This window comes from Nocardia sp. NPDC055321 (genome assembly GCF_053645575.1).
On record NZ_JBSHMS010000020.1, the window covers coordinates 27,325 to 142,667 of the forward strand.

Genomic DNA, 115,343 nt, shown 5'->3' on the forward strand with positions numbered 1-115,343 from the left:
TTTAGAGGTGGTTTTCTTCCCCTTTTTTGTCCCCCCCCCCCCCCACCATCTGGGGGGCCTGCCCTCCCCCCCCCCCCCCCCCCACGACTTGTATTGGGAGAACGATGCTTACGGGAACCCTGGCAGGTCCCGCCCGGCGTCACCCGGGGCCGGGTGACACTCGCGCGCGGACATCACTTGCGGACGACGGTCTCCCAGCCGACCACGGTCTCGGGCAGGCGCGGGGCCGGGCCGGTGTAGATGGCGGCCGGGCGGACCAGCTTGCCGAGCTTCTTCTGCTCCAGGATGTGCGCGCACCAGCCCGCGGTGCGGCCGCAGGTGAACATGGCGGGCATCATGTGCGCCGGCACCTCGGCGAAGTCCAGGATGACCGCGGCCCAGAACTCGACGTTGGTCTCGATGGCGCGATCGGGACGACGCTCACGCAGTTCGGCCAGGGCGGCCTGCTCCAGCGCGGCGGCGACCTCGAAACGCGGGGCGTCCAGGCGCTGGGCGGTGGCGCGCAGCACGCGGGCACGCGGGTCCTCGGCCCGGTAGACCCGGTGCCCGAAGCCCATGAGCTTCTCCTTGCGGTCCAGGATGCCCTTGACCAGTGCCCGGGCGTCGCCCGACTTCTCGACGGCCTCGATCATCGGGAGCACGCGGGCCGGGGCGCCGCCGTGCAGCGGGCCCGACATGGCGCCGATGGCGCCGGACAGCGAGGCGGCCACGTCGGCGCCGGTGGAGGCGATGACGCGGGCGGTGAAGGTGGAGGCGTTCATGCCGTGCTCGGCGGCCGATACCCAGTAGGCGTCGATGGCCTCGGTGTGCTTGGGGTCCGGGTCACCCTTCCAGCGGGTCATGAACCGCTCGGTGATGGTGGTGCACTCGTCGATCTGCTTCTGCGGCACGGCCGGCTGGTAGATGCCGCGCGCGGACTGCGCGACGTACGACAGCGCCATGACCGAGGCGCGCGCGAGGTTGTCGCGGGCGGTCTCGTCGTCGATGTCCAGCAGCGGCTGGTAGCCCCAGATGGGGGCGAGCATGGCCAGACCGGCCTGCACGTCGACGCGGACGTCGCCGGTGTGGATCGGCAGCGGGAAGGGCTCGGCGGGCGGGAGGCCGTGGCCGAACTCGCCGTCGACCAGGAGCGACCACACGTCACCGAAGGTGACCCGGTTCGCGACCAGGTCCTCGATGTCGACGCCGCGGTAGCGCAGCGCGCCGCCATCCTTGTCCGGTTCGGCGATGTCGGTGGTGAACGCCACCACGCCTTCGAGGCCGCTGACGAAATCAGCGGGGATGACAGGGCTGGCCGCAGCGCTGGCAGTCATGTTGTGACTCTCCTTGCAAAGTCGGGTCACCCGATCGCTGGGCGACCACGCCGATCCCCTAGACCTTAACGCGAGGATTACTCGGGAGTAACGTCTGGCCCATGCCCGACCAGGAGAATTACGCCACTCCCGACCTCGATCTCTCGGCCCTGCGGGTGGAGTACGGGGTGGACGCCGGGGACAATCATCCGGGCCCGGAAACCGACCTCGACGAGAGCTGGCTCGCGCACGGCTGGGAACCGTTGCTGCGCAATTGGATCGAGCACGCGACGGGGGCGGGCGTGACCGATCCCAACGCCATGGTGATCGCCACCGTCGAGCTCACCGACGCGGGTCCGCGGCCGGCGTCGCGCACCGTGCTGTGCAAGGGACTCTCGCCCGAGGGTGTGACTTTTTACACGAATTACGATTCCGCCAAGGGCCGTCAACTCATCGCGACGCCGTACGCCTCGGCCACCTTCGCCTGGCCCGCGCTGGGCAGGCAGGTGACGGTCCGCGGGCCGGTGCACCGGGTCGCGCCGGAGGTCACCGAGGTGTACTGGCGCTCGCGCCCGCGCGGATCGCAGCTGGGGGCGTGGGCCTCGGAGCAGTCCCGGACCATCGCCTCGCGCGCGGAGCTGGATCAGCGGCTGCTCGACACCGCGGCCCGATTCGAGAGCGTGGAATCGATTCCGGTGCCGCCGCGGTGGGGCGGGTTCCAGATTCGACCGGAGTACCTGGAGTTCTGGCAGGGGCGGCGCAGCCGGATGCACAACCGGCTGCGGGTCACCCTGGAGCCGGGGAACACCGACGTCGCGGCCATGAAAGTCGAGCGGCTGCAGCCCTGAACGAGGAGGCAGTGGAGGTAGCTGCGCCCCGGGCCGCGGACCCGGAGAACCCCGCGCCGATGCCTGCGGGCCCGGCGGCTGTGCGTCCGGGGTGGGCGGCCGGGATGCCGAACCGGTCGCCGGGGCCGTGCGACCGCATCGAAGGCGCGGTTCGACAAGGTAATAACTCGTGGGATGAATCACGTCCAAATGATGGGATGTTTCTCCCTAAAGCCCTAGCCGCCAGCGGTTTTCCGCCGCTACTCTCACGCCGGTGAAACTGCTCGCCGATATCACTCCCCTGCGCAACCCGGACTTCCGGCGGTTGTGGACCACCGGCGTGGTCACCGTCATCGGCGCGCAGCTATCGGTGGTGGCGGTGCCCAAACAGCTCTACGACATCACCCACAGCTCCTCGTACGTCGGCCTGGCCGGACTCTTCGGCCTGGTGCCGCTGGTGGTCTTCGGCCTCTGGGGCGGCGCACTGGCCGATGTGATGGACCGGCGCAAGCTGCTGCTCATCACCGGCGCGGGCACCGGGCTGACCGCGCTGGCGTTCTGGGCCCAGGCCGCGGCCGAGCTGAACAACGTGTGGCTGATCCTCGGCCTGTTCTCGGTGCAGCAGGCGTTCTTCGCGGTCAATCAGCCCGCCCGCGCCGCCATCTATCCGCGGCTGCTGCCCGAAGCGCAACTGCCGGCGGCCAATTCGCTGTCCATGACGGTCATGCAGTTCGGCGCCATCGCCGGTCCGGTCATGGCGGGCATGATGATTCCGCTCAGCGGCCTGGCCACGCTGTACCTGCTCGACGCGCTCGCGCTGCTGGCGACGCTGTGGGCCACCTGGAAGCTGCCCCCGATCCCGCCCACCGGCGAGGCCCGCCGCGCCGGGCTGCGCGAGGTCGCCGACGGCTTCGTCTACCTGGCCACCCAGCGAATCCTGCTGGCCTCCTTCGCCGTCGACGTGGTGGCGATGGTCTTCGGCATGCCGCGCGCGCTGTTCCCGGAGATGGCGCAGGACAGTTTCGGCGACACCGAGAGCAGCGGGCACGCGCTGGGCCTGCTGTTCGCGGCCATGTCGGTGGGCGCGGTGCTGGGCGGGGTGTTCTCCGGCTGGCTCACCCGCATTCGCCGCCAGGGCCTGGCGGTGGTGTGGCTCATCGTGCTGTGGGGCCTGGCGATGGTCGGCTTCGGCGTCGCCGTGGGCGCGGCGGGCCACGGCCTGACGGTGACGGTCGCGCTCTGGATCGCGTTCGCCTGCCTGGCCTTCGGCGGTGCGGTCGACATGTTCTCCGCGGCCCTGCGCACCACGATGCTGCAGTCGGTGGCGACCGACGAGATGCGCGGCCGCCTCCAGGGCGTGTTCATCGTGGTGGTGGCCGGCGGCCCTCGCATCGGTGATGTTGCGCACGGTTTCGCGGCCGCCGCGGTGGGTACTGCTGCCGCAGCGGCCGGCGGCGGTGTCCTGGTGGTGATCGGCATGGTGGTCGCGGCCCTGGTCTTCCCGGCGTTCATCCGATACCGCGTGGCCCGCGCCCATTCCGAGGTTCAGGCTTCCTGACCACCGCGGCGCGGCGGGGTCGCTAGCAGATCGAAAGCGAACGGCAAGCCCCCTTACCTATTGTTGTTCATGTCCGAAAAGGACTGCACAGCAAAAGAATTCAGCAGGGGGAAACATGCGCACCATCGCCAAGGCCACCGCCGGAGCGGTAGCCGTAGTCGCTATCGGACTCGGTGGGTTCGGGATCAGCGCCATGGACACCGCACCGGCCGCACCCGTCACCTCGCAGGTCGACGAGGTCGTCGGCGCGAAGCCGCAGGGCGGCGGACGCGGCGGCGGCACCGGGTGCAGCACCAAGAATTCGTGCGCGAACCAGAAGGGCGGGCAGGACCGGGGCCGCACCACGCCCAACTCCAACGGCGGCCCGAGTGTTCAGGGCGGGCGCATCTGAGCCGGACACCCGCGAGCCGAGCCGGTCCGGGGCATCCGGCATCCGGACCGGACAACCGGTCCACCCTTTCCACCTGCGGCGATACCGGAATCGGAGCGATGCGAGGGGACGCCGCGGCCTGGTCTTCCTAGGCTCGATCCGGTCCAGCAGGGACCGAGTTCAGCCGTTTCACCAGGGAGGGAAATCATGCGCACCATCGCCACTGTCATCGCCGGGATCCTCGCCGCGATCGCACTCTGCTTCGCCGCCTACGGCGTGGGCACCGCGGCCGCCGTCACGCCCGATCACTCGTGGCTCGAGTACCGCGGCGCGCCCGCGTCCGATGCGGACAACTCGCCGGGCTCCGAGGGCGGCGACAAGGCCGCTCCGTGCGTCTACGGGCAGCCCTGCACCTCGTCCGACCAGCCCGCACAGGAGGGTGGCGACAAGGGCCACGGCGGGGGCGACAAGCCCGCGCGGTGACGAGCGCCGGGAGACACGCCCGGGTGCGGTGATCAGCGCGGTTGATCATGGGGAGGGGGCGGTTCATGCGGATACCACATGACCGCACCGCACCTCACGTCCGAACGAGGCGACTGTGAGGTAGTTATTGACCACCCTCATTACTCGGGCGTACTGGACAGCGACTAGCGTTGAACCAAGCGCGTCGTCGCCATCCGCGTCCGATGCCTATGGTTTCAAGCCTGAGAGGGATCCTTCCGTGCCCGCTGAGAACATCATCAACGTCGACGCAGACGCCAAGCCGGTGTTGTCCTACCCCGGTGGCGAGTACCCGATGACCGTCACCAAGGCGGTCGAGGGCAACGACGGGATCGACCTGGGCAAGCTGCTGGCCAGCACCGGGTTCGTGACCTACGACCCCGGCTTCATGAACACCGCGGCGACCAAGTCCGCCATCACCTACATCGACGGTGAGGCCGGCATCCTGCGGTACCGCGGCTACCCGATCGAGCAGCTGGCGGGCAAGTCGACCTTCATCGAGGTCAGCTACCTGCTCATCTACGGCGAGCTGCCGACCCCGGCCCAGCTGGACGACTTCACCAACCGCATTCGCCGGCACACCCTGCTGCACGAGGACCTCAAGCGGTTCTTCGACGGCTTCCCGCGCAACGCGCACCCGATGCCGGTGCTGTCCTCGGCGGTGAACGCGCTGTCCGCGTACTACCAGGACTCGCTCGATCCCCGCGATCCCGAGCAGGTCGAGCTGTCCACCATCAGACTCCTGGCCAAGCTGCCCACCATCGCGGCCTACGCCTACAAGAAGTCGGTCGGCCAGCCCTTCCTGTACCCGGACAACTCGCTGAGCCTGGTCGAGAACTTCCTGCGCATGACCTTCGGCTTCCCGGCCGAGCCGTACGAGGTCGACCCCGAGGTCGCCGCGGCCCTGGACATGCTGCTCATCCTGCACGCCGACCACGAGCAGAACTGCTCGACTTCGACTGTGCGCCTTGTCGGTTCGTCCGACGCCAACCTGTTCACCTCCGTCTCCGGCGGCATCAACGCGCTCTGGGGCCCGCTGCACGGCGGCGCGAACCAGGCCGTGCTCGAGATGCTCGACGAGATCAAGGCGAACGGCGGCGACGTCAAGGAGTTCGTCCGCAAGGTCAAGAACAAGGAAGACGGCGTGAAGCTCATGGGCTTCGGGCACCGCGTCTACCGCAACTACGACCCGCGCGCCGCGCTGGTCAAGCAGGTCGCGGACACCATCCTGGCCAAGATCGGCGGCGACGACCAGCTGCTGGACATCGCCAAGGCCCTCGAAGAGGCCGCCCTCACCGACGAGTACTTCATCGAGCGTCGCCTGTACCCGAACGTCGACTTCTACACCGGCGTCATCTACCGCGCCATGGGCTTCCCGACCCGCATGTTCACCGTGCTGTTCGCCATGGGCCGCCTGCCGGGCTGGATCGCCCACTGGCGCGAGATGCACTCCGAGCCGCTCAAGATCGGCCGCCCGCGCCAGATCTACACCGGCTACGAAGAGCGCGACTACATCGGCATCAACGAGCGGTAAACAGCGGTAACACGCTCACGAACCCGTCCCTGGAATTCCGGGGGCGGGTTCGTCGCGTAGGCCGTCCCCGATGATCTTCGGGAGCCGCCTGACCTGCGCGAGTACGACCGGCAGCGACCGACACAGCGGGCCGCCACCCGAGTCTCCGCGATCTTTACGGGGCACGGCCCGATTCTCAGTAAAAACCGAATGCGGACGACCCCGAATTCATGGGATGGTTCGGTCATGGCATCGAACATCATTCTGCGCTCTGCCACCGAGAACGACTTCCCCGCGATCGTGCAACTGGCCGAGATCTGCTTCGGCATGCGCTACGACCCACCCGAGATCGAGAACATCCCCGGCATCTTCCCCATCGAACGCGCGATCGTCGCCGTCGACGACGGGCAGATCGTGGGACACACCGTGGACCGCGTCATGACGGTCACCGTGCCCGGCGAGGCCACCGTCCAGGCCGCGGGCGTCTCCTCGGTCACGGTCGCCCCCACGCACCGCCGGCGCGGCATCCTGCGCTCGCTCTACACCGAACAGCACGCGCGCACCGAGGCCGAGGGCCTGCCGCTGACCATCTTCACCGCCAGCGAGGGCACCATCTACGGCCGCTTCGGCTACGGCCCCGCCACCGCGATGAACGAGGTGTCCATCGACCGGCACCGGGCCGAATTCCGCTCCACCACACCCGATCCCGGCGGGGTGCGGCTGGCGACGGTGGACGCGTCCAAGGACCATGTGCGCGAGGTGTACGACCGCTGGCGGCGGCTGGTGCCCGGCGGGCAGGACCGCCCCGACGCCAACTGGAACATCTGGTTCGCCGACCCCGACCGCTATCGCGACGGGGCCTCGACCCTGTTCGTGCTGACCCATCCGGACGGCTACGCGCTCTACCGCCGCAAGTGGGGCGAACACGAGAACGTCACCACCGTCGCGGAATTGCGCGCGGTCACCACCGAGGCGCACATCGCGCTGTGGCGCGTGCTGCTGAGCCTGGATCTGACCGACCGGATCGAGGCCTCGCTCACCGATGACGACCCGCTCCCCTACCTGCTGACCGATCCCCGCCTGGTGCGCGTCAAGAGCCGCTACGACGGGCTCTGGCTGCGCGTCATGGACGTTCCCACCGCGCTCACCGCACGGACCTACACCGGGAACCTGGATGTGGTGCTGGGCGTGGAGGATTCGTTCCGCGAGGCGGGCGGGACGTTCGCGCTGCGGGTGCGCGACGGGGTGGCCGAGTGCGAGCCGACCACGCGCCCGGCCGATATCGAGCTGAGCATCGACACCCTCGGCAGCCTGTACCTGGGCGCGCACCGGGCCCGGGTCCTGGCCACCGCCAACCGGATCCAGGCCAAGGACGCCGAACGACTGGCCGCGTTCGACCGGGCGCTGACCACCGATCGGGACGCGGAACTCGGCTGGTTCTTCTGATCCGGGTGGGGTGAAGACTCCGGACCGTACGACGGCCGGGCGGCAAAGTGACTGCCGCCCGGCCGTTTCCGTTCTCGTCTCGCCCGCTACTCGTCCGCGATCTTCGCGCGGAACGGCCCGCCGATGCTGTTGAACAGCAGGTCGCCGTTGGGCAGGCCCTCGACGATCGCGTAGGCGCCGTTGCCCAGGTTGGATTGACCGAAGATGGTGCGGTGCACCGTTTCCCCGGTCTTCCAGTCCAGGCCGGTGACCTCCCAGCCGTCGGCGGCGGAGTACCCGTTCACGAAAACGACGCCCGCCGAACTCGATACCGCCGGAACCATGGAGGTGGACACCACGTCACCGCGCGTCCACACCGAGTTCCACTTGTCCGCCGCCGGATCCCATTCGAAGCGCTGCATGCCGTGCGGCGGCGCGTCGACCGGGCCGTTGGCCAGCACGTCGATGAGCCGGTCCTGGGAGCCGCCGTCGCCGATGTTCTGCACGACGAACGCGCCGTACCCGTTCACCACCACCGACTGCTCGGACTGCACGAACTCGGGCAGCGGTTCCGGCAGCCCGGCGGTGACCGCGATCTGATCGGCGATCCGGTTCGACTTCGTCCCCGCCTTCTTCTGGAAGCCGTCGGGAATCTTGTTGCGCCAGAACGCGACCAGTTTCATCCGGTTCGCGCCGTCGGTGATCACCACCAGTTCGTCCTCGCCCTCTCCGAAGCCCATGAGGGTCGGCGTCGAACCGGTGCCGATCCCGAACTTCACCGCGGGCGGCTGCTCCCCGAAGTCGTAGGGCGCGGACCACGCGCCGTCGCTCTCCTTCGTGGACAGCTCGCTGCCCGTCCACACCACCTTGTGCATGAACTTGTCGCTGGCGACGTAGATCCCGCCGTCCTCGTCGTTGGCCATCGAGTTCGAGATGGTCTCGTCGTCGGAGAACCGCACCTGCTTCGGCTCGTTCTCCAGCGCTCGGTCGAACAGCAGCAGCCCGCGTGAGGAGGCCACGACCACGTGGCCGTCGTAGGTCATGCTCACGCCGACGACGTTCTCCGACATACCCAGGGTGGTCTGCCCCGACCCCAGGAACGGCTTCAGATCGAGGTGTTTCACGACCTCGATGCCGTCCTCGGGCTTGTCCTTGTCCCGCAGCCCGAAGATGTAGAGCTGGGAGTCGAAGGTGTTGTAGTAGACGCGGTTGTCCCGGTCGACCATGCCGTAGACGCCGTTGGCGATCCGCGTCCAATCCACCTTCCAGTCCTGCTGGACCGCGCTCTCGATCTGCTCGACATCGGTGAACCGCTGATCGAGAACCTGATCCAGCGCCTGCTCGGAGATCGGCGCACTGCCGGGGGTGTCCAGCCCGGCGACCTGCCGGAAGCCGCCGTCGGAGACGTCGACGTAGCGCACGCCCTGGGTGGAGGAGATCCAGCGGTAGTCCTTGTCGGTCGAGGCCAGGGTCATGATGTTGACCGGGCCGACCGGCACCCGCGGCATGACGGCCGGGTCGATGGTGAAGGTGCCGCGCGGGATGGGATCCGGGAAGCTGTCCGACTGGGCGGAGTCCAGGTGGGTGATGGCGTATCTGTCGGCCGCCAGGTAGGGATTGCGCGGCGCGGTGGATCCGGGCGACGCCGCGGCCGCGCCGGTGGTCGTGGTGCGATCGGAGGTCCGGGCATCGGAGGAATTGGAATCGCTCTCGTTGCCGCAGCCGCTCAGCGCGCCCGTCGCGGCCAGCGCCAGCGCCGCCGCGCCCGCACCCCACCGAGAATATTTGCTCATTCATTGCTCCTGTTCATGTGGACAGTCATGTGCACACGCCATTTGCGATAGAGCAGTCAATATTCAATGAATAGCCGAAGATTAACACCGGCGCGAGGCTGCCTCGGCCCCGATCGGGGGATCCCCGGGCTTTCCGATCCACCCCCGTCAGCGCCGCCACCGACGAATTCAGGGTTTTCCCGGTGGTCGGCAGCGCGGCGCGCTGGCATGCTGGAGGCGTGAAGCCGATCCAGCTGATTCTGAACATCCTGTGGCTAGTCCTGGTGGGATTCTGGATGGCGGTGGGCTACGTGATCGCCGGACTCATCTGCTGCGTGCTCATCGTGACCATCCCCTGGGGCATCGCGTCCTTCCGGATCGCGTCCTTCGTGCTGTGGCCGTTCGGCCGCGAAGCGGTGGAGAAGCCGGGCGCGGGCGTGCCGTCGATGCTCGGCAACATCGTGTGGCTCGTGGTGGCCGGCTGGTGGCTGGCGCTGGGGCACCTGTTCACCAGCATCGCGCTCGCGATCACCATCATCGGAATCCCCTTCGCCTGGGCGAATCTCAAGCTGATCCCGGTGTCGCTGTTCCCGCTCGGGCGCGAGATCGTGCCGTCCGATCGGGCCTGGGGAGCCTGAGAGCCGCCGCGCGGCAAGTGGTTTCGACGCGGGCGCGGCACGAGCCGCGCTCGCTCACTCCGATTCGGCGACGATGGTCTTCATGATGGACACGGCCTGTTCGAGCACCGCGAGCTGATCCGGGGTCAACCCGCCCAGCTGCTCGGTCATCCAGGCCTCCCGGGCATGGGTCTCGTCGGCGATGAGCGCGCGCCCCTGCTCGGACAGCGACACGATGATCTGCCGGCCGTCGGTCGGATGCGGATTGCGTTCCACCAGATCCATTTCCGACAGCGACGCGATGACCCGGGTCATCGACGGCGGCTGTACCCGCTCCCGGGCGGCCAGTGCGCCGGGCGTCATGGCGCCATCGCGATTGAGTGTCGCGAGCGCGGAGAGCTGAGTCAGCGAAATCTGAGCATCGGCGCGCCTCCCCCGCAGATGCCGCGTCAAGCGCACCACCGCCAGTGAGAGTTCACCAGCGAGCGCTCGAATATCGGAAGGCGTTGTCACAGAGGCAAACGATACGGGACCACCCGCGCCCGGGACGCCGGTTCGCGGGGTCCGCTCCACCCCTTCTCCCGGTGCCGGGCCTCGTTCCGCGCCGACGGGCGCTGTACCGACCGGTACCCCACCCCCGCCCCCGCGACCCCCGAACACCCCCCGGCACCCGCCCGGCATTCGGTCCCCGAACCTTCTAGGCTGGATCCCGTGAACCAGTCCGAGCCGCCCGCGGTGCCCCAGATCCCCGCACGTTTCACCGATCCGCGCCCGGTCCTGGCCATCGGCAGCCTCGGTTTCCTGCTCGCCACCATCGCCGTCTACCTCAACGACGACTGGGCCACCGCCCGCCCGGTCTGCCTCATGGGCATGGCCGTCGGCCTGCTCGGCTACACCCTGTTCGCCATCCAGCGCCGCGGCTCGCGCCGCGGCGACAAGGGCGCCCAGCTGGGCCTGGAGGGCTAGCGCACCTCGAACTCGGCGCTGACCCCGGAGAAGGGGTGCAGGGCGCCGTCGGAGGTCAGGTTGTCGGCGAAGTGCTGGAAGCGGTAGCGACCGGCGGGGGTGCCCGCGGGGATGTCCCAGGTGAAGCGGGCCACCGAGGCCGCGGCGTCGCGTTTGCTCCAGTAGAACTTGACCGGCCATTCGCCCTCGTTGGCGACGCGGGTCCAGCCGGAACCGGTGGCGCGCTGGATCTCGAGGAAGGTGCCGTTGCGGCGCGGGTTGTGCTTGGGGTGCGCCGAGACGAACTCCACCGCGGCCTGATCGCCAGGGGCGTAGGCGGCGGCGGGCTGGGTCAGGACATCGCCGAAGGCCGCGCCCGCGGGGGTGGCGTCCGGACCGGGCGGTGACACCAGATTCGGCTGCATGCCCGAGACGTCGCGCGGCGCCGGACCGCGCGGCACGCCCTGGCGCTGGGCGAAAGCCGTTGCCAGCCGGTGGAACTCCTGCTGGTACGCGGGCAGGGTGTAGCGGCCGTACAGGGTCGAGCCGCCCTCGTACTGCTGGGCGTCGTATTCCTCGGGGGTGGTGACGTATTCGTGGTAGGAGTTGGCGTAGCCCTGCATGAGCACCCGCTCCAGCGGCACGCCCAGGGCCTCGGCCACCGTGCGGCGCACGCGCAGCCCCGCCACGACGGTGAATTCCGCACCGGCACAGGCGAGATAGAGCTCGCCGATGCGCACCAGCTGGATCGGCACCACGCTCGGCACCCAGGCCACCGGCGGCATGAGCCCCAGCGGGGCGACGATCGCCTTGGGCGCCTGGGCGTCGGCCAGCCAGCCCGGCACCGGCGCGTTCGGGCCGCCGAGCGCGTCCACGAACGGATTGCGCACGCCCTCGGGGATCGGCACGCCGGGCAGGCCCGGGCCGTCCTCGATGCTGCCCGCGATCAGGGCGACGCCCGCGCAGGCGGGTGCGGTGTGCCGCGGCTGTCCGCTGTCGGTCCAGCGGCCGTCCACCGCGGTGTCGGCGAGGTCGATGTAGCAGAACAGGCTGCCGACCGGTCCGCCGATGGACCGCGCGGAACTCAGCGCCGACTTGCCGGCGTGGTACTGGCGCTCGCCGATGATGCGGGTGTTCTCGAATTCGTTGTCCGTCGGCCCGGAGGTGGGGCTCAGATTCAGGTTCGGGGAGATGTCACCCGGATTGGTCTGTGGGAAGGCGGCCACGAAATCGGCGCCGTCGAGGTAGCGCACGCCGTGCTCGGTGTGCTCGAAGGCGTACGAGGCGTAGCCCTTGTTGTCGCCGCTGATGAGCCGGTTCTTGTTGCTCATGGAGGTGTTGTGGGTGGCGAACCAGGTGATCGCGCCGACCGGGCGGCCGCCGCGGCGCAGCGAGAGCACGGTGACGTTCGGGTCGATGCCGTTGGGGAAGAACGCCTTGTCGGCCTCGGGGTTGCGATCGAAGGCGACCTTGGAGCGGTTCACGCTGGCGTCGTGCAGTTCGCCGTGACCCAGGTCGAGCTCGCCCGGGGCCAGGTCGGCGTCCGCGGCGGCGATGGCCTCCACGATCGCGGCGACCTCGATGTCGAACACCTGCTGCTGGAATCCGAGAATCGAGAGGTTGTACGCGTAGTCGTGGGCGGCGCCGCCGCAGGTCGCGTGCGAGTGCGTGGAGGTCAGCACCACGTTCTGCTCGGTGTAGCGGTCGCCGAAGCGCTGGGCGAGGGCGAGCATGACGCCGTTGTGCACGGACTGGAAGATCATGCCGTTGTCGGCGACCACGTAGGCCACGCGCTGACCGTCGGCCTCGAAGACGAAGGCGCGCACGCGGGGGCGCAGATGGATGCCCGCGGTGTCCTGTCCGAACTGCGAGTAGCCCATCATGCCGCACTCGGCCGCGGGTCCGGTTATGTCGGAAATGCCCACTCCGACCAGGTATTCGCCGGATTCGGCGTGCGCCCGGGTCTGGGGCAGCGCGAGGTTCGCGGCCACGGCCAGCGCCGCCGCGCTCACCCCCGCGCCCGCGAGCGCCGTGCGGCGCGAGATCGCCCGCGAAACCGGCCCGGTCCGATCGTCCCCGGCCGTTCCGTTGTCCGACAGCGCCATTCGCGCCTCCTCTCGTCCTGGATGCGAGCGAACCATACAACTGGACATTCGTCCAGGCGAGATTTCCGAGCACGCGAATTGACTGGGCGCTTCGCGGGCGCTTAACTCCCTGGAGTGTCCTCCCGATTGAGCGTCGAAGAACGACGGGCCCACCTTATCGAGGCAGCCATCGGCCTTGCCGAAAAAAAGGGCGTGGCAGGGGTTACCACGCGCGATGTGGCGCAGGCTGCCGGTGTTTCGCTCGGTGTGGTGCATTACTGTTTCGAAAACAAGGACCAGCTGATGACCGAGCTGGTCAAGGCGCTTTCGATGGAATTGCGAGATTCCGTCGACGCCAACGAAACGGTATGGCAAGACGTCGGAACCGGAAAAGAAGCGCTTCAAAAATTGGTGCGCGTTGCCCTGGAACTCATGTGGTTGAACATCGAAGCCACGCCGGAACGCCAACTACTCACGTACGAAACCACCACCTACGCACTTCGCGAAGGTGAACAAACTCCGGCAAAACTCGCGATTGCCCGAGAGCAGTACACGTTCAACGACTCCACGCTCGGCGATGTCATCGAGCACGCGCGCGAAGCCACCGGCACCCAGTGGAACGTTCCCGTCGGCACGCTCAGCCGGTTCGTCCTGGCCACCATCGACGGCATCGTGCTGCGCTGGCTCGTGGACAACGACAGCGCCGCTGTCCGCGAGCAGCTCGACGTCCTCGCCGGCATGGTGAGCACGCACGCTTCCTGAACCAATCCCCCTGGGCCGCAGGCCCGTCCACCGCATTCCGGCGCGGGTGGCTCTTCGGAGCCGCCCGCGCCGGACCAGTTCTACGCGCCGGTGATCAGGCGCGGCTGCGCCTGGGCGTGGGTCACATCCCCGTCCTGCCACAGGGTGACCGCCACCGTCGCCTCGTACGCGCCGCTCAGCCGCACCCGCAGCTCGTCGTGGATCACCAGCGCGCCGGTGGGCGCGGACACGCCGAATTGCAGGCGCAGCAGCACACCCAGCGGTTCGGCGGCCCAGTCGGTGTGCCGGCCCTCGCCCAGCACCTCGGCGGTGACCGCCTGCGAGGCGAGCGGCAGATCCAGCAGGGCCGCAAGGGATTCCGCGTGCTCGATGTCACCCGCCACCAGCCGCTCGGGCGGCAGCACCGCACCGAACCACGGGCGATCCAGCACCAGGGCGTCCGCGCCGTCGATCACCGCGCCGGACAGCGCGCGCACCCGCTGCGGGGGATCCAGGTCCTCCACGTCCAGGGTGCCGTCGGCCAAGGCCGTGGACAGGCGCCGGTGGGTGTGCGAAACAGCATCGGGCGACGGGGTTTTCGCGGGATCGGCGAGCGCGTCGAGCAGTTCCTCGGCCAGGTGCGCGGTCATCACCTCGGGATCGGCCAGGATCGCGCGCAGCACGATCAGGTCCTGATACCCGAAACCGTCGAGCCGGGGTAGCAGGCCGTCGAAGTCGGTGTCGTCGGGATGTCTGTGGAAACCCAGTGGGACGCCGTCGATATGGGCGTAGCGGCGCAGCCACCAGGCGGTGTAACCGGCCCGGTCGGCCAGCAGCGGGCGGGTGTCGGGATCGGACAGCAGCAGCTCCAGCGCCCGCGGCCACGCGTCCTCGTCGATCAGGTCGAGATCGCGGACCGCGCGCAGCTCCGGCGGATCCTCGGCCAGGCCCTCCCACCATTCCTCGGCGCCGTCCAGGTGATGGTCCGGGCCGGTCGGATCGGCTTCGGCGATCACCGTGAAGCCCCAGCCGACGCCGATCGCGCGCAGGGCCTGTTCACCGTGGCGCGCAACGGTTTCGGCGTCGACGGTGCCGAACGGGGAGTCGTCCTCGAGCAGGGCGGTCAGCGGAGCGCCGGGCAGCAGGAGCTCGTCGGCGGGCAGCAATTCGCCGGTGCTGGAAGGCAATTCGATGAGGCTCAGCCAGGTGGGCAGCGCGCCGGGCGTCGCGTCGGCGTGCCCGGCCAGGCTCAGCACCGCGTCGACGGTGTCCGGGTCGCTCGGGTCGTCCTCCAGGATCGCCTGCAGGCCGGGATCGTTGAGCAGATCCTCGGCGGTGGCGGGGCGGGCGCCGAGGCGGCCGAGGAGTTCGTGGGCGGCTTCGGGGTGCACCAGGCGGGCCCAGTGCACGGGGGCCGCGCTCTCCAGCTGGTCGTCCAGGACCACGGTGCGCGGGCCGGTCACGAGCCGGCCGTCGGCCAGGGGAACCGCCAGCGCGCCGAGTTCCTCGACCGCGAGCGGATCCTGGACGAAAGGTTCCAGGGCGTCGTAGAACGAGTACCACCAGGTCGGCTCGCGCTCGAGGCTCGCCGAGAGCTCCGCGATACGCGCGAGCCCGAGGCGGTGCACGTCCAGCACCGACAGCGCGTCGGCGGCGGCACGGCCGGACAGTTCCGGCAGCACCAGCGGGCCGACGATGTCGGCGAGCAGCGCCGCCAGTTCCTTTGTCACACCGGTGAATACGCTGGCGCGGCGCGGGCGCTCGACGGTGAGGGCCGAGACGAGGGCGGTGGGGGCGGAGGGCACGGCCCCGCTGACCACGGACCAGGAGTCGTCCTCGAAGTCGTCGGCACCGGCGAGGAAAGGGTCGTCGGAGTGCACGGTGTCGTCGTGCGCTGCACCGTCGTGCCCCGCAGCGCCACCCGGCCCCGCAGCGTCGGCGCTCGCTACATCGTCAGCGCGCCCCGCGTCGTCAGCGTGCGTTGCGTCGCCGACATGCGTTGCATCGTCGGCATACGCGCCGGCGCGGTCGTCGGAAGTCTCGTGGCCCGGCGACGTATCGCCCGCGCGGCGGTTCTGCTCGCCGAGCTCGGCGCCGGCCGGCGCGGCGGCCAGGGCGGCATCGACGGCGAAGACCGGGTCGAGGGCGGCGGGTCCCTCGACAGTCAGCACCGGCAGCCAATCCTGTTCGCGCAGTTCGGCTATCAGGGCCTCGCGCAGCAGGTGATCGGCCTCGCTGCGGGCGAAGGCCGGGGTCGGGACCAGGACCAGGCGGTCGGCGGGCGGCAGGGCGCGGGCGAAATCGGCGTAGCCGGTGGCCAGGTCGGCCAGGCGCGCGCCCGGCAGCAGGCGGCGGCGGTCCGGCTGCATGGGAATGTCGGCGATGAGCAGGGCCGGGAGGGAGAGTTCCTCGTCCGAGCGGGTGGGCGCGCGCAGCACGTCCGGGCGCGCGGCCACCGGGCGCCCGGCCCGGATCGGCAGCAGCCAGCGGGCGTGTTTGGTGCGGTACTGCCACCAGCGGCGTTCGTCGGCGTCGGTCTGCGGGTCCGCGCCCGAGACGCGCAGTTCCTGGAGTCCGCCGTCGAGTTCGGTGACCGCACTGGCGATCTCGTGGTCGCCGATGCGAATACTCGTCAGCGCGGGTAGCTCCAGCAGCAGATCCACCGCCTCGGCGCGCATGGCGTCGAGCAGCGCGACGGTGTCCACGTCCTCGCGCAGGCGCAGCACGACCTCGCTGTCGAAGCCGACCGCGGGACGCTCGTCGATCGCCCAGGCCAGCCGCAGCGCGGGCGGCACGAATTCCGCCTCGGTCTCCGGGATGGCGATGCCCTGCGCGCCCAGCAGCGCCCAGGTCTCGGCCCGCGAGAACCGCACCGAGCCGCCGCGCGAACGAAATTCGATCTCCTCCGACACGGTCAGCACGGCGGTGAACCCGACGCCGAACCGTCCCACCGCGGGCTCGGCCGCCGACTTGTTCGACGCACGCAACGCCGTCAGCGCGTGCACGCCCGTAACATCCAGTCCCACACCGGTATTGGCGACGTGCAGCACCCGCCCCTCGAGCCAGACCGCGACCCGCCCCGGCACCCCGGCCTTGGCCGCCGCGTCGGCGGCGTTCTGCGCCAGTTCGGTCAGCAGCCGGTCCCGGTATCCGGACCGCACCAGGTCGGCCTCGGTGGCCGCGTCCTCCCGCAGCCGAGTCGGCGACCCCTGCCACGCGGCCACCACCCCGGCCCGCAGCGCAGCGGTATCGAACGGATCCCCCACTCCCCTGTCGCCGTTCACTCCACGCACCCCTTCCGCTCCAGATCACACCGAACCGCGCACACCGCGGCAACTCTCGCACGAACCCGCCCGCCACGCGCCGGACCGGTACCCGAGGCCCGGCCACGGACCCCACGCCCACCGGCCCGATAGGCCCTGGGCCCCGGCTTAGGCAGCCCCGCGCATCGGCCACACTCGGCGGCCGGCGAGCACCTCGCCGCGATGCCCCGCGCGCGATCCGTGCCTGAGCCGAACGTCGAAGTCCGGGCCGCACGCGTTACCGCCGACACGCCCCGCACGGGCTCCTTCGAGGATTCGAAGGAGTGGATCGGGTGACGGGGAGCCGGGCTGCATGGGGCTCCTCGATGTCGGCGTCGCGACTCGGCCTCGTGCCGCATCGTCACCTCTCGTGAATCTGGCAGTGGGTACCCGGGGAACGAGTCCGTAGGAGGCGCAACCGACTTCGGAGATCCGGTGTCGCGCAGCCGCCATGACACATGTTCGTCCGATGCTCGGGGCCGACGCCGCGCGTGGCGGCGATGGGGAGAACGGCGGCCACGCATTCGAGCAGGTGGCCGGATCGGCTCTCGCGGCCCGTGATCCGGGCCGCGCCGCGGTCGGGGCGGAGCTACCCGGCGGACGGATCCGACTCGGGTGCGGTGGGATCGGCGTCGACCTTGACCTCGGTGACGGCCCACGCGTCGTCGTAGCGGGAGTCCGGGTCGATGTCGAACAGGGCCGGGGTGGCGTCGGGGGACGCGGACGCCGGAACCTCGGGGGCCGGAACCGAGACGGGGGCAACCGCTTCGGACACCGCCGGGGACTCGGGGGCCGACTCGAGCGGGGCGGCGGGCTCGGGGGACGCGGAATCCGCCTCGGCGGCAACGGCAGTGGCGGATTCCGGGGCGTCGGCGGCGGTCGGGGTGGACTCGGCCGTCCCGGCTGCCTGCGCGATCTCGGCGGACACCGCGGTCGCGGCCGGTGCGGTCTCAGCGTCAGCGGCGGTCTCGGTCGATGGTGCCGCATTCTCGGCGGGCGACGCGATCTCGGCGGCGGTCGCGGCCGGATCGGTCTCGACGACCGCGGCGGACTCCTCGGTGGCGACCGCGGCGGACTCGCCCTCAACGACCGTCTCGCCCGTTGCAGCGGCGTCCGCCGCGGCGGGGCGGAGCTCGGAATTGGGGATCAGGTCGACGGCGGCGTCGTCGTAGGCCTCGTAGGCCGGGGAGCCCGCGCCGGTGGGGAGCTCGGTATCGGAGTGGGCACCGCAGCCGTACGCGGTGTGCACCACGCGCCCGTCGGCGCCCATGGCATTGGCGCAGACGCCGAAGGCGGCGTGCAGGGCGCCGGCCAGGGGGACGAAGAAGCCGCAGCGGCCGCAGGTCGAGGGGGCGGCGCGGGCCATGTCGGTCTCGGGGCCGAACTCGGAGAACCAGCGGTCGGCGGCGTCCTCGCGGCCGACGCGGCTCAGCACCTGCGTGCGGCCGAATCCGAGTTCGAGCACCACGTCGTCGATCTCGGGATCGCCGGTGGCCAGGTAGCCGGGCACCAGGCGCGGATCGTCCAGCGGCGGGGCGAGCAGGTCGCCGGGAGCCAGGTCGCCGGGGCGAATGCGCTGATCCCACGGCAGGAAGTCGGGCGCGACCAGCGCCTCGGGCCCGGGTAGCAGGGCCGATTCGCTCACCGTCACGTGCCCGGCCTCCGGGGGCGCAGCCACCACGACCGCCCACTGCCAGCCGCGATAGCCCGCCAGCGTGGCCTCGAAGTAGTGCGTGGCCGCCGAATCGCCCTCGGCCGTGACCCCGACATGCACGCCAACGCCGAACGGCTCGAGCTCCACGAGCGCACGGCGAGCCAGGTCGACCGCCTCCGCCAGGATCGGCCGTACAACGGACTCCGAAACTCCAACCGCGCTCACGCCCTACATTTTGCCGTATGGAGCGCAAACGTCATGCACCGGTAGCGAGCGTCCCGGTCACGGTGGCTGTCGCCGCGGCCTTGGCCGCCACGACCACCGGATGTTCCGACCCCGGCGACACGCCGAGCCTGCGTGTCGAAGTGGTCTCGACCCGTCCGCACGACACCGCGGCGTTCACCGAGGGGCTCGAGGTCGACGGCACCGTCCTGTACGAGGGCACCGGGCTGTCCGGCAGGTCCTTCATCCGGACCAGCGAACTGGCCACCGGCAAGGAGCTGGCCCGCGTCGACCTGCCGGCGCCGCTGTTCGGCGAGGGCATCACCCGCGCCGGAAACCTGCTGTGGCAGGTCACCTATCGCGAGGAGATCGCCATCGCCCGCGATCCCGCCACGCTCGCCGAGATCAAGCGGACCACCTACGACGGTGAGGGCTGGGGCCTGTGCACCCGCGACGGCCGCATCGTCATGAGCAACGGCAGCGACACCCTGACCTTCCGCGATCCGGTGACCTTCGAACCCACCGGCACGGTCACCCTGACCAGCCGCCGCGGCACCCGCATCAACGAACTCGATTGCGCCCCGGACGGTTCGATCTACGCCAACGACTTCCCGACCGAGACCATCGTCCGCATCGATCCCGACAGCGGCGACATCCTGGACATCATCGACGCCTCCGGCCTGCTGCCGGACAGCGAGCGCACCCGCGACACCGACGTCCTCAACGGCATCGCCCACCTGCCCGGCACCGACCGTTTCCTGCTGACCGGAAAGAACTGGCCCATCAGCTACGAAGTCCGGTTCGTCCCGGCCTGAGCGGGTCGAACACCCGAACTGTGGCGGGTCGCACCGCCGGTAGTGCAGCCGCACTCCCCCGGCACTGCAAGAATTGGGTACGTGCCAACTCCCCGTGACCCGAACGCCGACGCCGGTCGGTGGGGGGACGAGGAGTCTCCCGTCCTCGATCGCCACCCCGGCTTCGACCGCTACCCACCGGCGAACACCCCGGCCCCGCGCACCCCGCCGGGCCCGGACGCGCGCGAAGCCCGGCCCGCCTCACCGACCGGCGCGCCACCGCGCGGGACCACGACGCGCTGGTCCCGCCGCCGCGCCGAGGCGCCGCCCACACAGCCCTTCGCCGGGCACCGCGACGCCCCGGACCACCTCCCGCGCCCGGCCCCGGACGCGAATCAGCGTGCGCGGGAGCAGGATCCTCCCGCCGCGCGCCGCGAACCGCATCCCACGCGCCCGGAGACCGTGCCCGGCCAGGAGCTCGCGCAGGGTCACACCGCCGAGCCCGCCGACCCCGAATTCACCGGATTGCACAGGCCGCCGCGGAAACTCACGGTCACCCGGGTCGCCGCGCGGCGCAGCCGGGAACTGACCGAGCGCGGCATCGCCACCTTCCAGCGCGCGGCCAAGGCCGACGGCGCGGAGGAATCGGGTCTGACCGCGCTGGTCTACGCCACCATGGCCAACTTCGCGACCGACGCCGCGGTCGCGGTGGCCCTGGCCAACACGCTCTTCTTCGCCAGCGCCACCGCCGAATCCAAGACCAAGGTCGCGCTGTATCTGCTCATCACCATCGCCCCGTTCGCGGTGATCGCGCCGCTGATCGGGCCCATGCTGGACCGGCTGCAGCGCGGCAGGCGACTCGCGCTGGCGGGATCGTTCGCCGTGCGCGTGGTGGTGGCGATCCTGCTGATCTTCAACATCGACAACTGGGCGCTGTATCCGCTCGCGCTCTGCATGATGATCCTGAGCAAATCGTTCTCGGTGCTCAAGAGCGCGGTGACACCGCGCGTGCTGCCACCGGGAATCGACCTGGTGCGCACCAACTCCCGGCTCACGGTGTTCGGCCTGGTGGGCGGCACCCTGGGCGCGGGCGCCGTCGCGGGCCTGATCGCGGTGATCGCGCATTCGCCCGGCGTGCTCGTCTACGCGGCCTGCCTCGCGGCACTCGGTGCGTATCTGAGCCTGCGGATTCCGTCCTGGGTGGAGGTCACCGAGGGCGAGGTCCCCGCGACCCTGACCTATCACGGCTCCGATTCCCGCACCGAGGTGCTCGAACCCGGCCAGTCGGTCACCGTGCAACCCGGCCGCCGCCGCCAGCCGCTGGGCCGGGCCGTGGTGACCGGCCTGTGGGGCAACGGCACCGTGCGCATCCTGACCGGCTTCCTGACCTTCTACGTGGCGTTCGTGGCCAAGGCGACCGAGCACCGCCCGGCGCAGCAGGCCGCCATGCTGGGCGTGGTCGGCGCAGCCGCGGCCATCGGCAACTTCGCGGGCAACGCCAGCGGCGCGCGCATGAAACTGGGCCGCCCGACCCCGATCGTGCTGGCCTGCACGTGCGCCTGCGTCGGCGTCGCGGTGGCGGCGGCGCTGTTGAACAACCTCATCGGGGCCGCGGTGGCGACGCTGGTGGCGGCGGGTGCCAGCGCGCTGGCCAAGGTCTCGCTGGACGCCTCGATCCAGGACGACCTGCCCGCCGAATCCATCGCCTCGGGCTTCGGGCGCTCGGAGACGGTTCTCCAATTGTCCTGGGTGATAGGCGGTTCCATGGGCGTGCTGCTGCCGACCGTGTGGTGGGAAGGTTTCGCCGCGGTCACGGCGGTCATGGCACTTGGATTGATACAAACCGTCGTCAGCTACCGTGGTCATTCGCTACTGCCCGGTTTGGGCGGTAATCGACCGCAACACGCGAAGCAGGAGATCCCCGGCGCACACGGCGCCGGCGAACCCACTCAGTGACGGACAGGAACCAACGGTGAGCACACCCAAAGCCCGCACGATCGTCGGACTGCTCGCGGCCCTGCTCGTGGCGGCCGTGGCCTATGTCGCCGTCATCGTCTACCTCGCCCGCGACGTGGAGGCGCCGGACCCGCAGATCACCGCGTACGCGCACGGCAAAACGGTGACGGTGGACCCGTTCATGTACTGCACCGTCCACGTCGAGAACAACATGCTCGATCTGCGCGACTGCGAGGAGAGCCAGTTCGTGGCCAACCTCGACGTGCCGCCCGGCTACCCGCTGCAGCTCTCGCTGCCCAAGCAGATCTCCGACGCCCCGTGGCAGATGGTGATGGTCTACGCGCTGCCGGACGGCTCGGCCGTGAAACAGGTTGCCACGCACCGCGACTACCCCGAGAACGCGCGCGCGATCACCGTGCAGACCCCGCCCGACCCGCGCCTGCAACTGGCCGTGGTGGAGATCCAGCTGCCGGTCCCGGCCCGCGACGCCGACGGCAACGAGGGCTACATCCCGCACGCGGTCTGGTCGATCCAGAACATCCAGAAGGATTCGTAGACAACCAGATCCCGGGCCGGTGGTCTGGGCCGGGTCTCCACGGCCCCGGTCCACACGACCCGGCACCGGCCCCCACCGCACCGGTCCCAACCCCATCTACACAACGGGCCCTGGTGAGCGTCAGCTCACCGGGGCCCGAATGTCTTTCGACCACTCCTAGTGGTCGAGCTCCCGCGCCACGCCGCGCACCACTTCCGCGATGCGCTGGGACATCTTGCGATCCGGGTACTTGCCCCGGCGCAGATCCGGCTGCACCTTGGTCTCCAGCAGGGTGATCATGTCCTCGATCAGGCCGTGCAGCTCGTCGGTGGACTTGCGGCTGACCGGCGCCTCGGCCGACCGGCGGCGGTCGCCGCGCTCACCGCGTTCCGCGCCGCGCTCGTTGCGCAGCGGCGGCGGGGTCTCGAGCAGCTTGAGGCTCAGCGCCTGCGGGCCGCGGCGACCGGCGGCCATTCCGAACTCGACCCGCTGGCCGGGCTTGAGCGCCTCGACACCCTCGGGCAGTGCCGACGATCGAACGTAGACGTCCTCACCCTCATCCTGGGAAAGGAAACCGAAGCCCTTGTCGACGTCGTACCACTTCACCTTGCCGGTCGGCACCGCGCTCACCCGTTCGTCAATTCGATGCCCGGCGATATCCGGGCACAAGTCCTGGTTGTCGGACCAATCGTCCGCAACCTTTCCATTCGCGAAAAGAACGCGCCCCGCAGCTAGGCAGGACGCGAATGACATCGAGTCTACCCCGGTGTGAATAGCGCGAGCACATCAGTTTTACGGTCTTCACGTGTCCGACTCTTCTTCGCAGCAGGCTCCGCGCAGGTCCGGCAGCTGGCCGCTCACGATCATCATCGGTTTATTCGCGGTGGGATTGCTGGCCATCATCGCCATCTTCGGTATCGGGCTGCTGACCGATACCGAGCCGTGGTTGTGGCTGTATCTGGTCGCGATGCTCTCGCCGCTCGCGTTTCTGCTCGGCATCGGCTACGCCCTCTGGTCCGGCCGCCGCGCGCGCTGAGCCGGCGGGCCCGGAACACGGGTCCGGAGAAGCCGATTGTCGGTGCCCGCGCGTAGCGTGCGGCACGCGGCGAACGGCACTGCGCATTCCGTCGCGGAAACCGGTGCCGACACGTCGGATTGCCCCGTTCGCTACGACGGCACACCTGTGACTTTGGTCACATAACGAAAGGGTCACGGCGCGGTGACGGACCCCTATCGTCGCGGACTCGCCGCAACCACCTGCACAGAAGCTGAGCGGAACCCGTTGCGCCGGATAGCGACCCGTCGGACACGACGGTTACCAAATGGTGATTTTTGACCGAGATCACCGTATGGTCACTCATCAGCCGGGTCAGCCCGGCGCCACCGGCCCGCCGCACCAACCTCACCCCGCGGGTACGGACCCCCAACTGGACGAAGGGGTGAGGGCGAGAAACAGCGCGCAACAGCGCGCCGGGCCGGACGACCTCTCAGTTCGCCCCCGGTAGTCGGTCTCGCAGGAGCGTACGAGAGGAACGACCCGAACATGAGTGGACGCCATCGCAAGCCGAGTAACACCGGACGCACCGTCGCCAAGGTCGCACTGACCAGCGCGATCGTCGGCGGTGCAGGAGTGGCCCTGGCCGGAAACGCCAGCGCGGCACCCGACTCCGACTGGGACCGTCTCGCACAGTGTGAGGCCGGCGGTAACTGGGGCATCAACACCGGCAACGGTTACCAGGGCGGGCTGCAGTTCTCGCCCAGCACCTGGAAGGCCCACGGCGGCGGCGAGTACGCCGCGTCCGCCAACCACGCCACCCGCGAACAGCAGATCGCCGTCGCCGAGAAGGTGCTCGCCTCCCAGGGCTGGGGCGCGTGGCCGTCCTGCTCCTCGAGCCTCGGACTGACCAGCGGTCCCACCGAGCGCATCGCGCCGGCCCCCGCGCAGGAAGCGCCGCGCTGGAACCCGAACCCGGGTCCCGCCCAGGCCGCCAACGCCTCCCAGGAAGTCTTCCAGGCTGTCGACCGCGCCGTGGAAGTCGTTCAGCAGCAGGGCATCGCGATCCCGCAGCCGGTGCTCGACTTCTTCAACGCCACCAAGGCCGGCGGCCAGCTCGACCCGCAGATCGTGAACTTCTACGAGGCGAACAAGGGCCTGCTCCCGCACTGAGCCGACACCTTTCGCACCGAGCGAACGCCCCGCATCAATGTCGATGCGGGGCGTTCGTGATTCGCATGCCAGAATGAGGCCGTGGTGAACAAATCGAAGAAACCCTACGTCGACAATGGCTGGCCGGAGACGGCCCAGGGAGACCACGCGGTCACCGAGCTTTCCTCGACCCGCTCGGGTGGACTCTCGCCGTACGGCGAGGACACCGAGTTCCCGCTTCCGGTAGATCAGCTGCCCTACGTGCACCCGCACACGGTCATCAACCGCTGATTCGCCCCACATCCGACAACCATGCGGTTATCGGCGCGGCACACAGTCCGGCGGCCGCCGCGCACGCGACTCTCGTCGCCGCGGCGGCCGTTGAACCGCGCCCGATTCCGCCGTCTCGCCGTACCCGCGGCCCGGATCGGGTGACGTGACCGACACCGCCCCCAAGGCCCGGAAGAGCCGCGCCCCCAAGGCCGCTCCCATTCCGGCCACCCTGCCCGAATGGCTGGCCGCGCTCAGCGACGACCATCTCGTCGCGCTGTTGCAGCTGCGACCGGATCTGGCCGTTCCGCTCCCCGGCACCATGGCGGTGCTGGCGGGCCGGACCGAACAGCGGGCCTCGGTGCTGCGGGCCACCGACGAGTTCGACACCCTCGATTTCGCGATCATCGAGACCCTGGCGGTGCAGGGCGCGGCGGACACGCGCAACGGCGCCCCCGTGCCCCGGCCGCGCCTGCGCGAACTGCTGGGCGATCGGGTCACCGTCACCGCGCTGAACGCCAGTGTGGACAAGCTGCGCGCCCGCGCGATCATCTGGGGCGCGGACGCCGAACTGCATCTCACCCCGGCCGCCCAGGAGGCGCTGCCGTGGCCGCTGGGCAGCACCACCGAACTCCCCGGCGCGCTCACCGAAGCCGAGATCGCCGCGGCGCTGGGCGAATTGAGCCCTCAGGAACGCGGCCTGCTGGAGAAGCTGGCCACCACCGGACCGCGCGGGCGCACCCGCGACGCGGCGCCCGGCACCCCGGCGGATCGGCCGGTCCCCCGGCTGCTGGCGCTGCGGCTGCTGCACCGGATCGACGACGAGACCGTCGAGCTGCCCGTCTCGGTGGGTCAGGTGCTGCGCGCGGAGCCGGTCACCGATCCGCACGCGCTCACCGCACCCAAGCCCGCGCTGATCAAACTCGCCGCCGCCGACGTGAACGCGGCGGCCGCGGGTGAGGTCGGAGAACTGCTGCGGCACAGCGCTTCCGTGCTCGAGATACTGGGCCAGGCGCCCGCTCCGGTACTGCGCTCGGGCGGGCTCGGCGTGCGCGAGGCCCGGCGCCTGGTCAAGCAGACCGGGGTGGACGAACAGCGGATCGGCCTGCTCGCCGAGGTGCTGACGGCCGCGCGACTACTCGACCGGGGCACCCCCGAACCTGCCCCGGACGCGGGCGACGACGATTTCTGGGCGCCCACCGCGATCTCGGACGCCTGGCTGGCCGTGCCGCCGGCCCGGCGCTGGGTGATGCTGGCCCAGGCCTGGCTGGAGCTGGACCGCTTCCCGTGGATGATCGGGCTGCGCGACGCCAACGACAAACCGCTGGCCGCGCTCTCGCCGGAACTGCGGAACGCGCACGCGGTGCGCGATCGCCGCGCCATCCTGAGCCTGCTGGCCGAATACCCCACCGGCACCACCGTTTCCACCGCGGATCTGAGCCGTGCGCTGGCCTGGCGGCAGCCGCGGTGGCGGCGGCACTACCGCGCGGAGGCGGTGGAGCGGACCCTGGCCGAGGCGCAGGCGCTGGGCCTGGTGGCGCGCGGCGCGATCACCTCGGCGGGCCGGGCACTGCTGCACGGTAGCCCGGAGGACGCGGAGTCCGAGATGACGGCCGCGCTGCCCGCGCCCGTGGATCACGTACTGGTGCAGGCGGATCTGACGATCATCGCGCCCGGGCCGCTGGTTCCCGACCTGCAGGACCGGATGTCCCTGGTGGCCGACGTCGAATCCGCCGGCGCGGCGACGGTGTACCGGGTGAGCGAGAACTCGGTGCGGCGCGCGCTCGACGCAGGCGCGACCGCCGCCGAACTGCACCACCTGTTCACCACCCACTCCCGCACCCCGGTGCCGCAGGCGCTGACCTATCTGATCGACGATGTCGCGCGCAGGCACGGGCGGCTGCGCGCGGGCATGGCGCAATCCTTCGTGCGCAGCGAGGATCCCGCGCTGCTGGCCGAGGTGCTGGCCGCGCCCGTCGCCGGTGAGCTGGCGCTGCGGGCCGTCGCGCCGACCGTCGCGATCTCGCAGGCTTCGCTGGGTGAGGTGCTGGAGAAACTGCGGGCCGCCGGCTTCAGCCCCGCGGGTGAGGACTCCTCGGGCGCGATCGTCGACCTGCGCGCGCGGGGCGCCCGGATCGCCGGGCGCGGGCAGCCCAGGCAGCAGTGGCGGCCCAATCCGCCCTCCCCCGAACAACTCCGGTCGCTGGTCGCCGAACTGCGCGCCGGTGAGCGCGCGGCCCATGCCCGGGGCGGGCAGACGGTGCGCGCGGACGGATCGCGCACGACCACCACCGCCACGCTGAACCTGCTGCAGCTGGCCGCCCGCACCCGCCGCAGCGTGCACATCAGCTACGTGGACGCCGCGGGCGTGGCCACCCAGCGCGTGGTCGAACCCCTCAACATCACCAGCGGCCAGCTCGACGCCGTCGATCCGGTGAGCGGCGCGGTCCGCCAGTTCACCCTGCACCGGATCGCCTCGGTCGCCCTGGTGGACTAGAGACCGTCCGTGAACGCCGAAACCCCGGCGGCCGCGTCGATGGGACGCTGCCGCCGGGGTTCGGCGAAACCGGAGTAGCGCGGGGTCTCGGCGTGCAGCCGCCTGCGCCTTCGGGGTTCGGGGGCCAAGCCCGCGGCACTCCCGAGAACCGGGTCTAGCCCTTGGGGTTGCCGAGGCAGAAGGTGATCTTGGCTTCGGTCAGGGCGTGGAAGTTGGTGTCCGTGGCCGGGTCGCACAGGAACTCGTCGGCCTGGCCGTCGACCCGCTTGGTGACCTTGAAGCTGGCCTCGGGCGCGCTGCAATCCACGAACTTGTAACCGGTGGTGGGGCTTTCGTTGTAGCAGGCGCCCTCCTTGAAGTTGGGCGTCAAGCACAGGAACGCGGTGGTGCCACCGTTGAGCGTCTCCTCGTAGGAGGTCTGCTCCTCCTTGCACTCGGTCTTGGTGTCGAAGACCGAGGCGATCTTGTAGACCGCCTTCTCCGAGGAGCAGTCGATCGGCTCGGTCTTGGAGTCGACCATCGAGCCCTCGATGACGTTGATGCAGTCACCGACCTTCGACTTGGCGGTCTCGGATTTACTGGCGTCCTTGATCATGGAACACCCGGTGACGGCCAACATTGCCACGGCCATCGCCACCAGGGCGACGACGAGGCGCGTGATCAGCCTCGTACCTGCGAACTTCACGTGCGAAAACCTTTCTCACCGAACCATTCACGGCTGCCGTGAACGCGGTGAGGATACCTGTGCGGGATCGGAGGCCGCAGCACCGCGGCCACCTGTTTCCGACGTGGGAGCCGAAGATCTCAGAGCATGGACAGTCCGCGCATACCCAACCAGGCGTAACCGAGCATCATCGGGAGCAGTTGGGTGAACAGCTGCGGGCTGAAGGCGATCATGTGTTCCCTCTCGATCTGGGCGCGTGTCCAACAGAGGCGCTTCGCACGTGTGTCGTTCCCGGGCGAACGGTCGTTACACCCGCGAACAAGAAAATTCCCCCGGTCAACGACCGGATCCGCTGCCGCCCGACCCCGAGCCCCCGGAACCGGAGCCCGAGCCCGAATCCGCGGACCCCGAACCGGATCCGGAATCGGCCGAGCCCGCGGACGAACCGCCCGAACCGGTGCCGACGGGCCCGGTGGGCACGGTCGCGCCCGGCGACCCCGGCCGGTTGATGTAGACGCTGACCGGACCCGCGCCGTTCGCGGTCACGGTCACCACGCGCGCGCCGGGCGCGGAGGTCACCGTGCCGCCGTCCACCCGCACCTCGTAGCCGCCCGGGTAGTGCAGATCCGACACGTAGATCTCGGTCGGCGCGGCGAGCGCGCGCGGGGTGTAGCGGTAGGCGAAATCGCCGTCCTCCGCGTCGAAGATCATGCGCCCGGGCGTGCCCGCGGTCGCGCGGGGATAGGTGCGCACGAGTTCGCGGCCGATATCGCCGAGGAACGGGTCCGGGCGCGGGCCGCCCGCGCCGAACCGCGAGGAGTAGTGCCAGTACTGCCAGCCGATGAAACGCTCGTCGGCCCGTTTCATGGTGTTGCGCAGCACGGTCGGATCACCGTCGCCGAATTCGGTGATCACGGTGGGTATGTCGGTGCGCGCGGCGAAGGCGTCGATGTTGCCCCAGGTCTTGTCCTGCTGCACCGGGCACAGACCGCGCAGGAACGCGGGCAGGCCGAGGTAGATGGCGAGCTGACTCGGGATGCAGTAGTCGTGCGGGGCGAAAGCGATCTGTGGCGAGGTGATCGGCGGATTCTTGCCCAGATTCGTGGGCATGGTCTCGTTCCAGGTCACGTTGGGCTCCCAGAACACCATGATGTCGCCGTTGCGCGCCCGCACGGCGTCGGTCAGCTTCTGCATGGCGGCTTGATATTTGGCGTCGAAGCCCGGGCAGCCGTTGGGAAAGCAGGACAGGAACGCCGTGCCGGGCCACGGCTCGTTGATGAGCTCGATGCCGAGCACCCCGGCGCGGCCCGACATCTCGGCGGCCAGCGCGCCGAGCGCCTGGCCCAGGTAGTCGAGGATGCCGTCGTCGTTGTTCCACACCTCGTCCCAGCCCAGGTTCATGCTGGGCATGAGGTAGTAGAGCGGGAAGCCGAGGTTGGGTTCGAGGGCGCTCGGCCGCGAGCTCAGCGACCATTCGGGAAAACCGTTGCCGCCCCAGATCTTCGACAGTCCGTCCTGATGGTTGTCGAGCAGGGTGTGGATGCCGTGTTGCGCCAGGGTGTCCACGACCGTGCCGACGCGATCGAGGTAGGCGGTGTCGATCACGCCACGGGCCGGCATGAGGCCGTCGAAAGAGACCCCGAGCCGCACGGTGTTGAAGCCGTGCCCGGCCAGCAGCGCCGCGTCCTGATCGGTGAGGGTGAAGCCGTCTCCGAGTTCGACGTAGGGCGCGTCCTTGTCGACGTTGTTCACCCCGTGCAGCAGCACGACGCGGCCGGCGTCGTCGACGAAGTCGCTGCCCTCGATGCGCAGGGTCCCGGCGGCGGGTGTGGCGCTCGCGGGTGGTGGTGCGGTCAGCAGCGCGGCGCCGAGCGCCGCGGTTATCAGGCCCGCCGTCCATCGTCCGGCCCGGTGTCCCCTGCGCATCGGCTACCCCTGTTCAGGTTTTCGCCGCCCGGTCTCGTGAATCGGGCGGTGTAGATCAATCGTCCAACTTGGACAGGTGCCCAAGTTGGGAGTGATCGTAGCCACGGAAACTGGGGTCTTGATCGTTTCGGCCGAAATACTCGCGGCGATGCGGGCGTTGTCCACCCTCGACGACGACGCCGCGGCCCCGCCGCCCGGCGCCCCGATCGCCGGCGGGGCACGCGCCCGGCGCGGATTCTGCCGCGCTCCCGCACGAGTTCGCCCCACCGCGCTCCGCGCGCGGGTCTGTCGGCGCGATCAGGAACAATGGACAGCGGCCCGATCGGGTCCGACAAGCCAGGAGGTGCCGTGACCGATTCGGTCCAGGGTCCGCTCATCGTTCAAAGCGACAAGACACTACTGCTGGAGATCGACCACGCCGCGGCCAACGCCGCCCGGCAGGCCATCGCACCCTTCGCCGAGCTCGAACGCGCACCCGAGCACGTGCACACCTATCGCATCACCCCGCTGGCGCTGTGGAACGCGCGCGCGGCCGGGCACGACGCCGAGCAGGTGGTGGACGCGCTGGTGAAGTACTCCCGGTACGCCGTCCCGCAGCCGCTGCTGGTGGACATCGTCGACACCATGGCCCGGTACGGCCGGCTGCAGCTGGTGAAGAACCCCGCGCACGGCCTGACCCTGGTGAGCCTGGATCGCGCGGTGCTGGAGGAGGTGCTGCGGCACAAGAAGCTCGCGCCCATGTTCGGCGCACGCGTGGACGAGGACACCGTGGTGGTGCATCCCTCCGAGCGCGGCCGCATCAAGCAGATGCTGCTCAAGATCGGCTGGCCGGCCGAGGACCTGGCCGGGTACGTCGACGGCGAGGCGCACACCATCGACCTGGACTACTCCGGCGGCGACTGGCACCTGCGCGACTATCAGGAACTGGCCGCAGACTCGTTCTGGGCGGGCGGGTCCGGCGTGGTGGTGCTGCCCTGCGGCGCGGGCAAGACCATGGTCGGCGCGGCCGCGATGGCCAAGGCGAAGGCGACCACGCTGATCCTGGTCACCAATACCGTGGCCGGGCGGCAGTGGCGGCGCGAGCTGCTCGCGCGCACCTCGCTCACCGAGGACGAGATCGGCGAGTACTCCGGCGAGCGCAAGGAGATCCGGCCGGTCACCATCGCCACGTACCAGGTGATCACGCGCAAGTCCAAGGGCGAGTACCGGCACCTGGAGCTGTTCGACAGCCGCGACTGGGGTCTGGTCATCTACGACGAGGTGCACCTGCTGCCCGCGCCGGTCTTCCGCATGACAGCGGATCTGCAGTCGCGACGCCGGCTCGGGCTGACCGCCACGCTCGTGCGCGAGGACGGCCGCGAGGGCGACGTGTTCTCGCTCATCGGACCCAAGCGCTACGACGCGCCGTGGAAGGACATCGAGGCGCAGGGCTGGATCGCCCCGGCGGACTGCGTGGAGGTCCGGGTGACCCTCACCGACGCCGAGCGCATGGCGTACGCGGTCGCCGAGCCGGAGGAGCGCTACAAGCTGTGCTCGACCGCGCGCACCAAACTGCCGGTGGTGGAATCGATTCTGGCCCGGCACCAGGGTTCGCCGAGCCTGGTGATCGGGGCGTACCTGGATCAGCTCGAGGAGCTGGGCGAGCATCTGAACGCGCCCGTCATCCAGGGGTCGACCCGCACCAAGGAACGCGAGGAGCTCTTCGACGCCTTCCGGCGCGGGGAGATCCCGGTGCTCGTGGTGTCCAAGGTCGCGAACTTCTCCATCGATCTACCCGAAGCCTCTGTGGCGGTGCAGGTTTCGGGCACTTTCGGCTCGCGCCAGGAGGAGGCGCAGCGGCTCGGGCGGTTGCTGCGGCCCAAACAGGACGGCGGTCAGGCGCACTTCTACTCGGTGGTCGCGCGCGACACGCTCGACGCCGAATACGCCGCGCACCGGCAGCGTTTCCTGGCCGAGCAAGGGTATGCCTACCGCATCACCGATGCGGACGACCTGCTGGGGCCGACGTTAGGATAACTGGAGAAACAGCCTCCAGTAGGCGGGAGGGAACGCACGTGCGACGCTTCGAATTCGCGGTGGACCGTGAGCATGCCCGGGCGGTCAACGAAGTCGTGGCGGATCTGCGGCGCCTGCGAGTGGTGGCCATCGGCGCGGCCGTGCTGCTCGGTGTCGGCACCGCGTACCTGATCTGGCTGGATCATCCGTGGTCGTACCTGCTGGCGGTGGCCTTCGCGCTGGGCGCGGCGACCTCGCTGTTCATCGGACTGTGGACCCCGCACCGGGGGCGGGTCGACAAGCTGTACGCCGCAGGCGAACTCGTGCCCGCGGTGGTGTCGGAGATCAACGGCCGCGGGGTCGTGCTGCTGGCGCTGGTGAAGCTGGCCAAGGCCGGGGCGGACGGGCCGCGCTACGCGCTGGTGACCCGTTCGGTGCGCACGCTGCCCGGCCATCACGCCCGCGCCGGGGAGCGGGTGCCCGCGGTGACGGTCCGGGTGGACCGGGCGCCGGGTTCGGTCGATCTGCGCCAGACGGTCAGTGCCATGCCCATCGCCTGGGGCACGCGGGATCTGAACGTCATCGACCGCGCCCGCACCGCCATCCGCGAGGTGGAGTGGCAGCTGCTCACCGACAATCTGGATCTGGCCGCGAAGGTCCGCCGGGTGGATGCCAAACGGCTGCTGCTGGATCCGCAGCAGCTGCCCGGCGAGCTGCGCGGGTAGCCGGCCGCTTTCCAGCGAAAAGGCTTGTGCCGCTGAGTAGCATCGAGAGGATGATCCCCGGTGCGAATCTGGTGGCCTTCTCGCTGGCCGCCGTGGCCCTGATCGTCATTCCCGGTCCGGGCGTGCTGTTCGTCATCGGCCGCGCGCTCACCCACGGCCGCCGGGCCGCGATGTTCTCGGTGCTCGGCCATTCCGCCGGGGTGCTCGTGGTCCTGCTGTTCGTGGCCGCCGGCCTCGGTGTGGTGATCGCGGCCTCGGCCATCGCGCTCACCGTGGTGAAGCTGGCGGGTGCGCTGTATCTGATTCACCTGGGAATACAGGCGATTCGGCAGCGCCGGTCGCTGCGGGAGGCCTGGGAGTCGCCCGCCGATCCGGGTGAGGGCAAGCGGATGCTGCGGCAGGCGTTCCTGGTCGGGGTGAGCAATCCCAAGGCCATCATCTTCTTCTCGGCGGTGCTGCCGCAGTTCGTGGCGCCCGAGGGCGGGGCGGTGCCGCTGCAGCTGCTCATCTTCGGGTTGATCTTCATCGGCATCGCGCTGGTCTCGGACAGTTCGTGGGCGCTGATGGCCGGACTCGCCCGGGATTGGTTCGCGCGGTCGCCGAAGCGGCTGGAGGCCGTCGGGGGCGCGGGCGGGGTGATGATCATCGGGCTGGGCGCGAGCGTCGCGGTGTCCGGCAGCGGCAATCACTGACGGCCTCCGATCGCCCGGATCCGTGGGCCGCGCGGCGGCGGGTCCCGGGCCCGGCCGCGCGCGGCGGCTAGCATCGGGCTGGTCGGCGATGAACGCCGGAAAGGGGGTTGCGCGGCGCATGAGCGGTAGCAGGTGGCGGCGGTACACGGTGGTCGGCGTCGCGGCGCTGGCCGTGGCGGCCGCGAGCCCGGCGCGGGCGGAGGTGAGCGATCCCTTCACCGGCGCGGCCGGACTCGGTGACCCCTACTATCCGCTGGACGGCAACGGCGGATACGACGCCCGGCACTACGACGTCACCCTCGGCTATGTGCCGGACACCAAGGAGCTGACCGGCTCCACGCGTATCGACGCGACCGCCACCCAGGCCCTGCGCACCTTCAATCTCGACTACAGCGGTCCGCCGGTCTCGCGCGTGCAGGTCAACAATCTGCCGGCGTTCGCCGAGCGCACCGGCGAGCACGAACTGGTGATCACGCCGCTGCTGCCGTTGCTGCCGGGGCTGCCGTTCACGGTGCGGGTGGACTACGCGGGGGCGGTGACCGACACCGAGGGCGAGGGCTGGGTGCTCTCCCCGAGCGGCGGGGCGTTCACCGCGGGCGAGCCGCATTCGGCCAGCGCCTGGTATCCGCTCAACGACACCCCTTTGGACAAGGCCACTTTCACGCTGCACGCGACCGTGCCCGCCGAATGGGAGGTCATGTCGATCGGGGCGAAGGTGCGCGACGAGGTGCGCGGCCCGGATCGCATCGTGGATTTCGAGATGCGCCAGCCGGTGATCGGCTACCTCACCACGATCGCCGTGGACCGGTTCGAATTCCTCGAGCAGCGGCGCGCCAACGGCACCCCGCTGCTGAGCGCGTTCGCGCCCGAGGCGATGAAGGCGATGGAGACCGAGCGGCGGCTGCCGGAGATCCTGGATTTCAGCGAGGAGTTGTTTGGGCCGTACCCGTTCGACACCGCGGGCGGGATCTACGTGGACACCGAGCTCGAGTTCTCGCTCGAGACCCAGTCCCGGCCGATCTACGCGCCCTGGACCGAGCTCGACACGGTGGTGCACGAGATCGCGCATCAGTGGTGGGGCGATTCGATGTCGATCGAGCAGTGGTCCGACATCTGCCTGAACGAGTGCTTCGCCAGCTACACCGCGGACTACCTGTGGCCCGAGCGCAAGGAGGGCAAGGACGTGGACGCGATGTATCGCGAGACCCTCGACGAGTTCTACGGCAATCCCAAGTTCTGGCGGAACCCGCTCCAGAACCCCGGCGCGGGAAAGGAATTCACCTCGGTGTACTACCGGGGCCCGCTGTTCCTGCACGCGCTGCGCCGCACGGTCGGGGACCCGGTGTTCTTCCCCGCGATCCAGGAGTTCGTGAGCACGCACCGGTTCGGCAACGCCTCGATGCCGGAGTTCCGGAAGTTCATGCAGTCCAGGACGACTCACGACCTGACGGGATTCTTCGAGGCGTGGCTGGACCGCGAGGAGCCGCCCGCCGACGAGTACCTGTACCCGGGCAGCCTGCACCTGTAGTTCCCGAATACGTTCGGCCGCAATGTGATCACCCGGCACGGGTCGTGGGGCTCGTGCCGGTCGAACCGAAGCAGATCGGCCCGCACCGGAAGCCGCCGCGGGCGTGGCCCCCTCAGGCGGGCAGCGGGCGGGTGCGGTCGGTGGCGACCAGCGCGGCCATCGCGCCGAGCACCGTTCCGGTGACGTAGCGCTGGGCGCGCAGCCAGAGCGGGCGGCCGCCGAGGAAGGTCGCGACGGCGCCCGCGCTGAGCACGATGAGGGCGTTCACGGTCAGCGCGACCGTGATCTGCACCGCGCCCAGCGACAGGCTCTGCAACCACACGTGCCCGTTGGCGGGCGCCACGAACTGCGGGATCAGCGCCATGTACATGATGGCGATCTTGGGGTTGAGCAGGTTGGTGACCAGGCCCATGGTGAACAGCCGCCGCGCCGGGTCGGCGGGCAGCGCGGCCGGCGCGAACGCCGAGACCCCGCCCGGCCGCAGCGTTTTCCACGCCAGCCAGCCCAGGTAGGCGGCCCCCGCCAGCTTGAGCGCCAGATACAGGCCCGGCACGACGGCGAACACCGCCGTGATCCCGGCCGTCGCCGCCGCCAGGTAGACCGCGAATCCCACCGCGACACCCGCGAGGGAGACGAATCCGGCCCGCCGCCCCTGCGACACGGTCCGCGACACCAGATACATCATGTTCGGCCCCGGCGTCAGCACCATCCCCAGCGCCGCCGCCGCAACCCCGAGCACCGCCGCAGTTCCGATCATGGTTCGATCCTGCGCCCCCGGACCCCGGACTGTCGCGGTCCAGTCCGCGGCCACTGGACCCGCCGAGGGCGGTCGTGGCCGCAGCCGGGGAGCGGCATATCGGCGCGCACCCCCGCTGGGGCAGGTACCCGCACACACCCTCGACGCGCCGAGACATCCGGCTCGCCACGCGACGGCGGTTCACGCGTGATCAGTCACACCACTGCCTCTCCCCCGAGCAGGCAGCGGCAGGCCCTCGGACACACATCAGAGATCCAGGTCGCCACTCAGCGCCGGATCACCATGCGGGGCGGGCGGTTACCTCGCGTTGACGGCCCTCTACCGACCAGGTGGCCGCACGCCCCCGGCTGCCCGGGCGCGAGGATCCCGGTGACCACACCGCGGCGGATCACCTTGCCGGGCGCTCGACTACCTTGTCGCGACGGACTTTCCGGCGCGGAGGCGGCGGACGCCCTCGGCGATCGTCTCTTCCTTCTTGCAGAAGGTGAAGCGCACCAGGTGGTTCCAGCTCGGTTTGTCGTCGGCGAAGACGCTCACCGGGACCGCGGCCACGCCGAGGCGGGCGGGGAGCTCACGGCAGAAGTCGTAGGCGTCGCTCGCACCCAGGGGGGTGATGTCGGCGCAGACGAAATAGGTTCCGTCGCTGCGCTTCACGCCGAAACCGGCCTCGGCCAGGGCGGCGGACAGGCGCAGGCGCTTCTCGGAGATGGTGTCGCGCAGGGCCTCGACCCAGTGCTGTTCGTGGGTCAGGGCGTGCGCGATCGCGGGCTGGAAGGGGCCGCCGCCGACGAAGGTGAGGAACTGCTTCGCGGCCAGCACCGCGTCCAGCAGCGGGGCCGGAGCGCAGGCCCAGCCGATCTTCCAGCCGGTGACGCTGAAGGTCTTGGCGGCGCTGGAGATCACGACGGTGCGCTCGTACATGCCGGGCAGGGTCGAGATGCTGTGGTGCGCGTGCCCGTCGAACACCAGGTGCTCGTACGCCTCGTCGGACATGACGTAGAGGTCGTGCTCGATGGCCAGCGCCGCGATGGCGGACAGGTCGGCCCGCGAGAGCACGGTTCCGGTCGGGTTGTGCGGCGAATTCACCAGCAGCATACGGGTTTTCGGGGTGATGGCGGCGCGCAGGCTGTCCAGGTCGAGCGCGAAGCCGTCGCCGTCGGGCACGAGCCGGGCGGTGCGGCGGTGCGCGCCCGCGAGTGCGACGGCGGCCGCGTAGGAGTCGTAGTAGGGCTCGATGAGCACCACCTCGTCGCCGGGCTCGACCAGGCCGAGAATGGTCGCCGCGATCGCCTCGGTCGCGCCGACCGTCACCAGGATCTGGCTGTCCGGGTCGTAGTGCGTGCCGTAGCGCCGGGCCCGGTCCACCGCGATGGCCTGGCGCAGCGCGGGCACCCCGCGCCCGGGCGGGTACTGGTTGAAGCCGTCGGCGATGGCCTGGCGCGCCACCTCGAGCATGCCCGCGGGCCCGTCGGTGTCCGGGAAACCCTGTCCGAGATTGACCGCGCCGTGCCGGACGGCGAGCTCGGTCATCTCCGCGAAGATCGTCGACGCGTACGGGCGCAGCCGGGCGACGGTGGGAATCTCAGGCATGTCCGGAGAATAGTCGACTCGGGCGCCGCGGCTCGCGGCCCCGGGGCGGCTCGTCACCGGGTGGCGGCGCTCGCACCGCAGCTCAGCGCACCGGGACCGCCGGTTCCGGCATCGGGTTCCGGGTCCCGATCAGCGCGAGCTAATTCGGCAGCCGGATGCCCTTGAGCTTGGCCGGGTTCACCAGATCGTAGATGCCCCAGACCTTTCCATCGCGGACCGTGTAGCCGTAGATCCGCAGCGGGGTGCCCGGGTAGCCGTTCTCCGAGGCGCGCTCGTGAATGAGCATGCCCAGCTGTCCGTTGACCAGCACGGGTTCGAAGCCGCCGGCCAGTCGTTCGGGGTCGTGGAAGCCGTACCGGGTGCGCAGGCCCAGCCACAGGCGGGTGTTCTTCTCCGCGCCCTCCACGATGTTGATGGCCGTGCCGGTGGTGCCGCCGGCGTCGCCGATGGTGCGCGCGTCCGGATGCAGCGCGGCGATCACGCTGTTCACATCGCCCCGCAGCAGCGCCTCCAGGAACCGCTGCACGGCGAGATTGTGTTCGTCGTCCGAGACCGGTTCCGGCGTGTGCGCCAAGGCTTTCCGGGCTCGCACCGCCAATTGCCGGGCGGCCTCGACCGAGATGTCGAGCACGTCGGCGATCTCGTCGAACGGCACGCCGAACCCGTCGTGCAGCACGAAGGCCACCCGCTGCGGCGGGGTCAGCGCGTCCATCACCACCAGCGCGGCGAAACGACAGTCCTGTTTGCGCACCAGCGCGGCCAGCGGATCGGGGGTGCTCGACGGCGCGGCCGAGGTGACGATGGGTTCGGGCAGCCACTGGCCCACGTACTGTTCGCGGCGCGCGGCGGCGCTGCGCAGCCGGTCCAGGCAGATGCGGCTCACGACCGTGGTGAGCCAGGCCCGCAGGTCCTCGATCTCCGATTGCCGGGCCACGGCCAGGCGCAGCCAGCCCTCCTGCACCGCGTCCTCGGCGTCGGCGACACTGCCCGTGAGCCGGTAGGCCACCGACAGCAGGTGGGACCTGTGGCCTTCGAACAAGTCGGCGAGCAGAGCGGCAACCATCGCTCCGATGCTACGGAGGCGGCCCGGAACGGCCCGCACCGGACCCGCAAACCCGGTGCGCCCGTGCGCGGTTCCGTGTCAGCATGGCTCGGTGGATCCGCAGACGCTCTCGGACGGCCCGCTCCGGCTCTCCCCGCCGACCGTGCACGACATCGACGACATCACCGCCTGCTGTCAGGAGCCGTCGGTGGGCCGCTGGACCACGATGCCGGTCCCCTATCGCCGCAGCGACGCCGAGACGTTCGTGTGCGACGCGGTGATCCCGGGCTGGGCCGCGCGCACCCCCACCTGGGCGCTGCGCCTGGGTGCGCACGGGGCGGTGCGGGGCATGATCGGGCTGGGCCCCAGCGAGTCCCGGCGCGACGACGGCGCGAGCGAGATCGGCTTCTGGCTGGCGCCGGAGCTGCGCGGGCGCGGGCTCATGACCAGGGCCGTGAACCTGGTCTGCGCGGCCGGTTTCGATCCCGGCTTCCTGGGCCTGGTGCGCATCGAATGGCGGGCGCTGGCGGGCAATCACGCCTCGGCCGCGGTGGCCAGGCGCGCGGGCTTCCGCTACGAGGGCCTGCTGCGCGGCGGCACCCTCCAGCGCGGCACGCGCCACGACTGCTGGATAGCGAGCCGCCTGATCAGCGATCCCCCGGGCCCCGCCCCCGCCTGGCCGATCCCCCCGCGGCCGGCCCGATGACCGGCGAGGATCGGTTCGAATGGATCGCGCGGATGATGGACATCCGGGCGAGCGATCGGATCCTGGAGATCGGCGCGGGGTCGAGCCCGTCGGCGGCGTACCTGGCCGGTCCGTTGCGCACCGGCACGCTGGTGGCCGTCGACCGGTCCGCCACCGCGATCGCCCGGTCGGCGAAAAAGCATGCCGCCCTGCTCGATTCGGGCAGGTTGCGCCTGGTCCACGCGGATGTGCCGGACCCGGGCGCGACCGCGCTGCTCCGGGCGGCGGGCGGCCCGTTCGACCGGATCCTGGCGTGCAACGTGAATCTGTTCTGGACCCGCGACGCCGGCGGCGGACTCGCGATGGTGCGCGAGCTGCTCGCGCCCGGCGGGATCCTGTATCTCGTGTACGGCTACGGCGGGCCCGACGATCCCCCGGAAAGCCCGAAACCCGCCCCGGACAAGCTGTTCGGACACTTGTCGGCGGCGGGTTTCGATCAGCGCGTGGTGCGCGCCGGGGACCTGCTGTGCGTCATCGCCACCCTGCGGGGCGGCGAATAACACTCGGCGGCGCGGGTTTTCAGGCCTGCGCGCGGCGGCGGGCGACGGCGTCGGCCAGGCGGTCGAGCTGCTCGGCGGTGACGTTCCAGTCCAGGCAGGCGTCGGTGATGGACTGGCCGTAGGTGAGTTCCTCGGCCTTGCCCAGGGTGAGATCCTGGCGGCCGGCCACCAGGAAGCTCTCCATCATCAGGCCGACGACGGTGCGCTCGCCGCCCGCGATGCGCTCGGCGATATCGGTGACCACGTCGACCTGCTTGTTGTGGTCCTTGTTGCTGTTGCCGTGGCTGGCGTCGACCACCAGGCGCTGGGGCAGCGACGACTTCTCCAGGCGCAGCAGGGCTTCCGCGCACGAGTCGGCGTCGAAGTTGGTGCCGTTGCTGCCGCCGCGCAGGATCACGTGGCAGTCCGGGTTGCCGGCGGTGCGGATCAGCGCCGAGCGGCCGTCGAGGTCGGTGCCGGGGAAGACGTGGCTGGCCGCCGCGGCGCGCACGCCGTCGACCGCGACCTGGACGTCGCCGTCGGTGCCGTTCTTGATGCCGACCGGCATGGACAGCGCGCTGGAGAGCTGGCGGTGCACCTGGCTGGCCGCGGTGCGGGCGCCGATGGCGCCGTAGGAGACCAGGTCCGCGATGTACTGCGGGGTGATGGGATCGAGGTATTCCACGGCCATCGGCAGGCCCAGCGCGGTGATGTCCACCAGCAGCTGCCGGCCGACCTGCAGCCCGGTGTTGATGTCGAAGCTGCCGTCCAGGTGCGGGTCGTTGATCAGGCCCTTCCACCCGAGCGTGGTGCGCGGCTTCTCGAAGTAGACCCGCATGACCACGTGCAGCCGGTCGCCCAGCTCCTGCGCCTTGGCCGCGAGGCGGCGGGCGTAGTCCATCGCGGCGTCGGTGTCGTGCACCGAACACGGGCCGACGATCACCATGAGGCGGTCGTCATCGCCGTTGAGGACATCCACGGTGGCCTTGCGGCCGGCGCGCACGACATCGGCGAGGGTGTCGTCGATGGGGTGCGCGGCGCGCACATCGGCGGGCGAGAGCAGCGGGCTCACGCTCAGCGTGCGCTGGTCGTCGAGATCGGCATGCCGTGTCAGATCCGCGGCAACAGTCATGATCGTGGGTTCCTTTTCTCAGGCCGACCCACGCAGAGGATTTTCTTGCGAAACCCCGTGGAGCCGGTCTTGTATCCGGCTCGGGGTGGAGGAAGTCAGCGCAGGTTCACGCCGCTCGGCCCACCCGGGGCCGGCTGGCTAAACCAGAAATACACGCGCTGCATGTCGAGCACCGTACCAGAGAAGACACAACGTGCGTATGGCGTACGACACTGTGTCCATTGCCCTCCGCGCTGGAGCATCGGCCGAGTAGTCGGCGCGTGTGAGGGTCAGCGGCGGGTGAAGGGGAAGGTGACCTTGGTCAGTTGTTCGGAGATCTCCCAGAGGCGGCGGGCGGTCACCTCGTCCTTGGCGGCGGTGGTCGAGCCGCTGGGGGCGGGATAGCCGCGCTGGCCCAGGAAACCGCCGGGGCCGTAGAAGCGGCCGGGCTCGGCCTCGGGCGCGGTGGCGGCGTACAGGGTGGGCAGGGCGCCCATCCGGGCGCTCTGGGCGAGAACGCGATTGCCCACGGCCATCAGGACGTCGTAGAAGGAATCGGTGTGCGACTGCAGGCCGGTGGCGGCGTAGCCGGGGTGCGCGGCGAGCGAGAGCTTGGCCGACCCGGCGGCGGTCAAGCGGCGCTGGATCTCGTAGGCGAACATGAGATTCGCGAGTTTGGACTGGCCGTAGGCGGGCCAGCGCTGATAGCGGCGGTGCTCCCAGTTCGGGTCCGCGAGATCGATCTTGCCGATGGCGTGCAGGCCGCTCGACACCGTGACCACGCGATCGCGGATCCGGTCCAGCAGCAGCCCGGTCAACGCGAAATGGCCGAGATGGTTTGTGCCGAACTGGGTTTCGAACCCGTCGACGGTGCGCCCGGCGGGCACGCCCATGACACCGGCGTTGTTGATCAGCACGTCGACCGCGTCGAGCGAGTCGGCGAACTCCCGGACCGAGGCCAGGTCGGCCAGGTCCAGGCGGCGCACCTGGGCGCCGTGGCCGATCTCGTCGGCGACGCCGCGAGCCTTGATCTCGTTGCGGCAGGCCATGATCACCTGCGCGCCCGCCCGCGCCAGCGCGCCCGCGGTGACCTTGCCGAGCCCGCTGTTGGCGCCCGTCACGACGATCGTCCGACCGGTCTGATCCGGGATGTCCGCGAAGTCCCAACCACTCACCGGATCGAGTTTAGGGGGGTCCGGGTACCACCGCCGGGTGTCGAATCCAACAGGCTCGCGAGTGTCGGTAGCCGACTATTCGCCACTGGATTCAGAGCGCGGCACGAGCGGCGTGTCCACACATCTTTTACCGGCCTGCACCAGTGGGAGATGTAGCGTCCGCGACATGGACACGCTCATACTCGCGGGTTTGCTGTGCGTGCTGTTCCTGATCTTTCGGGAAAGTTCCCGGCGGTCTGTTCTGACCGGCTGGTTCCTCGCCCTCCTCGCGTGCGGCCTCCTGCTGAAGCTGCACATCACCAGCTCGCTCGGACTGGGGCTCACATGGTGACCGGCACCGCCCCCACGACCGACGCCCGGGCCACCGGCGCGCTCGGGCAGGTGCAGTACTGGCTGGCCGTGATCTTCGTGATCGGCTGGGCGGGCGTGGTCTGCGGCGGGCTCGGCTTCCAGTTCGGCAACTGGGAGTACCCGTGCCCGCTGTGCATGCTGCAGCGCTACTTCATGTTGCTGGCCGCCCTGGGCGGGGCCTACATCGTCCGCAAGGGCATGAACGGGCGCATCGCGCAGCGCGACTACGCGGTCGGCTGGGGCCTGGCCATCGTGGCCTGCTTCGGCGGCGGCTTCACCGCCTGGCGCCAGACCATGCTGCACATCCTGCCGGGCGACAAGGGGTACGGCGGTGCATATCTGGGCCTGCACCTGTACGTCTGGGCGCTGGTGCTGTTCGTCGCGGCCGTCACCACGATCGGTGTGGTGCTGGCGTTCTCGCACAGCACCGCCGCGACCGACATCCCGTCTCGCCCGCATCGCGCGATCGGCGCGGCCGCGCTCGGCTTCCTGGCGCTGGTGATCGCGGTGAATCTGGTGGCGACGTTCTTCCTGGAGGGCTTCCACTGGAAGCTGCCCGACGATCCGGCCTGCTATCAGCTGCCGCACGACCTCGGCCTGCTGCACGACGGCTGCGTGCTGCCCGACAACGCACAGTGACCCCCGCGCCGAAACAGGCACGGGGATCACCGTTTTCGCAAGAGAGTTGTCAGCTCTCAGGAGTGTGAGAGCACCTCGTCGTCGGTCATGGCGGCCACCTCGAGGTAGAGCGCGGCGACCTGGGCCAGGCGGCCCGCCTGGCCCGCGCGGCGCTCGCGATCGAGCAGTCGCGCGGTCAGGCCGGTGACGGTCCGGGCGGCGAAGAAGTCCGCCACGACCGCGTCGGGCGACTCCAGCCAATCGCGAACCCGAGCGATGACGGCGGTGGCCAGCACCGAGTCGCCGCCCAGGGCGAAGAAGTCGTCGGTCGCGCCGACCCGGTCGCGATCGAGCACGGTCGCCACGATGTCGGCCACCGCGCGCTCGGGATCGGTTGCGGGCGCGACGAATTCGCTGACCTCGTCCTCGACCGCGAGCAGCCCCGCGATGGCCTTGCGGTCCGGCTTGCCGTTCGAGGTGAAGGGCAGCTCGGCGAGCAGCTCCACCCGGCTGGGAATCATGTACGCGGGCAGCAGCTCGCCGACCGCGGTCAGCAGCTCCGGAACCGCCAGGGCCACACCGTCGTTGGGCACCACGACGGCGCTCAGCTTCGGCGCGGCGGTGCCGATGATCGCCGCGATGGCGTGCCGGACGCCGGGCAACGCGCGCAGGGCGCTCTCCACCTCGCCCAGTTCCACGCGGTAGCCACGGATCTTCACCTGGTGGTCGGCGCGGCCGAGGAACTCCAGCCCGCCGTCGGGCAGATACCGCGCGAGATCGCCGGTGCGGTACCAGTTCAGGCCCTCGTGGACGACGAAGCGGTCCGCGGTGCGCTCGGGATCGTTGCGGTAGCCCGCGGCCACGCCGTCACCGCCGATCCACAGTTCGCCGGTGACCCAGTCGGGGCAGTCGTTACCGGACGGGCCGACCACCCGGCAGCGCACGTTGCGCAGCGGGGTGCCGTAGGGCACCGCCGACCATTCGGCGGGCACCGCCGCGCCGACGACCTCGCAGATGGTGGAGTGGATGGCGGTCTCGGTCGCACCGCCCAGCCCCGCGAAACGGGCCCGCGGCGCCACCGCGGCCAGGCGGCCGGGCAGGGCCACGTCGACCCAGTCACCGCCCAGGATCACCATGCGCAGGCTGTCGAGCGGTTGTCCGGCGGCGGCCTCCAGCGTCATGTCCAGCAGGCTGGGCACGCAGTTCAGCACCGAGACGCCGTGTGCGCGCAGCAGTTCCACCCAGCGGGCCGGATCGGTGCGCTGGGTGTCGTTCACCGCGACGACCGCGCCACCGACGCTCAGCAGGCCGAAGATGTCGTACACCGACAGATCGAACTCGAGTGCGGACAGCGCCAGCGCCCGGTCCGCGACCCCGATCTCGAAGCGCTCGTTGAGATCGTCGATGGTGTTCATGGCGGCGCGATGCGGCACCTCCACGCCCTTGGGCTTGCCGGTCGAGCCGGAGGTGAACAGCACGTAGGCGATGCCCTCGGGGTCGCCGATCACCGGCTCCGCCAACGGTTCCGGGTACACGCGGGCGTCGGCGAGCGCGACGGTCGGCACCTCGGGCACCACGGCGCCGGCGGTCAGCGCCGCGACCACCGCGCCGGTGCGCAGGATCTCCGCCCGGCGCGCGGCGGGCTGGTCGAAGCCGATCGGCACGTACACGCCGCCCGCGGCCAGCACGCCCACGGTCGCCACGATCTGGTCCGGCCCCTTGGGCAGCTGCACGGCGACGGCGTCGCCGGGCCGCACACCCGCCGCCCGCAGCGCGCCCGCGATGGCCAGCGCCTGCGCGGCCAGGCCGCCGTAGGTGAGCGTTTCCACGACTCGGTCCGCGTCGGCGGACTGCCCTTGCGCCGCAGCACCGTTCGTGTGGGTGCTGCCGTTCGAGGCCACACCGGCGTCCGAGGCGACGCTGCCGTTCGCGGCCGGGCTGCCGTTCGCGGCCGCACCGCTGTTCGAGGCCGGGTTGCCGTTCGCGGCATCGACCGCCGAGCCGGCGACGATCCCCGCCACGCTCGCGTCGCGCTCCCAGATCACCGCGGGTGCACCGGGGTTCGACGCGGCGTGGTCGAACAGGCCGGTGTGCAGAGCGCGGCCGGTGACCGGGCCGTCGGTGGCGTTCACCTGGGCGCGAATCACGGCCTGTTCCAAGGGGATCCGGACCGCGGCGTCGGCGTCCCAGCCCGCGCCGCCGGCCGGGCCGAGTTCGCGGCCGTCGGCGTCCACCTCGGCCAGGCGCAGCACGGCGTCGATGTAGCGGGCGAACATGGTCTCGACCATGGCCGCGGGGAACGCGTCCGCGCGGATGTCCCAGTTCAGCAGCAGACCGCCGCCGACCTCGGTGACCTGGGCGTCCAGCAGCACCTGCGGGCCCTGGGAGATGATCCAGACCGGGTCGCCGAAGGTCTCGGTGACCTGCTCGGAGAACAGCTCGCCGAGGTTGATGGCGCTGGTGTAGACGATCGGCGCGAGCACCGGCTCACCGCGATGACGGCCCAGATCGCGCAGCACCTCGAGGCCGGAGTAGCCCGAATGCGAACCGGCGGCGTGCAATTCGCGCTGCAGGGCCTGGGCGCGCTCGGTGACGGTGGCCGGCGCGGTCACGTCGACCTCGAGCAGCACCGAGGAGGTGAAGTCGCCGACGACGCCGTCGACCCGCGGATGCACCGGTTCCCGGTGGAACAGCGGCAGATTCAGCAGGAACCGGCGCTGGGCGGACCAGCCGCCGATGGTCTCGGCGAACACCGAGGCCAGCGCCATCGCCGGGGTGATGCCGCGCGAGTGCGCGGCGGCGAACACCCGCGCCTTGGCGTCGGGCGAGAGCCGGCGGTGCAGGCGCACGGTGCGCGCGGCGGCGTCGCCCGCCGCGGTGGCGAGCGGAAGCTCGGGCGCGCCGGCGAGTTCGGGCAGTCGCCGCTGCCACCACTGCCGGTCGGCCTCGTGCTCGGGCGCGGCCGCGGCGTGCCGCTCCAGGTATTCGCGGAAGGTGTAGTCCTGCGCGGGCAGCTGCTCACCGTGGTAGAGCCGGGCGAGATCGGCGACCAGGATGCGGTAGCTCATGGCGTCGGCGGCCAGCATGTCCACGTCCAGGTGCAGGCGGGTGCGCCCGTCCGGCAGCAGGGTCAGCGCGATGTCGATGACCTGGCCGTCCTCGACCGCCATGAGCTGGTGGGTGCGCTTGTCCCGCAACTGTTCCAGCGTCCGCTCGGCGGTCTCGGCGTCGGCGGCGCGCAGGTCGGTCAGGCTCCACACCGGGCGGCCCGGGCGGTCCAGGGTCTGCTGGGTACCGTCGCCCAGGAAGCGGGTGCGCAGCATGGGGTGGCGCTGGATCAGGGCGGCGGCGGCGGTTTCCAGCCGACCGGCGTCCACGTCCGCGCCGTCGAATTCCACGTACAGGTGCGCGGCGACCGCGCCCAGCTGCTGGCCCTCACCGCGGCCGACCCAGTACGCGTGCTGCATGGGGGCGAGGCCGAAGGGGGTGCCGTCATCGGCGAACGCCGGGGCCGCGGGTTCGGCGGCCGGCTCGGCGGCGGGCGCGGCGGGTTCGTCGGAACCGCCCAGCAGCAGATGCCAGGCCGCGACGCTGGGCTCGGCGGCGAGCTGGGCGAAGTTCACCGGCAGCCCGCGCTTGCGCCAGGAGCCCGCGAGCTTCATGGTGCGGATGGAGTCCAGACCGAGTTGAATGAGGTCGTCGTGGTCGGCGATGGCGTCCGGTTCGAGGCCGAGGTGCCCGGCGACCGCGGCCCGGATCTCGTCCCTGGCGATGGTCGCGCCCGCGCCCTGCGATGACTCCATTTCCGCTGGTACTCCTTGTCTCGTGCCAATCCCGAGCCGGGATGGCCGGATGGGTTCGGAAGGAGCCTAACCCATTGAGATAGGGTTGCCTAACCTTTGTAATGAGACCCTTATCCCCTTTACGCGAGGCCTGAGCAGTGACATCGAATCCCACCGCCGCACCGGATCACCGTGCCGGCTTCGTTCCCTTTCCCCCCGAATTCGCCGAGCGGTACCGGCGCGAGGGCTACTGGGCGGGCGCCCCGCTCGGCGAGCTGCTGCGCGCCGCCGCGGCGAAGTGGCCCGAGCACACGGCCCTGGTGCCCGGCGCGGACGGCGCCGGAGCGACCTACGCCGAACTCGACGCGGCGGCCGATCGCGCGGCGCACGGGTTCCTCGCACTCGGCATCGCGCCCGGCGACCGCGTCGTGGTGCAGCTGCCCAACACCCCCGAGTTCATCACGGTGCTGTTCGGCCTGCTGCGCGCCGGCATCATCCCGGTGCTGACCCTGCCCGCGCATCGCCGGGCCGAGATCGAGCACCTCACCAACCTGTCCGGCGCGGTCGCCTACGTGATCGCGGACCGCGCGGGCGATTTCGACTACCGCGTCCTGGCCGCCGAGGTCCGGGCCGCCGCGCCCTCCCTGCGGCACGTGCTGGTGCTCGGCGATCCGGGCGAGTTCACCGATCTGAACAGCGTTCGGGCCGATGGGGATTCGCTGCCCGAGGTCGACGCCTCCGATATCGCGCTCATGCTGGTCTCCGGCGGCACGACCGGCCTGCCCAAGCTCATCGCCCGCACCCACGACGACTACACCTACAACGCGAAGGCCAGCGCCGAGGTGTGCGAACTCGGCCCCGAGGACGTCTACCTCGCGACTCTGCCGGTGGCGCACAACTTCCCACTCGCCTGCCCGGGCGTGCTCGGCACCATCGCCACCGGCGGCGCCATCGCCTTCGTCACCGATCCCAGCCCGGAGAACGCCTTCGCCGCCATCGAGCGGCACGGGGTCACCGTGACCGCCGTGGTGCCGCCGCTGGCGCAGCTGTGGTCCGCCGCGGTGGACTGGGAGGACGCGGATCTGTCGACGCTGCGCCTGCTGCAGGTCGGCGGCGCGCGACTGGCCGAAGTCAATGCGCGCGAAGTGGTTCCGGCACTGAACGTGCGGCTGCAGCAGGTCTTCGGCATGGCCGAGGGACTGCTGAACTACACCCGCGCGGAGGATTCGGACGACCTGGTGTGCACCACCCAGGGCCGCCCGCTCTCCCCCGCCGACGAGGTGCGCGTGGTCGACGGCGAGGGCAACGACGTGGCGCCGGGCGAGGAGGGCGAACTGCTGACCCGGGGTCCCTACACCCTGCGCGGGTACTACCGTGCGCCGGAACACAATGCGCGCGCGTTCACCCCCGACGGCTTCTACCGCAGCGGCGATCTGGTGCGGCAGCTGCCGAGCGGGCACCTCATCGTCTCGGGCCGCATCAAGGACGTGATCAACCGCGGCGGCGAGAATATTTCCTGCGACGAACTCGAGGAGCATCTGCTCGCCTACCCGGGCGTGCGGCACGCGGCGGCGGTCGGACTGCCCGACGCGGTGCTCGGCGAAAAGGCGTGCGCGGTACTGGTGGTCGAGGACGCGATGCCTTCGCTCGCCGAGATCAAGACCTTCCTGACCGGGCGCGGACTGGCGACCTACAAGCTGCCGGACGTGCTGCGCCAGGCCGACACGCTGCCCGTCACCGCGGTCGGCAAGATCGACAAGAAGGCACTGCGCGGGGCCTGAGACCCGCGCCGGGATACGCGCGAGCACGAAACGCGCGCGTGCGTATCCCGATCACCGCGCTTCGAATCTTTTGTGCGCGTGTGAATTTCCGCACCGCACTGCCACGTGCGCGCGGGCCCGGAGCGTCATAGAGTGATGCTATGGGCGGCTGGAACACAGCGAACATTCCCGACCTGACCGGGCGGACGTACATCGTCACCGGGGCCACGAGCGGGCTGGGCGCGGCCACCGCGCGCGGCCTGGCCGGGGCCGGCGCCCAGGTGATCATGGCCTGCCGCAACGAGGTCAAGGCCCAGGCGGTCGCGCACACCATCACCGGCGGGCGGGTCCAGATCCGGGCCCTGGACCTGGCGGACCTGGGCTCGGTGCGCGCCTTCGCCGACTCGATCGAGCACGCGCACGTGCTGATCAACAACGCCGGGGTGATGGCCGTGCCCCGGGGCCGCACCGCCGACGGCTTCGAAACACATTTCGGCACGAACTTTCTCGGGCACTTCGCGCTGACCGGTCTACTGCTGGAACGGATTTCCGACCGCGTGGTGAACGTCTCCAGCCACACCCACTACATCGGGCGCATCGACCTCGAGGACCCGCACTGGGAACGTCGCGCCTACAGCCGATTCGGCGCCTACGCCCAGACCAAACTGGCGCTGCTGCAGTTCACCTACGAACTCCAGCGCCGGTTCGACGCCGCCGGATCGGCGCGGCTCGCGGTGGCCGCGCATCCGGGTTACGCCGCCACCGAGATCAACTCCAAGGCCGAGAACTTCCTCGAGCAGTTCATCGCCGTCGGTAATCGGGTGCTGGCCCAGAGCGTCGAGATGGGCGCGCTGCCAACGCTGTACGCCGCCGCAGCGGCCGCCCGGCCCGGCGCGTACTACGGGCCGGGCTCCTGGTGGGGCTGGCGCGGGCATCCGGTCGAGACCGAGTCCAGCGCCGCCTCACACGACGAGAAAACCGCCCGTCAGCTCTGTGAGCTGGCCGAGCGGTCGACGGGGGTGGAACTGCCGGTGTGATCAGTCCCGTTCGGGCGCGCGCACCACGTAGGGCGCCACGCTGCCGAGCTTCTCGCAGGTTTCCTCGAACTCGCGCTCGGGCCGGGACTGCCCGACCACGCCCGCGCCCGCGCGCAGCCACGCGTCCGCGCCGCTCTGGTAGACCGCGCGCAGCACCAGCGTGGCCTCGAGCGCACCGTCCGGCGAGACCGTCACCACGGCACCGGAATACAGTCCGCGCGGGTCGTGATCCAGGCGGAACACCGCGTCGACGCCGGCGGCCTTCGGGATGCCGGAGGCGGTGACCGAGGGGAAGAGCATTTCCAGCGCGTCCCACGGGCTGCGGTCGGCGGCCAGCCGGCCCTGCACCGTGGAGGCCAGGTGCTGCACGCTGCCGCGCTCGCGCACCGCCATGAAGTCCGAGACCGCGGTGGTCTCGGGCTCGGCGACCGCGGCGATCTCGGAGAAGGACGTCTGCACCGAAATCGCGTGCTCGACAATCTCCTTGGGGTCGCTGAGCAGATCGGCGCGGGCCGCCATGTCGACGTCGGCGCCGCGGCCGAAGGCGCGGGTGCCGGCCAGCGGCTCGGTGGTGACCACGCGGGCGCTGTCGACCGAGGCGACCAGCTCCGGGCTGAACCCGGCGGCCTCGAGGCCACCCAGGCGCAGCAGGAACGACCGGGCCGGGGTGTTGTTGGCGCGGCCGAGGCGGTAGGTGGCCGGAACGTCCACCGCGAAGGGCAGTTCCACCTTCCGCGACAGGATGACCTTCTGGTACTTGCCGCTGTTGATCTCCTCGACGCCGGTGGCCACGCGATCGGCGTAGCCGGTCGGGTCCACGGTCACGTCGACCGGATGCGCCACCGGCAGCGCGGTGCCCTGCGAGGCCGCGATCAGCTCGTGGATCTCGGAGGTCTCCGCGGGCGAGGCGCCGGACACCCGCACACCGGCGGCGTCGATGCGGACCTCGATGCGAGGAATCATCAGGTGTGCCAGGGTGGCCCGGGGGTGCACGTGCGCGGTCGCGCCCAGCGACCACGCACAGAACTCGAAACCGATCCAGCCGTACGCGTTCCGGGCGCCCAGCGGCAGTGCGGCGAGCGCGCGATCCACGGCCTGCGCGGGACTGCCATCCCACGCGCCGGTGGTGATGTTCCCTTCCCAGGAAACTCGCAGCTCATCCGCGTCCAGCTCGACTCCGCCGATCGGATCCGCGGCGAAAACCCATGCGCCGGGGCGTTCGTAGACTACGTATTCACCGAAACGCTCCGTAGCTGCCAGCGCGGACACCGCCGCGACCGGATCGGTGACGTACTCGCCCCAGCGCTGCTCGCCATCGAGCCGTACCCGTTCGTCCGTGGCCGACACCAGACCTCCAAGGTTATGCTTACCTTACTTTAATGTGAGTGAGGTTAGCATTACCTTTCCGTTTATGGCGAAGTCGGACGCCATGGGCAATATCACCTCTGCCCGAGTACACGCATACTTCGAACCGCCCGGTGAATTGTGCGACCTCCCACCCCGCGCTCGCGTTTCCGCTTCAATGGATTGCGGCGGTTCACGTGCGGAGGGATCCAGAGATGCTCGATCACTACAGCCGGCTCCCGGCAGCGGCTACCACCCCGGGTTCGGTGGTGGCACTGGTCGACGCCGCTGGCCGGGTCGAACGGGAACTCATCGGTAACTGGCTCGCCGAGGGCGGCATCGCGCAGGAGTTCGGCACCGCCGCGCCCGTCACCCAGCTGGACCTCGATCCCGGCGCGGTGAGCACCCGCCTCGTGGGCCGCCAGGACGACCCGCTCGTGGTCCCCGTCCGCGTGCTCTGGCTGCCGCCCGAACGAGACGGCGTGCGCCGCACCAGCTTCGGCGATCTGCTCACCATGTCCAATCCGCGCAAGCCCAACCGGTTCATGCAGCGGCGCCTGGTCACCAAGGCCCCGGACCGGCACCTGGTGCTCACCGGCGCCCCCGCCCGGCTGAGCGAGCTGCGCGCCAACAACCCCGGCGCCGCCGGCGCGCCCGAGGCGTTCGCGCGCGCCATCGTGCGCGCGGGCATCGTCGCCCTCGAACGCGCCGAACGCGCCGTCATCGGCGACCGCTACAAGGTGCCGCGCCTGGTCGTCGAGGAGATCCTGGACTCCCCCGCGTTCCTGCGCAGGCTCGACACCGTCGCCGCCGCGGCCGACCTGCCCGCGCGCGAGGTGTACCGGCGCGCGGAGAAGGCGCTGCGGGAACTGGTCGCCGCGCAGAGCAGGCTCGTCTCGGATCTGTTCACCCAGGCGATGCGTCCGGTGCACGCCTCGACCTGGAACGTCGACGACGACCCCGCCGGGCTCGACGGGCTGCGCGCGCTCAATCGTCGCTACCCCCTGGTATTCCTGCCCTCGCACCGCTCCTATGTGGACGCGTTCGTTCTCGGTGACATTCTGGCGCGCAACGACTTTCCGCCCAATCATGTCGTGGGCGGGGCAAACCTGAGTTTCTGGCCGCTCGGCTCCATCGCCCGGCGCACCGGAACGGTATTCATTCGGCGCAGTTTCGGCGACGACGAAGTGTACAAAGCGGTCGTCGAAGAATACTTCGCCTATCTGCTCGCCAAACGATTCAATCTGGAGTGGTACTTCGAAGGCGGGCGCACCCGCACCGGGAAACTCCGGCCCCCGCGCTACGGATTGTTGAATTACCTTGCGGCGGCCCTGCGTTCATCTCGCATCGACGATGTCATGCTGGTGCCGGTCTCCATTACCTACGAACGACTGAACGAGATCGGCGCCATCGCGGACGAACAAACCGGCGGCCGCAAACAGGCCGAGGGATTGGCCTGGCTCGCGCGATACATTCGCAATCAACAACATTCGGCCGGGCACGTGTACGTCCGCTTCGGCACTCCGCTCTCGGGCCGCGAACGTCTGGCAGCGCACGGCGATCCGCTCGGGGCGCCGGCCGCCGCGGAGAACCCCGAACAGACCGCGCTCGAACAGCGGGCCGTGCAGCGCCTGGCCTTCGAGGTCGCCGTCGGCATCAACGAGGTCACCCCCATCACCGTCAACGCCCTCACCACCCTGGTGCTGCTGGGCGTGCACGAACGCGCCCTCACCCGAGCCGAATTGGGCGCCGCCATCGCGCCGGTGCTCGGCTACATCGAGAGCCGGGACCTGCCGCGCGGCGAACTCGACACCCTGCGCACCGATCACGGCCTGGCGGTGGTCCTCGAACAGCTCGCCGTGGCCAAGGTCGTCACGGTGTACCGCGGCGGGCTCGAACCCGTGTACTCCATCGGGGCCGGCGCGCACCTCGAGGCCGCGTTCTACCGCAACAGCGCCGTGCACTGGTTCGCCAATCGCGCCATCCTCGAACTCGCCGTGCTCAGCGCCGTCGAGGCGCCCGAGGGCGATCAGCTGCGCGTCGGCTGGGAAGCGGCCTACCGGCTGCGCGATCTGCTCAAATTCGAATTCTTCTTCCCCGAGCGCGCCGAGTTCACCAGTCAGCTCACCGCGGAGATGCTGCGCGTCGATCCGCACTGGCACCGCCGCACCGCCGCCGGCACCGTCGGCAGCGAAATCCTGGCCCAGCTCGCCGATTCCGGCTTCATGATGGCCCACCGGGTGCTGCGCTCGTTCTTCGACGCGCAACTGGTGATGGCCGAACGCCTGGCCGCGCACGATCCCGCCGTCGCCGTCGACAAGAAGACGTTCCTCGACGAATGCCTGCAGGTCGGCAAACAGATGCTGCTGCAACAGCGATTGCACAGCCCCGAATCGGTGTCGTCGGAATTGTTCGGCAGCGCACTCAAACTCGCCGACAACCACGGCCTGCTCACCCCCGGCGACGACCCGGCCGACCTCACCGACCGCCGCCTGCGCTTCGCCGCCGAACTCCGCGACATCTCCGCGCGCATCTCCCGGGCCGCCACCCTGGATCCCTCCAACCGGCTGGACCCGCGATGAGTCACCCCGCGAGCGGGGATCTACACCCCGCCCTACCCGGCGCGGGGATCACCCGCGCAGCCCCCGGCGCGCAGGATCTGGACGCCGCGGTCGCCGCCATCCGGTCCGGCCCGCAGGGCCCGCGCATCGCCGCCGTCTTCGACTTCGGCGGCACCGTGGTCGCCGGCTTCGACCCGCCCGGTTTACTGGCCCGCCTGACCCGCCGCCCCGCCGCCCGGCCCCTGGCCGCCGGCCTGCTCTCCAGCATTCGCGGCGCCCGCAGCGAGGGCGAATACGAGCGCTTCCTGCAGCAGGTCATGTACACCTGGGCCGGGGTGCCCGAGTCCACCCTGTCCGAACTCGGCGCCGAGCTGTTCCGGCGCACCGTGCACGGGCACCTGTTCCCCGAGGCCTGGCGGCTGGTGCGCGAACACGAAACCGCCGGGCACACGGTGGTACTCGTCAGCTCGCTGACCCGGTACCAGGTGCGGCCGGTCGCCGACGAGCTCGGGATCGCGCACGTGCTGTGCACCGCCATGACGGTGCAGGACGGCGTGCTCACCGGACACGTCGACGGGAAACCGCTCTGGCGCAACGGCAAAGCCGACGCCGTCCGGCGCTTCGCCGCCGCCCGCGACATCGACCTGAGCCGGAGCTGGGTCTACGCCGACAGCGCCGCCGACCTACCGCTGCTCCAGGTGGCCGGACGGCCCACCGCAGTCAACCCGGATCCGCGCGTGGTGCTCGAGGCCACCGAAAGGGACTGGCCCGTCCTGCATTTCCGGCCCCGCCGCCCGCCGCGCACCGGCGACTACCTGCGCACCGCCGGCGCGTTCGGCGGTCTGATCGGCGGGGCGCTGTTCGGCGTCGCCGCCAAGGCCGCCACCAAGAAACGCAGACAGATGGCCGATTCCATGATGGTGCACGCCGCCGACTCCACCCTGCGCGGCAGCGGCGTCCGCGTGCGGGTGACCGGCCGCGAGCACACCGCGACGCCCCGGCCCGCGGTCTTCATCTTCAATCACCAGAGCCAGTTCGACATCATCGTGCTGGCCGAGGTTCTCGGCACCGGATTCACCGGCGTCGCCAAGAAGGAAGTCGCGGCGAACCCGGTCTTCGGCCCGCTCATGCGCCTGGTCGAGGTCACCTTCATCGACCGCGCCGACAAACTGGCCGCCAAGGCCGCGCTCGCCCCCGTGGTCGAGACCCTGCGCGGCGGACTGTCGGTCGTCATCGCCCCGGAGGGCACCCGCTCCCTGACGCCCCGCATCGGCCCCTTCAAGAAGGGCGCGTTCCACATAGCGCTGCAGGCGGGCGCGCCCGTCATCCCGGTCGTCATCCGCAACGCGGGCGAAATCGCCTGGCGCAATTCGGCGGTCGTCCGCAAGGGCGTGGTGGACGTGGCGGTCCTGCCGCCGATCGACGTCAGCGCCTGGGACCCCGCCGCGATGGACGCCGAGATAGCGGGCGTCCGCACACTGATGCAGAACACCCTGCTGAACTGGCCGGAAACCTCCGCGGTCGCGCGACGCGACAACTGATTTCCCGGCCGTGTTATCAAACCTGCTTGCCGAACAACAGCTTCCACGGCATCAGGGCCGATTCGAGCTGCACCTTCAGGCTCATCTTCGAGGCGCCCAGCGTGCGCTCCTCGAATCTGATGGGCACCTCGGCGATGGCGATGCCCTTGCGCACGGTGCGGTAGTTCATCTCCACCTGGAACGAGTACCCGTTGCTCTTGATGGAGGACACGTCGATGGCGCGCAGCGTGTCGGCCTTCCACGCCTTGAAGCCCGCGGTGGCGTCCTTGACGCCCAGCCGCAGGATCAGGTTCACGTAGAAGTTGGCCCAGGCGGAGAGCGCCTTGCGGTACCACTTCCACTCCTCGGCCGTGGAACCGCCGGGCACATACCGGGATCCGAGCACGACGCCCGCGTCGGTGGTCGTCAGCTTCTCCAGCATGGCGGGAATGACCTCGGCCGGGTGCGAGAGATCCGCGTCCATCTGGATCACCACGTCGGCGCCGTCCTCCAGGGCGCGGGTGATGCCGGCGATGTACGCGCGACCCAGGCCGTCCTTCTCGGTGCGGTGCAGCACGCTGACGACGTTCGGCAGATCCGCCGCCAACTTGTCCGCTACCTCGCCGGTGCCGTCGGGTGAGTTGTCATCGACCACCAGCACGTGCAGGTCGTCGACCCCGAGCGCCGTCAGTCGCTCCACCGCCACCGGCAGGTTCTCCCGCTCGTTGTAGGTCGGCACCACCACGGTTACCTTCAAGGGTCGCCCTCCCGCTCGCATTCATGGCCATACGCCCAAGAAACCCTAGCTCACGCGCGACAACCTTTTCCCGCGGGTCGTCAGTCTTCTTCGGCGTCGGCGGCTTTGTTTCTGGCCTTTGCGATTTCGAGTGCGCGCTCGGCGGTGGCCTTGTCCGGGTAGGGCCCCATGCGGCCGCCCACCCAGCACTGTTTGCCCTGTTCCGCCCGGTGATGCTCGATGCAGTAGTACCACTCGTTGTCATCAGACATGACCCAAGCATCTCACCAAGATCGCCGGCCTTGGGTGAACACACGAAAAAGGCCGCACCCGAAGGTGCGGCCTTTTCTCGATCTGGTGGCCAGAGCCGGGATCGAACCGGCGACCTTCCGCTTTTCAGGCGGACGCTCGTACCAACTGAGCTACCTGGCCGGGGCACCCGGAACGAATGCCTAGCATATAAGTCTTGCGACCCTGACGGGACTCGAACCCGCGACCTCCGCCGTGACAGGGCGGCGCGCTAACCAACTGCGCCACAGGGCCTTGCTTGCTCCAACTACAACGATGTCACCATCGTTGTACCCCCTACGGGATTCGAACCCGCGCTACCGCCTTGAAAGGGCGGCGTCCTAGGCCGCTAGACGAAGGGGGCCCGCCGGATTTCTCCGGACCGTTGCTCAACGGCTTCCGTTGGGAGCGGAGATAGCTTATGACAGCATCCGCGTGATTCCCAAATCAGCTGGTCAGATCGTCAAATTGAGATCTTCCAGCTTGGCGGACACCCGCCACCCCACCCGGCGGAACTCCTCGGTCCACTCCGGAGTCGCGGTGGCCTCCACAACCACCTCGAGCGCCTCGGTGAAACGGGAACGCAGATCCGCGGGACCGCCCAGGACGTCGGCGATGTAGCGCTGGCCCGCCAGGGCCGCCGCCAGCGTCCGGGTGAAGCGATCCGGATCGGAGTCACCGCGCAGCTGTTTGTGCTCGGTGGCGCGCACCGCGAGCAGCCGGATCGACCGGCCCAGAATGCGCCCGCCACCCGCCTGGATGTCGCGGTAGAACTCGGGTTCGATGATGAGTCGGAACTCGGCCTGGATGATGATGTCGTTCTCCAGCCGCAGCGCGATCTCGTCGATCATGCCGTGCAGGACATCCAGGGGGCCGAGATCGCCTCGGCCGAGCCATCTTTCAGTGGACACGCGGTAGCGGTCGACTGCCGCTTCCAAGACCGCGCGGGCCAAATCCTCCTTGGAGTCGAAGTGAAAGTACATGGCGCCCTTGGTGGCGCGTGAACCTTCCAATATGCGGTTGAGCGATGCAGCGGCATAGCCGCTCTTCCCGAACTCAACGGCGGCGGACCTGATGATCGCCGCGCGTGTCCGGCGGGCCCGCTCTTGCTGCCGTGCCATGCTCGAAACGCCTCCGAAGCTAGCTACCGTCGCGGACGCGTTAGCTGTGTCCTCGACGCAAAGTTACGTGTCTTTCAAATACTTCAGAACGGGCTTTTGCCCGAATTACCAAACTCTTGGTACGAAAAAGCGCGAAAAACTTGAAACACACCAACTGGTATAGTTTTTCCCGCCCGGGTGCGCCGCAGGGGGTGCGCACCCGGGCGTTCCTCTTGTCTGGATGGGCCTCCCGCAGCAACATTCTGATGGAGTCGCGATCGGCCGGACCGTCCGCGACACGTTCGGGCACATCAACGATAAGCCGAATCCCGTGCGTCCGGGGCAATCCCGGTTCTTCAGGAATTCACCAGTCGGTCACCGTACCCGGAAAGTCCGCCCTGCGTGAGGTGTACCGGTGAGTCAGTTAGCCAGCATGCCCCCTAACACATACCGCAATTCCCCAGCTACCAGCTGGGCGATTGGTCTGAATAGCTGAATTCTTCGATATCCCACCGATGTTCGGCCCATCGATCACCCCTGCCGTACCGAGCCCCGCCCACACCGCATCCGCCGCCGGACCCCGCCGCGGCCTGCGCCGCGACAATGACCGGTCCCCACCTCCTGCACCAAATAGCTTGCCACACATCACCATTGGATGATATTCACACGTGCCCATATCGAAACAATCTGAGTGGCAACGCGATTGCCCCGATGTCGCCGAGGGCACGTCAGCGCGCGCTCACCTCGCCCGCCGGGGACCCACGGGGACCCCCACCGGGCGGCACGACTCCCCCGGGCCGGCGCGGGTGCGAACCCGGCCGAATTCCACCCCGCGCCCCGACGATTCCCCCACCGACCGGTCCGCACGCTTCGCACCGCCCGCACGCCGCCCATCCCCGCCCGCGCACCGCCCTTCCGTCCCGCACGGGCGCTCCCCACCGCCACTCGTGCCCCCGCCCGCCGCCACTCCGACCCACCGCCCCGCGCGCACCCGCGCGTCCGACACGCTCGACGCCCCGGGAACGCGCCCGGACAAACCACCATGACCAGCGCAAACCCGGCCTCGCCGAACGCAATCGGATACTCGTTTAGTACTTGCGCGCTCAACCCACTAAACTCACCGCCGCGCCCCTATAGCTCAGTTGGTAGAGCTACGGACTTTTAATCCGCAGGTCCCAGGTTCGAGCCCTGGTGGGGGCACCTTTTCGTCGGAGGTTCGCCGCGGGCCCGGATGCCGAATCCGGGCCCTCCGACACATCCCGCACATCCGCGAATCCGTGGCAATCTGTCCGGATTTCGCCTACCGTGACCCGGTAGGGCTTTTCCGGGATGCCAACACACAGGCGGAGTTCATGACTTCCTTCGATGACCTGCTCTCGAACGTCCCCGTCGCACAGATCGCCTCCAAACTCGGGGTGGACGAAGCGACCGCTACCACCGCGATCAACGCGGCAGTCCCCGTTCTCCTCGGCGGCTTCCAAGCCCAGGCCGGCAACCCCGACGTCGGCCTCAATCTCGAGGGCGAAGTCGCCAACCAGCCGGCCACCCTGCTCGACGGCGGCGTCGACATCGATCAGGTCGACGTCGACAACGGCAGCCAGATCGTCGACCAGACCTTCGGCGCCGAGAAGAACACGGTGATCAGCGCGCTCGGCGGCGTCGGCGGCGGCAACGGGCAGGACCTCATGGCGAAGCTGCTCCCCATGCTCGCCCCCATCGTGCTCGCCTACCTGAGCAAGAAGATGCTCGGCGGCGGCGCGGCGGGCGGCGCGCCCGCGACCGAAACCGCCGCCGCGGGCGGCGGCGCCGGGCCTTTGGGCGACATTCTCGGTAGCCTGCTGGGTGGAGCCACCGGAGGCAAGGGTGGCGCCGGCGGTCTCGGAGACATTCTCGGCAAGGCCGTCGGGCAGAACGCGGGCAGTGTCCTCGGCAACGTGCTGGGCGGCCTGCTGGGCGGCAAGAAGTAGGTCGCACCCGATCACAATGTGCGGCTAACGAATTGCGGCCCGCGGCGATAGACCATCGCCCCGGGTCGCAACTCTTATGACATCCATCACTGGCCGCGCAATGGCAACCGGATGAGTTTCACATCACCCTACGGTGACGTAAGGTATGGGCCGCGGCGGCAGACCAGCGAGGGTACGACCAGCTAGATCGCACGATACGAAGGGCTTATGTATGGCAAAGGATCTGACTCAACTCGAGCTGCTCACGGAGTTGGAGCCGGTTGCCGCGGCGAACGTCGATCGGCACCTGTCCCTGGCCAAGGAATGGCATCCCCACGACTACGTGCCGTGGGACGAAGGACGTAACTTCGCCGCCATGGGCGGCATCGACTGGGATCCCGAACAGTCGAAGCTGAGCGAGCTGGCCAAGGCGGCCATGATCACCAACCTGCTCACCGAGGACAACCTCCCCTCCTACCACCGGGAGATCGCGGAGAACTTCTCCCAGGACGGCGCCTGGGGAACCTGGGTCGGTCGCTGGACCGCCGAGGAGAACCGGCACGGCATCGCCATGCGCGACTACCTCGTCGTCACCCGCGGCGTCGACCCCGTCGCGCTCGAGCAGGCGCGCATGATCCACATGACCAACGGATTCGCCTCGCCCGCAACGGTGACCGAGGGCGAAGTCGAGGCGGGCTTCCTGTACTCGGTCGCGTACGTGACCTTCCAGGAACTCGCGACCCGCGTCTCGCACCGCAACACCGGGCGCGTGTGCGACGACCCCATCGCCGATCGGCTGCTGCAGCGCATCGCCGCCGACGAGAACCTGCACATGATCTTCTACCGCAACATGTGCGGTGCGGCGCTGGATCTTTCGCCCGACCAGACCCTCGAAGCCATCACCCTCATCCTGGAGAACTTCCAGATGCCGGGCGCCGGCATGCCCAACTTCCGCCGCAACGGCGTCCTGATGGCCAAGCACGGCATCTACGACCTGCGCCAGCACCTGGAAGAGGTCGTGAACCCGGTCCTGAAGAAGTGGCGCATCTTCGAGCGCGACGACCTCACCGCCCGCGGCGAGGAGACCCGCGACCGCCTCGGGAACTTCCTGGAGAAGCTCGGCCAGGACGTGCTCAAGTTCGAGGAGCAGCGCGACCGCATGCTGGCCCGCGAGGCCGCCAAGCGGGAGAAGGAAATGGCTCGGGTCTGACGACGGGTCCCGGGGGCTTCGCCCCCGAACCCCCGTGAGGGCGGAAACCGGGGGCCCAGCCCCCGGACCCCCGAAAGGGTGAGTGGCACCGCGGCCCGAACGAACGGGATCGGCCACCACGCCCGGCGGGAAGGACCATGAACCACCCCGGCGGAACCTCTCCGCCGTAAGGGCCGGCACGAACACGAGCGCCTTCGGTTCACTCCGGCCCGATGGGCTAACCCGCGACCGGCATCCACCTCGGTCATGCGCGGAGAATCGGGACGTGTCCCGGGGCACTTTCGCGTGGAACCTACACTGGTCGGCGTGACGACCTCGCTCGATGCCTCGACGACCGCGCTGCGGATCGGCCCCTACCCGGTTGATCCGCCGGTCGTGCTGGCGCCGATGGCGGGGATCACCAACGTCGCCTTCCGGAAGCTGTGCCGCGAATTCGGCAGCAGCACTTCGATCTACGTGTGCGAGATGATCACCGCGCGGGCGGTGGTCGAGCGCAACGAGAAGACGCTGCACATGATGGCGTTCGACGCGGACGAGAGCCCGCGCTCGATGCAGCTCTACGCGGTCGACCCGAAGACCGTCGGCGAAGCCGTCAAGATCATCGTCGGCGAGGGCTGGGCCGACCACATCGACCTCAACCTGGGCTGCCCGGTGCCCAAGGTGACCCGGCTCGGCGGCGGCGCCGCCCTGCCCTACAAGCGGCAGCTGTTCCGCGACATCGTGCGGAACATGGTGAGCGCGGCCGAACCCGCCGGCGTCCCCATCACGGTGAAATTCCGCATCGGCATCGACGACGAGCACCACACCTATCTCGACACCGGCCGCATCGCCGAGGCCGAGGGCGTCGCCGCCGTCGCGCTGCACGCGCGCACCGCGGCCCAGCGCTACTCAGGCGAGGCCGACTGGACCGCCATCGCGCGGCTCAAGGAAGCCGTCACCACCATCCCCGTCCTGGGCAATGGCGACATCTTCAGCGCCGCCGACGCGGTGCGCATGATGGCCGAGACCGGCTGTGACGGCGTCGTCGTCGGCCGCGGATGCCTGGGCCGCCCATGGCTTTTCGCCGAGCTACAGGCCGCCCTGCGCGGCGAGCCGCTGCCCGCCGCCCCCAACCTGGGCCGGGTCGGGGAGATCCTGCGCAGACACTCGGAACTGCTCGTCGCGCACGACGGCGAGGACAAGGCCATGCGCGACATCCGCAAGCACATGGCCTGGTACCTCATGGGCTTCCCGATCGGCGGCGATCTGCGCCGTAGCTTCGCCACGGTCGGCAGCATGAATCAGCTCGTCGACCTGATCGGTCAGCTCGACCCGGAGGTGCCGTTCCCCAAGGACGCCGAGGGCCCGCGCGGCCGCCAGGGCTCCCCCGGCAAGGTCGCCCTGCCCGACGGCTGGCTCGACGACCCCGAGGACCCCACGGTCCCGTGCGCGGCCGACGTCATGCACAGCGGCGGCTAGTATCCGAACCCGCCCGGACGGGCCGAACCGATCTGCCACCGCGGCGGAGTGCTTTATCGCCGAACGGATTTCACTCTCCCCCGCGCGGCGCGCTCGCCGCCGTCCGGCGCTTTTTTCACCGATTCACACTGGTAAACGCGGCGACCCGCCACGATTTACGCTGCACCGCCCGCGCACGACTCGATCGCGTTCCCGAACCGATCGCGCAGACCCTGGCAGAATTTCCTCGGCGGGACCTTCCTGTCCACCGTGGTACGGCCCGAATTCCGGGCCGGAAGATATGTGAGTTGCGCACGATGGATCACCGTTCGAGTGGTCGATCGTGGCGGAATCGTTATCATGACGGTCGGCATCGAAAAGCAAAGTGAGGTTCGTTGGTGGGTGACGATCGGTACGGGCGTACGCCTCGGCCCGGAGGTCGCGCCCCGTGGGAGCGCTACGCCACGGACGACGACGCGGACGACCAGCCATCCACCTCGCGCCGTGCCCGGCACAACGACAACGCGTCGCCCGGCTCCGCGCCCATCTCGGTCCAGGATCTGGTCGAGCGCGTGGACAGCGAGCGCCGCTCCCGGCGCCGCCGCCGCTCCGACCCCGCCACCCCCGCGCCCGCCAACTCCGCCGGCTGGCCCGAGGCCGACCGCAGCGGCGGCGACGCGAACAGCACCGGCGCCCGCCGCGCACTGAGCCCCGAGGCCGCCGACAGCGCCGCCACCCGGCGGCCCGCGCCCCAGGACCCGGTGAACACCACCGGATCTCGCCGCGCCGTCCCCCCGGAGGCCCCCGGCACGACGGGTTCCCGGCGCGCGGTACCCCCGGATCCGGTCAATTCCACCGGATCTCGCCGCGCGGTACCCCCGGAGGCCCCGAACCCGACCGGCTCCCGGCGCGCCGTACCCCCGGAACCCGCCGCCCCCAACGCTTCCCGGCCCCCGCTCGAGACCGCGGGCGGCACCCGCCGGGCCGCGCCGGCCGACCCGCCCACCGAAGAGCTACCCGTCATCACCGACCCGCCCCGCGAGCGGGTCAAGGCCGTGCGCCCCGCGACCCGGGCGGTCGAGTCCCCCGCCGACTACCCGACCACCGCGCTGCCGACCGCCATCGGAAAACCGTTGTCCCGCCTGGCCGCCGGACGCAGCCGCCGCAACCGCAAGATGCAGCTCGCCGGGCGCGCCACCCTCATCGTGGTCGCCGCCATCGCGCTGCTCATCACCGGCACCGGCTGGAGCTACCTGCACGTCAAGGACAACGCGTTCAACACCGTCGACGCGGTCCAGACCGACTCCGAAGACATCATCGACCCGAACCTGCAGTACGGCGACGAGAACTTCCTCATCGTCGGCACCGACACCCGCGCGGGCGTCAACTCGCAGCTGGGCGCCGGCACCACCGACGACGCCGAAGGCGCGCGCGCCGACACCGTCATGCTGGTCAACATCCCCAAGAGCCGCGACCGCGTGGTGGCCGTCTCCTTCCCGCGCGACCTGGACGTCACCCGGCCGCAGTGCGAGGGCTGGGACAACGACAAGGGCGCCTACACCAAGGAGACCTTCCCGGCCGCCCCCGGCGACAAGCTCAACGCGATCTACGCCCTCGGCGGGCCCAAATGCCTCACCAAGGTCATCCAGAAGATGTCCGGCCTGAGCATCAACCACTTCGTCGGCATCGACTTCGCCGGCTTCGAAGCCATGGTCGACACCATCGACGGCGTCGAGGTCTGCAGCACCAAACCGCTCGTCGACGAGATCCTGGGCACCATCCTCACCACCCCCGGCAAGCAGATCGTCAACGGCTCCACCGCGCTGGACTACGTCCGCGCCCGGCACGTGGTCGGCGAAGAACGCAGCGACTACGACCGCATCAACCGGCAGCAGCGTTTCCTGTCCTCGCTGCTGCGCGGCGCCATGTCCAGCAAGGTCCTGTTCAACGCCGGCAAGCTCAACAGCGTCATCAACGCCTTCGCCGAGCACTCGTTCATGGACAACGTCACCACCAACGATCTGCTCACCCTGGGCCGCTCGCTGCGCAAGGTCGACGCCGGGGCCATCACCTTCCTGACCGTGCCCACGGCGGGAACCACGTCCTACGGCAACGAGATTCCCCGCGAATCCGACATCAAGGCCATCTTCCGCGCCGTCATCGACGATCAGCCGCTGCCCGGCGAGAAGAAGGACGAGACCCCCGAGAGCACCACCGAGGCCCCGCCGACCAAGCCGACCCTGACGGCCGTCGACCCGAGCACGGTCTCGCTGCAGGTCTCCAACGGCTCGGGCACCGCCGGTCTGGCCTCGACCACCGCCACCAAGCTGTCCAACAAGGGCTTCCAGATCTACAGCACCGGCAACAACCCCGACGGGACGATCGCGACCACCAAGGTCCGGTACTCCAGCGGCCACGAGGCGGCCGCGGCCACCGTCGCCAGCGCGATTCCGGGCGCGACGCTGGAGTCGGCCACCGGGCTCGGCAGCATCGTCGAGGTCGTGATCGGCTCCGACTACAGCGGCACCGTGCGCACCCCGACCGCCTTCGGCCAGGTGCTGCCCGATACCCCCGTCGACGCCTCCCCCGCGGCGCCGGTCACCCTGCCGTCCGACCTCGAACACCTCAACGCCGCCGACGAGACCTGCAAGTAAGCGGTTCGCCGGCGGCGCCCGAGGTTGCACTCACGATTCACCTGCCGTTGGTGACTTGGTCAGGCGCTACCACTACTGTCTTGACTCATGCGTGTCATCTACAACGAACAAATGGCCGAACTCGCCGATCTGCTCGGCGGTATGGCCGGGCTCGCCGGATCGGCGATGGAGCGGGCGACCCAGTCGCTGCTCGACGCCGACCTCGAGCTCGCCGAACAGGTGATCACCGAATACGACCGCATCGCCGAGATGATCCAGCTGGCCGAGGAGAAGGCGTTCGCGCTGCTCGCCCTGCAGGCCCCCGTCGCCGGCGATCTGCGTCAGGTGGTCAGTGCCATTCAGATCGTCGCCGATGTGAACCGGATGGGCGTGCTGTCGCTGCACGTGGCCAAGATGACCCGCCGCCGCTTCCCGAACCACGCGGTTCCGGAGGCGGTCAACAGCTACTTCGCCGAGATGGGCCGCATCGCGGTCAAGATGGGCGCGACCGCCAAGGACGTCCTCGAGACCCGCGACCCCGAGCGGGCCGCGAAGCTCAACGACGACGACGAGGCGATGGACGATCTGCGCAAGCACCTGTTCACGCTGATCATGGACCGCGACTGGCAGTTCGGCGTGGCCTCGGCCGTCGACGTCGCCCTGCTCGGCCGCTACTACGAGCGCTTCGCCGACCACGCCGTGGAGATCGGGCGCCGCGTGGTGTTCCTGGTGACCGGCGTGCTGCCGCCCGACCCGGATTCGGAGAAGGAAAACATCTGAGGCGCTGAGTCTTCCGGGAATCGCCCGGCGGCTCCGGCGGTGTGCCGAACACCGCGAGACCACGGAACCCCGGCCCACGCACACGACACGGTGCGCAGGGCCGGGGTTTCGCTCGTTCGGGCCCGGGGAGATAGTTCTCGGGCCCGGCCGGTCAGTCGCGCGCCTCGGATTCGGCGGCGGCGGAATCCTTCTCGCGCCAGCCCAGCAGAATCGACTGCCCGCGTTCGGGCCGCCAGGGCAGCGCCACGGCGACGATCGCGGCGCAGACCACCAGGGTGCCCACCGCGACGTACGACGCGGCCGTGGCGCCCTGCAGCGACGCCACCTTCATGGCCTGGATCAGATCGGTCTTCGCCTGTGCCACCAAGGGATTCACCGGCGTCTTGATGATCTCCAGCACGCTGATCGGCGTATTGCTCGCCAATTCCTTCTGCCGGTCGTTCATGATCGTGGCCGGGATGGCGGCGATCCGGTCGCCGACCTTGCTCGCGTACACCGAGGTCATGATCGAGCCGAGCAGCGCCACACCGAGCGCGCCGCCCACCTCGCGGGTGGTGTCGTTGACCGCCGACCCCGCGCCCGCCTCGTTCAACGGCACCGAGCCCATGATGGATTCGGTCGCCGGGCCCTGCACCACCGCGAAGCCCAGGCCCATGAGGATCATCGACACCACCACCGGACCCAGGTACGGGGTGTCGACCGTGGTGCGGCCCGCGATATACATGGCCACCGCCAGCACCAGCAGTCCGCTCACCAGCATCGCCGTGGTTCCCACCCGCTGGGCGAGCATGGTCGCCAGCGGCGCGCCGATACCCACCGCGACCGCGAAAGGCAGGGAATGGATGCCGAATTCGAGCGGGCTCAGTTCCTTCACGCCCTGGAAATACTGGGTGATGAGGAACAGGAATCCGAAGGCGCAGAAGTAGGACACGGTAATGGCCGCCGACGGCACCGCGAAGCGGCGAATGCGGAACAACCGCATATTGAGCACCGGCGACTCCACCCGCAGCTCCCAGGTCACGAACAGCGCGAGCGCGATGGCCGAAAGCAGATATCCCGCAAGGCTTTGCGCGGCGAACCAGCCGTATTTGGGCGCCTCGATGATGGACCACACCAGCGCGGTGATACCCGCCAGCGACAGCACGATGCCGACCCGGTCCAGCCGGCCCGGATGCTCGCCCCGGGATTCGGGCACCGTCACCAGCACCGCGACGATGGCGATCAGGGCCACCGGAACGTTGATCCAGAACACCGAATGCCAGGAGAAGTACTCCAGCAGCCAGCCGCCGACCGTGGGACCGATGGCGATGGCGATACCGGCCATGGCGGTCCACAGCGCGATGGCCGCCGCCCGCTCGCGCGCCTCGGTGAAGATGTTGGTGAGCAGGGCCAGGGTGGCCGGGAAGACCACCGCCGCGAACACGCCCATGCCGGCGCGGGCGGCGATGACCTGGCCGAGCCCCGAGGCCAGCGCCCCGGCCGCGGACATCGCCGCGACGCCGGCCAGGCCGATGATCATGAACTTGCGGCGCCCGAAGCGGTCGCCGAGGTGGCCCATGGCGAGCAGCAGGCCCGAGAAGGCCAGGGTGAACGCGTCCACGATCCACTGCAGGCCGCTCATCTGGGCCTCGAGCTGCACCGCCATCGACGGCAGCGCGACATTCACGAGCGTGTTGTCCAGGACCACGAGCAGTTCCGCGAGACAGATGGCCACCAGCGCCGCGAGTTTGGCGCGCTGACTCATCCCCGCGGTCCCGGCCTCGTGTTTCGCCGTTGAAACCGTCACCCGACACCTCCTACTAGACCAATCGGTTTACCTCTTGGGATAGGTTAGATGTAACTGACAGTTGCATACAACAGACACTGGCAGCTATGACGCAGCACACATCGCCGAAGGCCGGTCCGCGCGCACGAAAATGCCCCCGGACCATGCGATCCGGGGGCACGCCCACACGGGCGGAAAGAGGTGGCGGCCGCGGCGAGATGCCATCGCGGCGCTCACCTATAGCCGACGGCTCTGACGAGAACGGCCCCCGTTCCACCAGAACGGGGGCCGCGGTTCGACGCCTCGACTACCCGAAGCGACCCGAGATGTAATCCTCGGTCGACTTCTGGGTCGGGTTCGAGAAGATCTTCTCGGTCTCGTCGATCTCGACGAGCTTGCCCGGCTTGCCCTGCGCCTCCAGGTTGAAGAAAGCGGTCTGATCGCTCACGCGCGCGGCCTGCTGCATGTTGTGCGTGACGATCACGATGGTGAACTCCTTCTTCAGCTCGGAGATCAGATCCTCGATCGCGAGCGTGGAGATGGGGTCCAGCGCCGAACACGGCTCGTCCATGAGCAGCACGTCCGGCGACACCGCGATGGCGCGCGCGATGCACAGGCGCTGCTGCTGACCACCGGACAGACCGCCGCCCGGCTTGTCGAGGCGGTCCTTGACCTCGTTCCAGAGGTTGGCGCCGCGCAGCGAACGCTCGGCGACCTCGTCGAGCTCCTTCTTGCCGCGCACGCCCTGCAGCTTGAGCCCGGCCACCACGTTGTCGCGAATGGACATGGTGGGGAACGGGTTCGGCCGCTGGAACACCATGCCGATGGTGCGGCGCACGCCGACCGGGTCGATGGTCGCGCCGTAGATGTCCTCGCCGTCCAGCAGCACCGCGCCCTCGACGCGAGCGCCCGGGGTCACCTCGTGCATGCGGTTCAGCGAGCGCAGCACGGTGGACTTACCGCAGCCCGACGGGCCGATGAAAGCGGTCACGCTGCGCGGCAGCACGGTCAGGCCCACGTTCGAGATGGCGTGGAACTTGCCGTAGTAGATATTGAGGTCTTTGACGTCGATGCGTTTGGCCATCAGTCTTTTCCGTTCCCTCTATCGATTCCGCGTCAGCAGCTTGTTGACCGCCGCAGCGGCGAGATACAGGAGTGCGATGAGCAGGATCAGCGTCAGCGCCGCGCCCCACACGCGCGCCCGGCCGGCCGGCTCGGGGTTGGCGAGCTCCTGGTAGATCATCAGGGGCAGCGAGGCCATGTTGCCGTCGAAGATGTTGTAGTTGATCGACTTCGAGTAGCCGACCAGCACCAGCACCGGGGCCGTCTCACCCATGACACGGGCCAGCGACAGCAGGATGCCGCTGATCATGCCGGGCGCCGCGGTCGGAATCACGATCTTCACGATGGTTTTCCACTTGGGAATACCGAGAGCGTAAGAAGCTTCCCGCAATTCGTCCGGGACCAGCTTGAGCATCTCCTCGGTGCTGCGCACCACCACCGGCAGCATGAGCAGCACCAGGGCCAGCGAGACCGCGAACGCGCTCTGCGGGGCGCCGAAGGTGGCGATCCACAGCGCGAAGATGAACAGCGCCGCGACGATCGAGGGCACACCGGCCAGGATGTCCACCATGAAGGTGGTGGTCTTGGCCAGCCAGCCGCGACCGTACTCGACCAGGTAGACCGCGGCCATCACACCGAGGGGCACCGCGATGACGGCGGCCACCGCGGACTGGGTGATCGTGCCGTAGATGGCGTGGTAGACACCGCCGGCCTCGACCTCGGGCAGTACGCCCTTCTGCGACTTGAACCACCAGTCCGACGAGGCGATGGCGCTGATGCCGCGCTCGATGACGGTGTAGAGCACCCACAGCAGCGGGACCAGCGCGATGCCGAAGCAGGCCCACACGGTGCCGGTCGCGAGGTTGTTCCGAATCCGGCGGCTGGTGCTCGTGTGCCGGAAGGTGGGGGCCTTGACCGGCTTGTCGAGTGTGGTGGTCATCCGTTCACCTTCCCGCCCGCGGCGAGCCGCGCCAGGGCGTTGACCACGAAGGTCAGCGCGAACAACACGAAGCCCGCGGCGATGTAGGCGCCGGTCGGCAACTTGGAGCTGAATTCGGCTGCGGCCGAAGCGATCTTGGAGGCGAAGGTGTAGCCGCCGTCGAAGACCGACCAGTGCCCGGCCTGCGCCGAGGTGCGCAGCACCACCAGCACGGCGATGGTCTCACCGAGCGCGCGGCCCAGGCCCAGCATGGAACCGGCGATCATGCCGGAGCGGCCGTACGGCAGCACCGTCATGCGCACGACCTCCCACTTGGTGGCGCCCAGGGCCTGCGCGGCCTCGATGTGGGTACGGGGGGTGAGGCCGAAGACCTCACGGCTCACCGAAGTGATGATCGGCAGGATCATCACCGCGAGCACGATGCCCGCGGTGAAGATCGTGCCGCCGCCGGCGATGCTGACATTGCCGTCGGCGAACAGGAAGAACCAGCCGAGTTTGTCGTTGAGGAAGGTCTGCACCGGCTCCAGCTTCGGAGCCAGCACCAGAAAACCCCAGAGACCGAACACGATCGAGGGCACCGCCGCCAGCAGATCGACGATCATCGAGAACGGCCGGGCCAGCGCCTTGGGCGCGTACTGCGTCAGGAACAACGCGATGCCCACACCGATCGGCACGGCGATGATCAGCGCGACCAGCGAACTCAGCACCGTGACCATGAACAGGTCCTTGATGCCGAACCGCAGGTGGTTGGCATCGGAGGTGTTGAACTCGGTGCTGGTGAAGAAGTTCGCGTCGTTCGCCAGTACCGACGGCACCGCCCTGATGAGCAGGAACAGCGCGATCAGGGCGATCGCACCGACGATGACGGCACCGGCCGCGGTGGCCGCGGAGCGGAAGACGAACTCCGCGCCGAATATGGAGACGCCGCGCCGTGCGGCCGGCTTCGTGCTGGGTTCGGTCGGCATGAGCGCAGTATCCCCCGGCGGCTGGGCACGGTTCCCCCGCGGGCCGGTCGAAACGGACTGGCCCGCGGATGCTATTTCGTCGTGCACGGTCATGGTGTGCTCTCGATCAGGTTGATCAGGAGATGGCGTTGATCGCGGTGGTCAGCTTGGTCTTGAACTCGTCCGGGATCGGCACGTAGCCGGCGTCCGCGAGTCCCACCTGGCCGTTGCCGACCGCGGAGGTCAGGAAGGCCTTGACTGCGGTGGCGGTGTCGGCGTCGCTGTACTTGGAGCACACGATCTCGTAGGTCGCCATCATCAGCGGGTAGGCGCCGCCGGTGGTCGGCTTGTAGAACGAGGAGGTGTCCAGCACCAGGTCGTTGCCCTGGCCGGAGATCTTCACACCGGTGATGGACTTGCCTGCGGTCTCCGAGGTCAGCTCGACCGGCTTCGGATCGTTGGAGGTCGTCACGGTGAGGATGCGGGCCACGGACAGCCCCTGCGCCTTGGCGAAGGACCACTCGTTGTAGGTGATCGAGAACGGGGTGTTCTTGACCGCGGCCGAGGTGCCCTCGTTGCCCTTGGCGCCTTCGCCGACGCCGCCGGTGAACGCCTTGCCAGCGCCCTTGCCCCACGCGCCGTCCGAGGCCGCGTCGAGGTACTGCTGGAAGTTGTCGGTGGTGCCCGACTCGTCGGAGCGGAAGATCACCGAGATCTTGTCACCGGGCAGCTTGTCGGCCTTGGCCGTGTTCAGCGCCTTGATGGCGGTGTCGTTCCAGGTGGTGATGGTGCCGTTGAAGATCTTCGCCATGGTCGGCGCGTCCAGCACCAGGTCGGTCACACCCGGCAGGTTGTAGGTGACGGCGATCGGGCCGAAGACGGTCGGCAGGTTCCACGCCGGCGCGCCACAGCGGGCCTCGGCCTGCTTGTACTCGTCCTTCTTGGCCGACAGCGGGGAGTCCGAACCGGCGAAATCGGTCTGGCCGCCGAGGAATTCCTTCACACCGGCGCCGGAGCCCGAGGAGGTGTAGTCGAGCTTGAAGCCGTCTTCGCAGTTCTTCTCGTAGGCCGCCACGAAGCGGTCCATCGCGTTCTTCTGCGAGGAAGCGCCGGACGCCTTGAGCGCCTTCTTGCCGCCGCACTGAACGGTCTGCTTGTCCACGCCACCGGCGACGTCGTTCTCGTCGCTGCCACAGGCGGTCAGCGTAAGGGCGCCGGCCGCGGCCAGCACACCGATCAGGGCGCTGCTGCGCTTGAGATTCACTTGGTTCCTCCGCGAATCACGGTCCGCACGCCCAACCCCTCAACGGTCGGACGGGCGCGATGATTGGTGGCTGTTCGCTGGGAACTCGCGCACCGGGCAGTTCGGTACCGCCCACAAGCAAAGTAAGGGGGGCTGGTGGCCAGTTGGACCTGGGCAGGTGAACGGGAGATGAACAACCCGGCGCGATTACGCTGCACGTTCTGTGACAATTGCCTCAGAGTTGCCTGAGGCCCGGATCTCGGGCCCCGGCACCGGACTCCGGGCGGCGGGATCACCCCGCGGTGTACGCCACATCCACGTGCGCGGGTGCGAAACCCAGCTTGGTGTAGGTGTGGACGGCGGCGGTGTTGTCCGCCTCGGTGTAGAGCAGCACCTGCGGCAGCCCGCGATCGCGCAGATACCGCAGTCCCGCCAGCGTCAGCAGCCGTCCCAGTCCGCGACCCTGCGCGGCCGGATCGACGCCGACCACGTAAACCTCACCGAGCGGCGGGTTTTCGTCATGGTGGATCTTGGTCCAGTGGAATCCGAGCACTCGATCCTTATCGGCGGGATCGAACGCGATGAACAGGCCCTCCGGATCGAACCAGGATTCGGCCCGGCGCGCGGCGATGTCGCGCTCGGTCCACCCGCCCTGTTCCGGATGCCAGGCGAAGGCGGCGTTGTTGACCCGCAGGATCTCGGCGTCGTCCGCCGGGCCCGCGTAGGTGCGCAGTTCCAGGCCGTCCGGGACCGTCAATTCCGGTAGCTCGGAAGTAGCGAGATCCCGGCGCATTTGCCACAGTTCCCGTGCGACCCGCAGTCCCAGCCGCGCCGCGACGGCCTTGGCGGGCGGCAGATCGCCGTGCGCCCAGACCCGGGCGCCCGGCCCGCCCGCGGCGAGCGCGGTCCGCACCAGCTCGGTGCCGATGCCTTGTCCACGGCACTCCGGATTGACGGCGACCTCGGCCATCGCGGGGTGATCACCGTGCGCGGGAGCCAGATTCGCGTATCCGGCGGGCACGCCGTCGCGGACGACGACGAAATGCCTGGCCTCGATGTCGTCCGAACTCAGCGACAGCACGGCCTGTTCGGAGATGGGCGCGACGCCGTCGGCGGCGGTGGCGCGATCGAGCAGCTCCCGCACCACCCCGGCGGTCTCGTCGGGCAGCCGGTCCGCGGGAGAAGACATCAGAGAGAACCGTTCGCCGTGGTCAATTCGTCGTCGGCGCCTTCGGCATCGGGGAAGGTGACGGTCTCACCCTTGCCCGCGGCCGTCCGCGCCGGGCGCACCGCCTTGTAGCCGACGTTGCGCACGGTGCCGATCAGGGATTCGTATTCACTGCCGAGCTTGGCGCGCAGGCGCCGCACGTGCACGTCCACGGTGCGGGTGCCGCCGAAGAAGTCGTAGCCCCAGACCTCCTGCAGCAGCTGCGCGCGGGTGAAGACCCGGCCCGCGTGCTGCGCGAGGTACTTGAGGAGCTCGAACTCCTTGTAGGTCAGGTCGAGTGGGCGACCGCGCAGCCGGGCGGTGTAGGTGCCCTCGTCGATCACCAGCTCACCGAGGGTGATCTTGCCGGTGTTCTCCGGGCTGGCGACGCCGCCGTTGCGGGCGACGAGCAGGCGCAGCCGGGCGTCCAGTTCGGCCGGGCCGGTGCCGGGCAGCAGGATGTCGTCCAGGCCCCAGTCCGCGTTCACCGCGACGAGCCCGCCTTCGGTCAGCACCGCGACGACCGGCACCGACGAACCGGTGCTGCCCAGCAAACGACAAAGGCCGCGCGCGGCGGCCAGATCGGTGCGGGCGTCGACCAGCGCTACATCGGCGGAACCCGCCTCGAGCAGTGACGCGACCTCGGTCGGCGCGGGCCGCACGTGGTGCGGCAACAACGCCAGCGACGGCAGAACCGCCTCGGGGTTGGGGTCGGAGGTCAGCAGGAGCAGCTCCATGGGGGCCCTCCATCCCATCTGGCACGTGCGTGGCAACCGCTCTGTACGCCACGACATCATGCTGGTTATCACAGGTAAGTCGGTTGCTACATTAGCGTGTCCCGGCGCCGGGCCGAGTCATCGAGGCGGTCCAGCGGGGCTCGGCTATCGAAAACCGGCCCGCGCGCTGGGAGCGACCGTGGCCGGGGCCCGGCGTACTCGTCCCCATTAGGGTTGCGGGCATGGGTTTCCGGAAGGTGATCATTGGCCTGCTCTGTCTGGCGGGGCTGGCGGTCGTACTCGATTTCGGCGCCGCCGCGTATTCGGAGTACCGGGTGTCGCGGCTGCTGCGCGAGGGTTCGGACCTGGGCGCCGACCCCGAGGTGACCTTCCACGGATTCCCCTTCGTGGTCCAGGCCATGAACGGCGAGTTCCAGAACGTGGACATTCGGGCGCGCGCGGTGCGACCCGACATTCCGGGCGAAATTCGTGTCGAAGCCAACTTGCGCGGCGTGCATCTTCCCTTCGGCGATCTCACCGACGGCAAGGTCAGCACGGTGCCGGTGGATCAGGTCGAGGCCCGGATGCGCGTGGAACCCAACGAGCTCGGCCGGCTGTTCAAGATTCCGGATCTGCAGGTGTTCGGCCCGCCCGCGGACAAGTCCGACGGCCTGGGCGGCTCCGGCGGTTCGGGGATGACCAACGACGGCGTGATCATCCTCACCGGCACCCTGCCGCTGGACTCGGCTCCCGACTCCACCGGCCCGCTGACCGTCAGCACCCGCAGTAAAGAAGCGGTGAGCGTGCTGGCGACGCTGCGGCTGGTCGGCGACGAGATTCAGATCACCGCGACCGATATCTATCGCGGCACCGAGAACACCGTGCTGAGCGGCGCGGACACCTCCCCGCGGGTGATCTCCGAGGCCGACAAGCCCAGAGTGCTCGCCATGTTCACACGTACCATCGACACTCGTGACCTGCCGTTCGGCATCGTCCCCACCAAGGTGGAGGCCAGCGGCGGGCAGATAGTCGTCGAGGGCAAGGGCAAAGACGTGACCGTGGATCTGGATCGGCTACAGCAGCCGTGACCGCGCTGGCCGTGCTGCTGGTCGCGCTCGCCGCCGCGGTGGGCGCGGGGGTCCTGTTGCGCCGCAACGAGGGCCGCGTGCGCGCGGGCGCCCCGGCCGTGACCGCCGACACCGGACGTGAGCGGCTGCTCGCGGCGGCGGGCGTGCTGCCCGGCCATCCCACGGTCCTGCATTTCTCCGCCGACTGGTGCGGCCCGTGCGCCGCGGTACGCCGGGTCGTGGCGAGCGTCACCGGCGAGCTGGCCGCGGAACCGGCCGCGCCGCTGGATCTCGAACTCGACATCGACGCCAACCCCGAGCTGGCGCGGGAGCTGAACGTGCTCTCGCTGCCGACGACCTTCATCCTGGACGCCGCGGGCGGGGAGCGCTTCCGGATTTCGGGCGTGCCGAAGGCGGCGGATCTCCGCAGGTCATTGGCCTCGCTAACGGTTTCCGGGGCGGTCGAGTGACCAGCATTACGGGCCCCGGGTCCAATTTCCCCCGAAAACCGGGTAAACTCCCTCTCGTGCAATCCAACCGCGAGCTGATGCTCACCCGACGCCGCACGGTAGACCTGTGCCGCCTCGGTGGTTGTTGCTGCCTGTGCCGCTAGCCGGTCGGCCTTTCGTTCCCTTCTGACGCCGACCGGTTTCACGTCCCGCCGTAGATGAGGTCGTTTCGATCCTCCGGCGAACTGGCCGAAATCCCCTCAGCGCAGGAGCACACATATGTCGAACCCCAATCCCGGTAAACCTCCCAATGGTCAGGTGGATGTACGCGGGCCGCGTTTCGCCGCCTGGATCACCACCGCCGTGCTGGCACTGGTCCTGGTGATCTCCGTGTTCTCCGTTCCCGCCGCCGCGATTCTGCTGGCCGCGCAGGCCGTGGTCTTCGCGCTAGGCGCGGCCTACGGACCCCGCCGCAGCCCGTACGGGCGGATCTTCGCCGCCGCGGTCGCGCCGCGCATCGGGCCGGCGGCCGAGGTCGAACCGGTTCCCCCGCTGCGCTTCGCCCAGCTGGTCGGGTTCGTGTTCGCCGCGCTCGGCGTGATCGGCTTCGCCGCCGGCAGCGCGGTCGCGGGCTCGGTCTTCACCGGTTTCGCGTTGTTCGCGGCCTTCCTGAACGCGGCCTTCGGAATCTGCCTGGGCTGCTTGATCTATCCCGTCGCCGCGCGCCTGCTGCCCAAATCCGCCGCCACCGCGACCCCGAACCCCTGAACCACCTGTATCCCAACCAACGCATCACTACCGCCTGACCCCGGCACCACCGAAAGGAACAACATGGCTCGCTCCGAGGTCCTGGTCTCCGCAGACTGGGTCGAAGAGAACCTGAACACCCCCGGCGTCGTCCTCGTCGAGGTCGACGAGGACACCTCGTCCTACGACCTCGGCCACATCGAGGGCGCCGTCCGTCTGGACTGGAAGAAGGACCTGCAGGATCAGGTTCGGCGTGACTTCGTCAACCGCGAGCAGTTCTCCGATCTGCTGTCGGCCCGCGGCATCGGCAACGATGACACCGTGGTGCTCTACGGCGGCAACAACAACTGGTTCGCGGCCTACGCGTACTGGTACTTCAAGCTCTACGGCCACCAGGACGTGAAGCTCCTCGACGGCGGCCGCAAGAAGTGGGAGCTCGACGCCCGCCCGCTGGTCAAGGACGTCAAGACCCGTCCGGCCACCGCCTACAAGGCGTCGGAGCAGGATCTGTCGATCCGCGCCTTCCGCGACGAGGCCATCCAGGCCATCGGCACCAAGAACCTGGTCGACGTGCGCTCGCCCGACGAGTTCTCCGGCAAGATCCTGGCCCCGGCCCACCTGCCGCAGGAGCAGTCGCAGCGTCCGGGCCACATCCCGACCGCCATCAACGTGCCGTGGTCCAAGGCCGCGAACGAGGACGGCACCTTCAAGTCCGACGACGAGCTCGCCGCCATCTACAAGGAAGCGGGCCTGGACGGCGAGAAGGAGACCATCGCCTACTGCCGCATCGGCGAGCGTTCCTCGCACACCTGGTTCGTGCTGCAGGAGCTGCTGGGCCACAAGAACGTCAAGAACTACGACGGGAGCTGGACCGAGTACGGCTCCCTCGTCGGTGCACCGATCGAGTTGGGAGCGTAATCAAATATGTGTGCAGCACCTACCCAGGGACAGGCCATTCCGGCGGGCGTCGACGTGGAGAAGGAGACGGTCATCACCGGCCGCGTCCTGACCGCTGACGGCCAGACCGTCGGTGGCGCGTTCGTCCGCCTGCTGGACGGCAATGGCGATTTCACCGCCGAGGTCGTGGCCTCGGGCACCGGCGACTTCCGCTTCTTCGCCGCGCCGGGCTCGTGGACCATCCGCGCGCTGTCCGCGTCGGGCAACGGCACCGCCGAGATCGCCCCCGAGGGCAACGGCATCCACAACGTGGACGTCACCGTCGCCAAGTAGTACCGCGAATTACGGAGAACGACCCCGGGATTCATTTCCCGGGGTCGTTTTCATTTCTGAGCAACCGGGCCGCTAGACTCCGATGCGTGGTGCTTGCCTTCGAGATCCTCCTGGTCGTCGTATCGCTACTGATCGCCTGGTTCGGGATTTACGTCCTCTACCGGCTGTTCACCGAGTCGTGAGCGAGTCGGCGAGCGAGAACGCCGAAACCACGGCCGACGGCACGACGCGGGACGCGTCCGCCGCGAGCCGTGATGCCTCCGTGCGCGCGGACGACTCGCCCCGGCGCAGCGGTGACCAGGCGGTCGCCGAAGCCGTCGAGCGGGCCAAGTCGACCGCGCCGCGGAACATTCCCTCGCTCCCCGATCTCCCGCTACCCATCGATACCGCGAATCTGCGGCAGGGTCCGGACCTGAGTTCCTCCATGCTCGCGCTGCTGCCGCTGGTCGGCGTGTGGCGCGGCGAGGGCGAGGGCAACGATCCCGAGACCGGCGACTATCGCTTCGGTCAGCAGATCATCGTCTCGCACGACGGCGGCGACTACCTGACGTGGGAGGCCCGTTCGTGGGTCGTCGACACCGAGGGCGCGTACTCCGGCCCGGATCTGCGCGAGAGCGGTTTCTGGCGGGTCGGCATCGACGGTGACGACGAGGTGCTGGAGCTGCTGCTCACCCATTCCTCGGGCATCGTCGAACTGTTCTACGGCCAGGCCCTGACCCAGTCGTCCTGGGAGCTCGCCACCGACGTGGTGATCCGCAGCCAGTCCGGCATCGTGGTGGGCGGCGCCAAGCGCCTGTACGGCATCGTGGAGGGCGGCGACCTCGGCTACGTCGAGGAGCGCATCGGCCCCGACGGCGTCCTGGAACCCCGCCTCTCGGCCCGCCTGCAACGCTACATCGGGTAGGTAATTGTTCTTTCCCCCAAAGGAACTCGTGATCTCGCGAGTTCGGGGTAACTCACCGGGTACGGGCTGACTGTCCAACGCTGGAACGGCGAGCGGCCGACGCAGCCTTCGGCACACCTGAGTCAGGCTTGAATTCGCGGACGGGCGGGCCAGCCTTGAATTCCCGGGGAGGCGGAACGGAACGGCCCCCGAGTCGTATCGCGGATGCAACTCACGCGATCCAGATCAGGACGTGACCTGGGACTCGGGGGCCGGGTGGCTGCCTGGGATTCGCTCAGCACTTCGCGCTACGTGAATCCGTTTGCAGCGATGGGTGCCTAGCGGGCAGCCACCTCACGCGTCCTCGAATAAACCATTACTCGAATCACCTCCTTCCTTGTGTACACACGAAACTAGTCGTGTGATCGGCCGGCGGCAACGTATTTTCCCGTAACGCGAAATAGCAGGTCAGAAGCCGGATACGGGAACAATCCGACGGGTGTTCACGGTTCCATTCGGGTCGATTTCGACGAGGGTGTCCGCGCGATGGTCCGGCGGCAGCTGATGGGTCACGACCACTACCGTGCGGGCGGGCTCGACCAGGCCGCTGTCCGGGTCGAGCAGGCGGCGCAGAAGTTCCGCGCCCGCCTCGGCTTCCAGGTGTTCGGTGGGTTCGTCGAGCAGCAGGACCCTCGCGGGCGAGAGCAGGGCGCGGGCCAGCAGCAGGCGGCGGCGCTGGCCGCCCGAGATCGCGGCGGCCCCGCCGACCAGGTCGGTCTGCAGGCCGTCGGGCAGCGAATCGAGCCACTCCCCCGCGCCGACCGCGCGCAAAGCGCCCTCGGCTTCGGCGGCGGTGATGTCGCCGCGGGCCACGCGCAGGTTCTCGAGGACGGTGGTGCCGAAGACGTGGGCGTCCTCGGCGAAGAAGGTGACGCCGGGGCGCGGGGTGTCGAAGAGTCCGGCCCAGGCCATGAGCAGCGTGGTCTTGCCCGCACCGCTGGGCCCGGTGACCGCGATCCGGCGGCCCTCGGGCAGCGGCGGCGGTTCCGTTGCGGGACGGCCGGTTCCGGCCTGTTCTTCGAGCCGGCGCAGGCGCCGCAGCGCGGCCCGGCCGTTGGTGAGGGCCTGTGCCGCGCCCGGCAGCACCGCGACGGCTTCGAAGGCGGACAGCGGTACCAGGACCAGCACGGCGAGGGCCATCGGCGAGATGCCGCCGGGCTGCACGGTCTGGAATCCCAGGACGCGGTCGCCGGATCCGCTGCCGTACAGGGTGATTCCGATGAGCAGTGCGCCCAGCACGCTGGCGCCGATGGACAGCGGCAGCACCGCGGCCGCGTAGGCGCTGCGCGCGGCCGCGCGGTCCTCGGCGTCGACCGCCCGTCCCCCGGCCCGCTCGGCGGCGGCCAGGGCCCCGGAAAGCCTGCCCGCGACGCGTAGTTCGGGTGCGTGGTCGAGCACGGTCAGCGCCTCGGCGGTGAACGCGGTCCGGTCGTCCCGCACCGCGAGCTCTGCCTCCCGCGCGGCTCGTGCCGACAGCCACGGCGCGAGGATCCCGGAAATCGCCAGCGCCACGGCGAGAACGAGCGCCGCGGGCACCGAGATGAAAGCCAGCAGCCCGACGGCGATGAGCGAGAGCAGCACGGCGACGGCGATCGGCACGAACGCCCGCACCACCACCGCCCCCAGGTCGTCGATGTCCGCCCCGACCCGCCCCAGCAGCTCCCCGCGCCGCAGTGCCGCCGGATCCCCCTGCCGCCCTTCGTCTTCCGGCCCGCTGCGCCTGGGCCGCCAGATCTCGGCCCCGGCCAGCGCCCGATAGGTCTTGGTCCGCGCCAGGCTCATGGACCGCAGCGCCACGTCGTGGGTGGCCAGCCGCTCGAGATACCGGCACAGTCCCCGCGCGATCCCCAGCGCCCGGACGGTGACCACCGCGATGGTGAGATCCAGCACCGGCGGCATCTCCCACGCCCGCGCGATCAACCACGCCGCCAGCGCCGCGAGCGCGAACCCGCTCCCGAGCGCGGCCGTCCCCCACCCGATGGAGACGGCCATCCGCCACCGCGAGAGCTCCAACAGCTCCCGCACCCGCCGAAAGTCCGCCAGCGCACCGGTCATCGCGCCTCCACCTTCCGATCCCCGTGCCCAGCGGTCGAACTCGTCATCTCGGCGCCGGCGCGGACGTGCCGGCCCGCCACGTCCGCCGACTCCCCCGTGTGGTGCGCCGGATCCGGTGTCGAGCGACCCGACTCGTTTCCCACGCAGGTTGTTTCACGCACCGCCGCAGCCGACATGCCGCCGGTGTTCGGCCCCGCGTTCCGGTCGGTCGAAGAGGTCTCGTCACCTCCAACCGGATCGGAGCCCGGCGATACGGCCTCGCCCCCCGTTCGCGCGGCGGGCTCGCCCACGGCGATCGACCGGGTCCGAACCGGGCCCTCGGGAGCCGGTGCAACGGCGGCATGCGGGGTGGCGAGCGAGGTATCGGCCACTGCCGCGCGCTCGTGGCCGGCGGAACCCGGCTGCGGCGGAACATGCTCGGATGCCACGCTTTTCGTTCCCCGGCCCGATGACGCCGGGGATGGGTATGTGATCGGGGTGGTGTCGGCCTTGGGCACCACGTCCGTGGCGGGTGCACCGGCGACTGTCGTACCCGGATGGGTGGCGACGTGGGCCGCAACGGTTTCGGTGTCACCGCCGCTCGACGTGACGGTCAGTATCTCGTCGGCGATCGCGAGCAGGGCCGGGCGGTGGGCGACCAGGACGACGGTCGCGCCCGCCGCCGCGCGGGCGCGCAGGGCCCGTAGGACGCGGGCTTCGGAGGCGGGGTCCAGGTGGGCGGTCGGCTCGTCCAGGAGCAGGACCGCGCGATCGGCGGCGAGGGTGCGGGTCAGGGCCAGGCGCTGGCGCTGGCCGAGGGACAGGCCGGTGCCGCCGGGGCCGAGGCGGGTGTTCCAGCCGTCGGGGAGCTCGGCCAGGACCGTGTCGAATCCGGTTGCACGGGAAGCGTCCTCGAGGTCGGCGGCGTCGGCGGGCGGGCCGAGAAGTTCGATGTTGTCGCGCAGGGTGCCGGGGACGAGGACCGGGCGCTGTGGGAGCCAGGCGACCTGCGACCACCAGTGGTCGGGGTCCAGGTCGGCGACCGGAACGTCATCCACGACGACGGTACCGGCGGCGGGTGCGACCAGGCCCAGGAGCGCCTGCAGGGCGGTGGATTTGCCGCTGCCGTTGGGGCCGGTGAGCACGGTGACCGCGCCGCGGCGCAGCGTGCCCGACAGCGCGTGCGGCGCCAGGCCGTCCCGCGCGGCCACCGACAGCCCGCGAATCACGATGTGGCCGTCGGGTTCCCGGGTGCTCGAGGGGGCTGCGCCGATGACACCGGCGAAGTCGGACGCGACGGCGGGGGCGGGAGCCGTGTCGGCGGTGCCGAGGGCACGCGAGCTGTCCATCGCGCGGGCGGCGTGGGCGGGTCCGGCCGATCCCCTCCCAGCGGTTCCGGCTGATGCCCGAGCGGTGGCCGTGTCGCCGTCGGCGGACTCATCCGCCCCGGTGCCGGGTTCGAGGATGGCGAACGCCTTTTCCGCAGCGGCCATGCCGTCTTGGGCGGCGTGGAAGCGCTCGCCGACAGCGCGCAGCGGGAGGTACACGTCGGGCGCGAGGATCAGGGCGAGCAGGCCCGCGTACAGGCCCATCTCGCCGTAGACCAGCCGCAGGCCGATCGAGACGGCCACGAGCGCGACCGACAGCGTCGCGAGGGCCTCGAGGACCATCGAGGACAGGAAGGCGATCCGCAGCGCCGACATGGTGCGCCGATGCAGGTCGTCGCCGAGGCGGCGCACGCGATGCCGCATGGTGGTGCGGTCGGCCAGCGCGGACGTCTCGGCGTCGGGTCCGATCGTCGATTCGATCGCGCGCCCGCGCCTCGGAGCCGGATCGCCGTAGCGGTGCGGTGCGATGGGAGCCGCCGCCGCACCGTCGCTGCCACTCTCGCGCCCCAGGGCGCGCAGGGTCGGCATCCCGGCGAACAGATCCAGCAGCTGATCCGAGAGCCGCGTGGTCGCGGCCAGGGTTTGCTCGGCGCGCCCCTTGGTGAGCAGCCCGATCAGGATCATGAAGATCGGGATCAGCGGCAGGGTCACCAGGATGATCGCGCCGGAGATCCAGTCGTGTGCGGCGATCACCGCCAGCAGGATCGGCGGGACCAGCAGCGAAAGCAGCAGGGCGGGCAGGTATCCCGCGAGGTAGGCGCGCAGGCCGCTCAGTCCGGAGCCGACGATTACCGCCAATTCGGTGCGCCGCGACTCCAATTCGCGCGGCGGCAGCTGCGCGCCCGCGGTGAGCACGGCGGTCTCCAGTTCGGCGACCACCCGCGCTCCCGCTCGATGCGCCAGCCGGGCCTGCCACCAGGTGGCGGCGGCCCGGAACAGCACGGCGACGGTGAATACCACGAGTTCGACACGCCACGAACCGATGTCACGGCGGGTGGCGTCGGTGATGACGCCGGCGAGGACCCGCGCCAGGGCGAGCGCCGCGACCACGATGCTCATCGTGATCGCCAGCGACAACGCCACGCTCAGGGCGAGATACGTGCGTGCGGAGCGGGCGTACCGCCACAGGCGCGGGTCTACCGGTCGTGCCATCGCGTCGAATCCGTACTGTCGTCGGTTATTTCGGGGTGGATTCCATCGGCAGCCCGATGGAGGGCGGGATCTGCTCGACGGTCAGGCGCTGGCGGAACACCCAGTAGGTCCAGCCCTGGTAGATCAGCACGACGGGCACCATGGCCACCGCCACCCAGCTCATGACCACCAGCGTGTAGTGGCTCGAGGAGGCCGAGACGGTGCCGTCCCGCCCGTCGACGGTGAGGCTGAAGGCCGCGTCGATGGTGGAGGGCAGCACGTTCGGGAACAGCGCGCCGAACAGCAGCGCGGTGGCCGAGGCGATGGTGAGCGCGGTGCCGGTGAAGGCCCAGCCGTCCCGGCCCTGGGTGGCCGCGAAGCCCGCGACCAGCAGTCCGATCACGGCCAGCGCCAGCGGAATCCAGGTCCAGCCGCGGCCGTACGCGAGCTGGGTCCAGATGCCGAAGGCGGCCACGACCACGGCGGTGGGCACGAAGAGCTTGCGCACCAGCGCCTGTGCGTCGTCGCGCATCTCGTTGCCGGTCTTGAGGGTGATGAACACCGCGCCGTGCAGCAGGAACAGCAGCAGCGTGGTGAGCCCGCCGAGCAGGCCGTACGGGTTCAGCAGATCGAGCAGGTTGCCCTCGATGTGCCTGCGCTCGTTGAGCTTCACCCCGCGCACGATGTTGGCGAAGGCCAGACCCCAGGCGAGCGCGGGGATCCACGAGCCGAGCCCGATGCCGATGTCGCACCAGCGCCGCCACTTGTCGTCGTTGATCTTGCCGCGCCATTCGATGGCGCAGGCGCGCACGATCAGCCCGACCAGGATCAGCAGCAGCGCCAGGTAGAACCCGGAGAACAGGCTGGCGTACCACTCGGGGAAGGCGGCGAACATGGCGCCACCGGCGGTGAGCAGCCACACTTCGTTGCCGTCCCACACCGGCCCGATGGTGTTGAGCACCACGCGCTTTCGGGTCTCGTTGCCCCTTCCGAGGATGGGCATGAGCATTCCGACGCCGAAGTCGAAGCCCTCCAGCACGAAGTAGCCGGTGAAGAGCACCGCGATCAGTAAGAACCAGAATTCAGGGAGACTCATCCCGGGCTCCTAGTAGGCGAAGGAAAGCTTGTCGACGGAATCCCCGGGGTCCCCGGTCATCCGCGGCCCGGTGTCGACCGGGGCCGGGGCTTCCGGTCCGGCGACGATGTAGCGGCGCATGAGGTAGAACCAGGCCACCGCGAGCAGGCCGTAGAGCAGGGTGAACACCACCAGCGAGGTGACGACGGTGCCGGCGGTGACGCCGGATACGCCCTCCTGCACGGTCATTCGGATGGTCGGGTCACCGTCCGGGTTGGGCGCGACCACCCAGGGCTGGCGGCCCATCTCGGTGAAGACCCAGCCGGAGATGTTGCCCAGGAACGGGGTGGCGATGGCCAGCAGCGAGAGCCAGGAGAACCATTTCTGGTCCGGGATGCGCCCGCGGCGGGTGACCCAGAAGCCGGCCAGTACCAGCAGCAGCGAGCCCGCCATCCAGGTGATCATGGCCCGGAAGGACCAGTAGGTGACGAACAGGTTGGGCCGGTAGTCGCCGGGGCCGAACTTCTCGTTGTAGGACTGCTGCAGGTCGACGACGCCCTCGAGGGTGACATCGTTGAACCGGCCCTCGGCCAGCCACGGCAGGACGTACGGCACCTCGATGAGGTGGTCGACGCTGTCGCAGTTGTTGTGCGTGCCGACGGTGAGCACCGAGAAGTCCGGGTCGGTTTCGGTGTGGCACAACGATTCCGCCGAGGCCATCTTCATGGGCTGCTGTTTGAACATGAGCTTGCCCTGCACGTCGCCGGTGTAGACGAGGGCGACTGCGGCGATGAGCACGATGAACGCGCCGACCCGGGAGGCCGAGCGCCACATGGTGCGGGCCTCGTGCAGCGGCGCCTCGGACCCTTCGGCCTTGGCCTGCCGCGCCTTACGCACCATCCACCAGCCCGCGATGCCGGCGACGAAGGTGCCCGAGGTGAGGAACGCTCCGGCGACCACGTGCGGGAAGGCGGCGAGGGTGGTGTTGTTGGTGATGAGCGCCCAGATGCTGGTGAGCTCGGCGCGCCCGGTCTCGGGGTTGAACTCGGCCCCGACCGGATGCTGCATGAACGAGTTGGCGGCGATGATGAAGTACGCCGAGGCGTTCACGCCGATGGCGACCAGCCAAATGGTAGCCAGGTGCACCTTTTTCGGCAGCCGGGTCCAGCCGAAGATCCACAGTCCGAGGAAGGTGGATTCCAGGAAGAAGGCCACCAGGGCCTCCATCGCCAGCGGTGCGCCGAAGACGTCACCGACGAAGCGCGAGTACTCGCTCCAGTTCATACCGAACTGGAATTCCTGCACGATGCCGGTGGCAACACCGAGCGCGAAGTTGATCAGGAAGAGCTTCCCGAAGAACTTCGTGAGCCGTAACCAGTGCTCCTTTCCCGTGATGACCCACGCGGTCTGCATACCGGCGACGACCGGCGCGAGCCCGATGGTGAGCGGCACGAAAATGAAGTGATACACGGTGGTGATACCGAACTGCCAGCGCGCTAGATCCACGACGCTCATCCGACCTCCAGGCCGATCTACGACATGACGTAGTACCGAAGAGTACGCCGTGCCGCCGTCAGATCAACGTGTGCCGCGCCATAGTGTGCCGAAAAGTTGCTGGAGTGTGATAGCAGATCCGACCGAAGCCCTGCTCAGGGCGCGCGGAACGTGGCCGGGGTCATGCCGACCGGCCGGAAATCCGAATTCCTATCGAGCTACCAATCGGCGATGCTGCCCGGCAGGGCGATGCCGCGATCCACCAGCGCCGCGATCTCGGCCGCGTTGTCGGGGGCCGACATGCGCAGTCCGTCCAGCGATTTGACCCGCGCCGCGAGGGTGATGCTGGAGAGCATCCAGACGCTGTCGGCGGTGATCAGATCCGCGGTGAACAGCGGCTCGTACCGGCAGTCCCAGCCCGCCTTCTCCGCCTGGGTGAACAGCGCCCGCTGCGTGGTGCCCGGCAGTACGCCGATGCGCGCGGGCGGGGTGATGAGCTGATTGTCGCGCGCCACAACGACTGTCGAGCGCGGCCCCTCGAGCACCCGGTGCTCGGTGCTGGTGAAGATGGCGTCGTCGGCGCCCATGCGCTGGGCGAACCGCAGGGCGGCCATGTTCGTCGCGTAGGACAGGGTTTTCGCGCCCAGTAGCTGCCAGGGTGCGGCCTGCGCCAGATCGACGGAGATGCCGCGCGAGAGTGTGATGACCGAAACACCTTCGGCGCGGGCGGTTTTCACCCGATCGGCGACGGCCTGCACCAAAACGTAACCGGTGGTCGGCGGTTCGGCGGCGGACATACCCCCGGCCTTGTTAGCTGATTGTTTGCCACTGCCCTGATCGCTCTCCCGCCCGCGGGTCAGGGTCATACGCAACATGCCCTCGCGCTCGCGGCCCCACTCCTCGGCCGCCAGTTCGACCGCGAAACGCCAGGCGTCCACGTCCGGCGCGGGCAGGTCGAGGGCCTGCGCCGAGCGCCGCAGGCGCGCCAGATGCAGTTCGAGCGCGCAGGCCACGCCGTCGCGCACCAGGACCGTTTCGAAGATGCCGTCGCCGCGCAGTGCGCCGATGTCGTCCGCATACAACAGCGGCGCGTCCGGATCCCGGATCGCGCCGTCAAGAGTCACCAGAACCCGTTCCACCATGCAGCCGAGCCTAGGTCAGTGCGCGCGTCACGGAGTGATAACCGTCCGGCCGACAGCCCGGCGCCCGCCCGCCACCGGCGCTTCGATCACCCGGCGCGGCGCTCCCGACCGGCGCGCCGCCGGCCCCGCGTTCACCCCCGTCCGAGGCTCTCGATCGAGCCGCCGCGGGGGTGCCGTGCAACACGCCGCCGGAGGCCGGAGATCGAACACCGCTAGGGTGGTGGGGTGTCCTTCGAGGTAGCACCCAGTCCGATTCTGCAGTTTCCGGGGGCTGTCGCGGGGCCGCCCGGGTCACCCGATGCGGCGGTCGCGTGGCATTACGGGGATCCGCTGGGCGAGCAACGCGCCGCCGTGCACCGGGTGGCGGTGATCGATCGATCGCATCGATCCGTGCTGGCCATGACCGGTAAAGAGCGCTTGACATGGCTGCACACCATCTCCAGTCAGCACGTGGCGAATCTGGGTGACGGGCAGTCCGCGGAGAACCTCGATCTCGACCTCAACGGCCGGGTACTGCACCACTTCGTCCTCACCGATCTCGACGGCACGGTGTGGATCGACACCGAGGCCGACCGCGGCCCGGAGCTGCTGAGCTTCCTGCAGAAGATGGTCTTCTGGGCCGACGCGAAACCGGTGGCCGCCGGCGACCACTCGGTGCTGAGCCTGATCGGCCCCGACGTGCCGAAGCTGACCGGAGCCCTGGGCGTCGACGCCCTGCCCGAGGTGTACCGGGCCGTGGCCCTGCCCGGCGGTGGTTTCCTGCGCCGCATGCCCTGGCCCACCGCGGACTCCTTCGACCTGGTCATCCCCCGCGATCAGCTCACCGCCTGGTGGACCCGCCTGCGCGAGGCGGGCGCCGAGGCCGCGGGCAGCTGGACCTTCGAGGCGCTGCGCGTGCTGGCGCTGCGCCCGCGCATCGGCCTGGACACCGACGATCGCACGATTCCGCACGAGGTGAACTGGATCGGCGGCGTCGAGCAGTTCGGCGCGGTGCACCTGAACAAGGGCTGCTACCGCGGCCAGGAGACGGTGGCCCGGGTCCACAATCTCGGCAAGCCGCCCCGCCACCTGGTGCTGCTGCACCTGGACGGGTCCGCCGACGCCCGGCCCGAGCCCGGTGAGCCGGTGACGGCGGGCGGCCGCGCGGTGGGTGTGCTGGGCACGGTGGTCGATCACTACGAATTCGGCCCCGTCGCACTGGCTTTGATCAAACGCAACATTCCCGCCGACACCGCACTTACGGTGGGCCCGGTCGCGGCCTCGATCGACGCGGATTCGGTTCCCGCCCACGACGAACCGCAGGCCGGCCGGCTCGCCGTCGAGAAGCTGCGCGGTCGATGAGCGCACCCGCCCCCGGTGCGACCGGGCAGGTGCTCGCGGTGTGCGTGGTCTTCGAGGAGCTGGAGGTGCCCGGCCGGGTCGGGCGGACCGCCATCGACAAAAGGCCCGTGCCGCACCGGGTTCCGGTGCGCACGCTCGGGCTCGAGGGTGACCACGTCTGCGATGTCGACCATCACGGCGGCGCGCACCAGGCCGTGTACGCCTACGCCGAGGAGGACGCCCGCCGCTGGTCCCGGGAGTTGGACCGCGAACTGCCCGCAGGCTGGTTCGGCGAGAATCTGCGGGTGTCCGGGCTGCCGGTGAGCGATGCCGTGCTCGGCGCGCGCTGGGCCATCGGCGACACCGTGCTGGAGGTGTCGGCGCCGCGCGTGCCGTGCGCCACCTTCCAGCGCTGGAGCGGCGAGCAGCAGTGGGTGAAAAGGTTCACCGCGCAGGCGAACACGGGCGCCTACTTCCGGGTGATCACCGCGGGCACGATCGGCGCGGGCGACGCGGTGCGGGTGCTGTCCGAGCCCGCGCACGGCGTCACCGTCCGCGATCTGTTCACCGGTGCGGACATGTCCCGGCTGAACCTGCTGCTCGAATCCGAGCCGACCGTGTCCGACGACGTGCGCATGCAGATCGAGCGGCACCGGCGGCGTCATGACAACGCGGCGGGCCGGTCGGTCCGGCCCGCGGAGGGAGCGACCGCGTGAGCGTGGAATTGGTGGAGGTCGTGCGCTCGGGGTTCCGCGAGTGCGTGCATCGCGGCTCGCTGGTGCTCCTGCGCCCGGACGGTGAGCCCCTGGTCGAGGCCGGGGCGGTGCACGGCCCGATCTTCCCGCGCTCGACGAACAAGCCGATGCAGGCACTGGCCCTGCTGCGCAACGGTTTCGAGCCGCTCGATCAGGCCGAGCTGGCCATCACCACCGCCTCGCATTTCGGCGAGCCCGATCATGTCGAGCTGGTGCAGCGGCTGCTCGACCGCTTCGGCTTCACCGAGGACGATCTGGAATGCCCGCCGGACCTGCCGTCGGAGGAGCTGTCGCGGGCGGCGGCGCTGGTCGGGACCGAGCGGAGCAAGGCGGCCCGCCCGATCTTCATGAACTGTTCCGGCAAACACGCGGCCATGCTCGCGACCTGCCGGCTCAACGGCTGGCCGACCCGCGGATACATGGAGCTCGGCCACCCGCTGCAACGGTCGGTGCTGGCGACCATCGCCGATGTCACCGGTGAGCCGGAGACCGATCTGGGCATCGACGGTTGCGGGTTGCCGATCGTGCCGGTGTCGCTGGTGAATCTGGCCCGGGCCTACGCCACGCTGACCACCGCGCCGGAAGGTAGCCCGGAACGCGCCGTGGCGGACGCGATTCGCGCGCATCCGCGAGTGATTTCCGGCACGGACGGTCCGGATCTGCGCATCATGACCGCGACGCCCGGACTGCTCTGCAAGATCGGCGCGGACGGCGTGCACGCGGGCGCGCTGCCCGACGGTTCGGCCTTCGCGTACAAGATCGACGACGGCGCGGATCGGGCCCGACTGCCGCTGACCACGGCCATTCTGCAGCGTATGGGTATCGAGTGGACCGATCAGCACGCGGAGCTGGCGGCTACGCCGGTGCTCGGCGGCGGCGCCCGGGTGGGCGTCATCCGAGCGGTTCCGGGGGTGCTCTGACCCCGGAATCCCCTCGGCTCGATCCCCGTTCGACAGCCCGGAACGCCTCGTGGCGGCGGTCCCGGGCGGCACTTCGGCGCTTTCTGCCCCACTCCTGGAAGCGAGACCGCCTGACACACGCTAAAGTGTCTGTCAGGAAGATTATTAATTCGAACGGGGCCGCCAAACCACCCCAGGCCGCCCCGCAGTGACGCGAGGGGGTCAGCCATGGGCCGTGGCCGGGCTAAGGCAAAGCAGACCAAGGTAGCGCGCGAGCTCAAGTACAGCTCGGCGCCTACCGACTTCAAGAACCTTCAGCGCGAGCTGTCGGGGAGTGAGCTGCCAGGGAGGCCCGCGGACTTGCCTCGGAGCCCTGTGCTTTCCGACGAGCACGACGCGAAGGACTCGCAGTCGCGCTGGGACGAAGACGACTACGACGACTGGCGCCGCTGACTCGGATTTTCTCGACGTTCCAAGGGGCAGGCCCGTGTACGGTCTGCCCCTTCGGCACGTCCCCGAGTCTTCGAAGCCATCTTTTCCGGATAGCCGATTCACACGCGTCTCACCCGCAAGGGTGGGGCGCCGACGTGTGTTCTCGGTAGATGACCCGCTGCGCGCCCCCTAGCCGCAACGTATCGGCTACCCCCACATAAGAATTCGACATTCCAGACAAATAGCAAGGCCCCGATCACTCGAGAGCGATCGGGGCCTCTGCTATGTCTTCCTCAGAAACGAGGGTGGTCCCCCAGGAGTACGGCGCGCACGGCGTCGACGTCCTTGGCCTTCTTCACCGTGCCGAGGGTCCAGCAGTCGATGTGGCGGGCCGTCAGCACGGCCAGGGCGCGGTCGGCGTCCTCGGGGGCCACGATCGCGACCATGCCGATGCCCATGTTGAAGGTCTTCTCCATCTCGGCGCGCTCGACGCGGCCGCGCTGGGCGATGAGCTTGAAGACCGGGGCCGGGTTCCAGGTGCCGCGGTCGAGCTCGGCGACCATGCCGGCCGGGAGCACGCGGGCCAGGTTCTGGGCCAGGCCGCCGCCGGTGACGTGCGAGAAGGTGCGCACGTCGGTTTCGGCGATCAGGGCCAGGCAGTCCTTGGCGTAGATCTTGGTGGGCTCGAGCAGCTCTTCGCCGAGGGTGCGGCCGAACTCTTCGACGTGTCCGGTGAGGGACATGCGGTCGATGTCGAGGAGCACCTTGCGGGCGAGGCTGTAGCCGTTGGAGTGCAGGCCCGAGGAGCCCATGGCGATGACGACGTCACCCGCGCGCACGCGGTCGGGGCCGAGGACGGCGTCGGCTTCCACCACGCCGACACCGGTGCCGGAGATGTCGTAGTCGTCGGCGCCCATCAGACCCGGGTGTTCGGCGGTCTCGCCGCCGAGCAGGGCGCAGCCGGCCTGGATGCAGCCCTCGGCGATGCCGGAGACGATCTGGGCCACGCGCTCGGGGACGACCTTGCCGACGGCGATGTAGTCCTGCAGGAACAGCGGTTCCGCGCCACACACCACCAGGTCGTCGACGACCATGGCGACCAGGTCGAGGCCGACGGTGTCGTGCTTGTCCATCGCCTGCGCGATGGCGATCTTGGTGCCGACGCCGTCCGTGGAGGCGGCGAGCAGCGGCTCCTTGTAGCCACCCTTGAGTGCGAACAGTCCCGCGAATCCGCCGAGGCCACCCTGTACCTCGGGCCGGCTGGCCTTCTTGGCCAGCGGTGCGAACAGTTCTACTGCGCGGTCGCCGGCTTCGATGTCCACTCCGGCCGCCGCGTAGGAAGCACCGGCGCCACTGGGTGTCTGTTCAGTCATTGTCGGGGAGAGCTCCAAGCCGAATCGGGGTGGATAGATGCGCTGCTCAGAATAACTGATCCGCCTCCCCGCATATTTAGCGCACGGCCTGGGAGCCGTGACCTGGCGGGTACGCGTAGCGGCGGTTGAGTGGGGGTTCCATTCTGGGCGTACCCGAGGAGTTACCCCGATCGGAACGAAATCAGTTGTCGCCATTCGCAACGAGCTCCCCCGCCTCCCCGCATATTCAGCGCACGGCCTGGGAGCCGTGACCTGCCGGGCACGCGTAGCAGCGGTTGGGTGCGCAATCCACCCTGGGCGTACCCGGGGAGTTACCCCGACCGGAACGAAATCGGTTGTCGCCATTCGCAACGACATTGACCGACATCGAACGGACAGTCCGTTCGGCGGCCATGACCCAGGGCGGAAATGCGAAAGCCCGCTCGCGATTGCGATCGTGAGCGGGCATTCGTGGGGTGGCGTATCGCTACGGGCGGCTCAGGGCGCTCGCATTCGCGTTGTCCGCCAAGAGGTCCGACTCCTTCGCGCCGCTGAGGACGCTTTCCAGGACGTTCTTGCCGATGGCGGACTCGGCGGGGAGCTCGATCGGGTACTGGCCGTCGAAGCAGGCGCAGCACAGGCGCGAGCGGGGCTGCTCGGTCGCGGCGACCATCTCGTCGATCGAGATGTAGCCGAGGCTGTCGGCGCCGATCGAGCGGCGCACGCCCTCGACCATGTCGTCGACGCTGGTGCCCGCGATGCCGCCGGTGCCCGCGCCGTTGGCGATCAGCTCCGCGCGCGAGGCGAAGTCGATGCCGTAGAAGCAGGGCCACTTGACCGGCGGGGAGGCGATCCGCACGTGGATCTCCAGGGCGCCGGCCTCGCGCAGCATGCGGATCAGCGCGCGCTGGGTGTTGCCGCGCACGATGGAGTCGTCCACCACGATGAGCCGCTTGCCGCGGATGACCTCGCGCAGCGGGTTCAGCTTGAGCCGGATGCCGAGCTGGCGGATGGTCTGGCTGGGCTGGATGAAGGTGCGCCCGACGTAGGCGTTCTTCATCAGGCCCTGCCCGTACGGCACGCCGGAGCCCTGCGCGTAGCCGACCGCGGCGGGGGTGCCCGATTCCGGGACGGGGATCACGAGGTCGGCGTCGACCGGGTGTTCCAGGGCCAGGCGGCGGCCGATGTCGACGCGGGTGGAGTGCACCGAGCGGCCGGAGATGGTGCTGTCCGGGCGGGCGAGGTACACGAATTCGAAGACGCAGCCCTTGGGGGTGGGGTTGGCGAAGCGCGAGGAGCGCACGCCGTCGGCGTCGATGGCCAGCAGTTCGCCGGGTTCGATCTCGCGGACGAAGGAGGCGCCGACGATGTCGAGGGCGGCGGTCTCGCTGGCGACCACCCAGCCACGGTCCAGCCGGCCCAGGCACAGCGGGCGGACCCCGTGCGGGTCGCGCGCGGCGTACAGGGTGTGCTCGTCCATGAAGGCGAGACAGAACGCGCCCTTCACGGTCGGCAGCAGCTCCATGGCGGCCTGCTCGATGCTCTTGTCCGCGGCGGCATGCGCGAGCAGCGCCGTCATCACGTCGGAGTCGGAGGTGGCGGCGATCGGACCGGCCAGCCGGCCGCTGATCAGGCCGAGTTCGCGTGCGCGCGTGGCCAATTCGGCGGTGTTGACGAGATTTCCGTTGTGGCCCAGGGCAAGTCCGGTGCCGACGGCGGTGGTGCGGAAGATCGGCTGGGCGTTCTCCCAGCTGGTGGACCCGGTGGTGGAGTAGCGGCAATGTCCAACGGCCACATGGCCGGGCATGGCAGCGAGGGTCTGTTCGTCGAAGACCTGGCTCACCAGGCCAAGATCCTTGAAGACCAGGATCTGCGAGCCGTCGGATACGGCGATGCCCGCCGCCTCCTGGCCCCGATGCTGCAGTGCGTAGAGTCCGTAGTACGTGAGCTTGGCCACATCCTCGCCCGGCGCCCAGACACCGAAAACACCGCATTCTTCGCGAGGTTCGTTCTCGGGCTGATCGGGGGTGGTGGCTTCGGGGGGCTGGGTCACCATGTGCTCCCTGTTAGGCGGGCGGGGGGCAGGACCCATCCTACGGGTAACCATCGTGCAACCCACCGCTGGGATAACCGGAACCGGACGGTAATGCTGTTAGCGTTCGACGGTGGCGAGCACCGAGAATTCGGCTTCGAGTCCCAGGCCCCGGCACCTCACCCCGATGCGGTGGGCGCTGCCGATCGTGGTGGTCACGCTGCTGGCTTCGCTGCTGGGCGTGATGTACCTCGACTACATCGTCGATCCCGAGAAGAACCTGCACAATTTCCCGATCGCGCTGGTGAATCAGGACAACGGCGACGATCTGGGTACCCCGGAGCAGCCGCAGAAGGTGAACTTCGGCGATCAGGTCACCAAGGGCCTGCAGGACGCGGTGCCCTCGGACAAGATCGATCTTCGGGTGCTCGGCATCAACGAGGCGCAGCTGCAGATGCAGTCGGCGCAGGTGTACGGAACCATCATCATTCCGAGCGATTTCTCCAAGCGGCTCGGGATCCTGGGTGTGGGCAGCGTCATTCCCGGCGAGATCTCCAAACCTGTCATCACGCTGCAAACCAATCCGCGCACCGGCGCTTTCGCTACCGCCATCACGCAGAAGTTCGGTGAGCAGGCGCTGGCACAGGTGCAGGCGCAGGTGGGCAAGCAGCTCACCGAACAGGTCAAGGCCAAGCTGGCGCCGCCGCCGGGTGGGCCGCCCGCACCGGAACTGACCGCGGCGACCACGCTGGTGCTGGCGGAACCGCTGAACATCGTGGTCGATCAGTTCCGCCCGTTGCCCGGTGGTTCGGGCGAGGGGCTGACCGCGTTCTTCTACAGCCTGCTGTTGCTGCTGGTCGGCATGGTCGGCGCGATGATCATTCATCAGCTGATCGATTCCGCGCTGGGCTTCCTGCCGACCGAGTGGGGTCCCTGGTACGTGCATTTCCCGAAGGCGCCGATCTCGCGGGTGCACACGCTGCTGCTGAAGTGGTCGGCGGTGGTGGTCATGTCGGTCCTGGTGTCGGCGGCCCTGCTGGGGATCGCCGAGGCGCTCGGGATGCCGATCGACAAGCCGCTGCTGCTGTTCATCTACGGGGCGTTCGTGATCACGGCGGTCGGGGTGACGTGCACCTCGACCCTGGCCGCGGTGGGCACGGCGGGCCTGATCATCAACCTGATCATCTTCATCATCCTGGGCCTGCCGTCCTCGGGCGGGACGGTGCCGATCGAGGCGACGCCCAAGTACTTCGGGTGGCTGGCGAGTTTCGAGCCCATGCACCAGGTGTTCCTGGGCACCCGCTCGATCCTGTATTTCGAGGGCAACGCGCAGGCCGGATTGGCGCGCGGGTTCTGGATGTCGGCGCTCGGTCTCGCCATCGGCCTGGTGTTCGGTCTGGCGATCACCGCGTACTACGACCGCAAAGGCTTGGAGCGCAAGCCCGCCGCCGAGGCCGCGACCCCGGCCTGATCGGTTCGGCTCAGAGCGGGGAGATGGGCAGCCAGCGGGCGATGTCGCCGGCGCGGCTGCCCGAGGCGGTCAGCGCCCCCGAATCGAGCGCGTCGTCGAAGGCCAGCAGTCCGGTGGCCAGCAGAAGCCAAGTGCGGGCGTCGGTTTCGACCACGTTGGGCGGCGTCCCCCGCGTATGGCGCAGCCCTTCGATGCACTGCACCGCCACGTACGGCGGCACCCGCACCTCGACCGAGCCCCCGGGTGCGTCCGCCGCGAGGGCCCGCGCGGTACCCCGGACGGCCGCGCCCAGTTCCTTGCGTCCGGGTGCGGCGGCGGTCTCGTCCCGCAGCCACTCCCCCACCGCTTCGACGGACGCCCTGACCTCCGCCGGATCGACCTTTCCTCGTGCTGCCACGGTCCAGAGGCTACCGGCGCGGCCCGACAGGGGTCCTCGCGGCGGGCTCGCAGCTCAGGGCAGCAGATCGTCCTCTTCGGCGCGCGTGGTGTCCGCGTCCGCCGGGGGCTCGACCGGGGTCGAGTCCGAGTGGACCGGCGGGGTGAGCAGCCGCGCCACGATCGGCAGCGCCGCACCCCCGGCGTTGATCGCGGTGTGCAGCAGCGCGGGCGCGAGCGCACTGCCGGTCCGCTCGTAGAGGTGGTCCAGGACGACCCCGGCCAGGGCGGTGACGCCGACGGTACCGGCCACCGGGTCGCCCGCCGACCGCGCGGGCCGGACGTGCACGAGTCCGAAAGTCAGCGCCCCCAGCCACTTTCCGGATCGGCCGAGCCGCTCGCGCAGCAGCGGCGTCAGCGTCGCGCGAAAGACGAGTTCCTCCGCGTAGACGGTCCCGATCGGGATGTGCACGGCGGTCCATTCGGCGGCGGAGACGTCCGGCCCGCGATCGGCCAGCTCGGCCAGGTGCCGCCGCACCCGCGGAACGGCAAGTGCCGCACCGTAACCGCCCACGACCACACCCGCCGCGACGGCCCCGGCTCCGAGCCCGCCCCGCGATACCCACCGCGGCCGCCCACCCAGCGCGAGCGCGTACGCGGTGGCGAACACCGCGTTGGCGGTGGTCCGCCCCCGCACGTTCAACTCGAGCGCGGGCAGCACGGCGTTGCTCCATACGACCGGAAGCCCTACTGCCACAGCAAGTCTCACGACAGCCGTCAGCGTCGACGCCGGTTCGGCCCCGCTGCTGCCCGACCGAGAGATCGACCCACCCGGCCGACAATCGGCGACGCACCCGGTCGTGTGCAGGCGGGTACCGGCCGAACGCCGCTGCGTCGCCGAGGCAGTGGGCAGGTCGTGCGGCGACCATCCGCGGCCCGTTCGGACCTCACCGACCCGGCGGGGCACGGGTTATTTCACCGTTCGTTCGAACATCTCGGCCAGTTCGATCTGGGTGCGGATCTTCTCGCCGAGTTCGGGGGTCCAGTCGGGTGGGGCGGCGATCGAGGCCCAGCCGTCCAGGACCAGGGAGCCGTAGCGGTGGCCGTGGCCGTCGCTGACGCCCTGGGCGTTGGTGAGGTCGGCGGCCACCTGCCAGAAGGTGACGAAGGGCCACCAGCGCATCTGCGACGAGACATCGGAGCCGCGTGGCTCGGACAGCCAATCCGGTTGCGACGTCAGCAGATCGGTGGACCACCAGACGATCGGGTCGGACGGATGCATGAGGTAGGCGATGCGGGGGCGGCGCCAGTCATCCGAGGGCCGGGCCAGGTCGTCGGCGTCGGCGGCGAACCGTACGACCAGCCCGTCCGCGTAGATGGGCTGCACCTCGCGGGTGCCGGGGTCGCGGCGCGAGATGAACTGCTCCCACAGGCGATTGGAGTTGGGCGGGCCCACCCAGAGCGCGCCGTCGACCTTGGAGCGCAGGTCGGCCAGGCCGGTGAAGGCCGCTTCGGAGCCCTGCGACCCCAGGCTCTCGCCGTAGACCAGGAGTTTGGGCCTGGCCTCGGGCGGGCGCTGGGACCAGCGCGCGTAGACCGCGTCGAACATCTTCTTCCCCGCGACGGCCACCTTCTCGCGGTCGGCGAGGAACGACAGCACGCTGGGCAGGTACGAGTACTGCGAGGCCAGAATCGCGGTGTCGCCGTTGTACATGTACTCCAGCGCCGCGGCGCTCATGGTGTTGACCCAGCCGGTGCCGGTGGTGGTGACGATGACCAGCACCTTGCGGTCGAAGGCCCCGGTGCGTTCGAGTTCGGCGACGGCCAGCTCTTCCTCGGTGATCTCCGGGGTCGCGGACTGCAGCCCGACGTACACCCGAATCGGCTGGCGCGCGGGCTTTCCGGTGGCGGCGGTGATCAGCATGGGGTCGGGCCCGTGCGAGACGAACCAGCGTCCCTCCGAGCCCAGGGTCTCCCACGCGGCGAGCGATTCCGGGCTGCCGGAGCGTTCGGGCAGCGTCGGCTGCACGGCGAAGGGCGTCATCCGGTCGTTGCGCGCGCTGAACGCGGAGTTGGCGACGCTGAAGAACGCGCGGGTGGCGACGCCGTTGAACAGAGTGACGATGAGCACGGTGAGCAGCAGCGCGCCGGTCGCGGGCGCGAGCCCGGGCGGGATCCGCACCCAGCGGCTGAGTTGGCGGCCGGTGAAGCGCACCAGTTCGCGAATGGTGCGGTAGGCCGCGACGACCAGCGCGCCGACCGCGAAACTGAGTGCGCCGGTACGCAGGTAGGCCGCGCGGGTGGTGCCTTCCATGCCCATGAGGCTGGTGATCTCGCGCTGCCAGTCCGCCGACAGCACCAGCATGTAGGCGGCGACGAGCGCGCAGGTGAGCACCACCGCGACCTTGACCGCGTAGCGCACCCATTCGGGCGGTCCGCCGAATTTCAGGCGCGGCCGGATCCACATGCGGAACAGCCACTGCAGGATGCAGCCGACGCCGTAGCCGAGCGCGGCGTTGATTCCGGAGATGAGGCCCTGGAACAGCCAGTCGCGCGGTACCAGCGACGGCGTGACCGACCAGGCGAAGAACAGTGTCGCGAACACCAGGCCGGTGTGGTTGAGGTCGATGATCTCCTCGACGCGCCTGGCGACCACCGCGACCCGCCGTCCCCAGCCGTGCCTGAACACGGCCGCGCCCCTGATGCGCAGCCGTCTCAAGGCACGACCGGTGTCCAGCACCCGATCAGTATGGCCGCACCCCGCGCGAATCCGGGGACTTGCGCGTGTGAGAGCCACCATCGCGGCAACATCGCGGGTATCGCTCGCCGTTGGCCTCGCTCAGTGCACCGGCGCCGTTCGGGCCGGGCGGCCCGTACCCGCGGAGCCGTTCCGGCCTGGTCATTCCCGGTCGTCCACAGCCCGGTTCGGAGCCGCGCCCGCCCCGCACGGCATTCGTTCGGGCCCCGGGAATCCGCTTCCGCTGCAGTTGATTTGCACGCTCGTTGCTCGACCGGTGGCAGGCACCGCACCGGGTTGCATCTACCCGGGGGCACTCGAGTAGTTGTACGGGGTTGGCCGAGGCGGCGGCGCAGCAGACTCAAACCCCATGAGCACCAACGGCCCACAGACCAAGAGCACCATGGCATTTCTGGCCCAGGCCGCCATCGCCTTCGTAGTCAGCTTCTCCGCCACCATCATCGGGATCGTCAAACTGCCGCTGGACATCTGGCAGCGCGGGTTCCTCGCGATGACGGCCCTGTTCCTGGTGAGCAGCACCTTCACCCTGGCCAAGGTCATTCGCGACATGCACGAGGCCCAGCGCCGCAACGGCGAGGGCCTGCCATGGTCCAGCTGACCCAGCAGCTCAACATGATGCCGCCGGTTTTCCAGCTGATCGGCCCGCTGGTCCAGCTCCGATCCTTCGCCGGCCCACTTCGACATCAATGGAAGGGCCGCTCACCCATCAGGATTCGCTGAACACGGCGAAACAGCACCACCCCGCCTTACCCGGTTGTTCGAGGGGTCCGGGTCCGGCGGGGTGGTTTCTGTTATCTCAGTGTTCGAAGGCGCCGAACAGGGCGGGGAGGGTGCCCTCGAAGGTCGTGCGGAGCTCGGTCAGGGGGACGCTGAACTGGCCCTGCACCTCGACCGAATCGGAGCCCTGGTCGACCACGCCGATCCGCACCCACGGGAGTTCGCGGGCGTCGAGCATCTGGGTGAAGCGGATCTCCTCCGAGCGCGGGACGGCGACGAGCACGCGGCCGGCCGACTCGGAGAACAGGGTGACGAACGGGTCGGCGCCCTCGGGAAGGATGAGGCGGCAACCGGTTTCGCCGGCCAGCGCGGCTTCCACGACGGTCTGGATGAGCCCGCCCTCGGACACGTCGTGGGCGGCGCTGATCATGCCGTCGCGCGAACCGGCGGTGAGGATCTCCGCGAGCAGCTGTTCGCGCGCGAAGTCGACCTTGGGCGGCACGCCGCCGAGGTGATCGTGCACGACCTGCGACCAGATGGAGCCGTCCAGCTCGTCGTGGGTCTCGCCGAGCAGGATCAGCGTCTCGCCCGGCTCGAGGCCCAGGCCGGTCGGAATGCGGCGGTGCACGTCGTCGATGACGCCGAGCACGGCCACGACCGGGGTCGGCAGGATGGCGTCCTGGCCGGTCTGGTTGTAGAAGGACACGTTGCCGCCGGTGACCGGAATGCCCAGGGCCACACAGCCGTCCGCGAGACCGCGCACGGCCTGCTGGAACTGCCACATGACGCCCGGGTCCTCGGGGGAACCGAAGTTGAGGCAGTTGCTGACGGCCTTGGGGGTGGCGCCGGTGGTGGCGACGTTGCGGAAGGCCTCGGCCAGCGCGAGCTGCGCGCCGGTGTAGGGGTCGAGCTTGGTGTAGCGGCCCGAGGCGTCGGTGGCGAGGGCGATGCCGCGGCCGGTCTCCTCGTCGACGCGGATGACGCCGGCGTCGGCGTTCTCGGCGAGCACGGTGTTGCCGCGCACGTAGCGGTCGTACTGCTCGGTGATCCACTTGCGCGAGCACAGCTGCGGGCTGGCGAGCATCTGCAGCAGGGTGGCGCGCAGTTCGTCGCCGGTCTGCGGCCGGTTCAGCGCCTTGGTGGAGTCGGCGACGAGGGCGTCCTGGTAGTCCGGGCGCTGCACGGGGCGCTCGTAGACCGGGCCGTGGTGGGCGACGGTGCGCGGCGGCACGTCGACGACGACCTCACCGCGCCAGGTGATTTCGAGGTGCTCGCCGTCGGTGACCTCGCCGATCACGCTGGCGTTGGTCTCCCACTTCTTGCAGATCGCCATGAACCGCTCGACGTTCTCGGGCGCGACCACGGCGCACATGCGCTCTTGGGATTCGCTCGAAAGAATCTCGGCGGCGGACATGTTGGCGGCGCGCAGCGGGACCTGGTCGAGGTCGATGCGCATGCCGCCGGAGCCGGCGGCCGCGAGTTCGGAAGTGGCGCAGGAGAGCCCGGCGCCGCCGAGGTCCTGGATGCCGACGACGACGCCGGAGTGGTACAGCTCGAGACAGCACTCGATGAGCACCTTCTCGGTGAAGGGGTCGCCGACCTGCACGCTCGGGAGCTTCTTACGGCCGGAACCGGATTCGTCGCCGGAGAAGGTGTCCGAGGCGAGCACGGACACGCCGCCGATGCCGTCGAGGCCGGTGCGCGCGCCGAAGAGAATGATCTTGTTGCCCTCACCGGAGGCGAAGGCCAGCTTGAGGTCCTCGACCCGCATGACGCCCGCGCACAGCGCGTTGACGAGCGGGTTGCCCTGGTACGAGGCGTCGAACACGGTCTCGCCGCCGACGTTCGGCAGGCCGAGCGAGTTGCCGTAGCCGCCGACGCCGCGCACCACGCCGTCGACCACGCGCCGGGTGTCCGGGTGGTCGGCCGCGCCGAAGCGCAGCTGGTCCATGACGGCGATCGGGCGCGCGCCCATGGCCATGATGTCGCGGACGATGCCGCCGACGCCGGTGGCCGCGCCCTGGTAGGGCTCGACGTAGGACGGGTGGTTGTGCGATTCCACCTTGAAGGTGACCGCCCAGCCGTCGCCGATGTCCACCACGCCCGCGTTCTCGCCGATGCCGGCGAGCATGGCGGACTTCATCTCCTCGGTGGTGGTCTCCCCGAAGTAGCGCAGGTGCACCTTGGAGGACTTGTACGAGCAGTGCTCGCTCCACATGACCGAGTACATCGCCAGCTCGGCATCCGTCGGCCGGCGGCCGAGGATCTCCTTGATGCGGGCGTACTCGTCGTCCTTGAGGCCGAGTTCCTTGTAGGGCTGCGGGAGGTCCGGGGTGGCCGCGGCGTTGCTGACGGTATCGACGTGGCTGGTCACGGGAATACCAGAGTCCTTTCGGCCGGGCAGGTGAGAACCGAGAGCCGGCATGCTGGATATCGGCGAGATACGCAGGTGAGTCTAGTTGCCGCCTATTTCCTGCCCGCGCCCACCTGCTGATGTGTCCGCGAGCACAGTGGACCCGGTTCCGGTCGTGGTCGAGCCGCGCACCTGAGCCGGCGAGCGCACCCATTACTCTTGGCCCGTGAGCGATCGATCCGGGCTCGCGGATCCGGCGAAGCCCGTGACCGCGCCAGAAGGTAGGACGTGGCTGACGCGGCAGCAGGCGGTCCTGCTCGCACTCGCGGTGGCCATGTTCGCGCTGTCGTCGAAGATCGCCAACGACAAGGCCTGGCACGGCTACATCGATCTGCAGGTGTACCGCAACGGCGGGCGCGCGCTGCTGGACGGCAAGGATCTGTACGGGCAGATGCCCGAGGTGTTCGGCATCGGACTGCCCTTCACCTATCCCCCGCCGGCCGCGTTCTTCTTCGCCCCGCTGGCGGTGATGTCGCTCGACGTCGCCGAGTGGGTCGTGCTGATCTCGTCCATCCTCGCGCTGGGGCTCACGCTGTGGGTGGTGCTGCAGCGGCTGCGCCCGAACCTGACCGGCGCGACCCGCGTCGCCGTCGTCATCGGCGCGACGGCCCTCGCGCAGGGGCTCGAACCGGTCTGGCAGACCTACGGTTTCGGGCAGATCAACCTGATCCTGATGGCCGCCATCACCCTCGATTGCCTGGTGCGTCAGCCTTTCTGGCCGCGCGGCATGCTCATCGGCATCGCGGTGTCGGTGAAGCTGACCCCGGCGGCCTATCTGCTCTATTTCCTGCTGCAGCAGGATTGGAAACCGGCCCTGGCCCGGGCGCGCGCGGCGGGTCCGCTGCTGTCGGCGCAGGGCCTGGCGGCGCGGTTGCGCACGGTGCCGGTGCCCGCGTACACGATGGTGGCGTCGGTGTTCGGCGCGATCGCGGTGGGATTCGCGGTGGTGCCCCGGGATTCGGTGGAGTACTGGTTCACCACCCTGTTCGACACCTCGCGGATCGGGCATCCCGAGTTCGCGGGCAATCAGTCGCTCAAGGGCTTCGCGTTCCGGCTGGGCGTGTCCGACACGGTGGCCAACATCGTCTGGCTGTCGCTGTCGCTGCTGACCGTGGTGCTGGCGATCATCCTGATGCGCCGGTTGTTCCGCGTCGGCGCGAACGCGGGGGCGCTGATGGTGAACGCCGGTATGGTGCTGCTGATTTCGCCGGTGTCCTGGTCGCATCACTGGGTGTGGGCGGCGCCCGCGCTGCTGATCGCCGCGAACGCCATTCTGCGCGGGCGACGTGATCCGCTGTTCCTGCTCGCGTTCGTGCTCGCGATCGTCGCCTTCACGGTGCAGCCGCAGTGGCTGCTGCCCTTCGATCACGGCATCGAGCTGACGTGGTCGTGGTGGGAGCAGATCGTTGGCAGCAGCTACGTGCTGCTGACGCTCACGATCTTCGTGGTGGCGGCGTTCACGTACCGGCCGGTCCGCGAGGCAGAGCCCGAGCCCGTCGCGAGCGCGGCGGCCTGACTCCTTTATTACGCCACTGCGGCCCATCCCGAATCGGGTTGGGCCGCAGTGCTGTTCGTACCAGGATCCCGAGCTACTTCACCGCCTCCGGGGTGAGGAACGCCGCCAGCGCCGCCGCGTAGGCGGGCACGTCGGCCGCGCCCATCATCTCCCGGGCGGAGTGCATCGCCAGCTGGGCCGCGCCCACGTCGACGGTGGGCATGCCGGTGCGGGCCGCGGTCATGGGTCCGATGGTGGATCCGCAGGGCAGATCCGCGCGGTGCACGTAGCGCTGCAACGGCACCTCGGCCTGGGCGCAGGCCAGGGCGAACGCGCCCGCGCCCTCGGCGTCGGTGGCGTAGCGCAGGTTCTGGTTCACCTTGAGCACCGGTCCCCCGTTCACCTCGATGCGGTGCATGGGTTCGTGCCGGTCCGGATAGTTGGGGTGGGTCGCGTGCGCCATGTCGCCGGAGGCGCAGACCGATCCGGCGATGGCGGCCAGGTATTCCGCGCGCCCGCCGCCGCGTGTGAGCACGATGCGCTCGAGCACCGTGGGCAGCAGCCCGGACTGCGCGCCGCGATCGGACTGGCTGCCGACCTCCTCGTGGTCGAACATGGCCAGCACCGGAACGGCGGCGCCGGGCTGGTCGACCGCGGCGAGGAAGGCGCGCAACCCGGCGTAGCAGGTGCCCTGGTTGTCCAGGCGCGGCGCGCTGACCAGATCCAGATCCCGGCCGATGAGCTTGGACGGAACCAGATCGTGGGTCATGAGCTCCCAGCCGAGCACCGCGCTCGCGTCGATGCCCGACCGTTCTGCGATGAAGGCCAGGAACGAGCGCGGTTCACCGCCGATCCCCCAGACCGCGTTGACGTGCCGCTGCGGGTCCAGGGTGACCCCGCGCCGGTCCTCGGACAGGTGGATGGCGAGCTGCGGGACCCGCATGATGGGCTCGTCGATGCGAATGAGCCGCTCGCGCACCGCGTTTCCGTCGCGGATGGACAGCCTGCCGGATATGCCGAGGTCGCGGTCGAGCCACGAGTTGAGCCAGGCCCCGCCGTATGGTTCGAGGCCGACCATCTGCCAGCCCGCGACGGCGGTGTCGGGGTGCTGCTTGACCCGCAGGTTGGGACTGTCGGTGTGGGCGCCGACGACGCGGAAGGGCGTGGCCTGTCCGCTGCGGAATCCGCTGGGCGCGCCCGCGCCCCCGTCGGCCCAGGCCACCAGGGAACCGCTGCGCACCACGTAGAAGCGGCCCGAGCTGGTGGAGGGCCAGGGCGCCGATTCCGAGAGCTGGGTGAAGCCGTGATCGTCGAGTTCGGCGGCGACGGTGCGGCATACATGAAACGGCGACGGCGAGGCGTCGATGAATTCGCACAGTCCGGCGGCGGTCGCGGTGGTCTCGGCAACTGGCATGCCTGCGATCCTAAGCATTATCGGTTCAGTTTCCGCCCACGGTCGGCTAATCGACACGCCCACGCGGTGTGGCGAACGGATTCGGCTGGGAATTACCGCATTTCGCGAAGCCGGTTTCGCTAGAGCGGTTGCGAGACCTCGGCGACCCGTTCCAGCAGGCGCACGAGTTCGAGGTAGTCGTCGCCACCGAGGTGTCTGCGCAGCGCGCTTTCGGCGTGCTCCTCCTCCACGCGCACCTCCTCGACCAGTTCCACGCCGCGCCGGCTCAGGCCGATGAGAATGCGGCGGCGGTCGTCGGCGGCGGCGACGCGGAAGATTAGCCCGCGCTCGGCGAGATGGTCGGCGTGCCGGGTGGCCGAGGACGGCGGAAGTTGCGTGCGGGCGGCCAGTTCGCTCATGGTGATGCCGGTGTCACTCGAGAGGTTGGTCAGCATGCACCATTGATCGGCGGTGAGCCGCCTGGCACACAGTGCGGCGTCGAGGTGACGAAGCCAACTGCGCTCCGCTGCACGCAGCGTGCCGTGCAGTGTGGAAATGCCACCTAGAATTGTCGCCATAATTCCCGCCCGTCAAATTCACTGAACGAGGGGAAGGGTATCCGATGACCTCGTTCCGCGGGAGCCCCGAGAACTGTATCGAGATCCTGAACATAGTGCCGCAGCAGGGACCCGGAGGTATCTTCGCGCCCTCGTGCGAGGCGGCCATTTCCCTGGCCGTGCAAGAAATCAACAGTGGGGCAGGAATTCTCGGCCGGGAATTGCGTGCCACGCACATCGACGGCGGCCGCGAACCGGCCGAAGTGGCGCTCGAGGTTTCCGCGCTGCTGGCGACCGGAATGGTGCACGCGGTGACGGGCTGGCACACCTCGGCGGTGCGCCGGGCGGTGGCCCGGGTGACGGCCGGGCGGGTGCCGTATCTGTTCGCCACCGATCACGAGGGTGTCGACGGCGTTCCGCCGCCGGGGCTGTTCATGGTCGGTTCCGATCCCGGCCGGCAGATTCTGCCCGCGCTGCGCTGGCTGCGGCGGGAGTTGGGCGCGCGGCGCTGGGCGATCATCGGCAACGACTACGTGTGGCCGCGGCGCACGGCCGACGCGGTGCGCGCGGAATTGGGCGAGCGCGGGGCCGCGGCGCTGGAGCGCACGGTGCCGCTGGAGATGTTCGTGCCGCTGGGCACCCGCGATTTCGCGGATTTCCTGAGCGATCCGCTGCTGGATCGGGTGGACGGGGTGATCGTGCTGCTGGTCGGCGCGGACGTGGCGCGCTTCAATCGGCAGTTCGCGCGGACCGGGCGCGATGCCCGGCTGCTGCGGGTGAGTCCCGCCGTGGATGACAACGTGCTGCTCGCGGGGGGTGTGCACGCCAATCGGGATCTGTACGTGCCGTCGAGTTTCTTCGTCGACGGGCCGGGCGGGCGGGAACGGCTGGCCGGATACCGGCGGCTGCACGGGGAGTTCGCGCCCGCGCTCACCAACTTCAGCAACACCGAGTACGAGGCCGTCCGGACCCTGCACGCCATGGTGACGGCGGCCGGTTCGCTCGACGTCCGGCGGCTGCACGCGGCGGTCGAGGGAGCGGTGCTCGAAACCCCTTCCGGGCGTATTGGTTTCGATGGAAATCAAGTGGTGCTGCCGGGGTATATCGCGCGCGCGGAGGGTGTGCGCTTCGAGATTCTCGACCGAATCTGCGCCTGAGCGGGTTCGGTATTGCGGTGGTGCGAGATTCGCCGGACGCCGTTCGGAAATGGTGGTTCGGAACGAAACCGGCGTTCCCGGGAATCTATGTCCGAATTATCCGTTTGGCCCTGAAAACGGTGTCTGTACAAAAGAACCCGTTATGTTGCACCGGACGGCGAAGAGCCCGTATCGGCGGGCGATACGGGCTCTTCGAAGTATTCGGCCGAGCAATGGGCGTCGCGCGGGCGCCCGGGCGACTACGCCTTGACGAGCGCGTCCAGCACCGAGAGGAACATGCCGAGACCGTCGTCGGACGGACCGGTCAGCGCCTCGGTGGAGTGCTCGGGATGCGGCATCAGGCCGACGATCCGGCCGTTGGCCGAGCTGATGCCCGCGATGGCGCGCTGCGAACCGTTCGGGTTGTCGCTGGAGTAGCGGAACACGACGCGGCCTTCGCCCTCGAGCTCGTCGAGCACGGCCGGGGACGCCTGGTAGCGGCCCTCACCGGACTTGAGCGGGATCAGGATCTGCGCGCCCGGCTCGTAGCGGGAGGTCCACGCGGTGTCCGCGGATTCCACGGTCAGCCATTCGTCGCGGCAGATGAAGTGCAGGCCCTCGTTGCGGGTGAGCACGCCCGGCAGCAGGCCGGCCTCGCACAGGATCTGGAAGCCGTTGCAGATGCCCAGGACCGGCAGGCCCTGTCCGGCGGCCTTGATGACCTCTTCCATGACCGGCGCGAACCGGGCGATGGCACCGGTGCGCAGGTAATCGCCGTAGGAGAAGCCGCCGGGCACGATGACCGCGTCCACGCCCTTGAGGTCGGCGTCGCCGTGCCAGAGGCTGACGGCCTCGGCCCCGGCGAGCTTGACCGCGCGGGCGGCGTCGACGTCGTCCAGGGTGCCCGGGAAGGTGATGACACCGATGCGAGCGGTCACAGCCGGACGACCTTCCAGTCCTCGATGACGGTGTTGGCGAGCAGCGATTCGGCGATCTGCTCGAGCTCGGAGTCGCTCACATCGTCGGCGACGTCGAGTTCGAATCGCTTGCCCTGCCGCACTTCCGAGATTCCGGGGTGTCCCAGGCGCCCCAGCGCGCCGACAATCGCCTGACCCTGCGGATCCAGGATCTCGGCCTTCGGCATCACCTCGACCACGACACGTGCCACGCGTTGCTCCTCAGCTGGTGGGGCGGGCCCGGACGCAGTGCTGAGCACCGGGCGACCGAGCGGGGGTTTCGCTGACCAGGGTAGTTGGCGCGGGCTGAGCGCTCACCGCCGGGTGGACCGCACGTGGTGCGCGCCACAGCGGGCGGGCGTCGGGCATCTCGGGAGGGCGGTGTGCAGGGTTTTCGAGGGCGGATCACGTGCCGTATGCCGCGGCAGCGCGGAAGGGGTCGCGTTGCGTGGCGCGGGCGGTCCGGGGCGGACTACCGTTTCACCCATGCGCATTGCCCATTTCGGACACTCTTGCATTCTGGTGGAGCTGAACGGCGCGAAGATCCTGTTCGACCCCGGCAATCTTTCGCACGGGTTCGAAGGGATCACCGGGCTGGACGCGATCGCGGTCACGCATCAGCATCCCGATCACATCGATCCGGCCCGGATCGAGGCGCTGATCGACGCCAATCCCCAGGCGCGCCTGCTCTCGGATCCGCAGACCGCGCAGCAGCGCGGGGAGCCGTGGGAGGCCGTGCACGCGGGGAACGTGCTGAAGGTCGGCGAAGTACAGGTGACCGGCGGCGGTGGCCGGCACGCGGTGATCCACCCGGAGATCCCGGTCATCGACAACACGGTGTTCCAACTGGGGACGCCCGACGATCCGGCGCAGCTGGTGCATCCCGGCGATTCGCTCTGGGTGCCCCCGGTGCCGGTGGGTGTGCTGGCGATTCCGGCCGCCGCGCCGTGGATGCGGATCAGCGAGGCCGTCGACTACCTCCGCGCGGTGAACCCGCGGACGGCGTTCCCGATCCACTACGGGATCATCGAGCCTGCGGCCCAGGGGATCTACATGGGCCGGCTAAACGAGATGGGCCCCGCCGGAACGGAATTCAAGCTGCTCGAGCCCGAGGATCACACGGAGTTCTAGCCGCGCGCCCGCCGGTGAGGCGATGCCCGCGACCCAGCATCCAGGTCCCCGCCTCACCGCTCTCCGCTCCCCCACCGCTCGGCGCGCCCGTCGGGCCGCAACCGCCCCGCCGCGGCCAGCGCCCAATAGGCGGCTCGCTTCCGCGCGCAGTCGCGCATCTGGCATTCCCGGTGCAGTCGCATGACGTCGTGGGCTTGCGCCACAGTGGGTTCGGCCTCCGGGGCGGAGTGCGACCACGCCGACAGCCACATGCCCGCCTGCCCGCCGCCCCGCGCTTCCGCGGCCAGCCGCCGCCCGAGCTCGGCGACGGTGATGGAGTTTCTCCCGCCGTAATGCGCTGCGCCACAGCCCTCCCCACCCGTCAACAGGTATCCACAGGCGATGAGCGCGACCGCGAAAACCACGGTCGCCCCCGCGAACACGAAGCCGCTCATTGCCCACCCTCCCCGCTCGCACGCCGGAGCCTTGGCACAAGCCGATCGAAATACCTTTTGGCCGCGCACAATTCGCCATCGCAGCCCGCATGCGACTGCTGACCGCACACTGCCACATCGAGATTCATCACCGGATAGTCCGGCGGATCATGTCGGGAAACCACGATTCCTCCCCAGGTAGGCGTGAATTGATCTCCCGTCAACGTCGGACTCGGAATTGATCCGAAACCCCGGAACCACAGGCGCATTGACCGCGCCTTACCTCTGGTCGAGATTCACCTTCCGTGTCGGGCCCACCCAGTAAACTTCCAATATCCAGGGGACGGAACTGCAAAAACAGACGAATCACCCAGCAACTAGCGAACTTCCATAGCGGATGCTTCCAAGATGGGTACTTCCAAAATTCAGCCCTTCCGATAGCGAGGCTAAACAATGGCTGGATCAACACTCGCGAGCCGAGCACTTGGACGATTGCTGGCACAACACCGAAGGCGGGCGGGCCTGACCATCTACGCCGCCGCACAGGTGGTCGAGACATCACAACAGACCATGACGCGGCTCGAAGAAGGGCTGAAATCCAAGGTTCCTCAGCTATGGATCAACGCCCTCGCGAACGCCTATCAGATCAGTGACGGCGATCGACAAGTCCTGGTCGGGCTGGCCCAGGAACTCGCGGCGGTTCAGAAGAACTGGTGGCGCGCGTTCGCCGACGAGATGGAACCACGTTTCGATCACTACGTCAGCCTGGAGGAGGCAGCGCACAGCCTTGCTGTCTGGCGAACCGCCGTCATGCCGGGCATGCTCCAAACACCCGAGTATCGCCGAGCCGTCGCGTGGATCGAGTATCCCGATATGCCCGCTGCGCAAGTGGAAAGGCGAGTGGAACTGGCGGTCCGTCGGCAGTCACGCCTCGAGGATCAGGCATTCAAGCTGGACGTAGTGCTGTCGGAATTCGTCTTCCGAGATCAGATCGGTGGGCCGAGCGTGATGGCCGGTCAACTCCGCCATCTGGCCGCCGTAGCCCAACGACCCAATGTCTCGGTGCGCGTGGTCCCGTTCGACGCCCCGGGTCATCTCGGTTCGATCGTGGGTTCTTTTGTCCTGCTGGACTTTCCGAAAAACGCCGCGTTCGGGACGACCGAACCTCCGGTAGCATTCATAGAGGAGTACACGGGCGTTCTCTTCCTGGAGCGAGACTCCGAAGTCAAGCGCTATCGCGATGCCTTCGCGGAGATTTCCCGTGTGGCTCTCGATCAGGACACAACCGGGCAACTGGCATTGTCACTAGCCGAGGAGTACGGCCGATGAAGATCCTCGAGACCGCATGGTTCAAGTCGAGCTACAGCCGATCCGGCGGCGACTGCGTCGAAGCCGCCCACCTGAGCGGCGGCAGGGTAGCCGTCCGCGACTCGAAGCGCGGCGAAGACAGCCCTGCGTTCGTCTTCGAACCCGAAGCCTGGGACGCCTTCACCGCCGCTATCCGAGCAGGACGATTCGACCGCCCCTGAGGAGCGCATCGCATGACAACCTCGGCTTTCGACCCCAAATGGTTCAAGTCGAGCCACAGCCAGTCGGGCGGCGACTGCGTAGAAGCCGCGCACCTCGACGGCGGCACAGTCGCCGTGCGCGACTCGAAACTCGGCATGGCCGGCCCCGTCCTCCTCTTTGCCCCCGAAGCCTGGGATGTCTTCACGACTTCGGTGCGAGCCGGAGAGTTCGACCCGACCTGAGGTGCACCTCGCGATGACCCACCTGTCCCCCATCGAATGGTTCAAGAGCAGCTACAGCAGCAGTTCGGGAGGCGAGTGCTTGGAAGTCGCCCACGTCAGCGGCGGCGGGGTTGCCGTGCGCGACTCCAAGCTCGACAAGGACAGCCCCGTCCTCACTTTCGAACCCGCGGCCTGGGACGCCTTCACCACCTCGCTGCGCGCCGGAAGGTTCGACCGGCCCTAGCCTCGGCGCAGCCCGACCGATCCCGGCTCCCGCAGGTCGAGAGCGGGCGAGTGGAAGGGCGCGCGGCTATGGAGTCGCCATGACCACCGTCGAACTGCCGGACAGGGGCGAGATGCGGGCACCGGCGGGAAGTGTGACCATCGCGGAATGACCGACCATGACGTCTCCGGCGAAACCATAAGGCGCGCAACCACATACGACCTGCGCCGAGTGGTCGACGACCACGAGCGCTACTGGGGCGATCGCGACCTACGCGCCCAGCACCTCCCGATCCTGGTCCACGAGTTCCCGGAAACCTGCCTGGTCGCGATGGGCGACAAGGGTATTCACGGCTACGTCCTGGGCTTCGTCACTCCGACACAAGTGGCCTACACACACCTGATCGCCACCCGCGACGACGCGCGCGGCACCGGCCTCGGCCGCCGCCTCTACGCTGCTTTCGCCACGGCCGCAGCTGATCTGGGCGCCCAGAGCCTCAAGGCGATCACCTCCCCTGCCAACGAGGGCTCGATCGCCTTTCACCGCTCCCTCGGCTTCGACGCCCACCGCGTGGAGGACTACAGCGGCCCAGGCCGATCCCGCATCATCTTCACCAGAAGCCTCACCGGCCCCGACCTATCCACATTCATCCCCAGGTAATCCACCGCCGGTGCACAACCCACCGAGTCAGACTCGAAATCCACTGTCCCCCGGCGCGATCCATTCCGCGCCTGGGGACAGCTGTGGATAGGTTCGGCAAGGCTTTCTCACCGTTCGATTCCTGATAGCCCCGCGGGCCCGAGAAACACCATCGGCGCAAGGCGGAGCCGGCCGAGTGCGCGTCCTGCACGCTCCATCCTCGCACTGCCGACCACCACGGTGGTTCAGCCGATTCTCGCGTCTCGATAGCAGAATCGATGAGGACCGCAGACACATACGATCCACACCATGTGCGATCCGGAATCCAAGCAGGTTCTCCTCCACGACCTCATTTCCGAGATCTCCGGGCAGGCCCCCAGCGGCTGGACCACGATGACTCTGACCTGCTCAGCGGCCGGGAAGAGCCTGCTGTGCACCGTCGAGTTCGATGACGCCGGGCACGTGGACATCTACCCGTACGACACGGTCATGAGGTTGCGCGATCACATGTACCAGCCGCGACGAGGCACCTGGTTCACCATGACGCTCACCTCGACCTCATCCGGCGAAATCAGCACATCCTTCGACGAGGACGAAGACGAACCACCACTGGCGGTATGGCTCGGCCCATCCTTGGAAGAGGATCTCGCGCGCTACCCGCGCGACGAAGTGCCGGTGTGGGTTCAGGATCTGCTCGCAGACATACGTGAAAGGTCAGCCCGCGCCGAGGCACGCGGTCCGCTGGCGGGTGCCGACCCGATCCCGCCGCAGGGTTTCGCGAAAGTCGATCGCGCCACCGCGGCGGCGGTCGCTTCGTTCGAACCGCTCGAAGCGGGAATGCGGTACTCGAAGACCACGAACCTCGAACCGTCCGCCGACCAGCCCGCCGTCGTATTTCGAGAGCTCCTCGAGGACGGTCACGAATACCGAAAGATCGAGCACTACGCGGACGGCCGAATCGGATTGGCCGGCGGGTTCGTCGAGACCGAGTTCACCTGGCTGGACGAGGAACCCGTCCCGTCCCTCAGATCCTTGAACTCGGTTCCGCGCCTGCACGCTGTGGAAATTGCTCCGGTAGATTTCCAGAACGCATGGCTGGCTGCCGGCGGTTGGTTGGACCACTGAAACCCGTTGCTTTACTGAACATTCCGGGCCCGGAACCGACAGCCGAAGCTCATCTGCTTGCACTCAACCACAAGTCCTTCGCCCTGCGGGAAACCGGCACCGTGCGATGGGAGTGCCGGGATCTCCACGGGCGGAATCGTCGAATCCTCAGGTGTAGGAGGCCAAGAACAGCGCCACCGACAACGCCAGATTCTCGATCTCCGACGGATCCACACTTTCGTTGGGGGCGTGGATCAGGGCCTTCGGCTCCTCCACGCCCAGAAGCATGATCTCCGCCTCGGGATAGGTGGCGGCGAAGACGTTGCAGAGCGGGATCGAGCCGCCCTGGCCCTGGGTCGTCGACGGGCGGGCGTAGGCGGACTGCAGAGCCGACTCCAGGGCCGTGCGGGCGGGGCCGCCGGCGGCCGAGCGGAACGGGGCGCCGGTCGCCTCGGGGGTGATCGTCAGCTTTGCGTGCCAGGGGACGTTCGACTCCAGGTGGGCGGTCAGGGCCTTGAGGGCCGAGTCCGGATCCGTGCCGGGCGGGATGCGCAGGTTGATGCGGGCCGCGGCCTTCGCCTGGACCGCGGCGGCGGAGCCCACCACGGGCGGGACGTCCATGCCTAGGACGGTCAGGGCGGGGCGGGCCCAGAGCATGTCGGAGACCGTGCCCGAGCCTACGACGTCGACGCCGTCGAGAACGCCCGCGTCCGAACGGAACTGGGCGTCCGGGTACTGCACACCGTCCCACTGCTGATCGTTGGTCAGGCCCGCGACGGTCGTGTTGCCGTCCGCGTCCCGCAGGGTCGACAGCAGGTGGATCAGGGCGGCCAGAGCGTCGGGGGCCGCGCCGCCGAACATCCCGGAATGCATGGAGCTCGCCAGGGTTTCGACGGTGAGCACGAGATTGACGTTGCCGCGCAGGGTTTCGGTGAGGGTGGGCACGCCCACCGCGAAATTGCCGCAGTCGCAGATCAACAGGGCGTCCGCGCGCAGCAGGTCGGCGTTGTCCGGCACGAACTCCTCCAGGCCGCCGGTGCCCTGCTCCTCCGAACCCTCCGACACCACGATCAACCCGACCGGGTAGGCGTCGCCGTCCACCGCGCGCAGGGCGCGCAGCGCGGTCAGCAGCATGACGATGTTGCCCTTGCAGTCCGCGCTTCCCCGGCCGTACCAGCGGCCGTCCCGTTCCGTCAGCTCCCAGACCGGTGTCTCCCAGGCGGCCTCGTCGACCGGCGGCTGCACGTCGTAGTGGCAGTACAGCAGCACGGTGGGCGCGCCGGCGGGCGCCGGGTACCGGGCGATGACGGCCTTACTGCCGTCGGGGGTTTCGTGCAGCCCCACATCGGTGAGCCCCTCGGCCGCGAAGGCGTCCGCGACCCACCGCGCGGCCCGCTCGCACTCCGCCACGGGGAACTGCCGCTCGTCGTACACCGACCGGAACGACACGAGTTCGGTCAGATCGCTTTTCGCCCGCGGCATCGCGCCGGCGGTGGCCGCGCGCAGGGCGGCGGTGCGGGAATCGTCGGTCATCCCGGCATTTTCGATCATTTCAGCCTCGCCCGCCGCATCGCACCGCCCGCGTGTGTCCCGCACCCCACCGCGACCGGCCTCAGAACACCGACAGCTTGGCCGCCGTCGCGAACTCCCGCAGCGCGATCCCGCCGGTCACGGAGTTGCCCTTCGCGTCGAGCCCGGGCCCCCACACCGCGACCGAACACACGTCCGGCACCACCGCCAGGATCCCGCCGCCCACCCCGCTCTTACAGGGCAGCCCCACCTCGTACGCGAATTCCCCTGCCGCGTCGTAGGTTCCGCAGGTCGCCATGAGCGCGGTGATATGCCGGGCGTCCTCGGGATCGAGCAGCCGGGTGCCGTCCGCACGCACCCCGTGTCGCGCGATGAGCAATCCCGCCCTCGCCAATTCGGTACAGGTGATATCGAACGAGCACTGCCGGAAATAGTGGTCCAGCGACTGATCCACCCGGCACCGCATATTGCCGAAACTGGCCATGAGGTAGCCCAGGGCCCGATTGCGATCCCCGGCGCCCAGTTCGGACCCGGCGATCCGGCCGTCCACCTCGAGCACCGGGTTCCCGGTCTCCGTGCGCAATAGATCCCGAAGTGCCGCAACACCATCGCCGGTATCCGCTAGCAATTGATCGGCTACCACGATCGCGCCGGCGTCGATGTACGGATTGCGCGGCACCCCGAGCGTCATCTCCAGCTCGACCAGGTCGTTGAACGGCACATCCGACGGTTCCCGGCGCACCCGTCTCCAGATACCGGAGCCCTTGCGCGCGAGTACCAGCGCCAGCGCGAAAACCTTGGAAATACTTTCAATAGCAAAGGGAACATCATGGTCACCGGCGCTGTACACCTCGCCGTCGACCGTCGCCACACTGATCGCGAACTGTTCGGGATCTACGTCGGCCAAACCCGGAATATAGTCCGCGACCGCGCCCTCGCCGATGTGTGGCGAAGCCACCGAGAGCACCTGTTCTATGACATTCTCATAGTCCATAGCGCTGAATAGTAATCGTTCAGCAACCATCACTTCCCCGCGAAACGAAACAATCCACAACGCGTTTCACACGTGGCGACGTCACCGCACACGTCAAGCAAGCCAGCAGTTTCCGCAGCAAACTGGAGGGTTGAATGACCGGCAAGCTGGAGCCAGACGACCTTTTCGCCATGCCCGGCCTGGGCCGGTCCGCTCCCAAAGCGGGTTTCCCGGACCGCGAAATGTTCGCCCAGGTCGCCTACGAGGTCGTGCACGGCGAACTCGCACTGGACGGCGTCGCGCGCATGAACCTGGCGACCTTCTGCACCACCTGGGTCGACGATCAGGCCAGACGACTGATGAACGAGTCCCTCGACAAGAACATCGTCGACAAGGACGAGTACCCGCAGACCGCGGAGCTCGAGAAACGCTGCGTGCGCATGATCGCCGACCTGTGGAACGCGCCGGATCCGGCGACCACCCTGGGCACCTCCACCACCGGTTCCAGCGAGGCCGCCATGCTCGGCGGATTGGCGGCCAAACACCGCTGGCGCAAGCGCGGCGGCACCGGCACCCCCAACTTCGTGTGCGGCCCGGTCCAGGTCTGCTGGGAGAAATTCGCCCGCTACTTCGACGTCGAGATCCGCCAGATCCCGCTGCGCGGCGACCGGCTCACCATGCATCCCGAGGACGTGGCCGCCTACTGCGACGAGAACACCATCATGGTCGTGCCTACCTTCGGGCAGACCTTCACCGGACTCTTCGAGGACGTCGCCGGAATCAGTAAGGCCCTGGACGCCCTGGAGAAGAAGACCGGACTGGACATTCCGATACACGTGGACGCGGCCAGCGGCGGGTTCCTCGCCCCGTTCTGCGCGCCCGAGGTGGTGTGGGACTTCCGGTTGCCCCGGGTGCGGTCCATCAACGCCTCCGGGCACAAGACCGGGCTGGCTCCGCTCGGTGCGGGCTGGGCGATGTGGCGTACGCCGTCGGATCTGCCCAAGGAACTCATCTTCGAGGTGAACTACCTCGGCGGCAGCATGGCCACGTTCAACCTGAACTTCTCGCGGCCCGGCGGCCAGGTGATCACCCAGTACTACGAGTTCATCCGGCTCGGCCGCACCGGCTACACCCGGCTGCAGAGCGCGATCTACCGTGTCGCACAGCATCTCGCCGGTGGACTCGATCGGATAGGCCCGTTCGAGATCGTCCACGACGGCGATCCACGGCGCGGCATCACCGCGGTGTGCTGGCGGCTGCGCGGCGACCAGGTCTTCAACCTGTACGACCTGTCCGACCGGCTACGCGCCCGCGGCTGGCTCATCGCCGCCTATCCGCTGCCCGCCGACCGCGGCGACGAGACCGTCATGCGCGCGGTAATCCGGCACGGCTTCACCCTGGACATGGCGGATCTGCTGCTGGCCGACGTGGCCCGCTGCCTCGCCCAGCTCCGGGCCCACCCCATGGTGACCTCGCTGACCAGCGCGGAAGCGGGCGGCTTCACGCACAGCGCGCACGCCGCCGTCCCCATCCAGCCGACCCCGGCGCTGCACGTGCTGGCCAAGTCGGCACCGCCCGCGGCTCCGGCGGGCAGGGCGAAAACCGGTGCGGCCGAGCCGAAGACCTCGCGGGCGAACACCAAAACGACCACGTCGAAGCCGAGCGCGAAGCCGAAAACACCCAAGGGCAAGGCCAAGTCGTGAGCGGTGGCCGCCGAAGTCGGCGACGCGTTGGAAAAACAGGCCGGCTGCCTGCGCGCCGGTATCAACGGGCGGTCGGTGCAGCGAAAGCACTGGGCCCCAGCGCCGATCGTTCACATCCGGAGGACATTCGGCGATAACCGTTTGTACCGGGATTCGGGACCCTGCCGAATCTCGGTGCAGCGGAAGGGGTTCGCGGAGATAGTCCTCGAACCCCTTCTCGCCGTCCGGAATAGGGATCAGCTCGCGGCGGGCTCGCCACCGGCCGGCTCGACTTCGCCCAGACCGACCGTGTCGAGCACCCACGCCCACTCGAAGGCGATTTCCTTCCACTGCTCGTACCGGCCACTGGGCCCGCCGTGCCCGGAGGTCATGTCGGTCTTGAGCAGCAGCTGCGAATCACCGGTCTTGGTGGCCCGCAACGCCGACACCCATTTGGCGGGTTCCACGTACAGCACGCGGGTGTCGTTCAGTCCGGTCATGGCCAGAATCGCCGGGTAGTCCTTGGCCTCGACGTTCTCGTACGGCGAGTAGGACTTCATGTAGGCGTAGACCTCCTTGTCGTCCAAGGGATTTCCCCACTCCTCCCACTCGGCCGCGGTGAGCGGCAGCGAGTCGTCGAGCATGGAGGTCAGCGGATCCACGAACGGCACGTTGGTGAGGATGCCCTTGAACAGCTCCGGCGCGAGATTGGCGACCGCGCCCATGA

Annotated in this window: 99 protein-coding genes, 4 tRNA genes and 2 pseudogenes (1 of these 105 running past the window's edge); 56 read left to right on the top strand and 49 right to left on the bottom strand. The window is 69.3% G+C overall.

Annotated elements, in window-relative coordinates; translation table 11 throughout:
• Nucleotides 1-173 precede the first annotated feature (173 nt).
• Entirely contained in the window at nt 174-1,313 is a 1,140-nt protein-coding gene (locus tag ACWIGI_RS29215; RefSeq protein ID WP_454205709.1) for a citrate synthase 2, read from the bottom strand.
• A gap of 101 nt (nt 1,314-1,414) precedes the next feature.
• On the opposite strand from ACWIGI_RS29215, the gene pdxH reads away from it, so the two are divergent.
• From pdxH to ACWIGI_RS29245, 6 genes are all read left to right on the top strand, one after another.
• Nucleotides 1,415-2,140, top strand: a complete 726-nt coding sequence (gene pdxH / locus ACWIGI_RS29220) for a pyridoxamine 5'-phosphate oxidase (RefSeq protein ID WP_454205710.1) — start codon at nt 1,415-1,417, stop codon at nt 2,138-2,140.
• 253 nt (nt 2,141-2,393) lie between these two features.
• Nucleotides 2,394-3,677 carry an MFS transporter gene (locus ACWIGI_RS29225; RefSeq protein ID WP_454205711.1) on the top strand — a complete coding sequence of 428 codons (1,284 nt, stop codon included), beginning with the start codon at nt 2,394-2,396 and terminating at the stop codon, nt 3,675-3,677.
• A 115-nt stretch (nt 3,678-3,792) separates the two neighbouring features.
• On the top strand, nt 3,793-4,068 hold the full coding sequence (locus ACWIGI_RS29230) for a hypothetical protein (RefSeq protein ID WP_454205713.1): 276 nt from the start codon (nt 3,793-3,795) through the stop codon (nt 4,066-4,068).
• 186 nt (nt 4,069-4,254) lie between these two features.
• Nucleotides 4,255-4,530, top strand: coding sequence for a hypothetical protein (locus tag ACWIGI_RS29235; protein WP_454205715.1), 276 nt, complete (start codon nt 4,255-4,257; stop codon nt 4,528-4,530).
• A 238-nt stretch (nt 4,531-4,768) separates the two neighbouring features.
• Entirely contained in the window at nt 4,769-6,082 is a 1,314-nt protein-coding gene (locus tag ACWIGI_RS29240; RefSeq protein ID WP_454205717.1) for a citrate synthase, read from the top strand.
• Between the two features lie 225 nt (nt 6,083-6,307).
• A complete protein-coding gene (locus ACWIGI_RS29245) occupies nt 6,308-7,507 on the top strand; it encodes a GNAT family N-acetyltransferase (RefSeq protein WP_454205719.1) in 1,200 nt (399 codons plus the stop codon).
• Between the two features lie 86 nt (nt 7,508-7,593).
• Here the strand turns inward: ACWIGI_RS29245 and ACWIGI_RS29250 are convergent, their stop codons facing one another.
• A complete protein-coding gene (locus tag ACWIGI_RS29250) occupies nt 7,594-9,279 on the bottom strand; it encodes a hypothetical protein (protein WP_454205720.1) in 1,686 nt (561 codons plus the stop codon).
• A gap of 218 nt (nt 9,280-9,497) precedes the next feature.
• Between ACWIGI_RS29250 and ACWIGI_RS29255 the strand changes: the two genes are divergently transcribed.
• The gene (locus ACWIGI_RS29255; protein WP_454205722.1) at nt 9,498-9,896 is read left to right on the top strand and encodes a YccF domain-containing protein; all 399 of its coding nucleotides are present in this window, start codon (nt 9,498-9,500) and stop codon (nt 9,894-9,896) included.
• Between the two features lie 54 nt (nt 9,897-9,950).
• Here the strand turns inward: ACWIGI_RS29255 and ACWIGI_RS29260 are convergent, their stop codons facing one another.
• Complete coding sequence (locus ACWIGI_RS29260; RefSeq protein WP_454205724.1) at nt 9,951-10,388, bottom strand: MarR family winged helix-turn-helix transcriptional regulator; 438 nt, start codon at nt 10,386-10,388, stop codon at nt 9,951-9,953.
• Nucleotides 10,389-10,586: 198 nt separating this feature from the next.
• On the opposite strand from ACWIGI_RS29260, the gene ACWIGI_RS29265 reads away from it, so the two are divergent.
• Entirely contained in the window at nt 10,587-10,841 is a 255-nt protein-coding gene (locus ACWIGI_RS29265; RefSeq protein WP_454205726.1) for a DUF2530 domain-containing protein, read from the top strand.
• On the opposite strand, the gene ACWIGI_RS29270 is transcribed toward ACWIGI_RS29265, so the two are convergent.
• A complete protein-coding gene (locus ACWIGI_RS29270) occupies nt 10,838-12,925 on the bottom strand; it encodes a neutral/alkaline ceramidase (RefSeq protein WP_454205728.1) in 2,088 nt (695 codons plus the stop codon). The two genes, ACWIGI_RS29265 and ACWIGI_RS29270, sit on opposite strands and share 4 nt — an antisense overlap.
• 126 nt (nt 12,926-13,051) lie before the next feature.
• On the opposite strand from ACWIGI_RS29270, the gene ACWIGI_RS29275 reads away from it, so the two are divergent.
• A complete protein-coding gene (locus ACWIGI_RS29275; protein ID WP_354984436.1) occupies nt 13,052-13,666 on the top strand; it encodes a TetR/AcrR family transcriptional regulator in 615 nt (204 codons plus the stop codon).
• An 80-nt stretch (nt 13,667-13,746) separates the two neighbouring features.
• On the opposite strand, the gene ACWIGI_RS29280 is transcribed toward ACWIGI_RS29275, so the two are convergent.
• Nucleotides 13,747-16,929: a sacsin N-terminal ATP-binding-like domain-containing protein gene (locus tag ACWIGI_RS29280; RefSeq protein WP_454205730.1), complete on the bottom strand. Its 3,183-nt coding sequence runs from the start codon at nt 16,927-16,929 to the stop codon at nt 13,747-13,749.
• 1,060 nt (nt 16,930-17,989) lie between these two features.
• Nucleotides 17,990-18,826, bottom strand: a pseudogene (locus ACWIGI_RS29285) (DUF3027 domain-containing protein); the annotation flags it as partial.
• Between the two features lie 17 nt (nt 18,827-18,843).
• Between ACWIGI_RS29285 and ACWIGI_RS29290 the strand changes: the two are divergent.
• From ACWIGI_RS29290 to ACWIGI_RS29300, 3 genes are all read left to right on the top strand, one after another.
• The gene (locus ACWIGI_RS29290) at nt 18,844-19,638 is read left to right on the top strand and encodes a glutaminyl-peptide cyclotransferase (protein WP_454205732.1); all 795 of its coding nucleotides are present in this window, start codon (nt 18,844-18,846) and stop codon (nt 19,636-19,638) included.
• Between the two features lie 81 nt (nt 19,639-19,719).
• Nucleotides 19,720-21,573 (top strand): MFS transporter, encoded by a 1,854-nt coding sequence (locus ACWIGI_RS29295; protein WP_454205734.1) that lies wholly within the window; start codon nt 19,720-19,722, stop codon nt 21,571-21,573.
• A 16-nt stretch (nt 21,574-21,589) separates the two neighbouring features.
• Entirely contained in the window at nt 21,590-22,129 is a 540-nt protein-coding gene (locus ACWIGI_RS29300; protein WP_454205735.1) for a DUF2771 domain-containing protein, read from the top strand.
• 156 nt (nt 22,130-22,285) lie between these two features.
• Here ACWIGI_RS29300 and ACWIGI_RS29305 read toward each other — a convergent pair whose 3' ends face one another.
• Nucleotides 22,286-22,729, bottom strand: a complete 444-nt coding sequence (locus tag ACWIGI_RS29305; RefSeq protein WP_454205919.1) for a cold-shock protein — start codon at nt 22,727-22,729, stop codon at nt 22,286-22,288.
• Between the two features lie 184 nt (nt 22,730-22,913).
• Here ACWIGI_RS29305 and ACWIGI_RS29310 point away from each other — a divergent pair, with 184 nt between their 5' ends.
• From ACWIGI_RS29310 to ACWIGI_RS29325, 4 genes are all read left to right on the top strand, one after another.
• On the top strand, nt 22,914-23,144 hold the full coding sequence (locus ACWIGI_RS29310; RefSeq protein ID WP_454205737.1) for a hypothetical protein: 231 nt from the start codon (nt 22,914-22,916) through the stop codon (nt 23,142-23,144).
• A gap of 507 nt (nt 23,145-23,651) precedes the next feature.
• Nucleotides 23,652-24,275: a resuscitation-promoting factor Rpf1 domain-containing protein gene (locus ACWIGI_RS29315; RefSeq protein ID WP_454205739.1), complete on the top strand. Its 624-nt coding sequence runs from the start codon at nt 23,652-23,654 to the stop codon at nt 24,273-24,275.
• An 81-nt stretch (nt 24,276-24,356) separates the two neighbouring features.
• Nucleotides 24,357-24,545, top strand: a complete 189-nt coding sequence (locus tag ACWIGI_RS29320; RefSeq protein WP_354985798.1) for a hypothetical protein — start codon at nt 24,357-24,359, stop codon at nt 24,543-24,545.
• A gap of 145 nt (nt 24,546-24,690) precedes the next feature.
• Nucleotides 24,691-27,021, top strand: a complete 2,331-nt coding sequence (locus ACWIGI_RS29325) for a helicase-associated domain-containing protein (protein ID WP_454205741.1) — start codon at nt 24,691-24,693, stop codon at nt 27,019-27,021.
• Here ACWIGI_RS29325 and ACWIGI_RS29330 read toward each other — a convergent pair.
• The 3 genes from ACWIGI_RS29330 to ACWIGI_RS29340 all read right to left on the bottom strand — a co-directional run bounded on the left by ACWIGI_RS29330 (nt 27,018) and on the right by ACWIGI_RS29340 (nt 29,611).
• On the bottom strand, nt 27,018-27,149 hold the full coding sequence (locus ACWIGI_RS29330; RefSeq protein WP_454205743.1) for a hypothetical protein: 132 nt from the start codon (nt 27,147-27,149) through the stop codon (nt 27,018-27,020). The two genes, ACWIGI_RS29325 and ACWIGI_RS29330, sit on opposite strands and share 4 nt — an antisense overlap.
• Nucleotides 27,150-27,175: 26 nt before the next feature.
• Nucleotides 27,176-27,706: an LppU/SCO3897 family protein gene (locus ACWIGI_RS29335; protein ID WP_454205745.1), complete on the bottom strand. Its 531-nt coding sequence runs from the start codon at nt 27,704-27,706 to the stop codon at nt 27,176-27,178.
• A gap of 315 nt (nt 27,707-28,021) precedes the next feature.
• A complete protein-coding gene (locus ACWIGI_RS29340) occupies nt 28,022-29,611 on the bottom strand; it encodes an endoglycoceramidase I (RefSeq protein ID WP_454205747.1) in 1,590 nt (529 codons plus the stop codon).
• Between the two features lie 348 nt (nt 29,612-29,959).
• Here ACWIGI_RS29340 and ACWIGI_RS29345 point away from each other — a divergent pair, with 348 nt between their 5' ends.
• The 4 genes from ACWIGI_RS29345 (at nt 29,960) to ACWIGI_RS29360 (ending at nt 34,551) form a co-directional block, all read left to right on the top strand.
• Nucleotides 29,960-31,627, top strand: a complete 1,668-nt coding sequence (locus tag ACWIGI_RS29345) for a DNA repair helicase XPB (protein ID WP_454205749.1) — start codon at nt 29,960-29,962, stop codon at nt 31,625-31,627.
• A 38-nt stretch (nt 31,628-31,665) separates the two neighbouring features.
• Nucleotides 31,666-32,331: a DUF3239 domain-containing protein gene (locus ACWIGI_RS29350; protein WP_454205750.1), complete on the top strand. Its 666-nt coding sequence runs from the start codon at nt 31,666-31,668 to the stop codon at nt 32,329-32,331.
• A 50-nt stretch (nt 32,332-32,381) separates the two neighbouring features.
• Nucleotides 32,382-33,023 carry a LysE family translocator gene (locus ACWIGI_RS29355; RefSeq protein WP_454205752.1) on the top strand — a complete coding sequence of 214 codons (642 nt, stop codon included), beginning with the start codon at nt 32,382-32,384 and terminating at the stop codon, nt 33,021-33,023.
• 118 nt (nt 33,024-33,141) lie between these two features.
• Nucleotides 33,142-34,551 (top strand): M1 family metallopeptidase, encoded by a 1,410-nt coding sequence (locus ACWIGI_RS29360; RefSeq protein WP_454205754.1) that lies wholly within the window; start codon nt 33,142-33,144, stop codon nt 34,549-34,551.
• 112 nt (nt 34,552-34,663) lie between these two features.
• On the opposite strand, the gene ACWIGI_RS29365 is transcribed toward ACWIGI_RS29360, so the two are convergent.
• The 3 genes from ACWIGI_RS29365 to ACWIGI_RS29375 all read right to left on the bottom strand — a co-directional run bounded on the left by ACWIGI_RS29365 (nt 34,664) and on the right by ACWIGI_RS29375 (nt 37,961).
• On the bottom strand, nt 34,664-35,308 hold the full coding sequence (locus ACWIGI_RS29365; protein WP_454205756.1) for a LysE family translocator: 645 nt from the start codon (nt 35,306-35,308) through the stop codon (nt 34,664-34,666).
• A 408-nt stretch (nt 35,309-35,716) separates the two neighbouring features.
• Complete coding sequence (locus ACWIGI_RS29370; protein WP_454205758.1) at nt 35,717-36,898, bottom strand: pyridoxal phosphate-dependent aminotransferase; 1,182 nt, start codon at nt 36,896-36,898, stop codon at nt 35,717-35,719.
• 139 nt (nt 36,899-37,037) lie between these two features.
• Complete coding sequence (locus ACWIGI_RS29375; protein ID WP_454205760.1) at nt 37,038-37,961, bottom strand: sigma-70 family RNA polymerase sigma factor; 924 nt, start codon at nt 37,959-37,961, stop codon at nt 37,038-37,040.
• A 91-nt stretch (nt 37,962-38,052) separates the two neighbouring features.
• Between ACWIGI_RS29375 and ACWIGI_RS29380 the strand changes: the two genes are divergently transcribed.
• Both ACWIGI_RS29380 and ACWIGI_RS29385 read left to right on the top strand, forming a co-directional pair.
• A complete protein-coding gene (locus ACWIGI_RS29380; protein ID WP_454205762.1) occupies nt 38,053-38,646 on the top strand; it encodes a GNAT family N-acetyltransferase in 594 nt (197 codons plus the stop codon).
• On the top strand, nt 38,643-39,185 hold the full coding sequence (locus tag ACWIGI_RS29385) for a class I SAM-dependent methyltransferase (protein WP_454205764.1): 543 nt from the start codon (nt 38,643-38,645) through the stop codon (nt 39,183-39,185). The genes ACWIGI_RS29380 and ACWIGI_RS29385 overlap by 4 nt, the downstream gene beginning before the upstream one ends.
• A gap of 19 nt (nt 39,186-39,204) precedes the next feature.
• Here the strand turns inward: ACWIGI_RS29385 and ACWIGI_RS29390 are convergent, their stop codons facing one another.
• Both ACWIGI_RS29390 and ACWIGI_RS29395 read right to left on the bottom strand, forming a co-directional pair.
• Entirely contained in the window at nt 39,205-40,296 is a 1,092-nt protein-coding gene (locus tag ACWIGI_RS29390; protein ID WP_454205766.1) for a 3-deoxy-7-phosphoheptulonate synthase, read from the bottom strand.
• 269 nt (nt 40,297-40,565) lie between these two features.
• Nucleotides 40,566-41,450, bottom strand: a complete 885-nt coding sequence (locus tag ACWIGI_RS29395; protein ID WP_454205767.1) for an oxidoreductase — start codon at nt 41,448-41,450, stop codon at nt 40,566-40,568.
• Nucleotides 41,451-41,616: 166 nt separating this feature from the next.
• Here ACWIGI_RS29395 and ACWIGI_RS29400 point away from each other — a divergent pair, with 166 nt between their 5' ends.
• Entirely contained in the window at nt 41,617-41,781 is a 165-nt protein-coding gene (locus ACWIGI_RS29400) for a DUF5993 family protein (RefSeq protein WP_454205769.1), read from the top strand.
• Nucleotides 41,778-42,440, top strand: coding sequence for a disulfide bond formation protein B (locus ACWIGI_RS29405; RefSeq protein ID WP_454205771.1), 663 nt, complete (start codon nt 41,778-41,780; stop codon nt 42,438-42,440). Before ACWIGI_RS29400 ends, ACWIGI_RS29405 begins: the two co-directional genes overlap by 4 nt.
• Before the next feature lie 56 nt (nt 42,441-42,496).
• Here ACWIGI_RS29405 and ACWIGI_RS29410 read toward each other — a convergent pair whose 3' ends face one another.
• The gene (locus tag ACWIGI_RS29410; RefSeq protein WP_454205773.1) at nt 42,497-46,222 is read right to left on the bottom strand and encodes a non-ribosomal peptide synthetase; all 3,726 of its coding nucleotides are present in this window, start codon (nt 46,220-46,222) and stop codon (nt 42,497-42,499) included.
• A 137-nt stretch (nt 46,223-46,359) separates the two neighbouring features.
• On the opposite strand from ACWIGI_RS29410, the gene ACWIGI_RS29415 reads away from it, so the two are divergent.
• A complete protein-coding gene (locus ACWIGI_RS29415; RefSeq protein ID WP_454205775.1) occupies nt 46,360-47,982 on the top strand; it encodes a (2,3-dihydroxybenzoyl)adenylate synthase in 1,623 nt (540 codons plus the stop codon).
• Between the two features lie 140 nt (nt 47,983-48,122).
• Nucleotides 48,123-48,998 (top strand): oxidoreductase, encoded by an 876-nt coding sequence (locus tag ACWIGI_RS29420; RefSeq protein WP_454205777.1) that lies wholly within the window; start codon nt 48,123-48,125, stop codon nt 48,996-48,998.
• On the opposite strand, the gene ACWIGI_RS29425 is transcribed toward ACWIGI_RS29420, so the two are convergent.
• Nucleotides 48,999-50,345, bottom strand: coding sequence for a salicylate synthase (locus tag ACWIGI_RS29425; RefSeq protein WP_454205779.1), 1,347 nt, complete (start codon nt 50,343-50,345; stop codon nt 48,999-49,001).
• Nucleotides 50,346-50,557: 212 nt separating this feature from the next.
• Here ACWIGI_RS29425 and ACWIGI_RS29430 point away from each other — a divergent pair, with 212 nt between their 5' ends.
• The gene (locus tag ACWIGI_RS29430; RefSeq protein ID WP_454205781.1) at nt 50,558-52,924 is read left to right on the top strand and encodes a glycerol-3-phosphate 1-O-acyltransferase; all 2,367 of its coding nucleotides are present in this window, start codon (nt 50,558-50,560) and stop codon (nt 52,922-52,924) included.
• Entirely contained in the window at nt 52,921-54,444 is a 1,524-nt protein-coding gene (locus ACWIGI_RS29435) for an HAD-IB family hydrolase (RefSeq protein ID WP_454205783.1), read from the top strand. Before ACWIGI_RS29430 ends, ACWIGI_RS29435 begins: the two co-directional genes overlap by 4 nt.
• 16 nt (nt 54,445-54,460) lie before the next feature.
• Here ACWIGI_RS29435 and ACWIGI_RS29440 read toward each other — a convergent pair whose 3' ends face one another.
• From ACWIGI_RS29440 to ACWIGI_RS29465, 6 genes are all read right to left on the bottom strand, one after another.
• On the bottom strand, nt 54,461-55,201 hold the full coding sequence (locus ACWIGI_RS29440) for a polyprenol monophosphomannose synthase (RefSeq protein ID WP_454205785.1): 741 nt from the start codon (nt 55,199-55,201) through the stop codon (nt 54,461-54,463).
• Between the two features lie 59 nt (nt 55,202-55,260).
• Nucleotides 55,261-55,431: a hypothetical protein gene (locus ACWIGI_RS29445; RefSeq protein WP_354985821.1), complete on the bottom strand. Its 171-nt coding sequence runs from the start codon at nt 55,429-55,431 to the stop codon at nt 55,261-55,263.
• 83 nt (nt 55,432-55,514) lie between these two features.
• A tRNA-Phe gene (locus ACWIGI_RS29450) sits at nt 55,515-55,591 on the bottom strand.
• A gap of 37 nt (nt 55,592-55,628) precedes the next feature.
• Nucleotides 55,629-55,702 (bottom strand) — tRNA-Asp (locus tag ACWIGI_RS29455).
• Between the two features lie 36 nt (nt 55,703-55,738).
• Nucleotides 55,739-55,811: transfer RNA gene (locus ACWIGI_RS29460), tRNA-Glu, on the bottom strand.
• Nucleotides 55,812-55,902: 91 nt separating this feature from the next.
• A complete protein-coding gene (locus ACWIGI_RS29465) occupies nt 55,903-56,568 on the bottom strand; it encodes a TetR family transcriptional regulator (RefSeq protein WP_454205787.1) in 666 nt (221 codons plus the stop codon).
• A 1,106-nt stretch (nt 56,569-57,674) separates the two neighbouring features.
• On the opposite strand from ACWIGI_RS29465, the gene ACWIGI_RS29470 reads away from it, so the two are divergent.
• The 6 genes from ACWIGI_RS29470 to phoU all read left to right on the top strand — a co-directional run bounded on the left by ACWIGI_RS29470 (nt 57,675) and on the right by phoU (nt 64,553).
• A tRNA-Lys gene (locus ACWIGI_RS29470) sits at nt 57,675-57,747 on the top strand.
• Nucleotides 57,748-57,899: 152 nt separating this feature from the next.
• Nucleotides 57,900-58,514, top strand: a complete 615-nt coding sequence (locus tag ACWIGI_RS29475) for a DUF937 domain-containing protein (RefSeq protein ID WP_454205788.1) — start codon at nt 57,900-57,902, stop codon at nt 58,512-58,514.
• A gap of 211 nt (nt 58,515-58,725) precedes the next feature.
• Nucleotides 58,726-59,703 (top strand): acyl-ACP desaturase, encoded by a 978-nt coding sequence (locus ACWIGI_RS29480; protein WP_454205790.1) that lies wholly within the window; start codon nt 58,726-58,728, stop codon nt 59,701-59,703.
• A gap of 306 nt (nt 59,704-60,009) precedes the next feature.
• Nucleotides 60,010-61,161, top strand: coding sequence for a tRNA dihydrouridine synthase DusB (gene dusB, locus ACWIGI_RS29485; RefSeq protein ID WP_454205792.1), 1,152 nt, complete (start codon nt 60,010-60,012; stop codon nt 61,159-61,161).
• 377 nt (nt 61,162-61,538) lie between these two features.
• Nucleotides 61,539-63,794 (top strand): LCP family glycopolymer transferase, encoded by a 2,256-nt coding sequence (locus tag ACWIGI_RS29490; protein ID WP_454205794.1) that lies wholly within the window; start codon nt 61,539-61,541, stop codon nt 63,792-63,794.
• Nucleotides 63,795-63,881: 87 nt separating this feature from the next.
• On the top strand, nt 63,882-64,553 hold the full coding sequence (gene phoU, locus ACWIGI_RS29495) for a phosphate signaling complex protein PhoU (protein ID WP_454205796.1): 672 nt from the start codon (nt 63,882-63,884) through the stop codon (nt 64,551-64,553).
• Between the two features lie 151 nt (nt 64,554-64,704).
• Here phoU and ACWIGI_RS29500 read toward each other — a convergent pair whose 3' ends face one another.
• The 7 genes from ACWIGI_RS29500 to ACWIGI_RS29530 form a co-directional block, all read right to left on the bottom strand.
• A complete protein-coding gene (locus ACWIGI_RS29500; RefSeq protein WP_454205920.1) occupies nt 64,705-66,297 on the bottom strand; it encodes an MFS transporter in 1,593 nt (530 codons plus the stop codon).
• 328 nt (nt 66,298-66,625) lie between these two features.
• Nucleotides 66,626-67,402 (bottom strand): phosphate ABC transporter ATP-binding protein PstB, encoded by a 777-nt coding sequence (pstB, locus tag ACWIGI_RS29505; RefSeq protein WP_454205798.1) that lies wholly within the window; start codon nt 67,400-67,402, stop codon nt 66,626-66,628.
• 18 nt (nt 67,403-67,420) lie between these two features.
• Nucleotides 67,421-68,320 (bottom strand): phosphate ABC transporter permease PstA, encoded by a 900-nt coding sequence (pstA, locus tag ACWIGI_RS29510; RefSeq protein ID WP_454205800.1) that lies wholly within the window; start codon nt 68,318-68,320, stop codon nt 67,421-67,423.
• A complete protein-coding gene (pstC, locus tag ACWIGI_RS29515; RefSeq protein WP_454205801.1) occupies nt 68,317-69,285 on the bottom strand; it encodes a phosphate ABC transporter permease subunit PstC in 969 nt (322 codons plus the stop codon). The genes pstA and pstC overlap by 4 nt, the downstream gene beginning before the upstream one ends.
• A 115-nt stretch (nt 69,286-69,400) precedes the next feature.
• Complete coding sequence (gene pstS / locus ACWIGI_RS29520) at nt 69,401-70,528, bottom strand: phosphate ABC transporter substrate-binding protein PstS (protein WP_454205803.1); 1,128 nt, start codon at nt 70,526-70,528, stop codon at nt 69,401-69,403.
• A gap of 271 nt (nt 70,529-70,799) precedes the next feature.
• The gene (gene mshD, locus ACWIGI_RS29525; protein WP_454205805.1) at nt 70,800-71,696 is read right to left on the bottom strand and encodes a mycothiol synthase; all 897 of its coding nucleotides are present in this window, start codon (nt 71,694-71,696) and stop codon (nt 70,800-70,802) included.
• The gene (locus ACWIGI_RS29530; RefSeq protein WP_454205807.1) at nt 71,696-72,451 is read right to left on the bottom strand and encodes a winged helix-turn-helix transcriptional regulator; all 756 of its coding nucleotides are present in this window, start codon (nt 72,449-72,451) and stop codon (nt 71,696-71,698) included. The genes mshD and ACWIGI_RS29530 overlap by 1 nt, the downstream gene beginning before the upstream one ends.
• A 221-nt stretch (nt 72,452-72,672) precedes the next feature.
• On the opposite strand from ACWIGI_RS29530, the gene ACWIGI_RS29535 reads away from it, so the two are divergent.
• The 6 genes from ACWIGI_RS29535 (at nt 72,673) to ACWIGI_RS29560 (ending at nt 76,827) form a co-directional block, all read left to right on the top strand.
• Nucleotides 72,673-73,518: an LmeA family phospholipid-binding protein gene (locus tag ACWIGI_RS29535; protein WP_454205809.1), complete on the top strand. Its 846-nt coding sequence runs from the start codon at nt 72,673-72,675 to the stop codon at nt 73,516-73,518.
• A complete protein-coding gene (locus tag ACWIGI_RS29540) occupies nt 73,515-73,967 on the top strand; it encodes a thioredoxin family protein (protein WP_454205811.1) in 453 nt (150 codons plus the stop codon). The genes ACWIGI_RS29535 and ACWIGI_RS29540 overlap by 4 nt, the downstream gene beginning before the upstream one ends.
• A 258-nt stretch (nt 73,968-74,225) precedes the next feature.
• Complete coding sequence (locus ACWIGI_RS29545; RefSeq protein ID WP_454205813.1) at nt 74,226-74,714, top strand: DUF4395 domain-containing protein; 489 nt, start codon at nt 74,226-74,228, stop codon at nt 74,712-74,714.
• 63 nt (nt 74,715-74,777) lie between these two features.
• The gene (locus tag ACWIGI_RS29550; RefSeq protein ID WP_454205814.1) at nt 74,778-75,611 is read left to right on the top strand and encodes a sulfurtransferase; all 834 of its coding nucleotides are present in this window, start codon (nt 74,778-74,780) and stop codon (nt 75,609-75,611) included.
• Between the two features lie 6 nt (nt 75,612-75,617).
• Nucleotides 75,618-75,923 carry a DUF1416 domain-containing protein gene (locus ACWIGI_RS29555; protein WP_454205815.1) on the top strand — a complete coding sequence of 102 codons (306 nt, stop codon included), beginning with the start codon at nt 75,618-75,620 and terminating at the stop codon, nt 75,921-75,923.
• Nucleotides 75,924-76,101: 178 nt separating this feature from the next.
• On the top strand, nt 76,102-76,827 hold the full coding sequence (locus ACWIGI_RS29560; protein WP_454205817.1) for an FABP family protein: 726 nt from the start codon (nt 76,102-76,104) through the stop codon (nt 76,825-76,827).
• A 447-nt stretch (nt 76,828-77,274) separates the two neighbouring features.
• On the opposite strand, the gene ACWIGI_RS29565 is transcribed toward ACWIGI_RS29560, so the two are convergent.
• The 5 genes and pseudogenes from ACWIGI_RS29565 to ACWIGI_RS29585 form a co-directional block, all read right to left on the bottom strand.
• Nucleotides 77,275-78,921, bottom strand: a complete 1,647-nt coding sequence (locus ACWIGI_RS29565) for an ATP-binding cassette domain-containing protein (RefSeq protein ID WP_454205819.1) — start codon at nt 78,919-78,921, stop codon at nt 77,275-77,277.
• Between the two features lie 581 nt (nt 78,922-79,502).
• Nucleotides 79,503-81,440 (bottom strand): annotated as a pseudogene (locus ACWIGI_RS29570) (ABC transporter ATP-binding protein/permease); the annotation flags it as partial.
• Between the two features lie 25 nt (nt 81,441-81,465).
• Nucleotides 81,466-82,515, bottom strand: a complete 1,050-nt coding sequence (gene cydB, locus ACWIGI_RS29575; protein ID WP_454205820.1) for a cytochrome d ubiquinol oxidase subunit II — start codon at nt 82,513-82,515, stop codon at nt 81,466-81,468.
• Between the two features lie 9 nt (nt 82,516-82,524).
• Nucleotides 82,525-84,009, bottom strand: coding sequence for a cytochrome ubiquinol oxidase subunit I (locus tag ACWIGI_RS29580; RefSeq protein WP_454205822.1), 1,485 nt, complete (start codon nt 84,007-84,009; stop codon nt 82,525-82,527).
• Between the two features lie 197 nt (nt 84,010-84,206).
• Nucleotides 84,207-85,130, bottom strand: coding sequence for an aminodeoxychorismate lyase (locus ACWIGI_RS29585; protein ID WP_454205824.1), 924 nt, complete (start codon nt 85,128-85,130; stop codon nt 84,207-84,209).
• A 225-nt stretch (nt 85,131-85,355) separates the two neighbouring features.
• On the opposite strand from ACWIGI_RS29585, the gene ygfZ reads away from it, so the two are divergent.
• The 4 genes from ygfZ (at nt 85,356) to ACWIGI_RS29605 (ending at nt 88,557) form a co-directional block, all read left to right on the top strand.
• A complete protein-coding gene (ygfZ, locus tag ACWIGI_RS29590) occupies nt 85,356-86,471 on the top strand; it encodes a CAF17-like 4Fe-4S cluster assembly/insertion protein YgfZ (RefSeq protein WP_454205825.1) in 1,116 nt (371 codons plus the stop codon).
• A complete protein-coding gene (locus tag ACWIGI_RS29595) occupies nt 86,468-87,166 on the top strand; it encodes an MOSC domain-containing protein (RefSeq protein WP_454205827.1) in 699 nt (232 codons plus the stop codon). Before ygfZ ends, ACWIGI_RS29595 begins: the two co-directional genes overlap by 4 nt.
• Nucleotides 87,163-88,125: an asparaginase gene (locus ACWIGI_RS29600; RefSeq protein ID WP_454205829.1), complete on the top strand. Its 963-nt coding sequence runs from the start codon at nt 87,163-87,165 to the stop codon at nt 88,123-88,125. The genes ACWIGI_RS29595 and ACWIGI_RS29600 overlap by 4 nt, the downstream gene beginning before the upstream one ends.
• Nucleotides 88,126-88,332: 207 nt before the next feature.
• Nucleotides 88,333-88,557, top strand: coding sequence for a DUF3073 domain-containing protein (locus ACWIGI_RS29605; protein ID WP_454205830.1), 225 nt, complete (start codon nt 88,333-88,335; stop codon nt 88,555-88,557).
• A gap of 272 nt (nt 88,558-88,829) precedes the next feature.
• Here the strand turns inward: ACWIGI_RS29605 and purM are convergent, their stop codons facing one another.
• Together purM and purF are read right to left on the bottom strand one after the other, a co-directional pair.
• Nucleotides 88,830-89,909, bottom strand: a complete 1,080-nt coding sequence (gene purM, locus ACWIGI_RS29610; RefSeq protein ID WP_454205832.1) for a phosphoribosylformylglycinamidine cyclo-ligase — start codon at nt 89,907-89,909, stop codon at nt 88,830-88,832.
• 466 nt (nt 89,910-90,375) lie between these two features.
• On the bottom strand, nt 90,376-91,941 hold the full coding sequence (gene purF / locus ACWIGI_RS29615) for an amidophosphoribosyltransferase (RefSeq protein WP_454205834.1): 1,566 nt from the start codon (nt 91,939-91,941) through the stop codon (nt 90,376-90,378).
• A gap of 112 nt (nt 91,942-92,053) precedes the next feature.
• Here purF and ACWIGI_RS29620 point away from each other — a divergent pair, with 112 nt between their 5' ends.
• The gene (locus ACWIGI_RS29620; protein WP_454205836.1) at nt 92,054-93,391 is read left to right on the top strand and encodes a YhgE/Pip domain-containing protein; all 1,338 of its coding nucleotides are present in this window, start codon (nt 92,054-92,056) and stop codon (nt 93,389-93,391) included.
• A gap of 10 nt (nt 93,392-93,401) precedes the next feature.
• Here the strand turns inward: ACWIGI_RS29620 and ACWIGI_RS29625 are convergent, their stop codons facing one another.
• From ACWIGI_RS29625 to ACWIGI_RS29635, 3 genes are all read right to left on the bottom strand, one after another.
• On the bottom strand, nt 93,402-93,788 hold the full coding sequence (locus ACWIGI_RS29625) for a sterol carrier family protein (RefSeq protein WP_454205838.1): 387 nt from the start codon (nt 93,786-93,788) through the stop codon (nt 93,402-93,404).
• Between the two features lie 54 nt (nt 93,789-93,842).
• The gene (locus ACWIGI_RS29630; RefSeq protein WP_454205840.1) at nt 93,843-94,523 is read right to left on the bottom strand and encodes a CPBP family intramembrane glutamic endopeptidase; all 681 of its coding nucleotides are present in this window, start codon (nt 94,521-94,523) and stop codon (nt 93,843-93,845) included.
• Between the two features lie 213 nt (nt 94,524-94,736).
• On the bottom strand, nt 94,737-96,506 hold the full coding sequence (locus ACWIGI_RS29635; protein WP_454205842.1) for an alpha/beta hydrolase: 1,770 nt from the start codon (nt 96,504-96,506) through the stop codon (nt 94,737-94,739).
• A 367-nt stretch (nt 96,507-96,873) separates the two neighbouring features.
• On the opposite strand from ACWIGI_RS29635, the gene ACWIGI_RS29640 reads away from it, so the two are divergent.
• The gene (locus ACWIGI_RS29640; RefSeq protein WP_454205844.1) at nt 96,874-97,122 is read left to right on the top strand and encodes a YiaA/YiaB family inner membrane protein; all 249 of its coding nucleotides are present in this window, start codon (nt 96,874-96,876) and stop codon (nt 97,120-97,122) included.
• A 198-nt stretch (nt 97,123-97,320) separates the two neighbouring features.
• Here the strand turns inward: ACWIGI_RS29640 and purL are convergent, their stop codons facing one another.
• Entirely contained in the window at nt 97,321-99,615 is a 2,295-nt protein-coding gene (gene purL / locus ACWIGI_RS29645) for a phosphoribosylformylglycinamidine synthase subunit PurL (RefSeq protein ID WP_454205846.1), read from the bottom strand.
• A gap of 205 nt (nt 99,616-99,820) precedes the next feature.
• Here purL and ACWIGI_RS29650 point away from each other — a divergent pair, with 205 nt between their 5' ends.
• Nucleotides 99,821-101,170 carry a glycosyltransferase 87 family protein gene (locus ACWIGI_RS29650; protein WP_454205848.1) on the top strand — a complete coding sequence of 450 codons (1,350 nt, stop codon included), beginning with the start codon at nt 99,821-99,823 and terminating at the stop codon, nt 101,168-101,170.
• A 73-nt stretch (nt 101,171-101,243) separates the two neighbouring features.
• Here ACWIGI_RS29650 and ACWIGI_RS29655 read toward each other — a convergent pair whose 3' ends face one another.
• Together ACWIGI_RS29655 and ACWIGI_RS29660 are read right to left on the bottom strand one after the other, a co-directional pair.
• Entirely contained in the window at nt 101,244-102,563 is a 1,320-nt protein-coding gene (locus ACWIGI_RS29655) for a M18 family aminopeptidase (protein ID WP_454205850.1), read from the bottom strand.
• 119 nt (nt 102,564-102,682) lie between these two features.
• Complete coding sequence (locus ACWIGI_RS29660) at nt 102,683-103,120, bottom strand: MarR family winged helix-turn-helix transcriptional regulator (RefSeq protein ID WP_454205852.1); 438 nt, start codon at nt 103,118-103,120, stop codon at nt 102,683-102,685.
• A 44-nt stretch (nt 103,121-103,164) separates the two neighbouring features.
• Between ACWIGI_RS29660 and ACWIGI_RS29665 the strand changes: the two genes are divergently transcribed.
• Entirely contained in the window at nt 103,165-104,256 is a 1,092-nt protein-coding gene (locus ACWIGI_RS29665) for a substrate-binding domain-containing protein (RefSeq protein ID WP_454205854.1), read from the top strand.
• Between the two features lie 239 nt (nt 104,257-104,495).
• Here ACWIGI_RS29665 and purQ read toward each other — a convergent pair whose 3' ends face one another.
• Both purQ and purS read right to left on the bottom strand, forming a co-directional pair.
• Entirely contained in the window at nt 104,496-105,173 is a 678-nt protein-coding gene (gene purQ, locus ACWIGI_RS29670) for a phosphoribosylformylglycinamidine synthase subunit PurQ (RefSeq protein WP_454205856.1), read from the bottom strand.
• Nucleotides 105,170-105,403 carry a phosphoribosylformylglycinamidine synthase subunit PurS gene (gene purS / locus ACWIGI_RS29675; protein WP_354985861.1) on the bottom strand — a complete coding sequence of 78 codons (234 nt, stop codon included), beginning with the start codon at nt 105,401-105,403 and terminating at the stop codon, nt 105,170-105,172. Before purS ends, purQ begins: the two co-directional genes overlap by 4 nt.
• 274 nt (nt 105,404-105,677) lie before the next feature.
• Here purS and ACWIGI_RS29680 point away from each other — a divergent pair, with 274 nt between their 5' ends.
• Complete coding sequence (locus ACWIGI_RS29680) at nt 105,678-106,322, top strand: MBL fold metallo-hydrolase (RefSeq protein WP_454205857.1); 645 nt, start codon at nt 105,678-105,680, stop codon at nt 106,320-106,322.
• Between the two features lie 53 nt (nt 106,323-106,375).
• Here the strand turns inward: ACWIGI_RS29680 and ACWIGI_RS29685 are convergent, their stop codons facing one another.
• Entirely contained in the window at nt 106,376-106,756 is a 381-nt protein-coding gene (locus tag ACWIGI_RS29685; RefSeq protein ID WP_454205859.1) for a hypothetical protein, read from the bottom strand.
• A gap of 432 nt (nt 106,757-107,188) precedes the next feature.
• Here ACWIGI_RS29685 and ACWIGI_RS29690 point away from each other — a divergent pair, with 432 nt between their 5' ends.
• The 6 genes from ACWIGI_RS29690 (at nt 107,189) to ACWIGI_RS29715 (ending at nt 110,452) form a co-directional block, all read left to right on the top strand.
• On the top strand, nt 107,189-108,064 hold the full coding sequence (locus ACWIGI_RS29690) for a helix-turn-helix domain-containing protein (protein WP_454205860.1): 876 nt from the start codon (nt 107,189-107,191) through the stop codon (nt 108,062-108,064).
• Nucleotides 108,061-108,264, top strand: coding sequence for a DUF397 domain-containing protein (locus ACWIGI_RS29695; RefSeq protein WP_454205861.1), 204 nt, complete (start codon nt 108,061-108,063; stop codon nt 108,262-108,264). The genes ACWIGI_RS29690 and ACWIGI_RS29695 overlap by 4 nt, the downstream gene beginning before the upstream one ends.
• 12 nt (nt 108,265-108,276) lie before the next feature.
• Nucleotides 108,277-108,486, top strand: a complete 210-nt coding sequence (locus tag ACWIGI_RS29700) for a DUF397 domain-containing protein (protein ID WP_454205863.1) — start codon at nt 108,277-108,279, stop codon at nt 108,484-108,486.
• A 13-nt stretch (nt 108,487-108,499) separates the two neighbouring features.
• On the top strand, nt 108,500-108,709 hold the full coding sequence (locus ACWIGI_RS29705; protein WP_454205865.1) for a DUF397 domain-containing protein: 210 nt from the start codon (nt 108,500-108,502) through the stop codon (nt 108,707-108,709).
• Between the two features lie 147 nt (nt 108,710-108,856).
• The gene (locus tag ACWIGI_RS29710; RefSeq protein WP_454205867.1) at nt 108,857-109,348 is read left to right on the top strand and encodes an N-acetyltransferase family protein; all 492 of its coding nucleotides are present in this window, start codon (nt 108,857-108,859) and stop codon (nt 109,346-109,348) included.
• Between the two features lie 441 nt (nt 109,349-109,789).
• Nucleotides 109,790-110,452, top strand: coding sequence for a DUF6881 domain-containing protein (locus tag ACWIGI_RS29715; RefSeq protein WP_454205868.1), 663 nt, complete (start codon nt 109,790-109,792; stop codon nt 110,450-110,452).
• A 147-nt stretch (nt 110,453-110,599) separates the two neighbouring features.
• Here the strand turns inward: ACWIGI_RS29715 and ACWIGI_RS29720 are convergent, their stop codons facing one another.
• Nucleotides 110,600-111,964: a M20/M25/M40 family metallo-hydrolase gene (locus ACWIGI_RS29720; protein WP_454205870.1), complete on the bottom strand. Its 1,365-nt coding sequence runs from the start codon at nt 111,962-111,964 to the stop codon at nt 110,600-110,602.
• Between the two features lie 79 nt (nt 111,965-112,043).
• Nucleotides 112,044-112,985, bottom strand: coding sequence for a glutaminase (locus ACWIGI_RS29725; RefSeq protein WP_454205872.1), 942 nt, complete (start codon nt 112,983-112,985; stop codon nt 112,044-112,046).
• A 104-nt stretch (nt 112,986-113,089) separates the two neighbouring features.
• Here ACWIGI_RS29725 and ACWIGI_RS29730 point away from each other — a divergent pair, with 104 nt between their 5' ends.
• On the top strand, nt 113,090-114,637 hold the full coding sequence (locus tag ACWIGI_RS29730; protein WP_454205874.1) for a glutamate decarboxylase: 1,548 nt from the start codon (nt 113,090-113,092) through the stop codon (nt 114,635-114,637).
• A gap of 236 nt (nt 114,638-114,873) precedes the next feature.
• Here ACWIGI_RS29730 and ACWIGI_RS29735 read toward each other — a convergent pair whose 3' ends face one another.
• Nucleotides 114,874-115,343 carry the 3' portion of a S9 family peptidase gene (locus ACWIGI_RS29735; RefSeq protein WP_454205876.1) on the bottom strand. The gene runs 1,726 nt beyond the window's last position, so 470 of the gene's 2,196 nt are visible here — the last part of the coding sequence; its start codon lies off the right edge, out of view; the stop codon is at nt 114,874-114,876.

What these genes read in the sequence shown, in the direction of transcription:
- ACWIGI_RS29555 (WP_454205815.1), top strand. Translation starts at nt 75,618, where the DNA reads ATGTGTGCAGCACCTACCCAGGGACAGGCCATTCCGGCGGGCGTCGAC.
- ACWIGI_RS29685 (WP_454205859.1), bottom strand. Translation starts at nt 106,756, where the DNA reads ATGAGCGGCTTCGTGTTCGCGGGGGCGACCGTGGTTTTCGCGGTCGCG.
- ACWIGI_RS29480 (WP_454205790.1), top strand. Translation starts at nt 58,726, where the DNA reads ATGGCAAAGGATCTGACTCAACTCGAGCTGCTCACGGAGTTGGAGCCG.
- ACWIGI_RS29270 (WP_454205728.1), bottom strand. Translation starts at nt 12,925, where the DNA reads ATGGCGCTGTCGGACAACGGAACGGCCGGGGACGATCGGACCGGGCCG.
- phoU (WP_454205796.1), top strand. Translation starts at nt 63,882, where the DNA reads ATGCGTGTCATCTACAACGAACAAATGGCCGAACTCGCCGATCTGCTC.
- ACWIGI_RS29720 (WP_454205870.1), bottom strand. Translation starts at nt 111,964, where the DNA reads ATGACCGACGATTCCCGCACCGCCGCCCTGCGCGCGGCCACCGCCGGC.
- ACWIGI_RS29595 (WP_454205827.1), top strand. Translation starts at nt 86,468, where the DNA reads ATGAGCGCACCCGCCCCCGGTGCGACCGGGCAGGTGCTCGCGGTGTGC.
- ACWIGI_RS29660 (WP_454205852.1), bottom strand. Translation starts at nt 103,120, where the DNA reads ATGGCGACAATTCTAGGTGGCATTTCCACACTGCACGGCACGCTGCGT.
- pdxH (WP_454205710.1), top strand. Translation starts at nt 1,415, where the DNA reads ATGCCCGACCAGGAGAATTACGCCACTCCCGACCTCGATCTCTCGGCC.
- ACWIGI_RS29680 (WP_454205857.1), top strand. Translation starts at nt 105,678, where the DNA reads ATGCGCATTGCCCATTTCGGACACTCTTGCATTCTGGTGGAGCTGAAC.
- ACWIGI_RS29530 (WP_454205807.1), bottom strand. Translation starts at nt 72,451, where the DNA reads ATGGAGCTGCTCCTGCTGACCTCCGACCCCAACCCCGAGGCGGTTCTG.
- ACWIGI_RS29640 (WP_454205844.1), top strand. Translation starts at nt 96,874, where the DNA reads ATGAGCACCAACGGCCCACAGACCAAGAGCACCATGGCATTTCTGGCC.
- ACWIGI_RS29700 (WP_454205863.1), top strand. Translation starts at nt 108,277, where the DNA reads ATGACAACCTCGGCTTTCGACCCCAAATGGTTCAAGTCGAGCCACAGC.
- ACWIGI_RS29375 (WP_454205760.1), bottom strand. Translation starts at nt 37,961, where the DNA reads ATGGTTGCCGCTCTGCTCGCCGACTTGTTCGAAGGCCACAGGTCCCAC.
- ACWIGI_RS29230 (WP_454205713.1), top strand. Translation starts at nt 3,793, where the DNA reads ATGCGCACCATCGCCAAGGCCACCGCCGGAGCGGTAGCCGTAGTCGCT.
- ACWIGI_RS29435 (WP_454205783.1), top strand. Translation starts at nt 52,921, where the DNA reads ATGAGTCACCCCGCGAGCGGGGATCTACACCCCGCCCTACCCGGCGCG.
- ACWIGI_RS29340 (WP_454205747.1), bottom strand. Translation starts at nt 29,611, where the DNA reads ATGCGCAGGGGACACCGGGCCGGACGATGGACGGCGGGCCTGATAACC.
- ACWIGI_RS29215 (WP_454205709.1), bottom strand. Translation starts at nt 1,313, where the DNA reads ATGACTGCCAGCGCTGCGGCCAGCCCTGTCATCCCCGCTGATTTCGTC.
- ACWIGI_RS29500 (WP_454205920.1), bottom strand. Translation starts at nt 66,297, where the DNA reads ATGAGTCAGCGCGCCAAACTCGCGGCGCTGGTGGCCATCTGTCTCGCG.
- pstB (WP_454205798.1), bottom strand. Translation starts at nt 67,402, where the DNA reads ATGGCCAAACGCATCGACGTCAAAGACCTCAATATCTACTACGGCAAG.
- ACWIGI_RS29400 (WP_454205769.1), top strand. Translation starts at nt 41,617, where the DNA reads ATGGACACGCTCATACTCGCGGGTTTGCTGTGCGTGCTGTTCCTGATC.
- pstC (WP_454205801.1), bottom strand. Translation starts at nt 69,285, where the DNA reads ATGCCGACCGAACCCAGCACGAAGCCGGCCGCACGGCGCGGCGTCTCC.
- purM (WP_454205832.1), bottom strand. Translation starts at nt 89,909, where the DNA reads ATGACTGAACAGACACCCAGTGGCGCCGGTGCTTCCTACGCGGCGGCC.
- pstA (WP_454205800.1), bottom strand. Translation starts at nt 68,320, where the DNA reads ATGACCACCACACTCGACAAGCCGGTCAAGGCCCCCACCTTCCGGCAC.
- ACWIGI_RS29430 (WP_454205781.1), top strand. Translation starts at nt 50,558, where the DNA reads ATGCTCGATCACTACAGCCGGCTCCCGGCAGCGGCTACCACCCCGGGT.
- ACWIGI_RS29465 (WP_454205787.1), bottom strand. Translation starts at nt 56,568, where the DNA reads ATGGCACGGCAGCAAGAGCGGGCCCGCCGGACACGCGCGGCGATCATC.
- ACWIGI_RS29690 (WP_454205860.1), top strand. Translation starts at nt 107,189, where the DNA reads ATGGCTGGATCAACACTCGCGAGCCGAGCACTTGGACGATTGCTGGCA.
- ACWIGI_RS29580 (WP_454205822.1), bottom strand. Translation starts at nt 84,009, where the DNA reads ATGAGCGTCGTGGATCTAGCGCGCTGGCAGTTCGGTATCACCACCGTG.
- ACWIGI_RS29585 (WP_454205824.1), bottom strand. Translation starts at nt 85,130, where the DNA reads ATGGTGGAACGGGTTCTGGTGACTCTTGACGGCGCGATCCGGGATCCG.
- ACWIGI_RS29365 (WP_454205756.1), bottom strand. Translation starts at nt 35,308, where the DNA reads ATGATCGGAACTGCGGCGGTGCTCGGGGTTGCGGCGGCGGCGCTGGGG.
- ACWIGI_RS29370 (WP_454205758.1), bottom strand. Translation starts at nt 36,898, where the DNA reads ATGCCTGAGATTCCCACCGTCGCCCGGCTGCGCCCGTACGCGTCGACG.
- ACWIGI_RS29235 (WP_454205715.1), top strand. Translation starts at nt 4,255, where the DNA reads ATGCGCACCATCGCCACTGTCATCGCCGGGATCCTCGCCGCGATCGCA.
- ACWIGI_RS29730 (WP_454205874.1), top strand. Translation starts at nt 113,090, where the DNA reads ATGACCGGCAAGCTGGAGCCAGACGACCTTTTCGCCATGCCCGGCCTG.
- ACWIGI_RS29725 (WP_454205872.1), bottom strand. Translation starts at nt 112,985, where the DNA reads ATGGTTGCTGAACGATTACTATTCAGCGCTATGGACTATGAGAATGTC.
- ACWIGI_RS29605 (WP_454205830.1), top strand. Translation starts at nt 88,333, where the DNA reads ATGGGCCGTGGCCGGGCTAAGGCAAAGCAGACCAAGGTAGCGCGCGAG.
- ACWIGI_RS29535 (WP_454205809.1), top strand. Translation starts at nt 72,673, where the DNA reads ATGGGTTTCCGGAAGGTGATCATTGGCCTGCTCTGTCTGGCGGGGCTG.
- ACWIGI_RS29250 (WP_454205720.1), bottom strand. Translation starts at nt 9,279, where the DNA reads ATGAGCAAATATTCTCGGTGGGGTGCGGGCGCGGCGGCGCTGGCGCTG.
- ACWIGI_RS29245 (WP_454205719.1), top strand. Translation starts at nt 6,308, where the DNA reads ATGGCATCGAACATCATTCTGCGCTCTGCCACCGAGAACGACTTCCCC.
- ACWIGI_RS29475 (WP_454205788.1), top strand. Translation starts at nt 57,900, where the DNA reads ATGACTTCCTTCGATGACCTGCTCTCGAACGTCCCCGTCGCACAGATC.
- ACWIGI_RS29705 (WP_454205865.1), top strand. Translation starts at nt 108,500, where the DNA reads ATGACCCACCTGTCCCCCATCGAATGGTTCAAGAGCAGCTACAGCAGC.
- ACWIGI_RS29565 (WP_454205819.1), bottom strand. Translation starts at nt 78,921, where the DNA reads ATGACCGGTGCGCTGGCGGACTTTCGGCGGGTGCGGGAGCTGTTGGAG.
- ACWIGI_RS29550 (WP_454205814.1), top strand. Translation starts at nt 74,778, where the DNA reads ATGGCTCGCTCCGAGGTCCTGGTCTCCGCAGACTGGGTCGAAGAGAAC.
- cydB (WP_454205820.1), bottom strand. Translation starts at nt 82,515, where the DNA reads ATGAGTCTCCCTGAATTCTGGTTCTTACTGATCGCGGTGCTCTTCACC.
- ACWIGI_RS29440 (WP_454205785.1), bottom strand. Translation starts at nt 55,201, where the DNA reads ATGCGAGCGGGAGGGCGACCCTTGAAGGTAACCGTGGTGGTGCCGACC.
- ACWIGI_RS29360 (WP_454205754.1), top strand. Translation starts at nt 33,142, where the DNA reads ATGAGCGGTAGCAGGTGGCGGCGGTACACGGTGGTCGGCGTCGCGGCG.
- ACWIGI_RS29410 (WP_454205773.1), bottom strand. Translation starts at nt 46,222, where the DNA reads ATGGAGTCATCGCAGGGCGCGGGCGCGACCATCGCCAGGGACGAGATC.
- ACWIGI_RS29710 (WP_454205867.1), top strand. Translation starts at nt 108,857, where the DNA reads ATGACCGACCATGACGTCTCCGGCGAAACCATAAGGCGCGCAACCACA.
- ACWIGI_RS29355 (WP_454205752.1), top strand. Translation starts at nt 32,382, where the DNA reads ATGATCCCCGGTGCGAATCTGGTGGCCTTCTCGCTGGCCGCCGTGGCC.
- ACWIGI_RS29385 (WP_454205764.1), top strand. Translation starts at nt 38,643, where the DNA reads ATGACCGGCGAGGATCGGTTCGAATGGATCGCGCGGATGATGGACATC.
- ACWIGI_RS29665 (WP_454205854.1), top strand. Translation starts at nt 103,165, where the DNA reads ATGACCTCGTTCCGCGGGAGCCCCGAGAACTGTATCGAGATCCTGAAC.
- ACWIGI_RS29315 (WP_454205739.1), top strand. Translation starts at nt 23,652, where the DNA reads ATGAGTGGACGCCATCGCAAGCCGAGTAACACCGGACGCACCGTCGCC.
- ACWIGI_RS29290 (WP_454205732.1), top strand. Translation starts at nt 18,844, where the DNA reads ATGGAGCGCAAACGTCATGCACCGGTAGCGAGCGTCCCGGTCACGGTG.
- ACWIGI_RS29445 (WP_354985821.1), bottom strand. Translation starts at nt 55,431, where the DNA reads ATGTCTGATGACAACGAGTGGTACTACTGCATCGAGCATCACCGGGCG.
- ACWIGI_RS29695 (WP_454205861.1), top strand. Translation starts at nt 108,061, where the DNA reads ATGAAGATCCTCGAGACCGCATGGTTCAAGTCGAGCTACAGCCGATCC.
- ACWIGI_RS29390 (WP_454205766.1), bottom strand. Translation starts at nt 40,296, where the DNA reads ATGACTGTTGCCGCGGATCTGACACGGCATGCCGATCTCGACGACCAG.
- ACWIGI_RS29420 (WP_454205777.1), top strand. Translation starts at nt 48,123, where the DNA reads ATGGGCGGCTGGAACACAGCGAACATTCCCGACCTGACCGGGCGGACG.
- mshD (WP_454205805.1), bottom strand. Translation starts at nt 71,696, where the DNA reads ATGTCTTCTCCCGCGGACCGGCTGCCCGACGAGACCGCCGGGGTGGTG.
- ACWIGI_RS29545 (WP_454205813.1), top strand. Translation starts at nt 74,226, where the DNA reads ATGTCGAACCCCAATCCCGGTAAACCTCCCAATGGTCAGGTGGATGTA.
- ACWIGI_RS29655 (WP_454205850.1), bottom strand. Translation starts at nt 102,563, where the DNA reads ATGCCAGTTGCCGAGACCACCGCGACCGCCGCCGGACTGTGCGAATTC.